Genomic DNA, 115343 nt, shown 5'->3' on the forward strand with positions numbered 1-115343 from the left:
ACTCCGGAATTGAGTACCTACAGTCAGCCTATGGCGGAATGGGCTCATTCAATGATCTCATTCTTGGTCAAAGCCATGACAATGGCGTTCTTTGCTGGAAGCCGGGCCATGTTGAGCTAAACGAAAGATTCGACGAATTACGCAATGAAGCCGCGAAGCTCTCCGATTTCATAAAGCGAAATATGTAGAGGGGCGCGGTTATCAAACTACGTTATTCAAAGGGGTCAGGCCGGCCACCGGCGCATCTCACTTTGATCAGCTCCGTAGACTCAGTATCGGGCAATCTGGTGTTTGCCTACACGGAAGTCGGGGAGCACAGAGTGCATTACACATCACATGCCGAGCTGTTGTGCATGCTCAACATCCTTTTGCGTCAGCGCGTGCCCATTGCTGTCGGAGGCATGCTGCCGGGACCTGCCGACGAAGTCGAGATGTTAATAGCGAACGAAGTACTTGAAGGCCCCTACATAGAACTGTCCTGGTCCGGCCCCCAGCAATGGACTCTGCGCGAAATCGACTCCACCACTGCTGAATGGCAGTCAGTACCTAGTGCTCAAAGTATGGCAAATGTGACATTCGATCCGAAGTCCCTGAAACGCTCTGGCGGAACTGGCTAAGAGATTAATGCAAGTTCGGGCGGTTCTTCGCTTCTGGCCGCAATCGCCTGCGGTCGCGACAGGCAGCTATGGGTCGAAAACAGTCACTCCCACCCGAAACGTCCACGGAGAGTTGGCCCATGAAAACCGCCCTAATATCCGACACTCACAATCTCCTCCGCGCCGAAGCCATCAGCGCGCTCCAAGGCTGTGACCTGATCATCCACGCCGGCGACATCGGCAACCCGGACATTCTCGCCCAATTGTCCGAAATTGCTCCCGTCCACGCCGTGCGCGGCAACAATGATCTCAGCAGCCCATGGGCCAAAGACCTCCCCGACTTCCTGACCTGCACTCTCAACGGCTGGCACACTCTCCTTATCCACGACATCGCCGACGTCCCCGCCGATCTAGATCCAGACATAAAGCTCATCATCACCGGCCATTCCCACAAACCGCGCATAGAATGGCGCGGCGATCGTCTATACGTGAACCCTGGTAGCGCCGGCCCTCGGCGTTTCAAGTTGCCGGTCACGCTGGCAATTCTCGAGATACAACCCGACAGCATCGAGCCGCGCCTGATTTCCCTGCTGGGTCCCCCCGCCTGAAATCGCTACGGTTACCGCGGTCCAGAACTAGGAAGCGCCACCTCCTACTAGGCCCGACCTATCTCGCGGCGAACCAATCCTCAACGCCGCCGAGCGTGCGATCAAGTGACAGGACAGCGGGTTTAGATTCGATCCGCGCCGCTCAGCATGGCGGACTGACACTTCGGACATGGAGGCGTCTAATCACCCGATTAATCTCCCCTACCACCCGCCCCGTCGCCTCCTCGATCGTTCCCTCATTCCGACACAAAAACCAACCCTGATCGGCAGCGGCCACCTCAAACGCCTCAGTACAAGCGACATGCTCCTCCAGACCGCGAAGTACAGTACTGCTCAAGCCCCGCCGTCGTGCCCCCGCCCTCTCCCACGAAATGTCCGCCGCTGTAACCACCCCGACATGCAGGTCTGGCACCTGTACGTTGCGGTCAATGTTCAATTGCAGGATTTCAGCAAACGGGACTATCCGGCGAAACGCCGCATCGGACGGGTACCAGCGATCGATCAGGATGATGCTGTCGGCGGGTTGTTTGGTCAGCACGTGCTGGGAAATCCAGCGGCGGCTATCAGCCAGGCGTTGGCAAACGTCCAGTTCCAGATCCCTGTCAGGATGGCGGACGAGCCGGTTCACCAAGTGCATTGTCTCGCCCCTGAAAGGGTCGCTTTTTTTCTCGCACAGTCGGATGACTTTCTGGTTGTCTGCCCTCAGGACTTCAGTGATGGCCTCCAACAGCGAGGTTTTGCCGACGCCTTTGGGGCCATCCAGAGCGACAAACAGCGGACGAGTCATTTTTCTCACAGGCTTTAACGGGGAGTAGCGCGCACTCTAACGGATTTTCAGGTTGAACCTCTGTTGCTTAGCAGGACTCCCAAATTCAAATCCAGGAGAAACCTATGACCCAGACAGCTCTAGTCGTGGGCGCCAGCGGCATCGTCGGCAGCGCCATCACCCAGTTACTCATCGACAACCAGTGGCAAGTCGCTGCGCTGTCGAGACATCCATCGCAAGCACACGGCGTGATCCCTGTGGCGGCAGACCTTCAGGATCCTGCTTCTCTGGAACAGGCGCTGAGGGCTGTGAAACCCACGCATGTGTTCATTACCACCTGGTCGCGGCAAGCCACGGAGGCCGAGAACATCCGCGTCAACGCAGCCATGGTACGCAACGTCCTCGCCGCCATTCGCCCAGCCAAAAACGTCAAACACGTAGCACTGGTTACCGGCCTGAAACACTACCTCGGCCCGTTCGAAGCCTATGGTAAAGGCAGCCTGCCGCAGACACCGTTTCGCGAAGAACAGGGTCGTCTTGATATCGAGAATTTCTATTACGCTCAGGAAGACGAACTCTTCGCCGCTGCGGAAAAGGACGGTTTCACCTGGAGCGTGCATCGCCCGCATACCGTCACCGGGGTGGCCGTGGGCAATGCAATGAACATGGCAACCACCCTCGCCGTGTATGCCTCGATTTGCAAACACACCAATCGCCCTTTTGTGTTTCCCGGATCCAAGGTGCAGTTGGACAGCCTCACCGACATGACCGATGCGCGGCAGTTGGCGAAACAGCAACTGTGGGCGGCCACCACGCCGGCTGCGGCAAATCAGGCATTCAATATCACCAATGGCGATGTATTCCGCTGGAAATGGATGTGGAGCCGAATTGCCGAATACTTCGACCTGCCTGCTGCTGACTATCCCGCATCACCCTCGCCTCTAGAGAAGCAGATGGCGGACGATCAAGCCGTATGGACGCAAATAGTCGCCGAGCATAGTTTGAAAGAATCTGACATTGGTCGCTTGATTTCCCCATGGCATACCGATGCCGACCTTGGCCGGCCCATCGAAGTGGTCACCGACATGTCGAAAAGCCGCCTGATGGGCTTCACTGCCTACCAAGCGAGCGATCAGGCATTTTTCGACGTGTTCGACAGGCTGCGGGAGATGCGCTTGATACCTTAGGCGTTTCCAGACAGATAAGGTGGGCACCTGGCGTGCCCCCCCTCATTCAACAGTACTTTCCACGCCCTCACCCCTCCCCTCATCTGCGACGTTCGTTTGCCCTGCGAAATCCTCCCGCCAGTCACCGGCAGAACGCAGCCGATCGTATATCCCAACTCCAAAATAGCGCCTTCGACAGGTATCGCTCTGTATCCAAGTGTGTACGGACGCAAACACGTTACACAACATTGATCTTCCCGCCCCCTCAGACACAAGCGAGATACACCAGCACGATGAACTGCGCCCACGGCCAGCGCAGTGCTCCTGTGCCTGACACCTGTCATTGGAAGCACCTGAACGGCTTCCACTTTCTTGACGACAAGTCGGAGGATTAAACCCATGCAAACAAACGCGTTATCGGTCTTGAATCGGCTGCAACTTAATCTCGATCGCGCAGGGGACTGGATCGCCCCTTTGAGCCTGCGCGTTTTTCTGGCCTGGGAGTTTTTTGAAGCGGGATGGGAAAAGTGGAACGGTGAGAACTGGTTCCCAAGCATTCAAGGGGCCTTTCCTTTTCCCTTCAATCAGCTGCCGGCTGCGTTCAATTGGCAGTTATCCATGTGGGCAGAACTGCTCTGTTCCATTGCTTTGCTTGTAGGCCTGGGAACACGCCTCTCGGCACTGATCCTCATAGTGGTCACCGTCGTGGCAACTGCCGCAGTTCACTGGCCAGCAGAGTGGTCGACGTTGAGTGAACTGGCTATGGGCTACTCCATCAGCAACAAAGGCTACGGCAATTTCAAGCTGCCGTTGATCTATCTCGTAGCACTTCTGCCACTGGTATTCACAGGCGCCGGCAAGCTGAGCCTGGATGCATTCATCGGTCGGTATCTCAAGCGCTTGAATGCACGCTGAGTGTTATCGCGTCACCAAGGTTATCGCTCTCAACCCCCGCTAATTAATCAGGAGTTTCACCATGACCCATATCGATAAAGTGCTGTACACCGGCAAAGTCCATACCTCCTCGGGTGGTCGCAATGGCACCGCCCTCAGTGACGACGGCCGACTGGATATAAAACTGTCGTCGCCTGGCACCTCTGGCGCCGGTACCAACCCAGAGCAGTTGTTCGCCGCAGGTTGGTCGGCTTGTTTTATCGGTGCAATGGGACTAGCGGCGAGCAAGCTGAAAGTCACCCTCCCGGGTGACCTTGCTGTCGACGCCGAAGTCGATCTAGGCACAACCGATGGCGCTTATTTCCTCCAGGCTCGCCTCAATGTCTACCTTCCCGGGCTGGATCGCAACGTTGCTCAAGAGCTGATCGACACCGCACACCAGACATGCCCGTACTCCAAAGCGACGCGGAACAACATCAACGTGGTGATCAACCTCGTTTGAGCAGAACCGTGGCGGGTTTCAATCACCCGATTCACACCCCCCGGCTGCCAGCGGTAACCGTGGAGGTGCTGTGGATCGGGGGTTCCAGACGTCGAATCGGAGTATTGAGCTCATGCAAACGAACATTTCATCACCAACGCATGTAGATCCACAGATCCCCCTTGAGGGGACCGTCGGGCTGGGATTGCGCCGTGCGCTGCTTAACACGCTCCGTGACGCTCCAGTCGGTGATTTCGATTTTCTAGAGGTTGCTCCAGAGAACTGGATCGGCATCGGTGGCGCTCATGGTGAGGCCTTGCAGTTGCTGGCTGAACGCTACCCGCTGTCATGCCATGGCCTGTCACTGTCGCTGGGTGGCAGTGCACCGCTGGACGAACCTTTTCTTGAGCAAGTCCGCGGGTTCCTCGATCGCTTCAACGTGCCGTTCTATAGCGAACACCTGAGTTACTGTAGTGACGATGGCCATTTATACGACCTGCTGCCGTTGCCATTCACTGAGGAGGCCGTTCATCACGTTGCTGCGCGCATCCGCCGTGCGCAGGACATTCTCGGTCGTCGTCTTGCTGTAGAAAACGTCTCCTACTACGCCGCTGCTCATCAGGACATGGACGAACTTGCTTTTACCAATGCAGTGCTCCGCGAGGCCGATTGCGACCTGTTGCTCGACGTTAACAATGTGTACGTCAACTCAGTGAACCACCGCTTTGATCCAGCGGTTTTCCTCGCCGGCCTGGAACCCGAACGCGTAGTCGCCATGCATGTGGCTGGGCATTACGACGAAGCTGAGGACCTGATCATCGACACCCATGGCGCCTCGGTCAAACCGGTAGTCTGGTCATTGCTGGGCCAGGCTTATGGCCTCTTTGGCGTGAAGCCAACCCTGCTGGAGCGCGATTTCAACTTTCCGTCCTACGACGAACTGGTGGCTGAGCTGAACACCATCAGGCGCTTGCAACGCGACGCCATTGCTTTGGTGCGGGTGACCGTCGATGGCTGACTCCCCTTCAAGTTTGCACAGTCAGCAGCTCGCGCTGACCCGGTACCTGCGTGACCCGGACGCTTATGCACCGCCTGCGCAGATGAATCCTGCAAGAGCGCAGGTCTATCTCAACCTGGTGGTGAACAATCTGTTGGGGTTGCTGGGTGGGACGTTTCCGGTGCTGGTTGCCGTGCTGGGTGATGACGGTTGGCGTGCACTGGTACGACGTTTTTTGCGTGATTACCGCGCGCAAACGCCACGCTTCGGAGAAATTGCTCGTGAGTTTGTAGACTTCGTAGCAAGCCTGGAAGACTCGCCCGGTCACGAACACCCCTGGTACCCGTTCTTGCCTGAATTGGCTCATTACGAGTGGGTGGAAATGGCGCTTCAACAGTTGGACGCTGCGCCGTTAAAGGCCAGTGATGCGGCGCATTTACTCGACCGTCCCCTCAGGCTCTCCCCGCTCGTCTGGCCGCTGGCTTACACCTGGGCCGTACATCGTCTCGGGCCAGGTCATCTGCCTTCCGAACCGCCAGAACAACCGACGTTGCTGCTGATCAGCCGGGTGCCGAGTGGCCAAGTGCAATTCTCCCAGGTCAGCCCTCTCGCGTTCCGTTTGTTGCAGCGGATCGAGCAGTTCCCTGACATGGATGGTCGAGCGCAGTTGCACGCTTTGGCTGCGGAGGCTGGTGCAACAGACGTGACCGGCTTCGTCGCTGACGCACTGGTGCTGCTGCGCCAGCTGCATGCGCAAGCTGCCGTCGGCGTAGCCGCGACACCCGCTTTAAAGCTGTTGTCCTGACTGACGAGCAAAGGCTGAGGTCGGTTTTTGTATCTCTATGTACCCAAACGCTAAGTCTTGGGATTGGCTTACAAATGCTCCGCTCGCCGATACATCGCCGATACATGACTCCCGCTAAATAGGCCTACCCGAACAAGGACGCTGTATCGAAGTGGAAGACGCTTGCGCCTTTCGCCTCGAACTTCCTTGAGGGTGTATCCGCCCTGTGGCATGAACCGCGGCCTCGCCGCGCAAAGCATCTGGAGAAGCACTATGTACCGTAAACCAATGTCGAACAAAACCAGTCTTGGCCTGGCCGCAATTGCTTTAGCCGGTGGCATGAGCCTGGCATCGTCTGCGGCTTTTGCTGTTGAGCCATTGCCCCAAGGCTACCAACTGGCATCGGCAGATAAAACCGGCGAAGGCAAGTGTGGCGAAGGCAAATGCGGGGCCAGCGAAGCCAGCGACAAGTCCGCTACTGCCGAAGGCAAGTGCGGTGAAGGCAAATGTGGCGACGACTCTTTCGCTCGCACAGACACCGACCATGATGGCCTCGTCTCTCTTAAAGAACTGCTGGCTGTAGCACCTCAGGGCGGTGAAGAATTCAAAGCGATGGACACCAACCATGATGGTTTTCTTTCGGAAGGTGAGGTCTACAAGTTCAGAACCAACCAGTACATTTCCAATGGCAAGAAAGTACCCACCGAGCTATTTACCCGCATGAGCAAAGCGCAGAACTGATCTCTCCCGCCGTAGCATTCGCCCTCCCCGCGTCTACAGCCAGGGAGGGCGATTTACCTTCTGCAAAGCCCCCAGTTGTATTGATTACACCGCGTTATAAGTGATGTTCTCCGCCCCTGATTTATCCCCTGAACGCAACACTCTAAAGTCCATCCCACTGCTCCCCTCATCATGTCGATGGGGCGCCTACTGGAGACTTATCCCATGCCTTTCATCAGCGTTCGTATCACTCGCGACGGCGTTACCAAAGAACAGAAATCTCAAGTCATCGCTGAGATCACCAAAACCATGCAAACCGTCCTCAACAAGGACCCGCACCTCACCCATATCGTTATTGAAGAGGTCGACACCGACAACTGGGGCTATGCCGGAATTACCACCACCGAGTACCGCCAACAACTGACGGAGTCGAAGAAATGACCTTCCCCGTCAGTATCGACTTTGTGTCGGATGTCGTGTGCCCCTGGTGCGCACTCGGCGCCATGGCGCTGGAACAAGCCATCGCGAACGTTGCCGGCGAGGTTGCCGTGGAGCTGACCTACAAGCCGTTCGAACTGAACCCGGACATGCCGGCCGAGGGCGAGCACGCCATCAAGCACATGATGCGCAAATACGGGCGCAGCGCCGAAGAAGTCGCCTCGCGCAATGAATTGATCGTCGCGCGCGGCAAAGCCATCGGTTTTCAGTTCGACCTGGAAAAGCGCAGCCATTTCTACAACACCTTCGATGCCCATCGCCTTCTGCTCTGGGCTGTGCAGGAAGGCCGCCAGGTCGCGCTGAAGAAAATCCTGATCAAGGCTTATTTCACTAATGGCGAGAACCCCAGCGACCACGAAACACTGGTACGCCTGGCCGGTGAAGCGGGACTTTCAACCACCCGCGCCCGCGAGATTTTGACTAGCGAGGCGTTCGCTCACGAGGTCCGTGAACTTGAAGGTTTCTACCTTGAACGCGGGATCAACTCGGTCCCGGCCATGGTGCTGAACGGTCGTCAGTTGGTGTCCGGATCGCTCTCAGTCACGGAATACGAACAAATCCTCAGGCAAGTGGCCCGCGAGTCCGCCACAGCCTGACAAAGCTATTGATCAGCACGCTGCACGGGCAAGCCCACGGCATCGGTCACTCAACTTGCGTGGAGTACATCGTCATGTCGAACGCCTCTTATCCGCTGAACCGCACCGCTTATCTGCTGGTCGATCCGTACAACGATTTTCTCTCGGAAAACGGCAAGGTCTTCCCCTTGATCAAGCCGATTGCCGAGCAGGTCGGGCTGCTCGACAACCTGCGAGCCCTCGATCGCGCCGTACGAGCGCAGAACATTCCGGTGGTCATCGTGCCGCACCACCGCTGGGAACATGGCGACTACGAAGGCTGGGATCATCCAACACCGACCCAGTGCAAAATCATGCACATGCACCACTTCGCACGTGGTGAATGGGGCGGCGAATGGCATCCCGATTTCGCACCGAAGGACGGCGACATTGTCGTGCAGGAACATTGGGGCGCCAGCGGCTTTGCCAATACCGACCTTGATTTTCGCCTGAAGCAGAAAGGCATCACCCACGTCATCATCGTCGGCCTGCTCGCCAACACCTGCATCGAAGCGACCGCCCGCTACGCCTCGGAATTGGGCTACCACGTCACGCTGGTGCGCGATGCGACCGCCGCATTCCGTGCGGAAATGATGCACGCCGCCCACGAGTTGAACGGGCCGACTTTCGCTCATTCAATCGTGACTACCCAAGAACTGATTGAGGCGCTGGCAGCGCAGGAGTAGCGGCGATGAACACCGATTTCGCCCGTTTGCCGAGGTGGTGCGTCAAGGCCGCTTTCTGCAATGGGCGATCGGCCCCCGTCAAAAATGCACCTTGAGCAAGAGACTCAACGCGTTCTGGTCGGTAGGGAATCCGCTCGTGTCTTCAATCCCGTATTTATTCGACCAGTAATCCCACTCAAGTCCCGCATAAAAACGTTTTTGCTTTTGCCCCAGCGCCTTGCCCACGTCGTATTTGACTTGTGGGTTGAAGTGAAAGCTTCTGGCCACATAGTTGGAGGTGCCTTTGTTGCCGACGTCGTTGACGTACCACTCCAGATAGCCGTCGAAAAGAATGTCGGAGCGACCCACCGGGAGGGTCATGGACCAGGTCGGGTTGATCTGCCATTGACCTGAGGCCTTACCGGTGATGCCGTCGGGTTTGCGGTAGTAGGTATTCAGGGAAAAGCGATCGAAGCCTGGAAGCACGAGGTCGACAGCGGGACCCAGCAGGTATTTGCGATTGCGGTTTTCACCGCGCTCGTAGGTGGCGGCGATGAGGACGTCCTTGACGATGCCATAGCTCAGGGAGCGGTCACTGATTTTGCCCAGCGACAGCCGTGGGGAGAATTCACCGTAGTAGGAATGGCCGTCGGCACCCGAGAGTCCGCTGGACCATTTGTTGTCGACGAACATGAAGATATCGCCCCACGTCCAGCCGCTGGCGTGTTCGAAGCTCAGCGTTTGCTGAGTATCGTCGCCAGTGCCGTCGACTTTGAAATGCTGGCCGTAGAGGTAGCTCAAGCTGTTGTCGTTCCACAACAGAGGGCCAGCTTCGGCGCCGGCGCTGGCCAGAGCTAACAGCGGCGCCAGGCTGCGACGCAGCTGTGAAGGTGCAAGTAATGGAATACGCGATGCTTTCATGGGCTGCCCTTGTCAGGTGATTAGCGGATATCACCGGCAAGGCACGCCCGAGCTGCGGATCAAGCAGCTGCTCTGGCCCTAAAGTTAACGAGGGGCGACCCTTGCCGGGTACGCGGCGTAATGCCGCCAGAGCAATGCCCTGCATCTCGGGTTCTGTTGAGAGCCCTCTGTGCTGACCGCTTCTACTCGATTCCGGACTAAGCAGGGGTTGTGCCAACTGAGCGAATACAATCTTCAACCCTCATTCAGCACAATCGATGCGTAAAACTGAATACTTTTCAGCTATCGGTTGCGCACCAGATTGAGGCGCGCTCACTTGGATTCGCACCGTTGCGATTCGCGTGCCCACCTCCTGCTGATTGCCTCGCCCGCCGGATCCCGTGAGGGCGGGCCTGCGACGGCTTGGCACACTTTTGGCTATGACTACTTTTGAGTAGAAGCGGTCAGTGCCAGCAATGGCACCGGGCATTGCTCTTGCGCCCTTCCCTGTGGGGCGTACGTCCGATTGGATGCTTGAACGCGGCGCCAGCGCCCCGGGCAAGAGAGATGTGTCAGCCGTGTAACTACGCATACGCGCCCTCTCTCCTCCCTTGTTCTCTCCAATCGGTCCCTCGCTGGCGTGCCGATTGGCGCGCGGCGGTTTTCGAATCGTTGTGGAGAACACATCATGAAAATTCGCTTTGCCTTGGGTCAACCGCTTCGCTCGCTACTGGCCATGGCGCTTGTGCCCGCCGCCCTGATCGCGTCTCCACTGGCGTTGGCCAATGACAAGGTGGTGCTGCTTACTTCCTGGTATGCCCAAGCCGAACAGGGTGGTTTCTACCAGGCCCTGGCGGATGGACTGTATGAAAAAGAAGGCCTGGACGTGACCATCCGCATGGGTGGGCCGCAGGTCAATGGCATGCAGTTGCTGCTCAACAAGCAGGCCGATTTCATCGTCAACTACGACTTGCAGATTCTCAAAAGTGTGGAGCAAGGCCTGCCGGTGGTGGCCGTGGCGGCGCCCTTTCAAGGTGATCCTCAGGGTCTGCTGACCCATGCCGATGTGAGCGGCCTGGATGCCTTGCAGAACAAGCAGGTGCTGGTGTCCACCTCCGGCCAGCAAACCTGGTGGCCGTGGCTCAAGGGCAAATATCAGCTCAAGGACAGCCAGGCCCGTCCCTACACCTTCAACCTGCAACCCTTCCTCGCGGACGCCAACACCACGCAGCAGGCCTATGCCAGCTCCGAGTTGTTCCAGGCGTTGAAGGCCGGGGAAAAAGCCAACTTCTTCCTGTTCGCCGACGCTGGTTACCCGCCCTACGGCTCGACGCTGGCCACTCGCCAGGACGTGATCGATCAGCATCCTGAGCGAGTCCAGCGCTTCGTTCGCGCCTCGATGGAGGGCTGGAAGCGCTACCTCGACAACCCGAGCGCCAACCACCTGATCAAGGCTGATAACCCGAACATGAGCGATGAATTGCTCGCCTGGGGCTTGTCGACGCTCAAGCAATATCGCCTGGTCACCGGCGGTGATGCCGCCACCCAAGGCATCGGCGTGATGAGCGATGCGCGCTGGCAGGCCACCCGCAATTTCATGGTCGACGCCGGCCTGCTCGGTGCCGATGCGCCTTGGCAGAAGGCCTACACCACGCGCTTCGTCGAGGACTTGAAGGTACTGCCTGGCGCCGAACAGTCCGCCAGCCGCTGAGCCTGATTGCAAGACTGCTGAACCCAGAGCCCGAGCCCAAGAGCCGGCTGAACGAATACCGTGAGGACACTTGTTATGTTGGTCACCAAACAACCCGTATTGCGCCGCTTCTGGTATGCCCTGCTGCCCATGACCGCGCTGGATGCCGGCCCGCAGCCCTTCACTTTACTGGGTGAGGCGCTGGTGCTGTGGAAGCGCCCCGACGGCACCCCGGTGGCCATGCGCGACCGTTGCTGCCACCGCACCGCCAAGCTCTCGAAAGGTTTTGTCAGCGAGGACGGCAACATCGCTTGCGGCTACCACGGCTGGGAATACGACTGCACCGGCACCTGCGTGAAGATCCCGCAAAACCCCGCTGGCATGATTCCGCCGGGCGCCTCGGTCCAGGCCTTTCACTGCCAGGAAAAATACGGCTACGCCTGGGTCGCCCTCGACGATCCTCTGCAACCAATCCCTGAGTTTCCCGAGGATGGCGCCCCGGGCTACCGGCGCATCTTCCAGTTTTATGAAGAGTGGAAAACCAGCCCGCTGCGGGTCATGGAAAACTCCTTTGACAACTCGCATTTTTCCTTCGTCCACAAAGCCAATTTCGGCCTTTTCGACCAGCCCGCGCCGGCCGGCTACGAGTTTCGCGAAACCGACTACGGCTTCGAGGCGGAGACGCGGGTGCCGATCCGCAATCCTGAGGAAAGCTATCGCATCACCGGCACTCGCGAGCCGATCACCCAGCGCCACCTGATCAACCGCTATTACCTGCCCTTCTCCCGGCGCTTTGGCTGCATGTACCCGGACAGCGGCATCCACCACATCATCTACAACTGCGCGACGCCCATGGAAGACGGGCGCCTGATGCTGGTCCAGTGGTTGTATCGCAATGACAGCGAAGAGCAATGCTCGACCCAGGAACTGATCGACTGGGACGCAGCGATCACCGCCGAAGACCGCGACATCCTCGAAGCCACCGATTACGACGCCTGTGTCGATACTCGCCGGCGAGTGGAACTGCACATGCCGTCGGACAAGCCTGGCCTGGTGATTCGCCGGCAATTGCTGGGCCTGCTCGAAGCTCACGGTGAAAGTGAAGTGTTCCTCAGCCATTGAAGTCAGCGCCCCGGTGTGCCGGGGCTTTACCGGACGCTCATGACCCAAGGGGAGAGCGCTATGTTGATGCAAACCATAACTGGGGCCAACGCCCTGCCACAGGCGTTGCCACGGGGCGACAGCGTCGGCGTGCAAACACCGCTGTTCGCCAATCAGGTGGAAAAAACCTACAGCAACGGTACCCAGGCCTTGAGCCGGGTGAAGCTGGCCATTCAGCGCGGCGAGTTCGTTTCATTGCTCGGCCCTTCGGGCTGCGGCAAGAGCACCCTGCTGAAAATGTTCGCTGGCCTCGAAAAGCCCTCCGCTGGCCACGTGCGCTGGTGGGGCAAAGACAGCCCGGCCAGCCCGACCCAAGGGCAAAGCCTGGCGATGGTGTTCCAGGAGGCGACCCTGATGCCTTGGGCGAAGGTCAGCGACAACGTGCGCCTGCCGCTGGATCTGGCCAATGTGCCCAAAGCCCAGAGCCAGCCAAAGGTCGACGCCGCCCTTGCCCTTGTCGGCTTGGACCGCTTCAGCCAGGTGTACCCGCGGGAACTGTCCGGCGGCATGCAAATGCGCGCGTCCATCGCCCGGGCCTTGGCCACCGAGCCCAATCTGCTGCTGATGGACGAGCCCTTCGGCGCCCTGGATGAGTTCACCCGCAACAAGCTCGACAGCGACCTGCGTCAGCTGTGGGCTAGCCGCGACCTGACCGTGGTGTTCGTCACTCACAGCATTTTCGAGGCCGTCTACCTGTCATCGCGGGTGGTGGTGATGGGTGCGCGCCCGGGCCGAGTAATCGCCGACATCGAAATCGACGGCCCGTTGGAACGAGACGAGGCCTACCGCACCTCCCCGGCCTTTATCGCGCAGTGCGCACGCCTGTCCCGGCTGCTGGCCGAGGCCAATGGCGATTCTTGCTGACTTTATTGAGAGCCCGCTCATGAACCCGTCCTTTACTCCCTGGTTACGTCACCCCACGGTATTGCGCATCGTCTCGCCGCTGCTGCTCGGCGCGGTATTGCTGGGTCTGTGGCAATTGGCATGTGTGGCCTGGAAGGTGCCGGTGTATCTGGTGCCCTCCCCGGTCGATATCGGCCGCACCCTGATCAGCGATGGCCCGATGCTGTTCGGTGCGTTGTGGATGACCTTGAAGATCACCTTTTTCTCGTTTGCCCTGGCGGTGCTTATCGGCACCCTGGCGGCGTTTGTGTTCGTGCAGAGCCGCGTGCTGGAAGCCAGCCTGTTTCCCTACGCCATCCTGTTGCAGGTGACGCCGGTGGTGGCCGTGGCGCCGCTGATCATCATCTGGTGCAGCAACACCACGCTGGCGTTGGTTATTTGCGCGACTCTTGTGGCGATTTTCCCGATCATCGCCAACACCGTACTCGGCTTGCGCAGCGTCAACCCCGGCCTGCTCAATCTGTTCCGCCTGAACCGCGCCAGCCGCTGGCAGGTGCTGTTGCGCCTGCGCATTCCCAGCGCCCTGCCGTGTTTTTTTGCCGGGCTGCGCATCGCCAGCGGGCTGGCGTTGATCGGCGCGGTGGTGGCGGAGTTCGTTGCCGGCACCGGGGGCACCGGTGCAGGGCTGGCGTATCAGATCCTCCAGGCCGGCTTTCAACTGAATATTCCAAGGCTGTTCGCTGCCCTGCTGCTGATCGCCTTGACCGGTGTCGCGTTATTCAGCCTGATGGCCGTGCTGGCCCGGTTGAGCCTGCGCAACTGGCACGAAAGCGAACTCGGCTGACCCTTTGAATCCGCCGCAGATGCGGCGTATGGAGCCTCACATGAAGTATCAAAACAGCTGGCTGGTACGTAACGCCAGCGCCATCCTCACCGGTTTGTCCGGCGCGGCGGCGCGCCACGCCGGGCCTGATATCCGTGTCGTCGACGGCCGCATCAGCGCCATCGGCGCCCTGCAACCCCAGCCCGGCGAGCGAGTGCTGGATGCCACCGATTGCGTGGTCTACCCGGCGTGGGTCAATACCCACCATCACCTGTTTCAGTCGCTGCTCAAAGGCATTCCCGCAGGTATCGACCAGAGCCTGGGAGCCTGGCTGGGTGCCGTGCCCTATCGCTATCGCGGCGTGTTTGACGAGCACAGCTTTCGCCTCGCCGCGCGCATTGGCCTGGTCGAATTGGCACGATCCGGCTGCGCCACCGTCGCAGACCATCATTACCTGTACTTGCCGGGCATGGACTTTGACAGTGCCGAGGTGCTGTTCGAGGAAGCCGAACGGCTGGGGCTGCGGTTTGTTCTCTGCCGTGGCGGCGCCACGCGAGCACGACAAGCCGAAGGCGAGTCCTTGGCCGGGCCGGAGACCCTGGAGCAATACCTGGACGACGTCGAGCGTCTGGTGCGGCGCTACCACGACCCGGCCGCCGATGCCTGGCGGCGGGTGGTGATGGCGCCCACCAGCCCGCCCTACTCCATGCCTGCCGAACACCTGCGCGAAACCGCCCGGGTCGCCCGGCGACTGGGCATTCGCCTGCACAGCCATCTGAGCGAAACCGTCGAATATCAGAATGAGGTGCAGCAACGCCACGGCATGTCGCCAGTGGCGTTCTGTGCCGAGCACGAGTGGCTCGGCCCGGACGTGTGGTTCGCGCATTTGGTGAAACTCGACGCCGAGGAAATCCGCATGCTCGGGGCCAGCGGTACGGGCATTGCGCATTGCCCGCAAAGCAATGGCCGCCTGGGCAGTGGCATTGCCGATGTGGTGGCCATGGAGGCTGCGGGAATGCCGGTGTCGATTGGCGTGGATGGTGCCGCCTCCAACGAGGCCTGCGACATGATCAGCGAAACCCACGCCGCCTGGCTGATGCAACGGGCCAGACTTGGCGAACGGGCCCGCCCGCGTTATGCCGGCGGCGACGAAGAAGGCGGTGCCAGCGCGGCCACGGTGGAAGACGTGGTGCGCTGGGGTACGTCTGGCGGGGCTCGGGTGCTGGGGCTGGACGCCGTGGGCAGCGTGCAAGTGGGCATGGCGGCCGACCTGGCGATCTACCGGCTGGACCAGCCGCGATACTTCGGCCTGCATGACCCGGCGATCGGGCCGGTGGTGGGCGGGGGACGCCCGACCTTGCGCGCCTTGCTGGTCGGTGGCCGGTTGACCGTACACGACGACCAGTTGCCTGACTTCGACCTGGCCGAACTCGGCGCCCAGGCCCGGGACGCGGTGCGGCGGTTGCAGCAGGCCGCAGGCGTACGCTCATGAGCTGATCTCCCCGGCACGTGCTGCCGTGCCAATATTCGGCCGCACCAAATGTCTGGTAGATGGAAAGATACGGCAGTAATCGACCTGGGACTGTCATCAGACAGTTTTAGGGTCCCGGAGAAGAAAGCAGCGGACGGCGTATCACAAGGCGCTTCTACAACAATTGCTCGCGTAGAAAATCGATGAACGCCATCGTCCGCGCTGAACGTCGTCGCTCGCGGCTGAGTACGGCGCTGACAGGCAGCGCGCTGGTCTGATAGTTGTCGAGGACGGTACTCACCCTGCCCTGCTCGACGTCAGCTGTGAACAGCCATTGCGGTGAGAGGGAAATACCCAAGCCGGAGAGCACCATTTCGCGGATGGCCTCGCTGCTGTTGCTGGTGACGTGTTTCAGCCTGGGCCAGCTGCGCCGCGGCATGCTGATGTGCTTGGCTCAGCTCGCTCTGGGCCAATTCCAGGCACCGTACTGCTCAAGCCGCGCCGGCGTGCCCCCGGCCTCGCCCACAAAATCTCCGCCGCTGCGACCACCCCCACATGCAGATCCTCATTCATTTCGCATTTTCATCATGCTGTGGGTATCGCATATAGAGACTCAGAGCCATAGAACGCTGATAACCTGAATCGCTGTTATTATTCCCGCACTACAGGTAAATGGCGGCTTTATTCGGTATATGAACACGAATCGTGAGCAGTTTCCGTTGCCGGAAGATTTAAAGGTCTTCCTGACTGTTATCCGAAAAAACGGCTTCGCGAATGCCGCTGAAGAGTTGGGTTATTCACCTGCCTACATAAGCAAACGCATTTCCGTACTTGAGTCGACTCTAGCCACAAAGCTGCTGCACCGCACAACAAGACGTATTGCGCTGACCGACGACGGCGAACGAGCCCGGCAATGGGCAGAAAAACTGCTGGGAGACCTCCACGAATTTCTTGGTGAAATATCCGAAGCGCGGCATCAACCTACAGGGTCGCTGCATATTTGCAGCAGCTTCGGTTTTGGACGTAACCACGTAGCACCAGCGATCTGCAAACTATCGCAGACCTACCCGAAACTCGATATCCGTCTGGACGTGTTTGACCGTGTAGTCGATATCGTCGGTGAGGGGTTTGACCTTGAGATACGTGTCGGGGATGACCTGCCTGTTCAGCACCTGGGCCGCAAACTTGTGAGCAATCGACGAGTGCTGTGTGCAACTACGGAGTATCTGGAGCGGCGAGGCATGCCTCACTCATTAGATGACCTGACCGCCCATGATTGCTTGGTACTGAAAGAGCGAAATAACGCATTCGGCGTTTGGAACCTGACAAAGGACGGACACGAAGAGTCGGTGCGCGTGAGCGGCCCTTTGTCCTCCAACAACGGCGAGATTGTTCTGGAGTGGGCATTGAGCGGTGGAGGGATCTTGTTGCGGTCGATGTGGGACGTTAAACCGATGCTGGAACAAGGACGCCTGGTGCAAGTACTTCCCGAATACACTCAAAGTGCGAACGTATGGGCTGTGTACCCCACCCGACTTAGCGAGTCGGCGAAATTGAGGGTTTGTGTCGAGTTTCTCGAAGAGTATTTTCGCCATCTATCGGTTGAGTGATGCCCTGGCGGTAGATCTCAGCATACGATCTACCGTCGACACTGTTTCCATCTGGTTCACAACCAGGGATTCTCCGACAGATACCGAGTTTCAAAGCTGCGAATCTGTTCGGTACGCTGAAGCGTGGTGCCGATGGCATCCAGCCCGAGTAACAGCGACTGCTTACGCAATTGATCAATCTCAAAGTGAATAACTGCACCGTCAGCTAATTCGATCGTTTGCTCTGGCAGATTCACGTTGATCTTCGCTGTTGCTGCGTTGCTGATAACGCCTGCAATTTGTTTCAGTTGCGCTTCGGGCACCTGGATGGCCAGCACCCCATTTCGCTGGCAGTTGTCATAAAAAATACCGGCGAAGCTCGTGCCAATGAGTGCTCTGATACCGACTTGCTTCAAGCCCCAGACGGCATGCTCGCGACTTGATCCACAACCAAAGTTTGGACCGACCACCAGAAAAGCGGCATCGTTCCAGGCGGGCTGATTGAGAATGAAATCTGGATTGGGTTCGCCGGACTCAAGGAATCGCAGATCGAAGAACAGGCCTTGGTCCAGCCCCTTGCGATCGATCCCCTTGAGGAACTGCTTGGGCATGATGACGTCGGTGTCGATGTTGGAAGCCAAAAACGGTGCTGCACTGCCGATTACCGTGGTGAAAGGTTGCATGTTCACGCCTCCAGAGCGAAAGATCGAACGTCAGTCAAATGCCCGGTAATCGCCGCCGCAGCGACCATCGCGGGGCTCATCAGATGGGTGCGCGCACCGGCGCCCTGACGGCCTTCAAAATTGCGATTAGTACTGGATGCACACCGGTCACCGGGTGCGAGCACGTCATCATTCATGGCCAGGCACATCGAGCAGCCTGATTGCCGCCACTCAAAACCCGCATCCAGGAAAATCTGCGCGAGCCCCTCCTCTTCCGCCTGGCTACGCACCAAGGTCGATCCCGGGACGATCATTGCTCGCACATGGGCAGCGACTCGTTTACCGCGCACCACTCGTGCAACATCACGCAAATCTTCAATCCTGGCATTGGTGCAGGAACCAATGAACGCATGGCTGATCATCACGTCGCTGAGCGGCATTCCGGGTACCAGGCCCATGTAGTCCAAGGCTCGTTGTATGCCCTGACGCAATATGAGGTCTGTGTGACTGGCGGGATCGGGTACACGACTTCCAACCGGCGCCGCCTGATCAGGGCTCGTCCCCCAGGTGACCATGGGTTCCAGCGCACCAACATCGAGAGTGACTTCACAATCAAACAGAGCACCTTCGTCGCTATGCAGTCCTCTCCATTTCCCGACTGCCTGCTCCCACATCTCGCCTTGAGGTGCGCGGGGCCTGGATTGCAGGTAGGCAAAGACTTTTTCGTCCGGTGCCATGAAGGCGCCTCTCGCACCAGCTTCTACAGCCATGTTGCAGATGGTCATCCTGGCTTCAACGCTGAGGTCATTGATCGTCGGCCCCGCGAACTCAATTGCGTAACCTGTGGCGCCCGAAGCTCCGATCTTTTCGATCAGAGCCATGATGATGTCCTTGGAGGTGACGCCGGCTGCGAGTAACCCGTTCACCGTTACACGCATGGTCTTCAAGCGCTTGTAGACCAGTGTCTGTGATGCCAGCAAGTGTTCTATTTCGGAGGTGCCGATGCCGAAACCAAACGCGCCCAATGCACCATAGGTCGTGGTATGACTGTCACCGGCTGCGACGATCATGCCTGGCAGTATGAAGCCTTGCTCGGGCGCTACGACGTGCTCAATACCCTGACGTTTATCGAGAATATCGAACAGTTCAATTCCGAAGTCTCGGCAGTTTTCTTCGAAGTACGAGACCTGCTGTGCGCCACCTGCATCTGGCATTGTGGAAATACGAACTGGAGCAGTCGGGTTAACGTGGTCTACCACCGCCAAAGTCGCGCTCGGGCGCCAAACCTGGCGGCCTGCTTCGCGTATACCGCTAAAGGCCTGTGGACTCGTGTATTCATTAGCGACTTGGCGGTCAATGTATAAAAGGACATGACCCTGATCATCGAGAGCACAAACAGTGTGGCTGTCGATGTGTTTCTGGTAGAGCGTTCTTGGCTTATTCATTGAATGGGCTCTTTTCCGGTCTAAGCATGAATATGGGTGCGGTATGTCAACAGCTTATTTTTGCCGCAGATTCTGTATCAACAGCGATAAGGTGAAGGCGTTGTGCACGATGCGTGAATAATCGTAAGTGCTTTTGCAGGACATCCATTTGTGGGGAGGTCATATCTTGAGCAGGAACAACGCCAAGGCACTGTGTTGCGATCCAATGCGGCGTAGTACTGGCGCCATGAGCCAACAGAATGGAATCTGTGCCGGGGGCGGCCTATTCGGGGGAAAGCTTGGCAGCCGCTGCGGCAGCAGCGAGCCGAGGCCGCACTTTCCCGGCCAATGATGTCCTGCGGCGCAAGACTGGTTCATATCAGTGAAAGGCGGGTGTCAACGCAGGAAAGCCATTGCCTCGGCGAGCAATACCTCTGGGACCTCTTCAGCAAGGTAATGGCCGGCGGACAACGCCTTGCCACGAACATCTGTGGCGACCTGTTGCCATTCCTTGAGCGGTTCGAAGCAACGACCGACCGTGCCTTCGGCGCCCCATAAAACCAGCAATGGAAGACTCAGGTGACGACCGGATTGGATGTCGGCACGGTCATGCTCAAGATCTATGCTGGCGCTGGCGCGATAGTCCTCGCAGATACCCCGGGCGGCGCCCGGAAGTTTCAGGCAGCGCAGGTATTCGCCGAAAGCTTCGTGAGTAAACGGTTTGAGCCCCGCACTACGACTGCCCATCACACTGCGCAGATAGGCTCCGGGGTCGGCTTCGATCAGGGTTTCCGGCAATGGTGCCGGGCGGATCAGGAAAAACCAGTGCCAGTACGCGCGGGCAAATGCTTCGTTGGTTTGGGCGTACATCGACAAGGTTGGCGCGATGTCGAGCAGCACCATTCGTTGCACTGCAGCGGGATGATCCAAGGCCAGGCGATGGGCAACGCGGGCGCCACGGTCGTGGGCCAGCAGAGAGAAGCGTTCGAAGCCCAAGGAATTCATCAGCTCGACACCGTCCTTGGCCATTTCGCGTTTGGAGTAGTTGGTGTGGTCGTCGTTGGCTAGAGGCTTACCGCTATCACCATAACCGCGCAGGTCGGCGGCAATCACGGTGAAATGCTCGGCCAGTTGTTCGGCGACCTTGTGCCAAATGACATGGGTCTGAGGGTGACCGTGCAGCAACAGCAGGCCCGGCCCGCTCCCGCCAATGCGATAGGCAATGTCCACACCGTTGACATGACGCTGGTCTTTGAGGAATCCGGCAAACATGAGGTGACTCCTTGTTGTAGTTGCCTACATCCTGAAATCGTTGGCGCTAAAGAAAAAGTCGCAAACCGTGGTGCGATTATTCATGAACCGTGTTTAACGGATGCTTGTTCGATCCATCACGAACAAACTGCCGTCTTCATGCAATATCGGACACCCCTTTTCCGTGCATGTCCCTCAGATCAGTCCAAGCATGCAAACTCATTTTCGAAGCCCAGCTATCGATCAGGAGGATCGGCGCATCAGCATCTGATGGTGGCACTTTTTCCCGAGAAACCCGGGGCGTCATTTCGCCCGAAACAGACACTACGCGCGACGCATTTGCCTGATGGCCCAACGCCTGAGTAGAATGCGATTCATTATCAATCATGTATGTCCCGGGATGCCGATGCGTAGCGACGAAACACTAGGTACTGCAGATCCAGGGCTGCTCTATCGCACCCACTACTCGTGGTTACAGGGCTGGCTGATCCGGCGCATCGGCTGTCGCGATAACGCCGCAGATCTGGCGCAGGACACTTTCGTCCGGGTGCTCAAACACCGTCACCAGTCCGGCGCCCTGCGCGAGCCACGCGCCTATTTGAGCAGCATTGCCCGCGGTCTGATGATTGATCAGTATCGTCGTCGCGAACTGGAACGTGCCTACCTGGAAAGCATCACCTTGCTGCCGCAACACGAGGTTCCCTCGGAAGAAAGCCGGCTGATGATTCTCGATGCGCTCGAGCGCATAGACCGTCTGCTTGACTCGCTTAAACCAAGAGTTCGCCAGGCGTTTTTATTTGCCCGACTCGACGGTCTGACCTGCGCCCAAATCGCCGAAAAGCTCGGAGTTTCCCGCGCGACGGTGGAGCGCGACCTGGCCACGGCCCTGCAACACTGCTATCGCTTGCGTTATGTCGAGGCCTGAGCCCGAGGCGCTGGATCCGGCCATTGTCGAGCAGGCGATCCAATGGCTGGTGCGCCTTCGCTTCAATCAAGCCGATGAACAGACACAGCGCACGTTCGAGCACTGGCTGCAGCAGCGCCCGGAGCATGGGTTGGCGTGGCAGCGTGTGGAAACGCTTGGCGATGAATTTGTAGGCGTGCCAGCTCAGCTGGCTCGACAAACCCTTAAGGGCGCCCAACATGGAATGCGCCGGCGGGAAAGCCTGAAGCTACTGGGCGTATTGGCGACCGTCGGCACGGCAGCCTGGCTCGGCCGCGACTACACCCCCCTGCCCTCCATGCTTGCACAGCAGCGCAGCAGCATCGGCGAGCAACGACGTTTCCAACTCGATGATGGCAGCCTTATCCAGCTCAATAGCGATAGCGCCGTCGACAGCGATTTCGACGCCCAGCGGCGCCTGATCATCCTGCGCCGTGGTGAAATCATCGTGAATGTCGGTGCGGATCAATACTCGCCGCAAGCGCGACCGTTGTGGGTGCAATCACGCGACGGGATCATGCGAGCCCACAGCTCGCGCTTTCTGGTCCGCGAGCGTGACGACGGTACTCTGGTCGCAGCTCAGGAGGGATCAGTCACGGTTTTGCCCGGTTCCGGTGAAGCGTCTGCGAGTCGCAACGTCCTGGCAGGAAACCAACTGCTGTTCACCTCAAGTGACGCCCGAACGTTCAGGGACAACGGCCTCGATCTATGGGCTTGGGGTGACGGTGTGATCAGTGCGAACCATATGCGCCTTGGTGACTTTATCGCGGAGTTGTCGCGTTATCGCCCCGGAGTCTTGCGCTGCGCCGAAGAGGTCGCTGATCGACGCGTTTCCGGCACCTTCCAGCTCGCCGACAATGATCGGGTCCTGGCATTGATCGCACAGTCACTGCGCCTGCACATTGATTACCGAACCCGTTACTGGGTCACCGTAACCGCTGCCACCTGACTCCACCCGAATATTTTTTCGCTACCTGAAAAATAATGAGGTGGTTTCTCATTCTCGTTCGACCTGTAAGGAAGGCCGGAATACAGGCCAGTCTGTCGATGTCCTTTCTTGGAGCGAGAAAATGAGTTCGTCCCCGGTTTCACAGCGCCATCCATTAAGTCGTGCCATGCACGGTGCGATCTTGGGTTTGATCGTGAGCAGCTACGCATTGCCATCGCTGGCGCAAACCTCGGGCGCTGATCACAGCAATCAAGTCAAACAGTGGAATATCGCCCCCGGGCCACTGGCGCCAGCGCTTGACCGCTTTGCGCGCGAGGCTGGCATCAGCCTTTCCTTCGACGCCTCGAGTGTGGCGAACCGCACCACGGCTGGCGTGAATGGCTCGCTCGATACATCGGCAGCGCTGTCATCCCTGCTCCAGGGCAGCGAATTGCAGATCGAACAGCAAGGCCCGAATGCTTACCTGCTGACCCCTCAAGCAAAAACCGGCGGCCCGCTGGAACTCGACGCAACGGCCGTCGAGGACTACCGCCTCGCCCCGCTCATCATCAATGCCAAGGTCCGGGTCAGTGCCGACGACGACGCCAACTCGGTGGTTGCCAAGGAGCTCTGGGTGGGCGGCAAGGTGGCCACCAGCATTCTCAATACACCGGCATCGGTGTCGGTGGTGACCAACAAGGAAATGCAGCAACGCAGCGTCAGCACCACGGAAGAAGCGCTGCAATATACGCCGGGCGTGGTCAGTGACTTTTATGGTACGGATGATCGCAACGACTATTTCCAGATCCGCGGCTTCCAGGCCACCACCTACCGTGACGGCTTGACCCTCAGCTCGATGCGCGGCGTACGCGAAGATCCGTTCGCCTATGAGCGCATCGAGATTCTGCGTGGCGCCAACTCCACCCTGTTTGGCCCTGCGGACCCGGGCGGTTCGGTAAATTTCGTGACCAAACAGCCGCGCTTCGAGAAGTTTGGCCAAGGCTATGTGACCTACGGTTCGTTTGACCATGTCGAGACCGGCATCGATGTCGGCGATGCGCTGAACGACGAGAAAACCCTGGCCGGCCGCTTTACTGCCAAAGGCCAGAACAGCGATCGCGAGTACGACCACTCGCAGGACGACAACCAGCTGTTTATGGGTGGCCTCACCTGGGCACCGACGGATTACACGTCGGCCACGATGATTCTGGACTACCTGAAAACCGAGAGTTCGCCCAACAGCGGCGGCTATCCACTGGATCGGGAATACGACCGCAGCAAGTTTTATGGCGAGCCCAGCTACAACTTCCACGATGTCGAGCGCACCAGCCTCAGCGGTAACGTCACCCATGATTTCGACAACGGTTTCGTGCTGCGCAGCAATCTGCGTTACAGCAAGTTGACCGATGATTTCGGCTACGTGTACCTCAGCGACAGTGCCGCACGTGTCGGTACTACCGTCGATCGATACCTGTTTGGCACGGACACTGACGCCGACCAGTTCAACGGCAATCTGATGCTGCAATACGATGCCCGCTTCGAGAAAATCGACAGCAGCAGCCTGGTGGGCGTGGAGTACCTCGATTCGACCACCAAGGAAAGCTCGGTCTACGCCCTGACGACCCCGATCGACATTGCCAACCCCGTGTTTACAGGCGTTCCACGCTCAATCGCGCCGTATGCCGTCAACAAGCGAGACGCGACTACCAAAGCCGTCTTCCTTCAGCAGAACCTGTCGTTCTACGAGCGCTTCATCGTCACCGGGGGCGTGCGCAACGACTCGATGGACCTGACCAGCAAAGGCTTGCAATCCACTGAGAAAGACACCTTCTCCGAGACCTCCTACCGAGGTGCGTTGACCTATATCGTCAACGATGAAGTATCAACCTACGTGAGCATGGTCGAATCCGTCTCGCCGCCGCAGGTTGGCGTAACACCGCAGACAGGCAGGCAATACGAAGTGGGCGTGAAGTATGCGCCGATGGGGATGGACGCATTGTTCTCCGCCGCGGTGTATGACCTGACCCAGGAAAACGTCACCATCGCCGTGGTGCTGCCAAGCGGCATCATCGAGCAGCAGACGGTGGGCGAATCGCGCGCGCGTGGCCTCGACCTGGAGGCCAAGGCGCAGGTAACGCAGAACCTGAGCCTGATCGGTGGCTATTCCTATATGGAGTCCGAGGTACTGCGCGGTTCGTTGTATGACGGCAGTTCCCTGAAGGGCAACGAGTTCGCCACGGCACCCAAGCATTCAGCTTCGCTCTGGAGTTACTACGACGTACCCGCCACTGATGTCAGCGTGGGCCTGGGTGCGCGCTACGTCGGCGCTTATTACTTCGATGCAGCCAACTCCGGCAAAAGCGATGGCACTACTCTGTTCGACGCTGCCTTCAACTACAAAATTGCCAAGGGCACCGACCTGGCGGTGAACGTCAGCAACCTGCTGGACGAGCAGCACGTGGTCGGCTCCGGCACCGCGAATTTCTACAACCCGGGCCGCGAGATTACCGCCAAGCTGAGCTACAACTGGTAAACCGGCGGGTCAGCGTTTTTCCCCACACAGAAAACGGTGCCCGCGTTACCGCGGGCACCGTTAACTACGGGCAATACCCAGCTTGATCTACGCTTGAATGAAATCACGCGGAGAAACAGATCATGTCCCTCGCTCCCGGAAGTCTATTGGCCCTGGCTTTGGGTGTCTGCTTTTGCACATCCGTACTTGGACAAGGGGCAGCAGACAGCGACTCTCCACCGGCGATACTGCCATTGGCATCCGAGAGTGCGCCGAGACTCATTGCCTACCCGCCGCTTGCCGAGCCGCTCGCCCGTGGAGTGGTCATCATCCAGTTTCGAACAGAGCACGCCAGGATCATGCCGGTATTTGGCAAGGTGGCTGCTGAGGTATCACCACGCTTAGGTCACCTTCACGTGACCGTCGATGACTGGAAAGGTACGTGGGCGCACACCAGTGAAGACCCGATTATCCTGGTCGGGCTAACCCCCGGTCCTCACAAGGTTCTGCTGGAAGTGGCCGACCCGACGCACAAGATCATCACCAGTACGACAGTGAGTTTTACAGTACCGGAGAATAAACCGACGGACGCTCCCCGTACTGACGATCATCACGCGATAAAACCATGACTGCTGTGCTACTCACCGAAGCAGGCAACGATCGGCGTCTCTGCCAACGGATGACTGGCTCAATATCTCCAGAAAACCGGGGTCACGAGCACCAACACCGTCAGGATTTCCAACCGGCCTAGCAGCATGCCAACGGTGAGTAGCCATTTGGCCGCATCCGGCAGTGACGAGAAATTACCTGCCGGCCCGATGATTGTGCCCAGGCCGGGGCCGACGTTACACACCGCCGTAGCGGCACCGCTCAGTGCGGTTATCCAATCAAGCCCGATCAGCGCCAGGCCCAAAGCGATGGCGGCAATCGTGATGGTGAAAAAAAACGAGAAGGTCAGCAGCGAACGGACGATTTCCTCGTCGATGGGATGGCCGTTGTATTTTTTCTGAATCACGGCTCGGGGATGGATCAACTGCTTCAAGCTGCTGACCAGAAGCGCGGCGGCCACCTGAAAACGGAAGATTTTCAGCCCGCCTGCCGTTGAGCCGGAACAGCCTCCGACGAAGGTCAGATAGAAAAACAGCAAAACCGCGAAGCTGCCCCACAAGGTGTAGTCGCCAACCGCAATTCCGGTGGTCGTGACGACCGAGGTCACATTGACCGCCACGATACGAAACGCGTCCCACCATCCGTAGTCGCTGTGAAAATACAGCCAGGTACCTACTGCCAACGATGTGACGAGCAGGAATCCAATAAACCCGCGTACCTGGTGATCCCTGATCAGCGCACGCCGATTGCCCCGACAGGTTGCGACGTACAAGGTGAATGGCAGGCTGCCCAAGATCATGATGACTACCGCCACCCAGTGAATTGCTGGCTGCTCCCAATGCCCGAGGGAGGAGTCCGACGTCGAGAACCCGCCGGTGGAGATCAACGACATTGCGTGGTTGATCGCTTCGAATGGGGTCATTCCTGCGAGCCAGAGCGCCAAAGTGCCGATACCCGTCAGGCCCAGATAGAGCAAAAGAATGTACTTGGCTGCGACATGAGAACGTGGTGTCACTTTCTCCGACCAGTCCGAGGACTCTGTCTGGAAAAGACGCATGCCGCCGACTCGCAAGAGCGGAAGAATCGCGACAGCCATGCCGATAAAACCGATGCCGCCTAGCCAGTGCAGCATGGAACGCCAGATCAACAAGCCGGGAGAGGCGCTATCCAGACCGGTGAGTACCGTCGAGCCAGTGGTTGTGATGCCCGACATCGTTTCAAAGAACGCATCGGTGTAGCTGATATCGCTGATGAAAACCATGGGTAACGCTGCGAAGGCGCACACAACAACCCAGCTCGCGGTAGTCAACAGGTACATGTCCCTGGGCCGAAGATTGCCAGTCTCCGGACGCCCTCGCATGATCAACAGCAGACCACAGATGAAGGTAATCAGACTCGACCAGAGAAAGGCCGACAGATCGTCGCTGTGCTCATAGACCACCAGCGTCATCATGGGTATAGCCATGCTTACCGCCAGGGTGATCAAAAAAATACCCAAGATGAAGCCGATAAGCCGAATTGCTGCGAGGGACATCACGATAGCGTTCCAAATTAGCGCCGCGCAGTATCGGATGCCCTCAATAAAGACTGCGTAAATTCTCCGTAAAATTTTTATCTGCAATCAGGCAGGCTGCGGGAGTCAAAGCGTGGCTATGAGTCAATTACAGGCCTTCGCAACAGGCCAGAATCGGCAGAAGCCGTCAGTGCCAGCCCTCTTTGCATCAAACGAGTGCCGGCCTGACGCTGCATGCTGCGCGTAAAATCTGGCTGCAGCATGCAGTGCCGTGCAAACGGGAGTTGATCTGCGTTGATCGCTCATCAGGAGGAAACGAGTTTCTCGTAATCAGAGAAGGGCTTGAGCGCGCAGTACTGCACGTGCAGCAGATTCCCTTTGACGTAAGGCAGCGCCTCGATGTAATCACGCGCCTCTTCGAAGGTGGCGGATTCCAGTTCAAATGCGGCACCGGGACCATCGGCCAGCCCATGAACTGCGCGCACGATACCGTCAGCGAAGCCTTGCCAAACGTGCAATACCTCCGGTTTCGCCAGCCGCTTGAAGTCTTCTGCCGCTCCATCAGCACGGCGAGTCAGAATCACGAAGGTTTTCATGTCACCTCCTCCGTTTTCAGCTGCTTGCGCTGGGTTGTTTCACCATAAGCGACGTGCGCCATTATGCCGCTCTGGCCCACGGCCACATGCGGTTCAAGCTCATTGCGGGAAGTGTAGTCCCCACCGTTTTGGGGCCGGAAAGGTATTGGCGCATCTGTGAACAAATCCTCGAGTCGGGTGCGCCAAGCCTCTTTGGCTGCGATGGCATCTGCGGCGGTCAAGTTGCCAGTGCCGTATATGGCGAACGTCGGCAGCACATCGAACCCAGGAAAGTAGAGCGAGCCGTGCGTGATCGGAAACAGCAATTGCTCGAGTGGTCCGTTGATGCCGCGCGGCGAGTAGTCTTCTGCGGGGCCGCCGACAGCGACTGACAACATGGCCCGCTTGCCTTTGAAAGCGCCGTCACCATAGCGGTAGGCGTTGCCAGCGTCCTTGTAGCCGTGGGCGAGTCCGGCTGCCCAGACGCGATCTATCCACCCCTTCATGATGGCCGGCATGCCGTACCACCAAAGCGGAAACTGGAAGATGACAACGTCTGCCGCTAGAACCTTGTCTTGCTCCGCCGCCACGTCAGGGCTTTGGCGGCGATGACGATAGGCGTGGGCGGACTCTGCTCCGAACGACAGCCGCTGAGGGTTGGCCCGCTGAGGAAAGTCGTGCTCGTCGAATATCGCTTTCCAGCCCATGGCGTATAGATCGGATTGCAGGACCTCGTGTCCTTGCGCAGTCAAGCATTCAACAGACACATCCACCAGTTGCCGCGTTAGCGACGAAGGCTCGGGATGGGCATAGATGATCAGTACTTTTTTCGACATGAAGGACGGCTCCGCTGTGATTTCGAAGGAGTGTCGCGGGGCTCGGGCCATCTGTGAAATCGCAAAATTTTGCTGCTAACATAAGATCGATGGATACCAGACGCCTTGATCTAAATCTGCTTGTGACGTTGGAGGCCCTTCTCATTGAGCAGAACGTGACCCGGGCTGCCGCCCGTCTGCATTTGAGCCAGCCAGCAGTCAGCGCTCAGTTGAGCCGTCTGCGCGACGTCTTCAACGACCCTCTTCTGATCCCCGCGCAGCGTGGAATGACGCCCACCGTCAAAGCCTTGGAGCTGCTCGTGCCGCTTCGCCAAGCACTTGACCAGGTAAGGGCGACCGTCACTACTCACCTGAATTTCGAGCCCGCGACGGCGAGCCTGACGGTATCAATCGCCTGCACGGATTACGTGCAGGCGGTTTTGATCAAACATCTCGTTGTCGCCATGCGACGCGAAGCGCCGGGTGTTCGCATCGCACTGCGCATCCTGGACGTACCACAGCTGGAGCTGCAGATGACCCGCGGCGAGGTGGATCTGGCCGTGATAAACATGAACGGGGTTCCGCCCGCACTGCACTCGCAGCACCTCTATGATGAGAGTTACGTGCTGATCGGGCGTCGTGGGCATCCCAGCATGCGCGCGGACCTGACCGTGGATGAGTTCGCGCAGCTGGAACATGTCGTGGTGTCACTGCGCGGCGGAGGCTTCTCTACCTCGGTGGATCACGCCTTGGTAGCGCGCGGGCTGCGGCGTAACGTCGTTCATTCAGCGTCGTCATTCCTTCCAGTACCGGAGTTGGTCGCGCAGTCGGATTGTGTGGCCCTGGTTCCAAGTCGTCTTGTAGACGGTCGCAGCGAGCAACTGCTGTGCGTAGCCCCTCCATTGCCGGTGGAAGGTTTTGCGATTGGCTTGTTCTGGCATGAGCGGTCGGATGGGCATGCCGGCTTCAAATGGGTACGTGAGTTCATCACTCGCGTGGCCGATTCTCGTGCATCCGATTATGGCAACCCAAGAACTCTGACAACCTCGAAACCCGTCCAGACAAGCTAGCGTGTCGAGTACTCGATAGGTCAAAGGCTCGCTGGTTGGCTCGCTCTTGCAAGCTCGTTGAGGCAATAAACTTCCATCCATCTCCTTACGGTCGATTATGGGTTTTTATCGGCATACCTGAATGACTGTTTTGGCCGAAAGCAGGCGGGTATTACCTTGTTTCAGCTTCGTCAGGAGGCCAGCTCTCATAGAAAGAGCCGCCTACAGGGATCGGGTTGCCATCCATATGGTATGCGGCCCATGCCAGTACGTGTGCCATGCGTTCGGCAGCAACTGGCGACAGTCCGCAAGATTCTCTGACTTCGTCTAGCCGTACTCGGCAAACATCGAGGTGGCGTCGAACCCCGGAAAATCCACCAAGATAGAGAAAGAACTCGTCGAGAAGGATACCCACGCCTGGAACACCATAGGTGCCGGCCACACCTGGTGCCTCCTCATATAAGGCCTTCACATCATGGCCTTCCAAGGCCGCGACAGCGGTGAGTACCTCGCAAAAAGTATCTTTCATGCTGTTGCTGACCCAGAGGTCATAGCTGTTGCCGATAATGATGGGCGCGCCCATGAGTCTTACTCTGATGTCGATAATGGAATGCTGAAGAAGAGGCGTATTCAGCCATGTAGCCAATTTTCAATAGGCCGTCTCCGCTCCGATTATTATCTTTTGGGGCTGAAAAAGGCCATGCGTGGACGGCTGCTTTTGGCCGGAAGCTGCCTCCCAGGCAGCCAACCGTGAATGGTCACTCGTCAAACAAGGTCCAGCCATGGCAAATGCCGGCAAAGTCTTTTGCCGTAAAAAATAATGTCAGTTCCTTTGGGTCAAATTCTTTGTAGAGCCAATGCCCAGGAATGGGGCCTCTCGTTATCGCGTATTCCAAGCGGTATTTTTGAACAGGTCCAATACCGAAGGAGCGTGAATTCAACTCAAACCTGTCACCTCTGTTGAGCGCCCATAGCTTTTCAACAAGGCAGTCATCAAGCACCACCTCTCCCGCTACCTCAACGAGATACTTTGAATGAAGTTTCTGTTGAAGCCTAACGCTTCTGGCCATGGATCAACCTACCTATGAACAGTCCGAGCCTCGGCACAATAATACTTGACCATGATGATGACCGCTTTGGGTTGAAAAAAGTGCGTTGGGCGTCCGCTTTTGGTCCAGGCTGTGTGAAAACGTCAGCGTCGATAGGGACGGGGCGTCTCTACGTGAAGTCCGTAGATATACGGAATCATCTTCACTGCTCTGGAGGTCAGTTCTTACGACGTTGGTTAAAGGATTTCTTGAGTTCATCGGTATCATTACTCTCGCCCCTCTCAAATCAGGTCATGCCATGAACCAAAACCCTATGGAATCCTGCCCCCGCTGTGGATCGGTCCAACACGTCAGACCAAAGGGAATTCTGATAGGAGCAGCAAGCCCAAAAAAACGCTTCAATGGGGAAGAAAAAGCAGGCTATCAACGCTTGGATCAGCTAGCAGTTGATGAATGCAAGCCTGCCCTTCTGAAAGCAGCGCCGCTGGAGCAGCTGGTTGATGGGTTTTATTGCGATCATTGCGGGGTGGGTTTTGTAACAAGCGAGATTGTACAAGGTGTCGACCGAACATCGCTCTAGAGACGATGACGGGGGTTGTTTAGATCGAAACGGCTTTTCATGACAGGCAGAAGTCGAGCACACCGGGTGAAAACGCCAGTGCTTGTCTAATCTTTTGATCGTCTAGATCGTATCGAGGACGATCATGAAGCGATTCATTGAAGGCGAGGCCCGGACGCAAGTGACTCTGCTGCCGGAGTGCCTGGACGATTACGTAACCGAAGAAAATCCAGTCCGAGTGGTCGACGTTTTCGTCGATGAACTCGACCTGGGCGCACTTGGGTTTGAGGGCGTCGATCCTGCTGCAACGGGTCGTCCGGCCTATCATCCAGCGGTCTTGCTAAAGATCTATATCTACGGCTATCTCAATCGGATTCAGTCCAGTCGCCGGCTTGAGCGTGAGGCCGAGCGCAACGTCGAGTTGATGTGGCTAACGGGGCGTTTGGCCCCGGACTTCAAAACCATTGCCGACTTTCGCAAAGACAACGGCAAAGCCATTCGCAGCGTATGCCGCCAGTTCGTAGTTCTTTGTCGCAACCTCAATCTCTTCTCCCAATCGATCATCGCCATCGACGGCAGCAAATTCAAAGCCGTCAATAATCGCGACCGCAACTTCACTCAGGGCAAGGTGAAGGCACGCATGCAGCAGATCGAGCAGAGCATTGATCGATATCTGGCGGCGATGGATTCGGCGGATCGGGCAACGCCCGAAGTGGCCGAGGCCAAAGCAGAGCGGCTTAAAGAAAAGATAGAAACACTGAAAAAGCAGATGCAGACACTCAAGGACATCGAGGCGCAGCTCCACGAAAGTCCAGACCAGCAGATCTCCCTCACAGGCCCAGATGCACGCTCAATGGCTACGAGCGGCCGAGGCACCGGAACGGTTGGCTGCAACGTACAAACAGCTGTCGACGACAAACACCATCTGATCGTTGCCCATGAGGTGCCAACGTTGGTAATGATCGTGGGCAACTGAGCAATATGGCGAAACAAGCGCGCGAAGAAATCGAGGCTGAATCGCTAACGGTGGTGGCCGACCGAGGCTATTACAAAGGTCTGGAAATCCTTGCTTGCGAGCAAGCCGGCATCACTACCTTCGTACCGAAACACCCCACATCTGGCAGCAAAGCCGAAGGCCGATTTGGTAAGCAGGACTTCATCTATCTTGCGGCGTCGGACGAGTATCGATGCCCTGCGGGACAGTTACTAACCAGGCGGCATTCGTCGATGGAAGACGGCATGTTATTGCATTGTTACTACTTTTCGGGCTGCCAGTCCTGCTCAATGCAAAAGCAATGTACGACGGGTAAGGAGCGCCGTGTGAAGCGCTGGGAACATGAGGCTGTAGTCGACGCGATGCAGGTTCGGCTAGAACATGCCCCGGGGAAGATGAAGGTTCGCCGCCAGACTGTTGAACATCTTTTCGGAACGCTCAAGTACTGCATGGGAAGTACCCACTTCCTGACCAAAACCCTGCCGAGGGTGAGCACTGAGATGAGCCTTCATGTGCTCGCCTACAACCTCAAACGAATGATGAGCATCTTCGGCATCGCAGGACTGCTTGAGGCGATCAGGGCGTGAACCAAGCCGCTTGGCCGTTCGTGAGCGCCTGTTTGGGTCGCTGACGCGGCCCAAACGGCAATACGAACGCCTATGCAACTGATCAAGGAAATTCGCGCTTCCGTCCGCTGATTCCACTGGCACCATCGCGACTTTCAGTTTGCGACGTATTTTGTGCGTTTTCACACAGCCTGGGTCGATAGCTACCATCCGCCACCGGCAGCTATCAGCTGAGACGCCCGTACATCTGGCCCAAGCAAGCCACTCACCAAACCTGGCCCCATGTTTTTCCTGCCTGCAATCCCAAACCCGCACAAAAAAACCACCGATGCGTTGTCAGTTGATCCTTTTCAGCCTATCTTCATAAAACCTATACAGACAACCTGTATGCGTACAACCTTTTCGCCAGACATTGGTCCCGACTCAGCACCGCCACGAGTAACCCGAATGAGCCCACTACTAGCCAGCCATTACCGTGAAATCCTCGTCGGCGTCGGTGAAAACCCGGAACGCGAGGGGTTGCTGGATACGCCCCAGCGCGCCGCCAAGGCGATGCAATACCTGTGCAACGGATACGCGATGAGCCTGGAAGACGTCACCAACGGTGCGCTGTTCGAGTCGCAGAGCGATGAGATGGTGATCGTCAGCGACATCGAGCTCTATTCGCTGTGTGAGCATCACATGCTGCCGTTTATCGGCAAGGCGCATGTGGCGTATATCCCCACTGGCCGGGTGTTGGGGCTTTCGAAGGTGGCGCGGGTGGTCGACATGTTCGCGCGGCGCCTGCAGATCCAGGAAAACCTTACTCGGCAGATTGCTCAGGCGATCCAGCAGATCACCGATGCTGCCGGTGTCGCGGTGGTTATTGAGGCCAGGCACATGTGCATGATGATGCGCGGCGTCGAGAAGCAGAATTCGATCATGACCTCCTCGGTCATGCTCGGTGCCTTTCGCGACAGCTCGACGACGCGGCAGGAATTTCTCCAGCTCATCGGCCGGCGCTAGGCCTATACACAGCCTGTTAATTGTACAAGCACAAGGAGTAGGAAGATGACCCGATTTCTGCTGCTGTTAGGACTGGCGCTCAGCATCGCAAGCTGCGGCAGTGTCGATGTTGCTCGTTACGCGGATCAGCAACCGGCATTGAGTCTGGAGCAGTTTTTCAGCCAGCCCGTCAAAGCCTGGGGCATGTTTCAGAAGCGCAACGGCGAAGTGGTCAAGCGGTTTGAGGTCGATATTGCCAGCCGTCGTGAGGGTGAAAACCTGATCCTCGACGAGCGCTTCCGTTACAGCGACGGCACCCGTGAGCGTCGGGTCTGGACCCTCACTCCCGGGGCCAATGGTCAGTGGAGCGGTCGCGCGCACGATGTGGTCGGGGTTGCGCAGGGCCAGATCGCAGGCAACACCTTCCACTGGCGTTATCGCCTGAACCTGCCAGTTGATGATTCAACCTACGAGATGAGCATGGACGACTGGATGTACCTGGTCGACGAAGACACGTTGATCAACCGCACCCGTATGTCCAAGTGGGGTTTCGAAGTCGGTCAGGTGACGGTGTTCTTCCGGCGCCAGAACGCTGGAGCGAACCCATGAGCAGCGGGTTGACCCTCGCCTCGTTCGGCGACGGTTATCGCGCCTTGGTGATCGGTGCCAGTGGCGCCCTCGGCACGGCGTTCTGCCAACGTTTGAACCAGGATCCACGCTGCGCCAGCGTCCGTGCGCTGGGACGCAAAACTGTGCCGAAGCTCGACCTCGAGCAGCCCGAAACGATCGCCAGCGCCGCCGCCGAACTGGCAGGCGAAGCGCCCTATCACCTGATCATTCACGCGGCCGGCCTGCTCCATCGTGACCGGATCAAGCCGGAAAAAAGCTACAGCGCAATCGAAGCCGAGTCGCTGCAGGCCGTGTTTCAAGTCAACACGCTGGGGCCGGCATTGCTGCTGCGCGACTTTCTGCCATTGCTTGCGCCTCAAGGCGCGATGGCGATGCTGTCGGCGAAAGTCGGCAGCATCGGCGACAACCGTTTGGGCGGCTGGTACGCCTATCGCGCCTCCAAGGCTGCGCTGAACATGCTGATCAAGACCGCCGCCATCGAGCTTTCGCGCACTCGACCGCAGAGCCGTTTGCTCAGTCTGCACCCGGGCACGGTGGTCTCGCCGTTGTCGCAACCTTTTCGCGGAGCCTCGAGCGCCCGCCCGGCAGACATTGCCGCTGCGCAATTACTGAGTCTGATTGACACGCTGACGCCGGCCGATAGCGGCCATTTCTTCGCCTACGATGGAGAACGCCTGCCCTGGTAGGCAAGGAGTGAAGCATGAATCTGCAAACCCTCACCGAACGTGCGGCCAACAGTGAAGTTCGCGAACTGGAGCTGCTGTCACTCGAAGGTGGATTTTATCTGGCGAGAATTCGCGTAGATCAGGGCCAGTTCACCTTGCTCGATGATGCGGCCAAGCCAATGCACCTGCGTTCGATCACCCACCTGCGCGACTTGCTGCAAACCGTGCCGGCGTTTCCCTGCGTGCTGGTGCAGCAATGCGTGCACGACGAAATGTGCGGCCGGGATTCAGGGCCGGTTGAAGAGCTGCGCATTCCATTTTCGCTGACCACGCCGTTATGACGCTGAAGCGAGGCGAGCGCTGAATGGCAGGCTGATAAAGCGCGCATCGCCCACCGGCGACGCATTTATCGAACCCCTGCCCCGTCCACGGGTCTGCTTCACATCGATTCCCTGGAAGTAAACCCCATGTCCACTCAACACACGCTTGTCCTGCTTGCCCGAGGCGGATACGCCGCGCGCGGCGTTCTGTATCTGATCATCGGCATCTTCGCGCTGTTGGCAGCGCACGACTCCACCAAACCGAAAGACAGCCACAAGAGCCTTGAAGCATTGCTCAGCCAGCCCTTCGGCTACGTGCTGATCGGTGTTGTGGTCGCCGGCCTGCTGGCTTTCGCCGCCTGGCGTGCGCTGCAAGCGATCCGCGATGTCGACCACCACGGCACCGAATTCAAAGGCCTGGTCATTCGCGCAGGTCTGCTCGCCGGCGGTCTGGTCAATGCGGCGCTGGCCTTCTTTGCCTTGGGTCTGTTGGTGAGTGGTCTCAGGAGTTCGGGCGGCTCCGGCGATGGCAAGACCAAGGATCTGCTCGCGCAGCTGCTGTCGTTCGAGCATTCGAACCTGTTGATCTACCTGATCGCGCTGATCCCGCTGGGTGTCGGTATCGCCCACATCATCAAAGGCTGGAAGGCCACGTTCGAGAAATACTTCGAAGCGGATGACGAAGTGATGCGTTACGTGCGCCCGGTGTCGCGCTTTGGCTTGATCGCCCGAGGCGTGGTGTTTATCGAGATTGCAGTGTTGATGGCGGTCAGTGGCTCGGTTTACCAGGCAACCAATCCACCCGGCATGAAGGAAGCACTGGATGCTTTGCAGAATCTGCCGGCAGGCGGCGTGCTGTTGATGCTGATGGCGTTGGGGCTGATCGCGTTTTCGGTGTACAGCTTTTCCGAAGCGGCCTGGCGCCGGATCGAAATGGATGTGCCGTTGTAAGCGGCGATTCGAGGGGGCGTTTGCCCCCTCGACTGCTTCCCGTCAAGTAAACAGATCAACGCCCAACTGGAACGCTACCCATAGCGCCAGACCTGTAGCAAACATCAGCGCGATGTTTTCAAACAGGTTGTTGCGGTACTGCTTTTCCAGCAGCGATTTCTGGTTGGACATGATCAGCAAGCCCAGGGAAATCACCGGCAAACCAATGATGTTCAATGCGCTGACACCAATGGTCAGGGTGACGAAATCCGGCATGCCCGGCATCGACCAGATCAGCGGCGTGACCAGAATGAACAGCATGAACCACTTGTGCATCGGGTCGTGATGGAACTCTTTACCGTACTTCTCGCGACGCTCAGGACGAACATGCTGGAAGGCATCGGTGATCAGCATCGGAAACGCCGTGGTCTTGCCTGAAATACTGGCGAACAGCGTCGCGAACACACCGATGAAGAACACGTACCAGCCGATCGGGCCGAAGAAGATTTCCAGCGCCTTGCCCAGATCGCCCAAGGTTTTCACCTCGATGCCGTTGGGACGGAGGATTTCCGCGCCAACAATCCAGATCGCCAGGTTGATGATGATCCCGACGAACACCGCAAACAGCAGATCGTTACGTTGAATGCGCTTGTGCTGCGGCCCGGTCCAGCCTTTCTGGCGCATGACATAGGGATGCACGAAGTTGGCGATCGAGCCGGCAACCGCACCGATCACTGAAACCGCCACCAGCAACGCACCATGCACGCCTTCGTCCGGCGGAATGCTGAAGCCGATGGTGCCTTTAATGATGCCGCTGACATCCGGGCCGGACATCACCGCCAGGGCGATGAACGCCAGGGTCATGATCGCCAGCAGCAGCTTCATCACGCCTTCGATCATCGTGTAGATGTTGCGCCCGACCAGCATCCAGACCGCCAGCACCACTGCCACCGAGCACAGCAATGGCTGATCGATCTTGAACAGCATCGCCAGCGACTCCCCTGCCCCCTTGATCATGTAGGCGTTCATCAAGTGCCCCATCAACAGGGCATAAACCAGCATGAACCAGGCAAACACCGGGTTGAGCTGGGCGTAGCCCTGAAGAATGGTCATGCCCTGGTTATTGCACAGCTGGAACCGGGCAATGATGTTGACGATCAGGTATCTAAGCAACAGCGAGACCGCCAGCACCCACATCATCGCGTAGCCGTAATTCGCACCGGCCACTGAAGACGTGATGAGATCGCCCGCACCGAGCCACGACAGCACGGCGATAATGCCGGGGCCGAGCAGTTTCAGCGTACGCAGGAACAGGTTTTGCGGTTTCGCAGCGGCCTGATGATCGAGTGGAGCCATGCTCGTCATAGGGGTATCTCCGTTATTGTTTTTGTGAGAGTTGTTGCACTGCGCACATTAGGTAGGATGTCGTACAACAACGCTAACGGGAGAGTATGTAAAAATGTGTCAAACCTCAATCACGACCACCCTCTCCGATCATTTCCGCTGATCAAAATCATCTAGAACAAGCATGTCAAATAAGCGTAGCGACGTTACAGGCCCCCGAAATAGCCATTGATGCCCCAGCCAATCACTCATAGGATGACTGATCACAACAACAATAAGGCTGGAAATGATGAAAGGAACGCTATTGATCGCTGCGCTCGCCTCCTCGTTGAGCGTGACGGCTAACGCCGCTACTTACGCTTACATCTCAAGCCCAGGCGACGGTCTGATCTCGCAATATCGCCTTGACCAGAGCAACGGCGCACTCACCCTCGTTGAGCAGATCCAGGCCGGCGACCAGGTCAATCCCATGGCCCTCACCCCGGACGGCAAAGTGCTGTTTGCAGCGTTGCGGGTCAAGCCTTTCCAGGTGCTGGGCTATCGGATCGACTCCAAAAGCGGTCATCTGACAAAGTTTACCCAAGCGCCCCTGGCAGAGAGCATGGCCTACCTGTCGACCGATCGAAAAGGTCGCTACCTGCTCGCGGCGTCCTACGGCGCCGATACCCTCAGCGTTCAAAAGATCGGCGAGGATCATCAACCTTCCGCCAACATCCTGCGTTATCCGACCGGCCTGCACGCGCATTCGATTCGCACCGAGCCGAGCAATCGCTTTGCCTACGCCGGCAACCTGGGCACCGACAAGGTGCTGCAATATCGCCTGGACGCCAAGACTGGCGAGCTCAGCCCGATCGGCAGCGGCTCGGTCAGTGTTCCGGATAAAACCGGCCCCCGGCACCTGGCGTTCTCGCCGAACGGCAAATTCCTTTACGTCGTCGGTGAAATGAGCGGCACCGTGACGGCGTTTTCGATCGACGAGGCCAGCGGCGCGTTGACCCGCATCGCTGAAGCCAATGGCATTCCCGAGCGATTGAAACTGGCCCACGGCGAAGTCCGTGATGCGCGCAACAACGACTTGAAAGACGATCCGACCCCGCGCATCTGGGCTGCCGACCTGCGCATGTCGCCGGATGGAAAACTGCTGCTGATGAGTGAGCGCACCAGCAGCAGCGTTTCGGCATTTGCCGTGGATCCGGCAACCGGAGGACTGAAGTTCCTCGATAACTACTCAGTGCAGGAACAACAACCACGCAATATCGCCTTCTCCCCCGATGGCCGCTGGCTGCTGGTGACGGGCGAGAAAAGCGCCAAGGTCGGTACGTACGCGGTGAGCAAGGATGGCGCGCTGAAGCGTGTCGGTGAAGCGGCGTCCGGCAAAGGCGCATTGTGGATCGAGATACTGCAAACGCCTGACGCATGAATATCTGCGGAGCAGCAACTGCTCCGCAGCCCTGCAACTAATCCCCCGCCGCTTCGGTCATTAGGTTTGCCGAGGTTGATTCACTTACGCAGACCTCCCGTTCAAGAGACTGCCCAACGTGATCAGCCATCTCGATCGCCGCAACAATCGCTCGCTGGACAGTCTGAATTTCTTTCTCGCCGATGTCCGCGACGGCCTCGGGCCGTACCTCGCCATCTACTTGCTCGCCGTGCACCACTGGGACCCGGCCAGCATCGGTGTGGTCATGACTCTCGCCGGTATCGCCGCGCTGGTCACGCAGACGCCCGCTGGTGCGCTGGTTGACAGCAGCCGGGCGAAACGTGCGCTGATCATCATCGCCGCGCTGTTGGTGACGGTGAGTTGTCTGCTCCTGCCGTTCATTTCGTCATTCAGTCTGGTGGCGTTGACCCAAGCCTTGAGCGCGGCGGCAGCATCTATTTTTGCCCCGGCCATTTCCGCGATCACCCTGGGCATCACCGGCCCGCGAGCATTCACCCGGCGTACAGGTCGCAACGAAACGTTCAACCATGCCGGCAACGCGTGCGCGGCGCTGTTGGCCGGTTTGTTTGCGTATCTGTTCGGTCCGGTGGCGGTGTTTTATCTGATGGCGGTCATGGCGCTGGCCAGTGTGATTGCCGTGCTGTTCGTTTCGGCAGAAGCGATAGATCACGACGTCGCGCGCGGTTTGCAGCCTGGCGATCAAAGCCATCAGCCGTCCGGATTCAAGGTACTGCTGAGCAATCGCCCGTTGCTGATGTTTGCCCTGTGCTGCGCGCTGTTTCACTTGGCCAACGCGGCGATGCTGCCGCTGGTGAGCCAGAAACTCGCCCAAGCCAACTTGCACATGGCCACGCCGCTGACGTCGGCGTGCATCGTCGCAGCCCAACTGGTGATGGTGCCGATGGCGCTGCTGGCCGGTGCGAAAGCCGATGTCTGGGGACGCAAACCGTTATTGCTGGCGGGTTTTCTGATCCTGCCGCTGCGTGGCTTGCTCTACACCTTCTCGGATGATCCGTACTGGCTGGTCGCCGTGCAGCTGCTCGACGGCGTCGGCGCTGGGCTGTTCGGCGCGCTGTTCCCGGTGATGGTCAAGGATCTGACCCTCGGCTCCGGGCATTTCAATGTCAGCCTCGGCGCGCTGACCACAGCGTTTGGTCTGGGCGCGGCGCTGAGCAATGGGCTGGCCGGATTTGTCGTCGAGGCCGCCGGTTACAGCGCAGCGTTCCTGACTCTTGCCGGAGTTGCGGCGGCGGCGTTTCTGCTGCTGTTGATCGGTGTTCCGGAAACGCTGCAGCGGACTGACAAGTTCGAGTCCGCTGCACTGCTGAGCCAAAACTGAGCGGTTTGTATCAGCATGTAGCTTTTGCCGACACTGATACACACGCATGCGAAGTTCAGTCTTGCGCACACAGAACTGACACATTTAGCGCGCTAAATACCCCTGTCGCTTCCATTCCTACCTTAACCAATCGACAGGACATCACCATGAACAAAGTCTTCGCTACCCTCGCCCTCACCGCTGCCATGTTCGGCGCCACCGCTGCGTTCGCCGCACCGGTTAAACCTACCGTGGTGCTGGTGCACGGTGCCTTTGCCGATTCGAGCAGCTGGAACGGCGTGGTCAAGATTCTCGAGAAGGATGGCTACCCGGTGATCGCCGCCGCCAACCCGCTGCGCTCGGTCAAGGGTGATGCGCAATCGGTGGCGGATGTGCTGGCCAGCGTGAAAACTCCGGTGGTGTTGGTCGGGCACTCGTACGGTGGCCCGGTGATCAGCGAAGCCGCTTACGGCAATTCCAATGTCAAAGCGCTGGTGTACGTCGCCGCGTTCGCCCCGGAAAAGGGCGAAACCGCAGCCGAATTGTCCGGCCGTTTCCCTGGCAGCACCCTTGGCCCGACCCTGTCGGCCCCGGTTGAGCTGGCCGATGGTGGCAAGGATTTGTACATCCAGCAGGACAAATTCCATGAGCAGTTCGCTGCCGATGTTTCCCTGGCAGATGCGAAGCTGATGGCCGCCACGCAACGCCCGGTGACCGTCGCCGCGCTCAACGAAGCCGCCACCGAGCCTGCATGGAAAACCGTGCCGTCGTACTTCGTCTACGGTGACCAGGACAAGAACATCCCGGCGCAAGCCCTGGCGTTCATGGCCGAGCGCGCGCATTCCAAGCAGACCGTCGTGGTCAAAGGCGCGTCGCACGTGGTGATGGTGTCCAATCCGAAAGCCGTTGCCAGCCTGATCGAAACCGCTGCGGCCGCAAAGTGATCCAGCGCTGAGTTGAACCTTGAAGCCTTAGCCGTGAACCCTGTTCACGGCTTTCAACGCTGGGTGGTGTTGCAGCCGCTCGCTGAGAAAATCCACAAACGTGCGCACCTTCGCCGGTACGCGCGGATGTTTCAGATAGACCAGTTGCACAGGTAACGCCGGCGGCTCAAAGGCCTCCAGCACCAATTCCAGTTCACCGGCCGCAACCTGGCTGGCGACTTGATAAGACAGCACCCGGGTAATGCCCCAACCGGAACTGGCGATGTTGATCGCCGCCTGATTCGCCGTGACCACCAGACGCGGCTCGAAGCGAAAACTCAACGGGCCATCGGCATGGGCGAATTGCCAATCGCTGAGCAAATGACTGGCGGACGACATGACGATATTGGCGCGGCTCAGCTCGTTCGGATGTTGCGGTCGGCCATAGCGGGCGAAGTAATCGGGGGTGCCGCAGATCACTTGGCGGACCTCGCCGACCTTGATTGCATGCTGATTGTTTTCGTGCAGATGGCCGATGCGTACGGCGACATCGATACCCTCTTCCGCCATGTTCACCACGCGATCGACCAGCAAGGCCTTCAGATGCACCGAAGGAAACGCGTCGACGTATTGCGCCAGCAACGGCGCGATGAACAACTCGCCAAACAACACCGACGCGGTCACGCTCAAATGCCCGCACGGCACCCGATAACTGCCGGCGGCCGCCTCCTCGGCTTCGTCGACGTCGCACAGAATTCTTCGGCAATCGTCCAGATAACGATGCCCGGCTTCGGTCAGGTGCAGGCTGCGCGTGGTGCGCGACAACAGGCGCGTGCCGATGCGTTGTTCCAGCGCGGCAATGGCACGGGTGACGCTGGGTGGCGAGGTGTTCAAACGCCGCGCCGCCGCCGCAAAGCCACCCTCCTCGGCCACGGCCAGGAACATGCGCATTTCCTGAAAACGATCCATAGGCGAGAACCTGTAAAAAACCTCGAAAACACAGTGAAATCATGTGGGAGCGAGCCTGCTCGCGAAAGCGGTGTGTCATTCAACTCTGATGTTGACTGACAGAAAGCCTTCGCGAGCAGGCTCGCTCCCACAGGGGTTGGTGTACACAGTTAAATTTGGGCAATGCTTCAACTCCCGCCAGTACGCCCGGACATTCGGATATTCCTTCAGCGAGACATTGTCTTCCAATACGTGGATGGCACAGTTGACGCAAAACCTGTGGGAGCGAGCCTGCTCGCGAAGGCTTCCGGTCAGTCAATCATTGCTGAATGACCCTCCGCTATCGCGGGCAAGCCCGCTCCCACAAGGTTTCGGCGTGTGCTGATATCAAGCGCTTTGCAGGCCCACCGCTGTGCGCTGCATGCCGACGAATTTCGGCAGCGCCTCGACCCGCCCGAGCCACGCCCGCACGTTCGGGTATTCATCCAGCGAAACATTGCCTTCCGGTGCGTGGGCGACGTAAGTGTAGGCGGCGACATCGGCGACAGTTGCCTTGTCGCCGGCAAGGAATGTGCTGTTGGCCAGCTCGTCTTCCATCACTTGCAATAAAGCGTGGGAACGCTTGATCGCATCAGCCGCGTCGTAACCGGCGCCGAACACAGTGATCAGGCGCGCCGTGGCAGGACCCGAGCTGATCTGCCCGGCGGCCACCGATAACCAGCGTTGCACCTTGGCTTGCTCGACCGGATCGCTCGACAGCCACTGGCCGTTGCCGTATTTGCTCGCCAGATAAACCAGAATGCCGTTGGAATCAGCGAGCACCGTGCCGTTGTCGTCAATCACCGGCACTTGGCCGAAACGGTTGAGAGCAAGAAATTCAGGGGTTTTGTGTGCGCCCTTCATCAGGTCGACGAACACCAGTTCGGTCGGCACATCCAGCAGGGACAACATCAACTCGACGCGATGCGAGTGGCCGGACAACGGATGGCGGTACAGTTTGACGGCTGACTGGGACATGACGTGCTCCTGGATTATTTGAGGTCGACCCGCTGATCGTGTCGATGGGGCTCATCCTGCTCCCCTGCCGCAAATCGCGGAATCCTCAGCAAATACAATCGAGCATTTCAGCCAGTGAAATAATCACCCGCCTCCTTAGGCGCGCGCAGGGATCATTTCACCGAGTGAAACAGTGGATTGCAGTTTCTGGCCATTCCCTCGCAACCAGCCGGGGGCGAACATGAGCCCAACTTGAGCTTCAGCCCCTGGCGGCTCACCGGCCCGTTTGCACCCGAGGAGAATCGAAATGGACACAGCGTCGAAACCGCAGCCCTCGCCCTGGCATGAAGGTGAGCTGACCCTGCAACGTGCCGTCGGCGCGGTGGAAATGATGGTCGGCGTCGGCCAGCGGCAACTGGCCCGCGACTGGATGCCGGACCAGCACCGCGAGTTCTATGCGCAACTGCCCTTCGTCGTGCTCGGCGCCGTCGACAGCCAGGGCGATCCGTGGGCGACGCTGCGCACCGGTCAACCGGGGTTCATGGATTCGCCGTCACCAGAGGTTCTGAGGATCAAACTCGACGCGCAGCCCAACGACCCGGCCAATCAAGGCCTGCAACCCGGCGATGCGATCGGCATGCTCGGCATCGAGCTGCACACCCGTCGGCGCAATCGCATGAACGGCAATATCAGCCGCCGCAAGGACGACAGCCTCGAGATCAGCGTGACCCAGGCTTACGGCAACTGCCCGCGCTACATCAACCTGCGCCATTACGCCTTCGTCGAAGAGACCACCGACAACGCGCTCGACTTGCCGGTCAGCGAACCCTTGGTGCGCGACATGATCACCGCCGCTGACTCGTTCTACGTGGCCACTTACGTGGTGCGCGACGGCGAGCGCCAAGTCGATGTGTCCCATCGCGGTGGCAAATCCGGCTTCGTGCATATGGACGAAGACGGCACCCTGACCATCCCGGATTTCTCCGGCAATCTGTTCTTCAACACCTTGGGCAACATCCTGCTCAACCCGCGCGCCGGGCTGACCTTTATCGATTTCGAAAGCGGCGATCTGTTGCAGATGACCGGCAGCGCAGAAGTGCTGCTCGACGATCCGCAAATCGCCGCGTTCCAGGGCGCCGAGCGGCTGTGGCGCTTCAAGCCGCAGCGCATCGTTTACCGTCAGGCCGCGCTGCCACTGCGCTGGGCCGAGCAGCCGGAAGGCGATTCACCCAATTCGCAAATGACCGGCAGCTGGGAACAGACCCGCGAGCGTTTGCAGGCCGAGGCGCTGCGCAATCAATGGCGCGCGCTGCACGTCACGCGGGTGGTCGATGAGAGTCCGCAGATCCGCTCCTTTTACCTGCAAGCCAACGACGGCTTCGGCCTGCCGCGCTTCGAACCGGGCCAGCACTTGCCGATCAAGGTTTTGCTCGACGGTCAGGACGCCGCGTCGATCCGCACCTACAGCGTGTCCAGCGCACCGTCGGACGAGTTTCTGCGCATCAGCGTCAAACGCGACGGCTCGGTGTCTTCGCATCTGCATGATCGGGTCCAGGCACTGGACTTGATCGAAGCCCGCGCGCCGCAAGGCGATTTCACCGTCGACGCCACCGAACGCCGGCCACTGGTGCTGTTGGCCGCAGGGGTTGGGGTGACGCCGTTGCTGTCGATGCTGCGCGAGGTGGTCTACCAGGGCAAACGCATCAGCCGCATGCGCCCGACCTGGGTGGTGCAAAGCAGTCGCACCGTCGAGGATCTGGCCTTTCGCGAAGAAATCGACGCCTTGGCTGCGCGCGCGGGTGACAAGGTCAAGGTGCTGCGCGTGGTCAGCCAGCCGCCGCTGGACGCAACAGCGCAGGGTTACGATCACGCCGGGCGCATCGACATCGCCTTGCTGAAAGGCCTGCTGCCGCTGGATGACTACGATTTCTACCTGTGCGGCCCGGGCAGCTTCACTCAGGCGCTGTACGACGGCTTGCGCAAAATGCGTATTCCCGATGATCGCATCCACGCCGAAACCTTCGGCCCGTCGACGCTGATCCGCGATGTCGAAATCAGCACCCCGGCGCCGCCGCAAGTGCCGGTCGCGGAAGAACCGGTCAAGGTGTTGTTCGCCACGTCCGGCAAGGAAGCACGCTGGGAACCGGGCAGCGGCACCTTGCTGGAACTGGCGGAGGCACGTGGTCTGAATCCGGAATTCAGCTGCCGCGGCGGTTCGTGCGGCACTTGCAAAACCCGCCTGAGCAGCGGCCAGGTGCATTACCTCACCCCGCCGGCCATGCGCCTGGCGGACGACGAAGTGCTGATCTGCTGCGCCGCCCCGGCGCAGGGCAGCGACACCTTGGTGCTGGACGTTTGAATTTTGAGGAGGTGTGCCATGAATTCGTTTGCCGAAACCACCGTTGTTTGGCCGCAGGAGAAAACCGGACTGTCAGCCAGCGAGTGCGAGCGCAGCTTCTTGCTGCCGCAATTGATGGGCTCGCTCGCTGGTGAAGCCTGCGCGATGACTGGCTCACTCAATCAACGCGAGGATCTGCCCACGAGCCCGAACGGCTGGTTTTTCCGTGGGCTCAAGGCGCTGTGTGCTTAGGCTTTGCTCGCAGCCGCCACTCTGCCCGCCGGCCGATGCTGGCGGCTGGTGGCCAATCCGATGAACGAGATCAACAGCGCCAGGCCAATCGTCGAGCTCACTTCCATGCGATGTTCAGGGGTGATCATCATCACTGCCAACGCCGCGCAGATGAAAGCGATGACCAGCCAGGTGAGCCACGGAAACAGCCACATGCGCAAGGTCATTTCGACCTTTTCCCGTTCCAGCCGACGGCGCATGCGCAACTGCGAAATGGCGATCACCAGATACACCAGCAAGGCGATTGCGCCGGAGCTGGCGAGCAGGAACTGGAACAACCCGGCCGGCATGAAGTAGCTGAGCAACGTTACGCCTGCGCCGATCACCGTGCTGGCAATGACCGCCGCACGTGGCACGCCGGCCGCCGAAGTCACCTTCAATGCCGGCGGCGCATCGCCGCGTCGGCCCAGCGAATAGAGCATGCGCGAGGAAATGTAGATCGACGAGTTCATGCAACTGGCCACCGCGATCAACACCACAACGTCGACGAGAAATTTGGCGTTGGGGATGTTCATCAGTTCCAGTGCGCGCTGGTAGGAACCGACCGAGGCAAGTTGCGGGTCGTTCCATGGCACCACGGAAATCACCACGAAGATCGACAGCAGATAGAAAATGCCGATGCGCCAGATCACCGAGCGCGTGGCCTTGGCGATGTTCTGCGCCGGATTGTTCGATTCCGCAGCGGCAATGGTCACCGCTTCGGTGCCGATGAAACTGAACATGATGGTGATGAACGCGCCGACCACTGCCGACATGCCGTTGGGCGCAAAGCCGCCGTGCTCGGCCATCAGCGTGCTCAAGCCACTGGCTTCACGCTCGGGAATCCAGCCTATCAGCACCGCAAAGCCCAAGCCGATGAAACCGATGATCGCGATGACCTTGGCCATGGCGAACCAGAATTCGAACTCGCCGTATTTCGACACGCTGAACAGGTTGGTAATCACCAGCAGCACGATCGACAGCAAGGCGAACAACCACGCATCGACCTGGGGAAACCACTGGTTGAGCACGTGCCCGGCGGCCAAGGCTTCAATGGGAATCACCAGCACCCAGAACCACCAGTAGAGCCAGCCGATAGTGAAGCCGGCCCAGCGGCCAATGGCTTGATCGGCGTAGGTGGAAAACGAGCCGGTGTCGGGATGCGCCACGGCCATTTCGCCGAGCATGCGCATGACCAGCACGACCAGCAGACCGGAGAACAGATAAGCGAGCAGCACCGCAGGTCCTGCGGCGGCGATGGCGTGGCCTGAGCCAACGAAAAGTCCTGCGCCGATGATGCCGGCAATGGAAAGCATGGTGACGTGACGCGGTTTGAAACCTTGCGCCAACTGACCGTTGGAGTCCTTGGGGTTCAGGCTAGTCATGGGTTCTTATTGTTCTCATGATCGACGTTTGGGCCACTGACTGAGCGTCAGGCGATCATCATTTCCGGTGTCGGCATCAGGCGAAAGCTGCGACGCAGACGCTTTTCCGACGAAATGATGCTTCACCTTACGTGGCCCGACCGCCGCGCAACTAGCCTGAGTGCGGCATGCCGATGTCTGATTTCGACATGCCACTCTCAGGCCAGCATGGGGCGGCGGCAACCGCTGCGGCAATTTACAGCGTGTAGGAAATCCCCACCTGCACGGTTCGCGGCGCGCCCGGGTAGGCGTAGACGTTGCCGAAGGCGCCTTCTTCGTAGTCACGATCGAAGATGTTTTTCACATCGAGATTGAGCCGCACCTTGTCGTTGATCTTGTAGAAGCTCAGCAGGTCGACCACGGTGTAACTGCCCATGGAAAACGCGGTGTTGGACGTCTGCCCGGCGCGCTCGTCGACGTATTTCAGGCCAGTGCCAAGGCCAAGACCTTTGAGCGTGCCGTCCTGGAACTCGTACATGTTGAGCAGGCTGAAGCTGTTCTTCGGGATGTTCAGCAGGCGCGTGCCGGAGCGCAGCGTGTTGTCCTTGGTCACCTCGGCGTCAACGTAAGCGTAACCGCCGACCACTCGCCACTCGGGGGTGAGATTGCCGGTGACATTGACGTCGAAACCACGGCTGCGTACTTCACCGGCGGCGACGCTGAAGGTCGAATCCACCGGGTCGGTGGTCAGCACGTTGCGTTTTTCGATCTGGTAGATCGCCGCGTCGACGCTCAGCTGCTGATCCAGCGCTTCCCACTTCACGCCCATCTCGTAGGACTTGCCTTTCTCCGGGGCGAAGCCGCCGCCTTCGCGACTGGCGCCGGTGTTAGGCTTGAACGAGCGCGCGGTGTTGGCGTAGACCGCCAGGGTATCGGTCAAATCGTAGGTGATGCCGATACGCGGGGTGACGGCGTTGTCGCTGGCCTGCCAGCTCCTGCCGCCGGGCACGTAGGTTTCGTAATCGTGCTCGAAGCGCTCGAAACGCGCGCCGGCCAGGACTTTGAGCTTGTCGGTCAGGGCGACCTGATCCTGCACGAACGCGGCGTAGGTCTTGAGGTTTTCCTTGTCGTGAGTCGGTGTGCGGGTCAGCGCCGGGCGTGGCTGGCCGTAGACCGGGTTGAAGATGTCGATCGGGTAGGCACTGACCGCGCCGCTGGAGCGCTGGATGATCGACTTGTAATCGTAATCTTCATACTCGATGCCGGTGAGCAAGGTGTGCTGCAGACCGCCAGTGTCGAAATGCCCGGTGAGGTTGAGCTGGGTGTCCTTGTCGGTCCATTCCAGCTTGCGGTAGTTGAAGTTGCGCCCCAGCGTGCGGCCGTCGGCGGCAATGCCGTTGGCCTCGATCGCATCGCCCTTGAGCGAGCCGTCGAGCCACTGGAATCCACCGCCCAGGGTCCAGTCGTCGTTGAGCATGTGTTCGAAACGCAGTTGCGCCATGTTGTTGTCGTTGTGCAGCTTGCCGACGTCCTTCTCGCCAAAGAAGGTATCGCGCGAGGCGGTGCCGATCTGCGCCGGGTAGCGCGTCACGCCACGATCAAGCGGCGCGTTGTTGCGCATGAAATCGCCTTCGAAAATCAGCTTGGTCGCGTCGGTGGCCTGCCAGGTCAGCACCGGCGTGATGCCGTAGCGCTCGGTCTCGACATGATCGCGGAAGGTGTCACCGCCCTCGCCCACCACATTCAAGCGATAGGCCAGACGCCCTTCTTCATCCAGCGGCCCGGATGCGTCGAGGGTGCCGCGCTGCATGCCTTGGTCATTCAGCTGGCTGCCCAAGGTGACGGTGCGCTCGGGCAACGGCTGTTTTGACACCACGTTGAAGGTACCGCCAGGATCGCCACGGCCATAGAGCATGGTCGCCGGACCGCGCAGCACTTCCAGACGCTCGATGGTATTGGCGTCGGGCATGTTCGGGTAGCCACGGTTGATCGGGAAACCGTTGCGGTAGAACTCACCCGTGGTGAAACCGCGCACGGTGAAGGTGGTCAGGCCCTGCCCACCGAAGTTGTTCGCCCGACCAACGCCGCCGGCGTAATCCAGCGCATCCTGCAAACGCGTCGCGCCGAGGTCTTCGACGGCGTCCTTGGTCACCACGCTGATTGACTGCGGGGTTTCATGAATCGAAGTGTCGGTGCGCGTGGCGCTGGCCGAACGCGTCGCGCGATAGCCCTGCACCGGGCCGTCTGCCCGTTCGTAATCCGCTGTGCCGACCACGTCGGTGGCTTCCAGCTCAAGCGTTGAAGAAGTCGGTTCGGCTGACTCAGCCCACGAGGAAGAAGACAACGCCTGCAGCACACAAATGGAAAGCAGAGTTCGACGCATGAGGTGAAAACCTTTACGAATAGGCCAGAACGAAGGGCAAAACCGCCAATGAAAACGCCGCGCATGGTATACGGTCGCATTAGTAATTGAAACGTATTCTTATTTGTCATGTTGATCAGGATTTGTGAGCGGGATTCATCACTCCATCCTGAAACCGCGCATTATCAGCAGCGCGTCGATGGCCTAGGCTCGTAGAGATCCGACGTCAATCGATGGCTGCGCCGCGCTACGTGGGCGCCGCCAGCCTGTCTGAAAGGAATTTGCAGATGAAATTCGACACCCCGGCCGGCTCCAATCCGATCGACCAGCTGAACGTCATCGGCCAACCTGCCGACCGCATCGACGGCAAGCTGAAAACCACCGGCACCGCCCCCTACGCCTACGAGCAAAACGCAGCGGTGCCGGACGCCGCCTATGGCTATATCGTCGGCGCCGGGATCGGCAAGGGGCGCATTGCCTCGATCGATTCGACGCAAGCGCGGGAGGCGTCCGGGGTAATCGCCATCGTCACTTACGAAAACGCCGGGCCATTGGCCAAAGGCGAGTTTTACGTAGCCAGGGCCTTGGCCGGGCCGCAGGTCGATCACTATCACCAGGCCGTAGCGATTGTCGTCGCGGACACCTTTGAACAGGCGCGCGCGGCCGCCGGCTTGCTCGACATCCGCTACGTGGCCGAAGCGGGTTCATTCGATCTGGCGGCTGCGAAAGACTCCGCAACCCCACCGCCACCGGCCGGCTTCGGCCCGCCGCCGCAGACCAGCGTCGGTGACTTCGAAGGCGCCTTCAACGCTGCGCCAGTGCAAATCGATCAGCACTACAGCACGCCTGACCAGGCCCACGCGATGATGGAACCGCACGCAACCATTGCCCGCTGGAGTGGCACGCAGTTGACCTTGTGGACATCGATCCAACAGATCAACTGGGGCGTGCGCGATCTGGCGAAAACCCTCGGCATCGCCAAGGAAGATGTGCGCCTGATCTCCCCGTATATCGGCGGTGGCTTCGGCGGTAAGGGCACGATTCTTTGCGACGCAGTGTTGGCATCCCTGGCCGCTCGACATGCCGGGCGGCCGGTGAAAGTCGCGCTGCCGCGGCCGCTGATGTTCAACAACCTGACCCATCGTCCGGCGACGCTTCAGCGCCTGCGCATCGGTGCCAACCGTGACGGCGTGATCACGGCGATCGGCCACGAGAGCTGGTCGGGCAATCTGCGCGGCGGACGCACCGAAGCGGCTACCGCGTCAACGCGATTGCTTTATGCCGGGGCCAATCGCATGACTCGTTTGAACCTGGCCGTGCTCGATCTCGCTGAGGGTTCGGCGATGCGCGCGCCGGGTGAGGCGCCGGGGATGATGGCGCTGGAAATCGCCATGGATGAACTTGCCGAAAAGCTGCAGATGGATCCGCTGCAACTGCGCATCCTCAACGACTCGCAGGTCGATCCGGAGCAGCCGTCGCGGCCGTTTTCCAAACGGCAACTCGTGGGGTGTCTGAACACGGGTGCCGAGCGCTTTGGCTGGCAGCAGCGCAACCTTCAACCCGGTCAGCGACGCGAGGGCGGCTGGCTGATCGGCATCGGTCTGGCCTCGGCGATTCGCGGCGCACCGACCACCGCTTCGGCAGCGCGGGTGCGGCTTGATCGCCGGGGCATCATCACGGTAGAAACCGACATGACCGACATCGGCACCGGCAGTTACACCGTCATTGCCCAGACGGCCGCCGAAATGATGGGCGTGCCGCTGGACCGTGTCGTGGTGCACTTGGGCGATTCGCGGTTTCCGGAATCGTCGGGCTCCGGCGGCCAGTGGGGCGCGGCCTCCTCCACTGCCGGCGTGTATGCCGCGTGCGTGAAACTGCGTGAGGCCGCCGCTCGCGCCGTCGGGATTGACCCGCAGCAAGCCGAGTTTGTCGACGGGCAAATTCGCGCAGGCTCGCAGCAGGTTGCCTTGGCCCAGGCCGCAGCCAATGGCGAGCTGACGGGCGAGGACCGCATGGAATACGGTGACCTTGCCCAGCGCTTCGCCCAGCAGACTTTCGGCGCGCATTTCGCCGAGGTCGCGGTCAATGCGGCGACCGGCGAAATTCGCCTGCGTCGGCAACTGGCCGTGTGCGCCGCCGGGCGCATCCTCAACCCGAAAACTGCGCGCAGCCAGATCATCGGCGGCATGACCATGGGCGCCGGCGCGGCATTGATGGAAGAGCTGGCGGTGGATCATCGAATCGGCTTTTTCGTCAATCACGATCTGGCCGGATACGAGGTGCCGGTGCACGCCGACATTGCCCATCAGGAAGTAGTATTTCTCGATGAAGTCGACCCGTATGCCACCCCGCTGAAGGCCAAAGGCGTCGGTGAGCTGGGTATCAGCGGCGCGGCGGCTGCCATCGCCAACGCGATCTATAACGCTTGCGGCGTGCGGGTGCGCGATTATCCGATTACGCTGGATAAACTCATCGGCGAGTTGTCCTACCCGGTCTGAGACTGGATCACGCAGGATATCGTCCATGTACCCCACCACCCCCGATGGCCGCTATTTTGTGGTCAGGCAACAGCTGTGGCGTTGCAGCAATCCAGCGCTGCCAGCCGCCGAGCGTGAGGCGTTTGTAGCCGAACTCATGTCAGCGCGGCGTGCGGTCAAAGAGGCGAAGCGTGCGGAGGATGCACAGGCGTTGAAGTCGGCGAGAGCTCGCGTCAACGACGCCAAAGTCGCGCTGGGTGAACGCGGGCCGGTGTGGTGGGATGACGGCAGCCCGGATTTCAACCGCTTCAAGGTGAGCAACACGCCGTACGCGCAGTGGTTTGCCCAACTGCCTGAAGAGGAAAAATCCCCTGACTGAATGTTGAGTGGCCTGCTGATCTCCAATCCCACCAATCAACACAGATCTCCTGTGGGAGCGAGCCTGCTCGCGAATGCATTGGGTCAGGCAATGAAGATGTTGAATGTGCCGCCGCCATCGCGAGCAGGCTCGCTCCCACACTGGATTTTGCGTGTCGCCGGGATTTGGCACACGCCGCGAAAACCTGTGGGAGCGAGCTTGCTCGCGAAGGCGTTGGGTCAGGCAATGAAGATGTTGAATGTGCCGCCCTCTTCGCGAGCAAGCTCGCTCCCACACTGGATTTTGCATGTCGCCGGGATTTGGCACACGCCGCGAAAACCTGTGGGAGCGAGCTTGCTCGCGAAGGCGTTGGGTCAGGCAATGAAGATGTTGAATGTGCCGCCGCCTTCGCGAGCAGGCTCGCTCCCACACTGGATTTGCATGTCGCCGGGATTTGGCACACGCCGTGAAAACCTGTGGGAGCGAGCTTGCTCGCGAAGGCGTTGGGTCAGGCAATGAAGATGTTGAATGTGCCGCCGTCTTCGCGAGCAGGCTCGCTCCCACATTGAGTTTTGTGTGCTGCCGGGATTTGGCACACGGCGCGAAAACCTGTGGGAGCGAGCCTGCTCGCGAATGCGTTGGGTCAGGCAATGAAGATGTTGAATGTGCCGCCGTCTTCGCGAGCAGGCTCGCTCCCACACTGGGTTTTGCGTGTTGCCGGGGTTTTTGCATTCGCCGTGAAAACCTGTGGGAGCGAGCCTGCTCGCGAATGCATTGGGTCAGGCAATGAAGATGTTGAATGTGCCGCCCTCTTCGCGAGCAAGCTCGCTCCCACACTGAGTTTTGTGTGTTGCCGGGTTTTTGCATTCGCCGCGAAAACCTGTGGGAGCGAGCTTGCTCGCGAATGCATTGGGTCAGGCAATGAAGATGTTGAATGTGCCGCCGCCATCGCGAGCAGGCTCGCTCCTACATCGGGTTTTGTGTGTTGCCGGTTTTTTGCATTCGCCGCGAAAACCTGTGGGAGCGAGCTTGCTCGCGAATGCATTGGGTCAGGCAATGAAGATGTTGAATGTCCCGCCGCCTTCGCGAGCAGGCTCGCTCCCACACTGGATTTTGCGTGTCGCCGGGATTTGGCACACGCCGCGAAAACCTGTGGGAGCGAGCTTGCTCGCGAAGGCGTTGGGTCAGGCAATGAAGATGTTGAATGTGCCGCCCTCTTCGCGAGCAAGCTCGCTCCCACACTGGATTTGCATGTCGCCGGGATTTGGCACACGCCGCGAAAACCTGTGGGAGCGAGCTTGCTCGCGAATGCGTTGGGTCAGGCAATGAAGATGTTGAATGTGCCGCCGTCTTCGCGAGCAGGCTCGCTCCCACATTGAGTTTTGTGTGCTGCCGGGATTTGGCACACGGCGCGAAAACCTGTGGGAGCGAGCCTGCTCGCGAAGGCGTTGGGTCAGGCAATGAAGATGTTGAATGTGCCGCGCTCTTCGCGAGCAGGCTCACTCCTACAAGGGACCTGCGGCGAGGCTCAGACTCGCAACAACTGCCGGGTCATCGCCATCGAGGTTTCCAGCGACTGTCCGGTGCGCTGCAATTTGTTCAGCAGGCTGGCGCCGAGCCAGAGCTGATACAGCGTCTCCGCCAACTTGCGCGCATCGCCCTCCGGCAGGCTTTTGTCGGTCTGGCCTTGTTCGATGCATTCGGTGATGCGTGCGACGATGCGTTCGGCGCCGTCGCGCAAGGTCAGGCGCATCGATTCGGACAGGTCGGCGACTTCGGCGCTGAGTTTCACCACCAGGCATTCATCGCCGTGGCCTTCGAGGGTGCAGCGGTTCTGCCAGCCCTGCCAGTAATCCATCAAACGCTCGAAGGCAGACAGCCCAGGCAATGTCAGGCGGCGCTCCATGTCCGCGAGGTAGTCGACGAAGTAATCCTCGAGCAGCGCCTGGCCGTACAACTCCTTGGATTTGAAGTAGTGATAGAACGAGCCCTTGGGCACGCCGGCGGTCTGCAGGATCTCGTTGAGGCCGACGCTGGTGAAGCCCTTCTCGGCCATCATCCGGTGGCCGGTGTCGAGCAAGTGTTGGCGGGTGTCGTCAAAGGTCGGCTTCATGGTGCGCAAAATTCCAGACAATAGACCAGTCGTATAGTTTTCAGGACCGGGAGTTTGCCATAACCGACGGGCAAAAACATTTTCTGAAAAAATTACTAGACGACTGGTCTAATTGGAAACTATGCTGCGCCCCGACACACAAATTCATGCGGCACCGACAACAAGCGAATCCCTCGCCTTCTGCCGATGCCAGACCAACCCAAGGGTGCTCTATGAAAATCTTGATGGTTCTGACTTCCCACGATCAACTCGGCAACACCGGCAAGAAAACCGGCTTCTGGCTGGAAGAGTTCGCCGCGCCCTACTTTGCCTTCAAGGACGCCGGCGCCGACGTCACCCTGGTATCGCCTGCCGGCGGCCAGCCTCCGCTCGATCCGAAAAGCGATGAGCCAAGCGCGCAGACTGCCGAAACCGATCGCTTCCGCGCTGATCCGGCCGCACAACAAGCACTGGCCACCACTGGCCGTTTGGCTGACGTGAAGGCCGAAGATTTCGACGCAGTGTTCTACCCAGGTGGCCACGGCCCGCTGTGGGATCTGGCCGAAGACAAGGCCTCGATCGCGCTGATCGAAGCCTTCGACCGCGCCAACAAACCTCACGGTTTTGTCTGCCACGCACCTGGCGTGTTGCGTCATGTGGTGCGCGCTGACGGCCAGCCAATCGTCAAGGGTCGTGATGTCACCGGCTTCACCAATGCCGAAGAAGCGGCGGTCGGCCTGACTGACGTGGTGCCGTTCCTCATCGAAGACGAGTTCCAGCGTCTTGGCGGGCGCTATTCGAAAGTTGCCGACTGGCAGGTGCATGTGGTGGCTGACGGTCAACTGGTCACCGGCCAGAACCCGGCCAGCTCTGCCGCCGTTGCCGAAAAGCTGTTGAAGATGCTCGGCTGAATCCCTCGCTCCAACCCGATCAACGCCGCGTGCGTACAGCCCGGCGTTGTTTTTTTGCCCAGTCAGTAGTCGACTGGTCTAATCAGATTCAAAGGCTGACTCCATGAATAACGCTTTCTTCACGCCTGCCGAATTGGGCGCCCACACCCTGAAAAACCGCATCGTTCTGCCGCCTCTCACCCGCCAGCGCAGCACACAACCGGGCAATGTCGCCAACGAGTTGATGGCCGAGTATTACCAACAGCGCGCCGGTGCCGGTTTGCTGGTCACCGAAGGCACGCAGATCGAACCGCGCGGCCAGGGTTATGCGTGGACGCCGGGCATTCACACGCCGGAGCAGATCGCCAGTTGGCGCAAAGTCACAGAGGCGGTGCACGCGGTGGATGGCGTGATCTTCGCCCAGCTCTGGCACGTCGGTCGGGTCTCGCACACGGCGTTGCAGCCTAATGGTGATGCGCCGGTGTCGGCCTCTGCGGTCGCCACGGACCGCGTCAGTGTGTTCATCGAAACCGCGCCCGGTGTCGGTGAACTGGTGCCGCCGTCCGCTCCGCGCGCGTTGAGCACCGATGAAGTGCAGGAACTGATTCAGCTGTACATCCAGGCCGCGCGCAACGCGATGGATGCGGGTTTCGACGGCATCGAACTGCATTGCGCCAACGGTTATCTGGTCAACCAGTTCATCTCCGCCCACAGCAACCTGCGCACCGACCAGTACGGCGGCTCGCTGGACAATCGCTTGCGCTTTTTGCGCGAAGTGGTGGCCGGCGTCGCCGAATGCATCGGCAAGGACAAGGTCGGTGTGCGGTTTGCGCCGCTGTTCACTACCACCGATGAAGCGCGGACGTACCTGGGCCTGGTCGAGGAAGATCCGCACACAACTTACATTGCCGCGATCAAGATTCTTGAAGACGTCGGCATCGCCTACCTGTCGATCGCCGAAGCCGACTGGGACAACGCGCCAGCGATGCCGCAGACCTTTCGCCAGGCCGTGCGCGACACGTTCAGCGGCGCGATCATTTATGCCGGCCGCTACACCGCCAAAACCGGCGCGCAATTGCTTGAGTCGGGGCTGGCCGATCTCGTTGCGTTTGGCCGACCGTTCATGGCCAACCCGGACCTGCCGGCGCGGATGGCCAATGACTGGCCGTTGAATCAGTTGAATCCGGCGACGGTGTATGGCGGCGGTGCCGAGGGTTATATCGATTATCCGACCTACCCCGCATAAGCACACAATACAAATCCCTGTGGGAGCGAGCCTGCTCGCGAAGGCGGCGTGTCAGTCAGCACTTGTATTGACTGACAGGACGCTTTCGCGAGCAGGCTCGCTCCCACTACAGGATGTCAGTGGCCGCTAAAACCTATACATAGCAAACAATCTGTATAACTATTGGAGTTCGAATCGCTCACCGGATTTCGCTCCATGCCCCCTGCCCACCGCTTGCTCCTGATCCTCGGCGACCAGCTGTCATTCGACCTGGCCTCCCTGCAGCCACTCGATCCCCAGCACGACCTGCTGCTGATGGTCGAGGTCATGGAGGAAGCGACCCACGTCGCTCATCATCCGCAAAAAATCGCTCTGATCTTCAGCGCCATGCGCCACTTTGCCGAGGCGTTGCGCGATAAAGGCTTCCGCGTCCAGTACGTCAGCCTCGACGACCCGGACAACCGCGGCTCAATTCCCGGCGAACTACAGCGCTGGCAAACCCTCACTGGTGCCGACGAGATCCACATCACCGAATGCGGCGACTGGCGCCTTGAGCAGTCAATCAAAGATTCGGGCTTGCCCGTGCACTGGCATTCAGACCGCCGTTTCCTCTGCTCCCGCGAAGAGTTTTCCAATTGGGCCAGCGGCAAGAAGCAGCTGCGCATGGAGTTCTTCTACCGCGAGATGCGGCGCAAGAGTCGGCTGCTGCTCAATGGCGACGGCACGCCGGTCGGCGGTGCGTGGAATTTCGATGCGGAGAATCGCAAGGCGCTGCCCAAACACGCCAAACCGCCCTACCCGGCGCGTTTCGCCAATGACGCAATCACCCAAGAGGTGCTGGTATTGGTCGGCGAGCGCTTCGCCAGCCATTACGGCACGCTGGATGACTTCAATTACCCGGTGACCCACGCCGATGCCCAGGCCCTGTGGCAATACTTTCTCGACTACGCGCTGGCCGGCTTCGGTGATTACCAGGACGCCATGGCCAGCGACGAACCGTTCCTGTTTCACGCGCGGATCAGCGCGGCGCTGAACATCGGCCTGCTCGATTTGCGCCAGCTGTGCAGCGATGTCGAGGCGGCGTACTGGTCGGGGAGCATCGGCCTCAACGCGGCCGAAGGCTTCATTCGGCAACTGATCGGCTGGCGTGAATACGTGCGCGGTGTGTACTGGCTGAAGATGCCGGATTACGCCGAGGGCAACGTGTTTGGCAACACGCGCCCGCTGCCGGAGTTCTACTGGACGGGTGAAACGCAGATGAACTGCATGCGCCAGGCCATCGGCCAAAGCCTGCAACATGCCTACGCGCACCACATCCAGCGGCTGATGGTCACCGGCAACTTTGCCTTGCTCGCCGGGATTGCGCCGAAGGAAATCTGTGAGTGGTATCTGGCGATCTACATGGACGCCTTCGACTGGGTCGAACTGCCCAACACCCTTGGCATGGTCATGCACGCCGACGGCGGTTATCTCGGCTCCAAGCCTTACTGCGCCAGCGGCCAGTACATCAATCGGATGTCGGATTACTGCGGCGACTGCGCCTACAAGGTCAAGGAAAGCAGCGCGGACGATGCCTGCCCGTTCAATGCGTTGTACTGGCATTTCCTCGTGCGCCACGGCGACATCCTGCGCGGCAATCAGCGCATGGGCATGATGTACAAGAACCTCGACCGCATGCCGTTGGCCAAGCAGGATGCACTGTGGCAACGTGGACAAATGCTGTTGGCGAAACTGGATACCGGCGAAGCTTTCTAGTGCGCCTCAGGCCTGCCCGGCCATCCCGTTGCGCCCCGCCGCTTTCGCGCGGTACAGCGCCTGATCGGCGGTCTGGATCAACGCCGGCAGCGAATCCAGCAGAGCGCCCGTCCCCACCGCCATACCGATACTCACCGTAATCCGAGCAAACGGACTGCCCGGGTGGGCGATGTTCGCCTGCTGCAAACGCTCAAGCATCAACTGCGCCACCACCGTCGCCCCGGCGCTGTCGGTGGCCGGCATGATCACCGCAATTTCCTCGCCACCGTAGCGTGCGACCAGATCCGAGGGGCGTCGCACGCAGCCTTCAAGAATCTTGCTGACCGCTTGCAGGCAGGCATCGCCAGCAACGTGGCCCAAGGCATCGTTGAACAATTTGAAGTGGTCGATATCGATCATCAGCAAGGCCAGCGTGGTGCCGTCACGCTGCGCCCGCCGCGCTTCCACCGCCAGGGTTTCATCGAAGCAGCGGCGGTTGGCCAGGCCGGTCAGCGCATCTTTCAGCGCCAGTAATTCCAGTTGCCGATTGGACGCAAGCAACTGCTGCTGGGCATCGCGCAACGCCTCTTCAGCCTCAGTCCGGCGGCGGATATCAAGGATCAGGAACCAGCCGATCAGCCCGGTCAGCCCGAGCAGTCCGGTCACTACCACCGCCGACAGCGCCGCTTCGATACGCCACGCCGCTAGCGCTTCATCCTTGCCCAGGGCCACGGTGGTGATCAGCGGCAGCGTTTCGCTTTTGCGGAACGCGTACAGACGTTCGACGCCGTCGAGGCTGGAGGTGTACGAAGCAGTGCCAACCGAACGGTCGACGAGGTATTTGGCGTAGATCGGCGAACTGGAAAAATTGCGGCCCATGTCCTGCTCGCGGAACGGGTAGCGCACCAACAGCGTGCCATCGGTGTAAGACAGACCGATCGCGCCGTCCTGGCCAACGTCGAGTTTGCCGAACACCCGCAGGAAGTTCTCCACCCCCAGCGTCACCGCTACCACGCCAGCGAACTGCCCGCCATCGTCGTTGAAGCGCCGACTGATGGTCACCACCCATTCGTGATTGGCACGGCTCTGGATCGGCGGGCCAATGAACGGCTCGCGGCTCGGGCTGTCACGGTGGTGGATGAAATAGGCGCGGTCGCTGCTGTTGGCGCCCTCGGGAATCGGCCGGTTGGAGGACATCAGCCAATGCCCGTGCCGGTCATAAATGGTGATGCCGCTGAGCTGTGGCATCAGCGGCTGCTGGCGGTCGATCAGGCTCTGGATGCGCTGAGTCTGCGCCGGGCCGTCGCCCTCCGTTTCCAGACGTTCGACCAGCCCGAGCAAGAGCAGCGAGCTTTGCCGGACGATGCCTTCGGTGTAGGTGTTGAGCGCCTGGGTCAGGTTCAGGCCATGCACATCGACCTCGGCCAGTGCACGCTCACGCGAAGACCAGACTTTCCAGATCGTCAGCGAAGTCAGGGAACAGCCGATCACCAGCAGCAGGAGCATTACAAGGCGAGTATCACGCTTCACGTCAGTACCTTAAGGAAGTCCGGTATCCATTCCAGCCATCATTCGAACGTCGGCACTCACGGCGGCCACGTGTTCCGGGGCGCAAGCATACAAGCAGTGTGCAGCGGCTGCAGCAACAGAGTGTGCAGCGCTATGCGGCGGGTTTGAGGATTTCCACGAGAAAATCGATGAACACGTTGATCCGGCTCGATCCACGGTGGTTGGGCAGGTACAGCGCGTTGATGCAACTGCTGGCGCTGCCGGGGTTGACTTCATAGTGCTCAAGCAAGCGCGTCAGGCGCCCGGCGGTGACGTCGTCGCGCACCAGCCAGTCGGCCAGCAGCGCCACACCGCCACCGCCAATCGCCGCTTCGCGAAGAATGTCGGCGTTGTTGCTTTGCAGGCGGCCCTGGACGTTGAGCTGAATCGGCTCTTCGTCGCCCTGAAAGGTCCAGTGATGATGGCTGCCGCCGTAGTCGAAGCGCAGGCATTGATGCTCAAGCAGATCCCGCGGATGCTCCAGCACGCCGCTGCGCGCCAGATAATCCGGGCTGGCGACAATCCAACGCTGAAAGTGGCCGACGCGTTTGCTGACGATGTCCTCGCTGACCACCGTCGAGCCGAGCCGCACTGAAACGTCGATCTGCTCGCTGAGCAAATCGCTGACCTGATCGCTCAGCGACAGACTGATCTCCAGCCCGGGATGGCGTTCAAGCAGGCGACTCAGGTGCGGCGCAATCAGTCGCCGGCCAAACTCCACCGGCACGCTGATACGCAAGCGACCCTGGGCATCACTGCCACGATCGGCGACCACCGCATCGGCTTCGTCGATGGCATCGAGAATCGCCACGGCCTTCTCGAAATAGGTCTGGCCGGCGACGGTGACGCTGGTATTGCGCGTGGTGCGATTGAGCAGGCTGGCGCCCAACTCGTTTTCCAGCCCGGCCACTTGCCGTGTCACCGAAGACGTCGAAATCCCAAGCTTGCGCGCCGCCGAGGAATAGCCTCCGCAGCGCACGGTTTCAACAAACATCTTCAGTGCCAGCAACTTGTCCATAAGCGGGGTCCGGTGGTGAGGGAACGCCGCTGATTGTGCATCAGCGCCCGCCACACGTCTTGTATCGTCGTGCTTCAGGGCGCTCTCTGCAAAATGCATATTCATCTGCTCCTGAAAAAATCGGGAAATCACACCGCCCCCTGTGGGAGCGAGCCTGCTCGCGAATGCATTCGGCCAGGCAGCCATTTATCGACTGACACTCCGCCATCGCGAGCAGGCTCACTCCTACATGATTCGGCTGTGCTCAGCCTTGCGCCCGAGGAACAACGCCAGCGCCAACGCCGGCAAAACCGCCACGGCAACGGCCGAGAGGTTCCAGCCGAAGTGTTCGTACAGCGGGCTGGCGACCAGTGAACCGAGCGCGCCGCCGACGAAGATGCTGGTCATGTACACCGCATTCAGGCGTGCGCGGCTGTGCGGGTCGAGGGCGTAGACCTCACGCTGGCCGAGGACCATGTTCAGCTGCACGGCAAAATCCAGCAGCACCGCACAGACCACCAGCCACACGTAACCACTGCCCGGCAGCGCGGCGATCAACAGTGACAGCGGCGCCAGCAGCAACGCCACCAAGGTACCGCGACGACCGTGCCCGGCATCGGCGAGACGCCCGGCAATCGGCGCGGCAATCGCACCCACCGCGCCGACCAGAGCGAAGATCGCCACCTGCGCCTGGCTGAAACCGTGGTGACGCATCAGCTCAATTGGCGCGAGGGTCCAGAACAGGCTGAAACTGGCGAACAGCAAACCCTGATACAGCGAACGCTGGCGCAACACAGGAAAGCGCCGGGCCAGGGCAAACACCGAACCGATCAAGGCGACATAAGTGGCTTTGTGCGTCGGCACCCGGCGCGGCAATGCCACAGCGGTAATCAGCGCGATCACCGCCATCAGTGCCGCCGCGCTGTAAAACACCCCGCGCCAGCCGAACACTTCAACCAACAGACTCGACAGCGGCCGCGACAGCAGAATCCCCAAGAGCAGGCCGCTCATGATATTGCCGACCACGCGCCCCCGGCTGGCTTCCGGCGCCAAATGCGCGGCCAGTGGCACGAGAATCTGCACCGCCACCGAGGTCAGGCCGATCAGCAAAGAGAGCAGCAGAAACAGCGACGGCGAATGAGTCAGGCCAGCACACAGCAGCGTCACGCTGGCAGCGAGGGTGAAGCCGACCACCAGACGGCGGTTCTCCATCAGGTCGGCCAGCGGCACCAGCAGCAACAAGCCCAGCGCGTAACCGAACTGGGTCAGCGACACGATCAGGCTGGCATTGGCGCTGGACAGGCCGATCTGCGGCGCGATCAGTTCGACGATGGGCTGCGCGTAATACAGGTTGGCGACGACCGCGCCGCAGCAGAAGGCCAGAAACGCGACCATCAGGCCGGAGAGTGAAGCAGGCTGTTCGGCCGGGGCCGCAACGGCAGGGTTGCCCGTAAGCATGGTGACACCTCGTTGAGTTCGGGAAAGTTGTGCCAAGGCTACGGTCAGCCGGCGGGGGCGAGAATGCGTGCCACTGGCAACGCACTGATGCGTGGCGCGCAACGTTGCTTGCGGCGCAACGCGCTGTTGCGCGGGCCGGTGATTCTCCGCTGCAAGGGTCTTCTCTACGCTTTGGCCCTGGCGCTGACGTCCGCATCGGCGCCCTTCCCCGGCTGCTACAAGGAGCGTTTCCATGACCCGCACTGCACTCGTCCTGCCACTGTCCGCCGCGTTTTTCTGCCGACCATGAACAGCCATTTGCTCAAATCCAGAACCCTGTGGATCAGCGTCGGCGTGCTCGCGGTGCTCGGCCTGATCGTCGCCGTCGCGCTGATGTGGCGCCCGGCGATCGCACCAATCAAACGGCCGACGCCATTCGATACTGCGCAGTTGCAACGCGGCGCAAGGGTGGTCGAGGCCGGTGACTGCGCGGTGTGCCATACCCGCCCCGGCGGCGAATACCTGGCCGGCGGGCTGCCGCTGGTGACGCCGTTCGGCACGCTGTACAGCACCAACATCACCCCGGATGCGCAGACCGGCATCGGCGAGTGGTCATTGCCGGCCTTCGAGCGGGCGATGCGCGAAGGCATTGCCCGCGACGGCCACTTTCTCTACCCGGCGTTTCCTTACGTGCACTACCGACGCATGAGTGCAGCAGACATCGCCGACGCTTACGCCTACTTGATGAGCGGCCCCGCCGTACACGCCCCGGCGCGGCAGAACCAGATGAACTTCCCGATGAACATCCGCCCGCTGGTGTCGTTCTGGAATCTGCTGTTTCTGCATGGCGAGCCACTGACGCCGCTGGCCGAACACAGCGCGGCATGGAATCGCGGACGCTATCTGGTCGACGGCCCGGGCCACTGCGCCGGCTGCCATTCGCCGCTGAACCTGATCGGCGCGGAGAAATCCTCGCAATACCTTCAGGGCGGCAGCGTCGATGGCTGGGAAGCGCCGACACTGGTCGGCCTCGGCCAACGCGCCAATCCATGGAATCGCGAGCAATTGGTCGGCTACCTGCGCGCTGACGTGGTCGATGGTCATGGCACACCCGCCGGCCCGATGCGCCCGGTCAGCCTGAGTCTGGCGCGCTTGCCGGCCAGCGAAGCCGAGGCAATTGCCGACTACCTGCTGAGCCTGCAAAACCCGCACGCGGTGAGCGAAACTACCGCGCAAAAGCCGCCGAGCAGTCCAGCGGATCACAGCAGCGGCGCCCTGCTCTTCAGCAGCGCCTGCGCCGGATGTCACGCACCCGCCGCGCCGATGCGCGAAATCGACGGCCGCCCAGGCCTGCAAGGCACTTCGGCGCTGCAAGCGGCCAGCTCGCGCAACTTTCTCAAGACCGTGCTCGAAGGCGTGCCCGCCCTTCCCGGCGCCCCTGGCCCGGTGATGCCGCCGTTCGCCGCCAGCCTCGACAACGCCCAGCTCGGCGCCCTCGCCGCGTATCTGCGCGAGCAAGCCCGCCCCGAGCAGCCATGGGCCGACCTCTCTTCCACTATTGAAGCGTTACGTCAGGAGACGAAATGAGCCAGATCACTCTCACCGTCAATGGAGCCGCCCAATCGCTGGAGCTGGAACCGGACATGCCGCTGCTGTACGCGCTGCGCAATCACTTGAACCTCAACGGTGCCAAGTACGGCTGCGGCCTGGGCCAGTGCGGCGCGTGCACGGTGATCGTCGACGACCAACCGGTGTTCGCCTGCCTCACGCCGTGCGCAGGCCTTGAAGGGAAAAAAATCCGCACCGTGGAAAGCCTCGGCAGCGCAGACAAACCCGGCCCGTTGCAAGCGGCATTCATCGACAAGCAGGCCGCGCAATGCGGTTACTGCATCGCCGGCATGCTGATGCGCGCGCAAACGTTACTCGAACGTGACCCGCACCCGGACGAACAAACCATCCGCGAACACATGGCCGGCAATCTGTGCCGTTGCGGCACGCACTTGCGCATCATCGAGGCGATCAAACAGGTGGCCGGGCATAACGGGAGCCGGACATGAGCGAAGCAAACGGCTTGAACCCCAGCCGCCGGGCCTTCCTGCGTGGCGGCGCGCTGCTCATGGCTTTCACGCTGATGCCGGTAGCGCGGCGTGCCTTGGCCGACACCGAAGTCGACACCCTCGGCACTGTGGTGCTGGCGCCCGACCTGCCCGGCAGTTTGCGCACCAACCCATACCTGGACGCGTGGATTCGCATCGGCGCCGACGGCATCACCGTGTACACCGGCAAAGTCGAACTGGGCACTGGAGTGAAAACCGCGTTGCTGCAAATTGCCGCTGAGCGTTTGCAGGTGCCGGCCAGCGCAATCAACGTGCTCACCGCCGACACCGCGCTGACGCCGAATGAAGGCTACACCGCCGGCAGCCACAGCATTTTCGACAGCGGCACCGCGCTGTACAACGCGGCCGCCCAGGTGCGAGAAATGCTCGTCGATGCCGCCGCGCGCAGTTGGCAAGTCGATGCTGCGCAACTGAGCACTCGCGACGGCATCATCGAAGGGCCGAATGGTCAGCGCATGGCATATGCCGACGCGGTCAAGCATGTCGATGTCCACCAGTACGCCAAGGCGCAATCACCGGCGATGGCGGCGGCCGATTTCAAACTGATCGGGCACAACCTGCCGCGCCTGGACATTACGGCCAAGGTCAGCGGCGGCGCGGCATTTGTCCAGGACATGCGCCTGCCGGGCATGCTGCACGCGCGCGTGATTCGCCCGCCGCGTCCCGGCTGCACGTTACAAGTGTTCGATGCAGCATCCATCGAGGCGTTGAACGGCGTGGTCAAAGTGATCCGCGACGGTAACTATCTGGCCGTGGTCGCCCGTGATGAGTGGCAAGCGATCAAGGCCATGCGCAGCGGCATTGAGAGTGCCAAGTGGAGTGGCGGCGAGGCGATTCCCGAAGCCGCCGGGATTCACGATTTGCTCAAGCAATTGCCCTCCAAGCGCTATCCGATCAGCAACAACGGCAATCCCGGGGGCGCGACCGAAACGCGCTTCAAGGCGCGGGTCACCAAGCAATACTTGATGCACGGTTCGATCGGCCCGTCCTGTGCGGTGGCCTGGTTCAACGATGGCGTGCTCACAGTGTGGACCCACACCCAGGGCGTCTATCCGCTGCGCGCCGGTATCGCCGAGATGCTGCGTCTGCCGCCGGAACGCGTGCGCTGCATTCATACCGAAGGCTCAGGCTGTTACGGCCACAACGGCGCCGATGATGCCGCCGCCGATGCCGCGCTGATCGCCATGCGCCTGCCGGGCACGCCGGTCAGGTTGCAATGGATGCGCGAGCAGGAAAATCTCTGGGAGCCGTACAGTTCGGCGATGGTCACCGAAGTCGATGCCGGCCTCAGTCAGGGCCGTTTGCAGGACTGGAACTACGAGCTGTGGACCACCCCGCACAACGAACGCATCGTCAACGCTGGTCGCCTGCTGCCGGCACGCCTGTTGGCAAAACCCTTCACCTCGGCGCCTTCGGTGCCGATCGCCCAGCCCGAAGGTGATGGCGATCGCAACGCGGTGCCGCTGTACGAGCTGGGCGCGACGCGGATCAACATGAATTTCGTCACCACCATGCCGTTCCGCACTTCGGCCATGCGCTCGCTGGGTGCGCACATCAACATCTTCGCCATCGAGGCGGGTATCGATGAGTTGGCGATCAAGGCCGGGCTCGATCCGCTGGCGTTGCGTCTGGCGCATCTGCGCGACCCACGTGCCCGTGCTGTGATCGAGCGCGTGCGTGACGAAATCGGCTGGCCCCACAAGAGCAGCGAACCCGGCGCGGGGACCGGTTTTGCCTTCGCCCGCTACAAAAACATCATGGGTTACTGCGCCCTTGCGGTGAAATTGCGGGTGCATCCGCAAACTGGCGAGATCCGTGTCGATCATGTGGTGACGGCGGTCGATGTCGGCCAGATTGTCAGCCCAGATGGCCTGCGCAATCAGGTCGAGGGCGGCATCGTCCAGTCGGCCAGCTGGACGCTCTACGAAAAAGTCGCCTACGACGCCGGCGGCATTCGCAGCTATGACTGGAGCGGTTATCCAATTCTGCGCTTTACGCAATTGCCGAAAAAAGTCGATGTGCACCTGCTTGATCAACCGGGCGAACCCTTCCTCGGTGCTGCCGAAATCGTCCAAGGGCCAATGGCTGCGGCTCTCGGCAACGCGGTCAGCAATGCCACCGGCCGGCGCTGGCTGAATCTGCCGCTGACTCGCTCGAGCCAACCCGCCTGAACCACGCCCGCGTTCATCAGCGATGAGCGCGGGTGCCGTTGCGTTGCGCGCAAAACTGCGTAGCGCCGGCCACGGATTATCAGCCCCGCCACCCCCGGTTAAGTTACCTGCACAGCGCGCGGCACCTGGCTGCCGCACTTGAACCCTACTCATCAAAATCCGGAGCTACCCATGACCCGCCGCCTGTTTCAACCCATTGCCCTTGGCCCTTATACCCTTGCCCACCGCGTGGCGATGGCGCCCCTGACCCGCTCGCGCGCTGGCCAGCCGGGCGACGTGCCGACCGCAATGAACGCCGAGTACTACCGCCAACGCGCCAGTGCCGCGCTGATCATCACCGAGGCCACGCAGATTTCTCAGCAAGGCCAGGGCTATGCGTGGACGCCGGGGATCTACAGCGATGCGCAAGTCCACGCTTGGCGCGAAGTCAGCACGGCGGTGCACGAGGCCGACGGTCTGATCTTCATGCAGCTGTGGCACGTCGGCCGGGTCTCGCACCCAAGCTTTCAGCCGGACGCCGGTTTGCCGGTGGCGCCGAGCGCCCTGGCTGTGCCGGGCAAGACCTTTATCGTCGATGAACAAGGCAATGGCGTGTGGGGTGATGTGCCAGTGCCGCGCGCCCTCGAAACGGCGGAGATCGCCGACATCGTCGAAGACTATCGCCGCGCCGCGCGCAACGCGTTGAACGCTGGCATGGACGGCGTGGAGATCCATGCCGGCAACGGTTATCTGCTCGACCAGTTCCTCAACAGCAACAGCAACCAGCGCGACGATGCTTATGGTGGCAGCGTCGAGAATCGTGCGCGGTTTTTGCTCGAAGTGGTCGCCGCCGTCGCTGATGAAGTCGGCGCCGAGCGCGTCGGCGTGCGTCTGACGCCAATGGGCCGCTTCATGGGCATGGGCGATGACACGCCTGAAGCGACCTTCGGTTATCTGGTCGAGGCGCTCAACCAGTGGAATCTGGCCTACCTGCACCTGGTCGAGCCGGCCATGGTCGGCACGGTCAAGGACGAAAACTTCGACCCGCGCTGGGACGCGATCATCGCCCAGTTGCGCCAGACCTGGAACGGCGTGCTGATCCTCGCCGGCGGTTACGACGCCGAGTCCGCCGAACAGGCGCTGAACGCCGATCGCGCCGACATCATTGCCTTTGGCCGGCCTTTTTTGGCCAACCCGGACCTGCCGCGTCGGCTGCACGATGGCCTTGAGCTGAACACGCCAGATCCGAGCAGTTTCTTCGGCGGCGATCAGCGTGGTTACGTCGATTATCCGTTTCACGCCTGAGGCTTGGGCTTCATAACTTTTAAGGTTTGTTTAAGGACTTTAAATAAAGCCTGCGGCCAGACTTTGCCCATCGATCAGGAGAGCCGCCATGAACCCGCAATCGGTGAAGTCAGACCCTTCCTGCCACCTGGCTCGCCCACTGGGCGCACTGTCCGGCTGGCAGGAACGCCGCGCCAAGGCCTACATGCTGCACGATCTGAGCCGCAGCCTGCGCGTCAGCGAGATTGCCGAACACTGCAATCTTTCACGCAGCCACTTTTCTCGGGCGTTCAAGATCGTCACCGGCTGCTCGCCGCAGGAATGGATGCTGAAGATGAAGATCGACAAGGCCAAAGGGCTGTTGCTGACCTCGATGGCGATTACCGAGATTGTGTATGAATGCGGATTTTCCGATCACTCGCACTTCACCCGCACTTTCGGGCGCATGGTGGGGATGCCACCGAAGGTCTGGCGCCAACTGATGTGCGGAGCGCGGGTGGCGCTGGTGGATGCGGATGTCTGGCGGCTCAGCGATGGGTTGCTGAATTCGACGATGGGCCAGCGCTTGACGGAACTGCGGCCCTGAGTGGGACTTCAAAGGGTTTTGTTCACTCCTCCCTTTTGGCCGCGATTTTTCGCGGCTTTTTTTTGCGGTAGAGCGCTGGTGGTCGGCGTTGGTACGGCGGTGAACGCCCCCCTCACCCCAGCCCTCTCCCGAGGAGAGGGAGCTGATTTGGTGTTTTTCCAGTCCTGAGTTCAACTCGGACTTTCACGTCGGCGTATCTCTCCAAACACCTCGGTCAGTCCCCTCTCCCTCCGGGAGAGGGTTAGGGTGAGGGGCTTTTGATCCTGGCGTCCGGCGCAAGCGGCAGCCTGAAGCAGATCCGCGCGCCCTCTTCGCTGTCTTCCACGCGCAACGTCCCGCCATGGGCGCCTATCACCGTTCGGCAAATCGCCAGGCCCATGCCCATGCCGCTGCCCTTGGTGGTGAAGAACGCATCGAAAATTTCTTCACGCTGATGCTCGGCGATCCCCGGCCCGTTGTCTTGAAAAGCCACGCAGACCTGCCCATCGGACAGCGTCGACTCAATCACCAGGCGCCCGTCAGTCACGCCCTGCCCAGCCATCGCTTCCAGCGCGTTGACGATCAGGTTGTAGATCACCTGCTGGATCTGCACCCGATCCCCCAGCACCGGGTCAGCAGCGTTGAGTTGCGTGCGCAAGCTCACCCCGCGATTGTGCACATCGCTCGCCGTCAGTTGCACGACCTCACCGATCAACGCGTCAATCGACACCGGCAATCGTTGCAACGGCGCCTGCCTGGCCAATGCGCGCAAGGCCTGGACGATCTCGGTGGCACGGGCGCTGTCGGAGCGGATGTCTTCCAGTCCCTGAATAGCCTCGTCGAGATCAGGCGTGTCGCGCTTGAGCCAGCGCAGACTGGCCGAGGCGTTCGATGAAATCCCCAGCAGCGGCTGGCTGATTTCATGGGCGATCGAGGCCGACAGTTCGCCCATCATTTTCAGGTGCGAGTTGCGCGCCAGTTCCGCCCGCGAGCTGCGCAAGTCGGCTTCCATCTGCGCGCGCAAGCGGTTGTCTTCGACCAGTTGAGCGTAGAGCCGCGCGGTCTGCAGCGACACTGCTGCCTGCGAGGCGAGGATTTCCAGCATGGTCAGGCGTTCGGCGCTGAACAGCTTCGGTACCAGGCTGTTTTCCAGATACACCAGACCGATCAGCGCGCCCTGCTTGAGCAACGGCAGGCACATCAGCGAGCGCGTCTGCCGTTGCTGCAGATCAGCACTGTAGGCTTGCGGGCAGTCGGCGCGGGCATCGTCAAGCACCAGCGGCGTGCGCGTGCGCATGGTCGAATTGAGTACTGAAACCGGCGCGATCTGCTCCAGCGAGCGATCGTTGTCCTGACTGACCCGCACGTTGCCCGCCTCGACATGCGCGGCAGCGGCCAAGTGCAACTCACCCTCGGCGACCAACAGCAGCGCGCCGCGATCGGCACCGGCCTGAATCATCAAGTGATTCATCAAGGTCTCCACCAGCCGATCGAGCAACACCTCTTGCGAGACCGCGCGTGCCGCTTCAATGCCGACTTCCAGGTCAAGGCGCACCCGCGTCACCGGCGTTCCCGCTTCCAGGGAATGCTCGTGGGCGAGAAACGGATGCTGCGCTTCGAGCTGGCGCGCCTTGGCTTCAGCGCCCCACAGCACATAGCAGTCGCGCGCCACACGCAGGTGATGATGCGTGCCGGAGACCAGGCCGTTGGTCAGGCAGACCTCGGCCAGTTGTTCATGGGCCAGTGCTTGCTCATGGATAAACCCGGCAGCGGCCGCCGCGATTTGCGCTTGGTCGAAGCAGCGAATGGCGGCCAGCCCTTCGCCGCGCACGCGGGCCATCGCGCCTTCGATCAGCAGCAGTTTGTTGCTGAAGGTCGAAGGATTGAGCTCGACCCATGGCAGAAAACGCTGCCGTTGCTGCTCCAGCTTCTGCAGTTTTTCGGCAACAGAGCCCGGCGCCTCGGGACTGGCCAGTGCCAAGCCGTAGAACAGGTAGTAATGCGCCAGATCAATGTGCGCCGGCAGCGACCAGGTCAACGCCTCGGCGTCTTCGAAACGGCGCAACGCGTAACGCACTTCACCGAAATAGAACGCCGACATGCCCGAGTACAACCACATCCACAACAGCGTCGGCTGTGAAACGCGGTCGCGATGCAGCGGGCCGAAGCGGTCATGTTCCAAAGCATCCAGCATTGCGATCGAACGAGGCTCAGGCCCATTGCGCAAATCGCTGGCAAACGCCTGTTGCGCCAGCAGAATGCGCTCGATGTCGATGTAGTGAAACTGCCGCACCCAACTCAGGCCGACGTCCAGCTCGTTCAACACGTTTGGCAGCGCCTCGCCCATGAACAGCAGATCGGAGCCGATGTGGTTGCAGGCGTAACACGACATGCCCAGATCGCCGCCGGCCTGACCGCACTCAAACGCGGCGAAAGCCTTCTGCCGCGCGTAGGCCATCGGCCGGGTCCACGCGCTGACCTGATCCAGCGCCACCAGCGTGCCGGTGCGCCCTGCCTCATAGCCGTGCAGATCAGTCAGTTCCAGCGCCAGTTCGGCGAAAGCAACACCGTCCAGATATTCGCCATAACGGTCGGCGATCATCACGCCGTACCAGGCAAAACCGTAGCCGCTGCTGGGCGTGGTGCCATGGAGCAAAGTCAGTTCGACCATCTTCGCCAGGTGCAGAAAAGCAATGTCGTCCTGCACGAAGAACGAGGCGATCAGCGTGCTCAGCAGCTCCATGGCCACTTCGATTCGCGGCTCGTTGGCTTTGGGCAACGCCGTCAACTCAGCGATCCGTCGCGCACCGACCAATTGCCGAACCCGTTCGAACGCTTCGCCCAGTTGCGCCTTCGATGGGTGTCGCTGCAGGTCGATATCGAGCAAGGCAAGACCGGCCAGCGCTTCGCCGATCGCGCCGTGGTAATCGGAATGCAAGGTGCGCAGGCTGGCGCGCAGGCGGTAGGTTTTCGCGCGGTCCAGCACGGTGGCAGCGTGTTCCAGGCAATCGTCGAGACGCTGTTGCGCGCCGGGCAGATCCGCCAGCAACATCGCGCAGTCGGCTGCCAGCCAGCGCGCCGCGAAGGCTTGCGGGTAGAGCTGCGTCCAGCCGTTGTCGCCGAGTAACACCTCGGCGCTGCGCAGATAATCCACGGCCTGCTCGACAGCGGCGCTATCGCGGGCGCGCTCGGCAGCTTCGAGCAATAACTGGATGAATTCAGCGCGTCGAGGCGCTTGCAGCGCATTGCCGGCGCTGCGCTGAATCTGACTGGCGATGTCGAAGACCCGCGCCTGCCGCTGCTCGCCGCATTGATCGAGCATGGCGGCAGCGATGCGCGCATGCTCAGCCGAACGCCCGGCCGGTGCGGTCAGCGCAGCAGCGGCTTCCAACACCCGATCGTGGGGAAACACCAGTTGGCCAGGCTCGCGCAGGAGAAATCCGGCGCTGACCAGATAATCCACGTCACGCAGCAATTGCGCCGGATCGTCCCCCAGCAAATCGCCCAACAGCGTTTCGTCACAGCGGCCACCAACGTAACCCGCGGTGCGCAACACTTCACGGGCACTGACCGGCAGACGCTGCAAGCGTTGCACCATCAATTCGGCCACGTTGTCGGCGTAGCGATAGCCGTTCACTTCGGCCTGATTCCACACCCAGCGCCGCGTCGTCGCGTCGAAACGCAGCAGACGCTCGTCCACCAGCGCGCGCGCCACCTGGCTGACGAACAACGGATTGCCGGCGGTTTTGAAATGCACGACGCGGGCCAGCGCCTCGAGGTTGTCGACGTCAGCATCGAGTTCGACCGCCATCAGTTGCGCAACGGCCTGCAACGACAGCGGCCCTAGTCGAAGGCCACTGACTGGCAGCGCGGGTGCTCTGCGCATCTCATCGAGCCAGCCGCCCGGATGCTCCGTCAACTCGCCCTCGCGATACGCCAGAACCAGCAGCAGATGCCGCGTCGGTCGGGCGATAAAGGCTTTGAGAAACGCCTGCGTCGAGTCGTCAGCCCACTGCAAGTCGTCGATAAACAGCAGCAGCGGATGCCCCGGTTGCGCAAAGACTTCGAGCACATCGAGCAGCGCCCGATTGACCCGATCCAGGGCGTGGCGCGCCGGCATGTTCGGCAGTTCGGCGGTGGCGCCGATCAGCAGTTCGGCTTCCGGCGCCAGGTCCAGCAGCAAACGGCCACGGCCCTTGAGGGTTTCGCGCAGTTGCTCGGCCAAGGCCTGCAAGGCCAGCGTGGGCTTGGTCAACACTTGGCTGATCAGAGACTGAAAAATCTGCGCCAGCGGCGCGAAAGGCCGGTCATTGTTCAGCAGTTCGATCTTGCCGCTGGCCCAATAACCGGGTGCCTGGCTACGCAGGACTTGCTGGATCAGCGTCGACTTCCCCGCTCCCGGTGCGCCGGCAACCAGCAGCACGCGAGCGATGCCGTCGCTGCGCACGCGCCGGATCTGTTCAAGCAGCTGCTGACGTTCGTCATCACGACCAAACAGCACATCGCCGCGCGTGGCCGTTGCGCGAGCATCGAAAGCACCGAGGCGGAACGCTTCGATCTGGCCTTTTTTCTGCCATTGACGCAGGCACCAGGTCAGATCGGCGGCCAGCGATTCGATGCTTTGATAGCGCGCGTCCGGCTCCTTGGTCAGGCCCTTGAGCAGCACATGACAAATGCCTTGCGGCAGGTCGGGTTGGTATTGCGCTGGCGACAAAGGCTGGACGGCGGCGTGCACATGCAACCATTGCGAGGCGTCGCGAGCGATCAGCGGCGGGCGCCCGGTCAGCGCCTCGTAGATGATTGCCGACAGCGCATAGACGTCGCTGCGCTCATCGGAATCGACGCCGTCGCCCTGCAGCTGTTCCGGCGCCAGATAAGGCCAGTGTTCCAGGCTCGGCAGTTCAGTCGCCGGCGTTTCCTGCGCGTGGGTGTGAAAGCCCATCAGCCTGACGCTGTCGTCAGCATCGACCAGCAGATGCCAAGGCAATAAAGAACACTGTGGGAGCGAGCCTGCTCGCGAAAGCGGTGGGTCAGTCAAGGGTGATGTCGGCTGGACTGACGCTTTCGCGAGCAGGCTCGCTCTCACAGGGTTTTGCGGTGTTTCCGGATGGCGAGAGTGGACCAGCGCATTGGCAGCGGCGACGGCGATATTCAGCACCCGTCCGAGTGGTAAGCCGGCGGCGTCGATCAGTCCAGCCAGTGGCGCGCCCCATTGCGGGTAGACCAACACCGGCCCGTCCGCCGAACGTATCAGCGCGAGCGGGTTGAGCGCCCACTGCGAAGGCAACTGCAAATGGAAATCGCGCTCCAGCCGCTGGCACAGCGCCGGGCGCTGGATCGGCGCACGCACAGCGAACCAGCTCTGGCCCGAGTGGCTGTCTTCGAGGCTGAACCAGGTCAGTTCATGGTCACGGCGCAGCAGACTGAACCGACAGTTCTCCAGCCATGCTTCATCGAGCATCGGCGCATCGGCCGCACGGGAAATTGCAGATGAAGATGGCTGGCCGGGCATACGCATTCACCGCTGGAAATGGGATTCGGGCTGGTGGCGAAGTATACCCAGCGTTTTTTTGCCAGAGGGCCAGCCGCTGCGCTGATGTCCGTCCGCAGCCTCAAGATGGCCGTCCAGAGCCTTGCGCTGCTGTTTCTTGCGCTATAGGAGCGCACGTCTTATCCCTCGGGATAATTGCTTTATGCCAGGCCGTCCCCTAGCGTACGAACCTGATAACCCGGCGCCCGCGCCCTGTCCTTCTCACCGCAACGCAGAGGCCCGCATGATCCGACTCGGCCAAGCCACGATTTCTTTGGAACGGCGCGAAGCCTTTCTCGATGGCCGGCCCTTGCGCATGGGCGGGCGGGCGTTCGAAATACTTTCGGTACTGATGCAGGCCGATGGGCGCATCGTCAGCAAGGACGAGCTGATCAATCAGGTGTGGCCGGACATCGTCGTCGAAGAGAACAATCTGCAAGTGCAGATTTCCTCGCTGCGCAAACTGCTCGGGGAAAAAGAAATCATCCAGACGGTTGCCCGTCGAGGTTACCGATTATTGAAAGACCGCGAACCCAAACTGCCCATGTTCAACGCCCTGGCCTCGGCGCCGATGGTGGCGCAGCCGCCGTCGGTCGATACGCAATCGGTGCCGGTGTTCATCGTTGACGATGAGGCCTGCGTGCGTACCGCGCTGAGCCGTTTGTTGCGCGCCGAAGGCATCGAGCACCGGATTTTCCAGTCCGCCAAAGAACTGCTCGAGGCCGACATCGCCAGTGGCCCGGCGTGCCTGTTGCTCGACGTCAGCCTGCCCGAAACCACAGGCCTGCAATTGCAGGCAGCGCTGAACGAGCGCGGCTTGCCGTGGCCGGTGATCTTCATGACCGGCCACGGCACGATTCCGATGTCGGTGCAGGCGATGAAGGCCGGCGCGGTGGAGTTCCTGACCAAACCATTCAATGACGATGAACTGCTCGGCATTCTGCGCAGCACCCGTCAACACGCCGCGACGGCGTTCAATCAATGGCAACGGGTTCAGCACGTGCGGCAATTGGCGGCGCAGCTGACACCGCGTGAGCGCGAGGTGCTGCCGCTGATCGTCGGCGGTCTGTCGAACAAACAGATCGCCAACCAGTTGGGCACCAGTGAAGTGACCGCCAAGGTTCATCGCAAACACATCATGGCGAAGATGCAGACCCGCTCGCTGGTCAACCTCGTCGAACTCTACGGACTGATCAGCGCTGCGCCTTCGCCTGGCCCATCGAGCCTGTCGTGAGCGCCCCGGCGGGTCGCCCGACGGCGATCGAGAACACCCCACCGACGATTGTCTGCATCGTCGATGACGACGCGTCGGTGCGCAAAAGCCTGTCGAATCTGCTGCGTTCGGTCGGTTATCGCGCGCAGGTTTATGCCAGTGGCGAAGCGTTTCTCGCCGAAGCCGACTTCGCCGAAATCGCCTGCCTGCTGCTGGATCTGCGCATGCCCGGCCTGTCCGGCATCGACGTGATGCGCCAACTGCCGCGACAGTTTCCGGTGATCTGCATGTCCGCCCATTGGGACGAGGCGGCGCTGGCTGAGTCCGGGCATTACCAGGCGTTTGAATGCCTGTGCAAACCCTTCGAAGAAGAGGTTTTGCTGGCGGCACTCGACAAGGCCCTGCACCGCCAGCACTGATCGCTTCAGCTGTCCTGCGTGGGTTCTTCCGCAGTTTCGATCACGGGCAGCGACGCAGTCATCGAAGCGTGACACACCGCCAGAATCTCATCGGCCAGCGCCGAATCATCCGGGCAGGCCCGCGACAGCATGATCGCCCCGACGGCGCGGGCCAGCAGGTCGATCATCCGGGTTCGGCCCTCACCTTGCGGTGCATCCGCTGCCGTCGGGTATTTCTCGCCGAGCGTCTGCAACGTGCGCTCGATGCCTTCAGCGAACGCCGCTTTGACATCCCCCGACTGCCGCGCTGCATCGCCGCACAGCGCTGCCATGGTGCAACCGGTGGAGCGGCCGTCGCGGTGGTCGCGGGAAACGTACACATCGATGAAATCCTGCACGCTCATGCTTTCGGCGGCGGCCGCGGAATGCGCCAGGCTGTTGGCCGAGGCTTCGGCCATCAGGTCGGCCTTGGAGCCGAAGTGTTTGTAGAAACCGCCGTGAGTAAAACCGGCGGCCGCCATCAGGTCAGCCACGCCGACCCCGTCATAACCGCGTTCGCGGAACATCACTGAAGCCGTCTCGACAATGTGTTCGCGATTGGCCTGAGCCTGAGCTTTGGATACGCGCATGTTGAATACCTCCAGCGCTGAAAATTCATCGGCCGATGATACATAGATGTTGGCCATAATCAAAACCATTGACAGTTTAGAGTTTGATCATCATCTTAAAGACCCGCAAACAAACTTTTCCTGAAAAAGAGCCAACACCATGACTACTCGCCCTACTGTTCTGATCACTGGCGCCTCCACCGGCATCGGCGCGGTCTACGCCGCACGTTTCGCCCAACGCGGGCACGATCTGGTGCTGGTCGCCCGTGACCAGGCGCGCCTTGACACCCTTGCTGCCGGTTTGCGCGCTGAACACAACGTCAATGTCGAAGTGCTGCAAGCCGATCTGACGCAACTGAGCGACCTGCAAACCGTCGAGGCGCGTCTGCGTGACGACGCGCGCATCGGTATCCTCGTCAACAATGCCGGCGCGGCGCAGTCCGGCACCTTCATCGAGCAGAGCACCGACAGCGTGGCGCAACTGGTCGCGCTCAACACCACGGCGCTGGTGCGTTTGGCCAGTGCCATCGCCCCGCGTCTGGCCAAGGCCGGCGACGGCGCGATCATCAACATCGGCTCGGTGGTGGGCCTGGCGCCGGAGTTCGGCATGTCGGTGTATGGCGCGACCAAGGCGTTCGTACTGTTCCTCTCCCAGGGTCTGAGCCTGGAACTGTCGCCACAAGGCGTGTACGTGCAAGCCGTGCTGCCTGCCGCCACCCGCACGGAAATCTGGGACCGCGCCGGTATCGACATCAACACCCTCACCGACATCATGGAAGTCGGCGATATGGTCGACGCCGCGCTGGTCGGTTTCGACCGTCGCGAAGTCGTGACCATCCCGCCGCTGCACGAAGGCGAGCGCTGGGATGCCTTGCAAGCGGCGCGTCAGGGGCTGTTGGGGCAGATCCGCCAGTCGGCTGTTGCGCAACGTTATCTGGCTCAGGCCTGACCCATCCAAACCCGGCGCAAATGCGTCGGGTTCCAACCGACAAGAGCATCCGCAATGAAGGCATTTTTCATCGAGCGCTACGGCAAGCAGAACGGCCGGGTTGGCGACCTGCCCGAACCGCTGGTTGGCGCCCACGACGTGCTGATCGAAGTGCGCGCCAGCAGCGTCAATCCGCTGGACCTGAAGATTCGCAGCGGCGAATTCAAGATGATCCTGCCCTATCAAATGCCTTTGATATTGGGCAACGATGTCGCCGGCGTGGTGCTCAGCACCGGTGCGGCGGTCAAGCGTTTCAAGCCGGGCGATGAGGTTTATGCGCGTGCGCCTGATAACAGGATTGGCACGTTTGCCGAACGCATCGCTGTCGATGAAACAGCGATCGCGTTAAAACCCGCCAATCTCGCCATGACCGAGGCGGCTTGCATGCCGCTGGTGGCGTTGACGGCGTGGCAGGCCCTGGTCGACGTCGCCAACGTGCAAAAAGGCCAGAAAGTGCTGATTCACGCCGGCTCCGGTGGCGTTGGCACGGTCGCCATTCAACTGGCCAAACACCTCGGCGCTTTTGTTGCGACCACTACCAGCACGGCGAATGTCGCGTGGGTCAAGGCGCTGGGCGCTGATGTGGTGATCGATTACAAGCAGCAGGATTTCGCCATTGAGCTGCGCGACTACGACGTGGTGCTCAACAGCCTCGGCGGCGATGTGCTGGAGAAATCGTTGAAGGTGTTGAAACCGGGCGGGAAACTGATTTCCCTGTCAGGGCCGCCTACTGCGCAGTTCGCTCAGGAACAGTGTTTGTCCTGGCTGCTGGGGCTGGTCATGCGTCTGCTCAGCAGTGGCATTCGGCGCAAGGCGCGCAAGCGTGGGGTGGGTTATTCGTTTCTGTTCATGCGCGCCGATGGCGTTCAGTTGCAAAAAATCACTGCGTTGATTGAGGCAGGAGTGATCAAACCGGTGGTTGATCGTACTTTTCCGTTCGATCAGATACGCGATGCCTTGCACTACGTTGAACAAGGTCGGGCCAAGGGCAAGGTTGCCATCGCGGCCAACCTCAAAAGCCCCTCACCCTAGCCCTCTCCCGGAGGGAGAGGGAACTGACCGAGTTGTTTGCTCGAGTGATTCCAACCTGCAATACCGAGGTGAACACAAGTTCTGAAAAGCCACCAATCGGCTCCCTCTCCTCGGGGAGAGGGCTGGGCGGGCGGCGTTCCGATGAGGGGTGAATTCAGCGCGGTGTCCAAGCATGTGCATTGCTTACCAAGCTCAATCCGCCCCTCCTGCTGAAACTTCGAGAAACCCCTCTCGACTTGCGTTTTCCTCAACCTGCCCCACGCTTGATTCACAGAAGTGCACGTTTTCATGGCAAAACTGCGGTTAACTGAATGGTTAGTTACCGCTATAATCCCGCGCTTCATTCAAACGGGACTTTCAATGTGAACCACAGTCAACGCGTCTCAGGCGTTTCAACGTTCATTCTGGTCGGCCTTGGCGTGATCATCGCCCTGCTCGGTCTGGCGCTCGCGGTCGGCGGTGTGAAGCTGGTCAGCCTGGGCGGTTCCTGGTACTTCCTGGTCGGCGGTCTGGCGATGACCGTTTCCGGGGTGCTGATCGCACTGAAGAAAACTGCAGGCGCCTGGCTGTTCGCCGCATTTCTCGTGGCCACCGCGATCTGGGCCGTGGCTGACGCGGGGCTGGTGTTCTGGCCGGTGTTCTCGCGGCTGTTCATGTTCAGCGCCATCGGTATGGTCGTCGCTCTGGTCTACCCGCTGCTGGCGCGAGCCAATGGCCGCGTGGCCGGTCGTGGCGCGTATGCCGTGGCCGCTGTGCTCGCGGTCGGTGTGGCCGTTGCGGCGGGCAACATGTTCGTCGCCCACCCAACCGTTGCCGCGACTGGCACTGGCCCGGGCCTGACTCCGGTCGAGCCGGCCAAGGCGCAGAAAGACTGGGCGCACTACGGCAACACCGAAGGTGGCAGCCGCTTCGCCGCGCTCGATCAGATCAACCGCAACAACGTCGACAAATTGAAAGTCGCGTGGACCTACCACACCGGGGACGTCGCCGAGAGCGATGGCAACGGCGCCGAAGACCAGCTCACCCCGCTGCAGGTCGGCAACAAGGTGTTCATCTGCACCCCGCACAACAACCTGATCGCGCTGGATGCCGACACCGGCAAGGAAATCTGGAAAAACCAGATCAACGCCCAGTCGAAAGTCTGGCAGCGCTGCCGTGGCATGGCCTATTTCGATGCCACCGTCACCATCGCTCAGCCGAGCAACTCTTCGATCATCGAAGCCAAACCCGAGCCGGCTGCCAACTGCCAGCGTCGTCTGCTGACCAACACCATCGATGCCCGCCTGATCGCGGTCGATGCCGACACCGGCGAGTTCTGCCAGGGTTTCGGCAACAACGGCCAGGTCGATCTGAAGGCCGGTCTGGGTGATGTTCCGGACAGCTACTATCAGTTGTCGTCCGCGCCATTGATGGCCGGCACCACCGTGGTGGTTGGCGGTCGTGTTGCCGACAACGTGCAAAGCGACATGCCGGGCGGTGTGATTCGCGGTTTTGACGTGATCACCGGCGCCATGCGCTGGGCGTTCGACCCGGGCAACCCGCAGGATCGCAACGCGCCGGCCGACGGCAAAACCTACGTGCGCAGCACGCCGAACAGCTGGGCGCCGATGTCCTACGACGCGGCGACCAACACGGTGTTCCTGCCGATGGGCAGCTCGTCCACCGACATCTATGGTGTCGAGCGTAGCGAACTGGACCACAAGTACGGCGCTTCGATCCTCGCGCTGGACGCCAGCACCGGTGAAGAACGCTGGGTGTTCCAGACCGTGCACAACGATCTGTGGGACTTCGACCTGCCGATGCAGCCGAGCCTGATCGACTTCGACAAGGACGGTCAAAGCGTTCCGGCGCTGGTCATCGGTACCAAGGCCGGGCAGATCTATGTGCTCGACCGCGCCACTGGCAAGCCGCTGACCGAAGTCAAGGAAGTACCGGTGAAAGCCGCGAACATCCCTAACGAGCCGTACTCGCCAACTCAGCCGAAATCCGTGGGCATGCCGCAGATCGGCGCGCAGCACCTGACGGAATCGGACATGTGGGGCGCCACGCCGTACGACCAGCTGCTCTGCCGCATCGACTTCAAGAGCATGCGCTACGACGGTCTGTACACCGCTCCGGGTACTGACAAATCGCTGAGTTTCCCGGGTTCGCTGGGCGGCATGAACTGGGGCAGCATCTCCACTGACCCGGTGCACGGTTTCATCTTCGTCAACGACATGCGCCTGGGTCTGTGGATCCAGATGATCCCGTCGCAGAACAAAGGCCAGGCCGCTGGCGGTGGCGAAGCGCTGAACACCGGCATGGGCGCTGTGCCGCTCAAAGGCACGCCGTACGCGGTGAACAAGAACCGCTTCCTGTCGGTGGCCGGCATTCCGTGCCAGGCGCCGCCGTTCGGCACCTTGACCGCGATCGACATGAAGACCCAGAAAGTCGCGTGGCAGGTTCCGGTCGGCACCGTTGAAGACACCGGTCCCCTGGGCATCCGCATGCACCTGCCGATCAAGATCGGTCTGCCAACCCTCGGCGGCACCCTGTCGACCCAGGGCGGCCTGATCTTCATTGCCGGCACCCAGGACTTCTACCTGCGCGCCTTCAACAGCGGCAACGGCGAAGAAGTCTGGAAAGCCCGTCTGCCGGTCGGCAGCCAGGGCGGCCCGATGACCTACGTTTCGCCGAAGACCGGCAAGCAGTACATCGTCGTCACCGCTGGCGGCGCACGCCAGTCGACCGATCGTGGCGATTACGTGATGGCTTACGCCCTGCCGTAACTCGCTGCCGCACCACCAACCTCCTCCAAGCGCGCGGTGCCCCAAAGCACCGCGTCGCTGTTTTATTGCGTTAAAGATTTCAGCAGGAAGGATTCACATGTCATCGGCTGTTCGCTTTTCTCGTACCAAGCTTTCCACTGGCCTGTTGCTGGGCCTGAGCTGCACCACCGCCCTCCCCGCGCTGGCCGCCAGCGATTCCGATCTGCTGACCCGCAGCACCCTCACCGGTGACTGGGGCGGCTTGCGTCATCAACTGGATGAAGATGGCGTCAAGTTCACGGGCGATTACAGCGGCGAAACTGCTTACAACGCCGACGGCGGCCTGCATCGTTCGGCGCGCTACTCGCAGAACATCAAGCTCGGCGTGCAGTTTGATCTGAGCAAACTCTACGGCGTCGACAACGCCGGCAAAGTGCAACTGACCATCAATGACCGTCGCGGCAACAGCGCTTCGGAAGATCTGGTCGGCAACCGCCTGCCGATTCAGGAAAACTACGGCGGTTTGTACACGCGCCTGACTGAACTGAGTTATGAGCGCAGCCTGTTCACCCCGGCGCTGAACGTGAAGCTCGGCTACATGGCCATGGGCAACGACCTCGGCGGCCTCGACAGCGGCATTCTGTGCAACTTCATGAACGCCGGTTTCTGCGGTCACCCGCTGAACATGTCCGGCGGCAGCGGCTGGACCAACTACCCCAACGCGCGTCTGGGCGTGCGGGTCAAATACGACCTGTCGCCGTCCTGGCAGCTGCGTGTGGCGGCGTTCAACGTCGATCCAGAAAGTAACGGCAATTCCAGCCGCGCCTGGCATCTGGGGCCGAAGCACACCACTGGCACCGTCGTGCCGATCGAGTTGGTGTACAAGCACGCCGGCGAGCTGCCGGGTGAGTACAAGCTCGGCTATTACTACGACAGCTCCGACGTCAAACGCATTGGCAGCGACGACGAGGTGTCCGGGCGTGGCGGGCACTATTTGCTGATCGATCAGGCAGTCTGGCGTTCGCCGACCGCCGAGGGCCGCAGCCTGCATGCATTCGGTCAGTATTCGGCGGCCAGTGAAGCCGCCTCGCCGTTCAGCAAGTGGTACGGCACCGGCGTGGTTTTGTACAAACCATTCGAAGGCCGTCCGCGTGACACCCTCGCTCTGGGCTATGGCCGCGCCGTGCCGAACCCGCGCAGCCGCGATGTGCAGCAGGATGCCGCGCTGGCCAATGGTGCTGCGTTTCCGAATCTCGACAGTGCCGAACAGTTGATTGAGTTGGGCTATGGCTATCAGGCCACCCCATGGCTGACCCTGCGCCCGAACCTGCAATACATCATCGAACCGGGGGCGTTTTCCGGGCAGGACATCGACAATGCGCTGGTGGTGGGGTTGCAGGTGAAGGCTGCGCTTTAAGCCTTGTGGTGAAAGGGCTGCCGTCATCGCGAGCAGGCTCACTCCTACAGGATTGGCGGCGTGCGCAAAATCCCTGCAAAACACAAAACCACTGTGGGAGCGAGCCTGCTCGCGAAAGCGCCGGGTCAGGCGACTGCGATGTTGAATGTAGCGCCGCCTTCGCGAGCAGGCTCGCTCCCACAGGGGGTTTGGGTCAGGTCGGAGAGTTGGATTCGCCGCTGCCGTAGCGGGATGCAGAGGATTTGCGGCGGGCAGGAAATTAATTCCAGCCCATCGGTGAATTATTTCGTGTCCGCATGTATCTGAGCCAGAAGAGCCGGCGCCATCATGGAGATGGCATCGCAGCGGTAATCTGGATCAGCGAGCGGGAACAGCGCAATGAAATCACGCAAGAACACCGTCAAACCGATCGGTTTGAAAGACATCACCATTGTCGACGACGCCAAGATGCGCAAGGCGATCACCGCCGCCGCACTGGGCAACGCCATGGAATGGTTCGACTTTGGCGTCTACGGCTTTGTCGCCTATGTGCTCGGCAAGGTCTTCTTCCCCGGCGCCGATCCCGGTGTGCAAATGATCGCCGCGCTGGCGACCTTCTCCGTGCCCTTCCTCATCCGTCCGCTTGGCGGTTTGTTCTTCGGTGCGCTCGGCGACAAATACGGACGACAGAAAGTCCTCGCCGCGACCATCGTCATCATGTCCCTGAGCACCTTTGCCATCGGCCTGATTCCGTCCTATGCCTCGATCGGCATCTGGGCGCCGATCCTGCTGTTGCTGGCGAAAATGGCTCAGGGTTTCTCGGTCGGTGGCGAGTACACCGGTGCCTCGATCTTCGTCGCTGAATATGCCCCGGACCGCAAACGCGGCTTCCTCGGTAGTTGGCTGGATTTCGGCTCGATCGCCGGTTTCGTATTCGGCGCCGGCGTCGTGGTGCTGATTTCAACCATTCTCGGTGAACAACGCTTCGAAGAATGGGGCTGGCGGATTCCGTTCTTCCTCGCCCTGCCGCTGGGCATGATCGGCCTGTATCTGCGCCACGCCCTCGAAGAAACCCCGGCGTTCCAGCAGCACGTGGAAAAACTCGAACAAGGCGATCGCGAAGGTCTCGCCGGTGGCCCGAAGGTGTCGTTCAAGGAAGTCGCGACCAAACACTGGCGCAGCCTGATGACCTGCATCGGCGTAGTGGCGGCGACCAACGTCACCTATTACATGCTGCTCACCTACATGCCGAGCTACCTGACGCACAACCTGCACTACAGCGAAAACCACGGCGTGCTGATCATCATCGCGATCATGGTCGGCATGCTCTTTGTACAGCCGCTGATCGGTTTCATCAGCGACAAGATCGGCCGCAAGCCCTTCATCGTCGTCGGCAGCATTGGCCTGTTCATCTTCGCCATTCCGGCGTTCATGCTGATCAACAGCGGCAGCATCGGCCTGATCTTCTCCGGCCTGCTGATCCTCGCGGTGCTGCTCAACTTCTTCATCGGCGTGATGGCCTCGACCCTGCCGGCGATGTTCCCCACGCACATCCGCTACAGCGCACTGGCCAGTGCCTTCAACGTCTCGGTGCTGATCGCCGGTCTGACCCCGACTGCCGTGGCCTGGCTGGTGGAAAGCACCAACGATCTGTACATGCCTGCGTATTACCTGATGGTCATCGCCGTGGTCGGTCTGGTCACTGGCGTGACCATGAAGGAAACCGCCAACAAGCCCTTGCGCGGCGCGGCCCCGGCGGCTTCCGACCTCGAAGAGGCCAAGGAGTTGTTGCAAGAACACCACGACAACATCGAGCAGAAGATCGAAGACATCGACGCCGAAATCGCCGAGCTGGAGGCCAAGCGCAAAGTGCTGGTTCAGCAGCATCCGCGCATCAACGAATGATCCGGTAGATAAGAAAAAATCGGCGGGGCCATCACCCCGCCGATTACTCGAAGCGCGGCTTGGTGTTAAATAGGCGCCAGTCTGAACCTTGTCGCTTCAAGCCGTGCCACGAGAACCGCTATGAAAACCCCTGCCCCAAACATCCACGCTCAACAGGTGACCCGATGATCGAAGTCACCGAAGTCTCCATCGCCCAACTGCGCGCCGCCCTCGAATCCGGCCAGACCACTGCCGTGGAGCTGGTGCAGGCCTATCTGGCACGGATCGATGCCTACGACGGCGCCGACACCCCGACGGCACTCAACGCCGTCGTCGTGCGCAACCCCGAAGCGCTGAACGAAGCCCGCGCCTCCGACGCCCGCCGCGCCACAGGTGAAACCCTCGGCCCGCTCGATGGCATCCCATACACCGCCAAGGACAGTTATCTGGTCAAGGGCCTGACCGCCGCATCCGGCAGTCCGGCGTTCGCCGATCTGATCGCCCATCGCGACGCCTTCACCATCGAGCGCCTGCGCGCTGCCGGGGCGATTTGCCTGGGCAAGACCAACATGCCGCCGATGGCCAATGGCGGCATGCAACGCGGCGTTTATGGCCGCGCTGAAAGCCCGTACAACGCCGCATACCTCACCGCACCGTTCGCCTCCGGCTCGTCCAACGGCGCCGGCACCGCGACCGCTGCGAGTTTCGCTGCGTTCGGTCTGGCCGAGGAAACCTGGTCGAGCGGTCGTGGCCCCGCGTCGAACAACGGCCTGTGCGCCTACACCCCGTCGCGCGGCGTAATCTCCGTGCGCGGCAACTGGCCGTTGACCCCGACCATGGACGTCGTCGTGCCGTTCGCGCGGACCATGGCCGACCTGCTCGAAGTGCTCGACGTGGTCGTCGCCGAAGATACCGATACCCGTGGCGACCTCTGGCGCTTGCAACCGTGGGTGCCGATCCCGCGCGTCAGCGAAGTGCGCCCGGCTGCATACAGCGAACTGGCCGCCGACGCCAAAGCGCTGGCGGGCAAACGCTTCGCCATTCCGCGCATGTATATCAATGCCGACCCGGACGCCGGCACCAGCGAAGCCCCCGGCATCGGCGGCCCGACCGGCCAGCGCATCAACACCCGCGCTTCGGTAATCGACCTGTGGCAGCAAGCGCGTCAGGCCCTCGAAGCCGCTGGCGCCGAAGTCGTCGAAACCGATTTCCCGCTGGTCTCCAACTGCGAAGGCGACCGCCCTGGCGCGCCAACCGTGTTCACCCGTGGGCTGGTGTCGAAAGAGTTTCTGCATCATGAACTGTGGGATCTGACTGCCTGGGCGTTCGACGACTTCCTGCAGGCCAACGGTGACCCGAAGCTTAATCGTCTGGTCGATGTCGACGGGCCGAAGATCTTCCCGCACGACCCGGGCACCCTGCCCAACCGCGAAGGTGATCTGGCCGCCGGCATGGACGAGTACGTGCGCATGGCCGAGCGCGGCATCACGCCGTGGAATGAAATCCCAACCGTGCCTGATGGCCTGCGCGGTCTGGAGCAGACCCGACGCATTGACCTCGAAGACTGGATGGACAGCCTCGGCCTCGACGCCGTGCTGTTCCCGACCGTCGCTGACGTCGGCCCGGCGGATGCGGATGTCAATCCTGCTTCGGCCGACATCGCCTGGAGCAACGGCGTCTGGGTGGCCAACGGCAACCTCGCGATCCGCCACCTCGGCGTACCGACCGTCACCGTGCCCATGGGCGTGATGGCCGACATCGGCATGCCCGTCGGCCTGACCTTCGCCGGCCGCGCCTACGACGACTCGAACCTGCTGCGCTTCGCCGCCGCTTTCGAATCCACCGGCAGCAAACGCCAGATCCCACCGCGTACACCGCCGCTGGCTTAATGCACTGTGTCAGCTCCCACAAACCCTGTGGGAGCTGGCTTGCCAGCGATGGCGGCCGGACAGCCGCCACAGTTCTAATTGACTACCCCGACTCAAACTGTGGGAGCGAGCCTGCTCGCGAATGCGGAGTGTCAGTTAACGAAAATGCTGACTGACACACCGCTTTCGCGAGCAGGCTCGCTCCCACAATATGCGCGGGTGATCGCCTCTGATGTGTACACCCGCAATCCCTGTGGGAGCTGGCTTGCCAGCGATGGCGGCCGGACAGCCGCCACAGTTCTAATTGACTACCCCGATTCAAACTGTGGGAGCGAGCCTGCTCGCGAATGCGGAGTGTCAGTTAACGCAAATGCTGACTGACACACCGCTTTCGCGAGCAGGCTCGCTCCCACAGGGTTTGGTGTGAAGGCCGCCAACTCAGCACACCGGCCCAATCCTTTCCAGGCCAATCCGCCGATCATCAGCGCCATCCTGTTACCACCGGCCCTGACCATGATCAACCGCGCCCCCTCCCGCCTCACTTTGCTCGCCATGCTCTGCGGTCTGACCGGCGCCGCCCACGCCAATGGCTTCTTCGACGACGCCCAAAGCGAAGTCCTGCTGCGCAACTTCTACCTGAGCAACGACTATCGCTCGCCCACGCCCTCCGGGAAAAACTACAAACAGGAATGGGCACAGGGTTTTATCGGTAACTTCTCATCCGGTTTCACCGAAGGCACTGTCGGTTTCGGCATCGACGCCCACGCCTTCGCCGGCCTGAAACTCGACGGCGGCAAGGGCCACTCAGGCACCGGTCTGCTACCCGTCGACAGCGATGGTCGCAGCGAAAACGACTATTCCAGCGCCGGCGGTGCGTTCAAGCTCAGAATCTCACGCACCACTCTGGCCTTCGGTGAAATGACCGTAGAAACCCCGGTCTTCGACACCTCCGACAAACGCCTGCAACCGGAATACGCCACAGGCTTTTTGCTCAACAGCGCCGAGTTCAATAACGTCAATCTGGTCGCCGGACACTTCACCGCATTCAAGAACCAGGACAGCTCTTCCGGCCAAGGCGATTTCTACGGCTACGGCGCCAACACCGAAGCGGGCGGCATCAGCTTCGTCGGTGCCGATCTGTTCAGCTCAAGCCCGATCGGCGGCGCACTCTACGCCTCCGAACTTAGCGACACCTGGCACCAGTATTACGGCAACCTGCACTTCAAACAGTCCGGCGTGCTGCTCGACGCCAACCTCTACCACACCCGCGACACCGGCCGCGCAGTGGCCGGCGAGATCGATAACACCGCCCTTAGCCTCTCCGGCAAATACAGCTTCGGCGCGCACGCGGTGATGCTCGGCTGGCAGCGGATCAATGGCGACACGCCGTTCGATTTCGTCGGCGGCGACTCGATCTACCTCGCCAATTCGATCAAATACGCCGACTTCAACGGCGCCAACGAACGCTCCTGGCAAGCCCGCTACGACCTCGACCTCGGCGCCTTCGGCATCCCCGGCCTGAACTTCATGACCCGCTACGTCAGCGGCAGCCACATCGACGGCACGCACGCGCCGAAGGGCGGCGCCTACAACCCGTTCGACGCCGACAGTGGCGTCTACCAACCGCAACAGGGTGATGGCGGCAAACACTGGGAACGCGACATCGACCTGAAATATGTCGTGCAATCCGGCACCGCAAAGGATCTGTCGGTGCAGCTATCGCACGTCACCCACCGCGCCAACGAAGCGCAGGCTGGGGATGACATTGACCGGATTTACGTGGTCGTTCAGTACCCGTTGGGTTTTTGAGGTAAAACGATCAACCCGCCCACAGGTTCCTGCGTCGGCCACAAACCATGAGTTTGCTCCTTGAGATCAAAATCAAATGATTTCAGCGTACCGCAGCGCCTACAGCGGCTAGCCAAGTGCCATCACCTCGTTTATTCTGCGCCCCCGCATAAAAAGCCAAGCCAGGAAGGCATTGATTGACCTTCCTGTTTGTAGTCAATCAACGCAAGCAGATTCAGGGATGTACATGTTTCAGCTATTCAAACTCGGAGCGGCCGTCGTGCTCGCCGCGACGCTCAGCGGCTGCATTACCGAAAGCGCTTCCTGGGTCAGCGAACCCTTGCAACCCAAGGCAAGCGAGCCAGTCAGTTATCTCGTTGGCTCAATCGGGCCGCAATCACTCAAGCAATCAGCCGCTGACAACCAGCGAATCTTTTTCCGCAAACGCGGTTCCGAATACGGTGCGGCCGGCGTCTGGAAAATGGCCGGCGCTTACTCCACGCCGCAGGATGTTCAGGACGGTGTCGGCGCAGCGAGCGTATTCGTGCTTCCCCTGAAGCCGGGCGATTACGAGTTCTATGATTTCCAGTTCTTTTCCGCACGTTATCAACCTGGGCTAGGCACTGTTTTCACCTCGAGAGAGGCGCGGGAGAAATTCAACCTGCCGATGCGCCTGGAACCCGGCAAGGCCTATTACATCGGCGAGTTCCGCTCGTTCTGCCTGACAGCCGGTTTCTGCGCGTTCCGCTGGAGTGATCAGAACGCCCGCGATGCGCTGATTGCGCAACGTCTGGCGCCAGGATTGCCAACGCTGCAACCGCTGAAACTCGACCTGAACAGTGCTCAGCCCTACATCTTCACCGGCCCCATCCCGGGTATTGCCGTGGACGCCAAACCATGAAAAAAATCATCGCCCTCACCGCCGCCGCTCTGTTGACCGGTTGCGCGGCGACCAACACCTTGCCCGAGCGTACGCTTACGGACGCTCAGGATTATCTGCAGCCGATTCACGTTATGGTCGATGACCCGGAAAACGGCTCCAGCCTGCGCAACCACCTGCGTCAGACCGGTGTGTTCCGCACCATCGAAACCGGCAGCGGTAAAGCTGACGAGTACAACGTGCAGGTCAAACTCAATGTGGAACGTCACCTGCCGCCGTTTCCGGTGATTCTGCTGAGCACCGCGACGTTGTTCTTGCTGCCGCTGTCGAACGAATTCGATACGCAAACCGAATTCACCGTGTACCAGGGTGACAAGCGACTGAAGCAATACACCTATCGCAACATCACTCAAAAATACGTCTGGCTATTGGATCAGGGCGGCGAGATGCGCGAACAGAACCTCGGCCGCATCGCCCGCGCCTTCGCGCAGGATGTGCAGCAGGACCGGCTGATCCCGGCAGTCGCGCAATGAGCCGCGCGATGATAAAAGTCGCCGGCCTGCTCTGTGCCTCGCTGATGCTGGGCGGCTGCGCCAACACCTTGCAGCCGCTCGATTACCATGCCGATCAGGCCTACGTGCCGGTCACGCTAGGCATGGGGCCGGCGTATACGCGCATCGACGAGCAGCATCAGCGCGAAACCGTCAGCGTCCTGAAAAAGACCGGCGCGTTCTCGATGCTCGACGGCGGTTACACCCGCAACGGCTACAGCCTGTTGATCACCGAACCCAGCGACGGCAAGGTCAACTGGCTGGCGCTGGTCAACGTTTTCACCCTGTTCACCTTCCCGATGCCCTACCACTACCAGGACAACCTGCGCGGCTCGGTCTTCAAGGATGGCCAACTGCTCAAAACCTACAACTACTCCCGCGAAGGCTGGAGCGTGATGACGTGGTATGTGCCGATTCCCGGGGTCGAGAACAAACGGCAGATGCTCGACCAGTTGTTGGTGGAAATGGACCGGGACAAGGTGATTCCGTATCAGCCGTGAGGCTGGGTGATGGGGGCTGGTGCGGTGGACTGCGGCGCAATGAATTGCAATGAGGGAGCGAGCCTGCTCGCGAAGAGGCCATCAGGTTCGGCGCAATTCTTTGATTTAAACGAAGCTGTTTAAAAGACACCTGCGGATACGGTCTCAAGGCTACAAATCCTTGCGCCGTTGCCTACAGCTACGCCAGAATCCGCCGGCTTGTGCGCCTTGAGGGCGGGTTCTATTGTGGTGCGGTCGCTGACGAATCAGCGATCGGGTTTAGCGACCCGGATCTTAATTAGGTGCATCAGCGGTCCATGCTTCGTCGCAGGTTCAATTCTGCGACTGCGCTATGGTGGCTGTATGCGGGAGACCTTCGGGTCTGCCGGGTGCCTATAACCGGTTCGCTAACCTGCGTACAGCCGCCACCTACTGTTTAGCGACAGTGCCTGACGGCTCCACTTAATAGGAGCTTTATCATGATCAAACCAACACCCAACCCACCCGAAACCGATCCCACCTCCCCCTACGAATCCCTCGACTCCAAAAAACTCCACCAAGCCGCCGACCGCGCCCTCGACCACTACCTCTGCCCACCCGGCTCAACCCCACCGCCGTTCAGCCCCCGCGCCATGTACGCCGTCACCGCCGACACCAAAAACGAAGACCTGCTGGCCAACGCCTGCGAAACCCTCGCCTCGGCCAAAACCATCGCCCAGGAATTCGCCGGGCTGGTCAAGCCATCCCAGCGCCGGACGCTGATGGGGATTGCGCAACTGATCATGCTTGGGGAACTGGCGGTGAATCGGGTGCTGGATAATCTGGAGTTGCCGGGCTAATGCGGGCCGGCTGAGTTATGCGATGCCCGTGCCGGCCTCTTCGCGAGCAGGCTCGCTCCCACATTGATCCTGGTCGGACGCAAACTTTGCGACCACTGAAGGAACTTGGGGTAGCGAGCCTGCTCGCGATCACAAAGGGACGGATTTATTTAACCCGATGGATGTGCTCGGGCAGCAGATGCGGTTGCGGGTCTGAAAATGCAGCCTGCGGCAGTTCGAGCGATATACGCATGAGCTTCCGAAGGCTGTGATTCGTTCTTGTAACGGCTAGGCTTATACTCGTTAGCGCACCATTAGTATGATAATTTGCGCAAAGTTCCCCATCCGCAAAGGGCCCGATCATGGCTACCGTACGCAAAACCATAACCGTGACTGACCAGCAAGACCATTGGATCAAAGCTCAAATAGAAGCGGGACATTACACCAACGATAGCGAATATATCCGCGATTTGATCCGTCGAGAGCAAGAGCGAAACGCTGAACTGGAAACCGTCCGCGCAGCCCTTCGAGAAGGAGAATCCAGTGGTGCCCCCCGGCCTTTCGATGCTGATGCTTTCAAAAAGAAAATGTTGAGGGCGCATGGCTGAATACCGACTTACCCCCGCCGCCGAAGCGGATCTTGAGGCTATCTGGACCTATACAGCTCAACAATGGGGTTTGGATCAGGCCAATCGCTACATCGACATCCTGACTGAGTCTTTCGAGCAGTTGGCTGATCGTCCCAAAACAGCACCCGCATGCGACGCTATCCGCCCCGGTTACCGACGCTGCAGCGTGGAGAGTCACATGATTTATTTTCGAATCACCGCCTATGGGATCGCGATAATCAGAATCTTGCATGACCGGATGGAAGCGCAGCGCAATCTCTGACCTTCTCGTATCACCGAAAATCAAAAGATCGCAGCCTTCGTCAGCTCCTACAAATCGATGTAGGAGCTGCCAAAGGCTGCGATCTTTTGCTCTGGGGAAACTGGCGGAAGACAGCCGGAGTCGAACCTGCCCGGGAACGGATGCCGTCCCCAACCGGGTTTGAAGCCCGGCCGCGCCACCGGGCGCGATTGTCTTCCTGAACTCAGGGTGCGCAGGCGTTGGCCAGCGCGTTGTCTGGGCGGATCTGGCGGGATTCGCCGAGGCGGCGGGTCAGGCCGAGTCGGTCGAAATATTCCAGATACTGAATACAGCGTTTGCGTCCCAAGCCTAGCGCATCGCGGAAGGTTGTCACTTCAATTGCCGGATTTTCTTCGGCGAGTTTCAGCAGCAGCGCTGCCATTTGCCTCAGGACGATGTCGCTGATGAACAGGTCGCGCACCACCTGGTGCATCAGGCCAAGGCGTGCGAGTTTGCGCAGCAGCAGGCGGACGCTGGCATCGTCTTCGCCGAGCATTTTCGCCGCGTTGCGGACCCACGGCGGGTCGAAACCGGCCTGTTCGAACAACGGTTGTAATTGCTGCCAGAGGATTTCGTCGTCGGCATTCAGGCGCACCTGATGGTCGGGCAGGTGCAGCCAGGGGCCGCTGGCGAGGATGGAGCCGGCGTTGAGCAGTTGGTCGAGCAGGCTGATGAAGGTCGAGCGTTCCAGCGCCAGCGCGCTGAAGCGGCGCAGACGATCGCGGTCCGGCCCCATCTGGTCGGGTTCCTGTTCGTGGAATCGCGCCAGTTGTTCGAGCAAGGTGAATTTCAACTGGCCCCAGCGCTGCACGTTGAACAGCAGCGGACCTTGGCGGGTGTCGATCAGGCGGATGTTTTCCGCCAGCGACCACTGCGGGCGCGGGCGGTTGAACTGGCGTTCGAGGCGTTGCGGGTCGAGGCCGCCGGGGCTGTGGTTGAGCAGCGCCGGCAGGGCTTGTTCGAGGCTGACGCTCAGAGCGAGGGTCTGCAGTTGCGCAAGGCGTTCCGGGCTGCGGCGCTGGCGGGACGGGGCGAACGGGTCGAGGACGACGCCGCCGCCGAGGGTGCGCTGGGCGCTGGCGTCGCGCAGGATCAGTCGATCGCCTTTCACTGCGTGCACCGGCGCGTTGATCAGCAATTGCGCGAACATGCGCTCGCCGGGGCTCAGGCGCGGCCCTTGCAGTAATGCAACTCGTGCGATGACATCGTGGGTGCCGAGGTGCAGATGCACCGGGTGAAAGTGTTCGAAGGTGCGCTCGCCGGGCAACAGCTGAAACTCGATGTCGATGCGCTGGGTTGGCGCATGCAGCCAGTCCGCCAGCAGCCAATGGCCACGGTGAATCTGCGCCAGTTCCAGACGTTCACCGCTCAGGTTCAGCGCCACGCGTTGGCCAGCGAAAGCTCGTTCGGCGGCCTGGTTTTGCGCGTGCAGGCCACGGATGCGCACCGATTTGCCCGCAGGCCCCAAGACAAGTTTGTCGCCAACCGCAACCGTGCCCGACAACGCTGTGCCCGTGACTACAATCCCCGCGCCAGCCACGCTGAACGCCCGATCGATCGCCAGGCGAAAGCCGCCGTCGCAACTGCGCGCCTGCACCTCGTTTTGCGCCAGCAACAACGCCGCGCGCAACTCATCGACGCCCTGCCCGTTCACACTCGACACGGCAAAAATCGGCGCATCAGCAAACGGCCCCGACGCAAGCAGATCCAGCACCTGACGCTGCACCTCTTCCACCCTGCCCGCTCCCGCCCGATCGCGTTTGGTGATCGCCACCAGCGCGCGAGGAATGCCGAGCAGTTCAACGATCGCCAGATGTTCGCGGGTCTGCGGCATCACGCCGTCGTCGGCCGCGACCACCAGCAACACCAGATCGATGCCCTGCGCACCGGCGAGCATGTTGTGGGTGAATTTTTCGTGGCCGGGCACGTCGATGAAGCCGGTCAGCCCGACGCCCGCTGCGAGTTCGGCGTAGAGATAACCGAGGTCGATGGTCATGCCGCGTTCGCGCTCCTGCGGGCGGCGGTCGCCGGTTTGCCCGGTCAGCGCCTGCAACAGCGAGGTCTTGCCATGGTCGATGTGCCCCGCTGTGCCGACGATCACCGGTCGACCTGCAATTGCGGCAACTGCGCCAGCCACGCTGGCTCATCGTCGAGCTGACGCAGATCGAGCCACAGCGCATCGTCGCCGATTCGCCCGAGGACCGGGATCGGCAAGCCGCGTAACGCTGCGTCGAGATTCAATAAATAGCGCCCGCGCCAACGCTTCGATACCTGCGGGCGACAACACAGCGCCGCGCTCGGCAGACGCGCCACCGGTTGGCTGCCGCTGCCGATCATGCCCAAGGCTTCGACGGCGCTGACTTGCCAGGCTGGTCCCAGGATTTCGGCCAGCAAGGGCTGCAAGCGTAAAGCCTGAGCGAAGATCTCGGCTTGCGGGCGGGTCAGCAGGCGCAGACTCGGCAGTCGTTCGGCGAGGCGATCAGGATCGCGGTACAGACCGAGCACCGCCTCCAGCGCGGCCAGGGTCAACTTGTCGACCCTCAGTGCGCGTTTCAATGGATTTTTCTTGATCTTCGCGATCAGCTCCTTGCGCCCGACTATCAATCCGGCCTGCGGCCCGCCAAGCAATTTGTCGCCGCTGAAGGTAACGATGTCGGCACCATCGAGCAGCGCCTGCCGCACCGTCGGTTCCGCCGGCAAACCCCAGCGGGTCAGGTCGAGCAGACTGCCGCTGCCCAGATCTTCCAGCAACGGCAAGCCATGGGCGTGAGCCAACTCGGCCAGTTCAGCGGTCGGCACCCGCGCGGTGAAGCCTTCGATGCTGTAGTTGCTGGCATGCACGCGCATGATCAAACCGCTGCGCGGACTGATTGCCGCTTGGTAATCGCGGGCATGGGTGCGGTTGGTGGTGCCGACTTCATGCAGGCGCACGCCGGCGCGGGCCATGATGTCGGGAATGCGGAAAGCGCCGCCGATCTCGATCAGTTCACCGCGCGAGATGATGCCTTCCTTGCGCGCGCCGAGGCTGTTAAGGGTCAGCAGCACGGCGGCGGCATTGTTGTTGACCACGGTGACGGCTTCGGCGCCGGTCAGTTCGCGGATCAGGCCTTCGATCAGATCGTCACGATCACCGCGCTTGCCGCTGGCCAAGTCGAACTCGAGATTCAGCGGATAGCGCGCGGCCATCTGCACTGCTTCGATGGCTTCTTCGGGCAGCAAGGCGCGACCGAGATTGGTGTGCAGCACCGTGCCGGTCAGATTGAATACCCGGCGCACCTGGCTGCGCTGCTGTTGCGCCAAGCGCTCGCCGACGCGGCCGGCGAGCACTTCGGGGCCGATCTCCACAGCCGCCAATTGCCCGCTCAACACGCCGGGCCGCAGCTCATCGAGCAACTGACGCAGGCCCGTCAGCAAAGAATCCCGGCCGTAGCGCTCGGCCAACGGCACGCACGCCGGGTGACGCAACAAGCCATCAATGGACGGCAACCGCAGGGCAACGCTGGAAGACATCAGCCACTCCTGATTTCACTGAAACAATCCCTTTTGGTAGCAAGCTTGCTCCCGAAAGGGTTTCAGAAGTGTAGACGCACTGCCGGAGCTAGCCTGCTCACGAAAGCGGTGTGTCAGTTGGTGTGGTTGTCGCTGACCTGACGACTTCGCGAGCAGGCTCGCTCCCACAGGGGTTTTGTGGTCCGGCACAACATCTGTGGGAGCTGGCTTGCCAGCGATTGCGGTGGGTCAGTCAAAGAAGGCGGTGGATTTGCTGACCAATCGCTGGCAAGCCAGCTCCCACAGGGATTCGGGGAGGAATGAACATTGTTGGTCACCGCCAATCCCTGTGGGAGCGAGCCTGCTCGCGAAAGCGGTGTGTCAGTCAGTGTGGATGTGGCTGACCTGACGCCTTCGCGAGCAGGCTCGCTCCCACAGGGAAATCGGGGGCTGACCGGGCTTTGTGATTCGGCACATAGACCTGTGGGAGCACACCCCTCTCCCACAATTTTGCTCTGGTCAGTCGTCTCCCGGCGCCAGCAGCAGATTGGGCGCCAGACGCTGATAGCCGTCCTGGGCCAGACGCATGTCCAGCAGCAAACTGCCGAGATCTGCCGACAACGCCTCGGCTTCGGCATCGTTCTCCAAATAGAGCAATTTCAGGTAGCTGTTGCAGCTGGGGCAGACTTCGGCGCGCAGCGGGGCCTGTTCGGCGCTGTGCCGATCGTCTTCCTGGCTCAGGTACTCGAGGCCTTTGCTCTGCTCGCAATACACGCACTTGACCCGCACCACATGCCATTCGCAGGCGCACAGCGAACACACCAGATAGCGCAAACCGTTGTGCTTGCCGCGATGGCGAATGACCCCGGCCATGGCCGGCGAACCACAGGCCGGGCATTGGCTGAGGCTGTCGCCGGGTTTGAGTTGCAGCTGCGGCACGCTGAGCAGCCAGTGGCTCCACGCGGTTTGCAGCGCGGCGCCGAGAAACGGCACCAGCGCCACCGGCACCAGCGAATACTGACCGCTGACCAACGCCACCGCCCACGCGCGCAACTGGCCGGGACTGGCGGCGCGCAGCGTGTCCAGCGCGTCGATGACCGCCGGCTGATCGCCGGGCGCATAGCGCTGCAGCAAGGCATCCAGCCACGGCTGCCAGGCATCCTCGCGCACCAGGGTGTCTGCGGCGAACGGCGGCAGACCGTGCTGCTGACAGGCTTCGAAACGTTGCGCATCAAACGGCGCGGTCAGCGGCGGATCGTCGAAGACCTGCTGCTGCGCCCGGCACAAACCGGCCATCAGCCGCAGATAATCCGCCAACCCATTGCCCTCGGCCAGACGCTCAAGGCGCTCGGCACGCAGGGCAAACAGGTTACGTGGTGGCAGGTACAGAAACGGCGGCGAACTGGCCGCCGCCTCGATTTCCCCAGGTTCAAGAATGCTTGGCAAAAGTCAGCCCTTTTTCGTCAGCGGTCGCTCGGGCAGGTCCCGAGGCTGTTCGTCGCGGGTCACCTCGCGGTACCACAGTGCATGGTGTTTCTTTGCCCACGGCCGACTGACCCAGCCATGCAACATGGCGTCGACCGAACCCTTGATCCACAAACCGGCGTAGATGTGCACGATGATGCTCAGCACCAGCACGAACCCGGCCAGCGCATGCAACAGCATGGCCCAGCGGAGGGTGGTGATGCCGAAATACGCGCTGAACCATGCGCGCCAGATCACCAGCCCGGTGAACAGCAACGCGAGCATGCACAGCAGTAAAGTCCAGAACAGCAACTTCTGCCCGGCGTTGTATTTACCCACCGGCGGCACGCTTTCCTCGTCGTTGACCATCACCCGGTTGATCCGCCGCAGCCACTGGCGGTCATTGGCGATGAAGAAATTGGTGCGCCAGAAGCTGAACACCAGACCGAGGAACAGCACGAACATGGCGATGCCCATGTACGGGTGCAGAATCCGCGTCCAGGTGCCGCCGCCGAACAGGTTGCTCAGCCAGAACAGCGACGGATGAAACAACGCCAGCCCGGACAACCCGGCCATGAAAAACAGGATCGCCACCAGCCAGTGATTGGTGCGCTGGTTGGCGCTGTAACGCAGGATCGTCTTGTTGCTCATGGCCGCTCCTCACCGCGTGGATCGAAGGTGTGCACCGCCGGATCGACCACGTGCACTGAGGTGTCGGGTGGCGTCGGATGTTCATCCTCCTCGACACGATTCGGCCCGATGCGCACGTAGTGGAAGAACCCGGCCAGCACCGCCGCGCCCATCGCCAGCAGGCCGAGGGGTTTGCTGATGCCTTTCCACAAACCCACCAGCGGACTGATCGCCGGATGGTCCGGCAAACCGGCGTAGATTTTCGGCGTGTCGGCGTGGTGCAGCACGTACATCACGTGGGTGCCGCCGACGCCTGCCGGGTCGTACAAACCAGCGTTTTCAAAGCCACGGCTCTTCAGGTCGACGATGCGTTCAGCGGCGTGCTCTTTCATGTCCTCCTTGGTGCCGAAGACGATGGCGCCGGTCGGACAGGTTTTCACGCAGGCCGGCTCCAGCCCCACCGCCACGCGGTCAGAACATAGGGTGCATTTGTAGGCCTTGTGATCCTTCTGCGAAATGCGCGGGATGTTGAACGGGCAACCGGTGATGCAATAGCCGCAGCCGATGCAGTGGTCCTGATCGAAATCGACGATGCCGTTGGCGTGCTGAATGATCGCCCCGGGGCTCGGGCACGCGGCCAGACAACCGGGCTCGGCGCAGTGCATGCAGCCGTCCTTGCGGATCAGCCACTCAAGGTTGCCGGCGTCGGTTTCGTGCTCGGTGAAGCGCATCAGCGTCCACGAATCCGCCGTCAGATCCTGCGGATTGTCGTAGGTGCCGTGGTTGTGGCCGACCTCGTCGCGCAACTCGTTCCATTCCGAGCAGGCGACCTGGCAGGCCTTGCAACCGATGCATTTGGTGGTGTCGATCAGCTTGGCAACGCCCTGCTGAGTCCTCACCGACGGCGGCACAGTGGTGGTGGCCGAGCGGGCAATGATGTCTTGGCTGGCCATTTACAGTTTCTCCACGTTGACCAGGAATGACTTGGATTCCGGGGTCTGAGTGTTGCCATCACCGAGGAACGGCACCAGGGTGTTGGTCAGGTAACCGTGGCGCGTCTGGCCGGTGAAACCCCAGTGCAGCGGGATGCCGATCTGATGCACGACCTGGCCGTTGACCTGCAGCGGCCGGATCCTTTTCGTCACTACCGCCACCGCCTCGATAAACCCGCGCTTGCAGCTGACCCGCACGCGATCACCGGCAGCGATGCCCTTCTCGTTCGCCAGCACCTCGCCGATTTCGACGAATTGCTCGGGCTGAGCGATCGCGTTCAACTTGCAGTGCTTGCTCCAGAAGTGGAAATGCTCGGTGAGCCGGTAACTGGTGCCGGCGTACGGGAAGTCCTTGGCTTCGCCGAGGGTTTCCCAGACCGAATCGAAGATCCGCGCCGCCGGGTTGCTGGTGGCCTTCTTGTTCTGCGGGTGCAGCGGGTTGATGCCGATCGGCGTTTCGAACGGCTCGTAGTGCTCAGGGAATGGGCCTTCGTTCATCTTGTCGACGGCGAAGAACCGCGCAACGCCCTCGGGGTTCATGATGAACGGATTCATCCCAGCTTCCGGCGGCACGTCGGCCTTGTAGTCCGGCACATCGGTGCCGGTCCAGGTCTTGCCATTCCACCACACCAGCCGCTTTTTCGGATCCCACGGTTTGCCCGCCGGGTCCGAAGAGGCGCGGTTGTAGAGGATTCGCCGATTGGCCGGCCATGCCCACGCCCAGCCTTGATGCTGGTGCATGCCGTATGGGTCAGCGTTATCACGCCGGGCCATCTGGTTGCCGGCCTCGGTCCAGCTGCCGGCGAAGATCCAGCAACCGGACGCGGTGCTGCCGTCATCCTTGAGCAAACCGAAGCCGGCCAGTTGCGTACCGGCCTTGACCGTAACGCCGCTGGCATCGGTGAAATCGCTGACAGCGCTGCCGTTGATTTCCCGCGCCAGTTCTTCCGGCGAAGGCTCGTCAGGGATCTTGTACGGCCACGACAGTTTCAGCAGCGGATCGGGAAACTTGCCGCCCTCGCTCTGATAACGCTGGCGCAGGCGCAGGAACAGTTCGCTCATGATGCGAATGTCGGTCTGCGCTTCGCCGGGGCCGTCGGCGCCCTTCCAGTGCCATTGCAGCCAGCGGCTGCTGTTGACCAGCGAGCCGTCTTCCTCGGCAAAACAGGTGGTCGGCAGGCGAATGACTTCGGTCTGGATTTCAGCGGTTTTCACATCGTTGTACGGCCCGACGTTCTGCCAGAACTCCGAGGTTTCGGTGGCCAGCGGGTCCATCACCACCAACCACTTGAGCTTGGCCAATGCGCCCATCACGCGGTTCTTGTCCGGTAACGCCGCGATCGGATTGAAGCCTTGGCAGAAGTAACCGTTGACCTTGCCCTGGCTCATCAGGTCGAACATTTTCAGCACGTCGTAGTTGGGGATGTCGAGCTTCGGCAAATGGTCGAACAGCCAGTTGTTCTCGGCGGTGGCGTTGGCGCCGTACCAGGATTTCATCAGGCTGACGTGGAATTTGCTGTAGTTCTGCCAATACGAAAGCTGCCCCGGTCTTAGCGGAACCTGCGTGCGCTTGAAGATGAACTGGCCGTAGTCCTGCTCGCTGTCGCTGGCCAGCGTGAGGTAGCCGGGCAAGGCGTTGGACAGCAGGCCGAGGTCGGTCAGGCCCTGGATGTTCGAGTGCCCGCGCAAAGCGTTGACGCCGCCGCCGGGCATGCCGACGTTGCCCAACAGCAGTTGCACCATCGCCGCGCTGCGGATGATCTGCGCGCCGATCGAGTGCTGCGTCCAGCCGAGGGCGTAGAGAATCGTCATGGTCTTGCCCGGTGTCGAGCAGGTGGCGATCTCTTCCCAGATTTTCTGCATCGCGTCGACCGGCATGCCGCAGATCTGGCTGGCCAGGTCGATGTTGTAGCGGCTGTAATGCTGCTTCATCAGTTGATAGACGCAGCGCGGGTCTTGCAGGGTCGGGTCGACGCGGACGAAACCGTCCTCGGCGAACTCGTAGCCCCAGCCGGACTTGTCGGTATAGCTGCGCTTTTCTGCGTCATAGCCGCTGAACAGGCCGTCTTCGAAGCCATAACCGGCTTTGACGATGAACGACACGTCGGTGTAATTGCGCACGTATTCGTGCTGGATCTTGTCCTCGGTCAGCAGGTAATTGATCAGCCCGCCCATGAAGGCGATGTCGGTGCCGGTGCGGATCGGCGCGTAATAGTCGGCCACCGAAGCGGTCCGGGTAAAACGCGGATCGACCACGATCAGCCGCGCGGCGTTGTGCGCCTTGGCCTCGGTCACCCATTTGAAGCCGCACGGATGCGCTTCTGCTGCGTTGCCGCCCATCACCAGGATCAGGTTCGCGTTGGCGATATCGGTCCAGGTGTTGGTCATGGCACCACGGCCGTACGTCGGGGCAAGACTTGCCACCGTCGGGCCGTGTCAGACACGCGCCTGGTTATCGAACCCCAGCAGACCGAGGCTGCGAATCACCTTCTGAGTAATGTAGCCAGCTTCGTTGGATGCCGCCGATGCCGCGAGGAAACCGGTGGTCAGCCAGCGATTCACCGTTTGCCCATTGGCATTTTTCTCGATGAAGTTGGCGTCGCGGTCGGTCTTCATCAGGTCGGCGATGCGATCGAGGGCTTCGTCCCAGCCGATGCGCGTCCATTCATTACTGCCGGGCTTGCGCACCTGCGGATACTGCAAGCGGCCGGGGCTGTGAATGAAGTCGAGCAGGCCCGCGCCTTTCGGGCACAGGGTGCCGCGATTGACCGGGTGGTCGGAATCGCCTTCGATATGAATGATGTTTTGCGCCACGTTCTTGCCGGCATCGCCCTGGCTGTACATGATCAAGCCGCAACCGACCGAGCAATACGGGCAGGTGTTGCGGGTTTCACGGGTGTGGGCGAGCTTGAAGTGACGCACCTGCTCGGCGAAGGCCGCCGTCGGGGCCATGCCCAACGCGCCCAGGCTTGAGCCTGCAAGGCCGATACCGGCGACCTTGAAGAACTGACGACGGCTGAGATCCATCGTGCACTCCTGATCAGGTGGAACCCGGTACTTGTGCCGGGCTTTATCTGGACAATCACGGTTGCGACGCCTTGGCGCCGACTTTTTCACTGTAGACAAAGACCTTGCCGATTGTGTGAAAACCGACCGTCGGGTGTCTGGCCCGGATTTCCAGCCAGTGCACACCCCCCTGTGGGAGCGAGCCTGCTCGCGAAAGCGCTGGGTCATTCAACTCGATGCGGCCTGACCCGACGTATTCGCGAGCAGGCTCGCTCCCACACAGATGGCGTTGCGCATAGAATGTCCGGCAGAACCAACTCCGCCTTGACGAGACCGCGCATGACTTTCGATTTTGATCAGCTCTTCGACCGCCACCACACTGGCAGCACCAAGTGGAGCCGCTACCCGGCCGATGTGTTGCCGATGTGGGTCGCTGACATGGATTTCGCCGCGCCGCCGGTCATCGTCGAAGCCTTGCAACAGCGCCTGCTGCACCCGCTGCTCGGTTACAGCGTGGCCCAGGACAACCTGCGCGAAGCCATCGTCGCCGACCTGTGGAACAAGTATTCATGGCAGGTCAAACCGCAGGAGCTGATCTTCCTGCCGGGCGTGGAATCCGGCTTCAACATGGCGCTGAAGGCTTTGGTCCAGGCGCAGCAGAATGTCGTCGTGCAAGTGCCGAACTACCCGCCACTGCGTCATGCGCCGGGGCATTGGGGCCTGAACAAGGTCGAGCTGGAATTCAACGCCCAGGCCGATGGCACTTACGCCACGCCGCTGGACGCACTGCGCGAGTCGCTGAAAGGCGGCGGCGCCCTGCTGTTGAGCAACCCGCACAACCCGATCGGCAAGGTCTTCGACCGTGAGGAGTTGCAGGCCATCGCAGACATTTGCGCAGCGCAGGACGCGTGGATCATCTCCGACGAAATCCACGCCGAGCTGTGCTTCGACGGCCGCGTGCACATACCTACCGCATCGCTGAGCCCCGAGATTTCCAAACGCACGATCACCCTGATGTCGGCGAGCAAGGCCTACAACATCGCCGGTCTGAAGACCTCGTTCATGATCATTCAGGACGCCGCTCTGCGCGAACGCGTCAACCACGCTCGCTGCGGCATGGTCGACAGCGTCAACCCGCTGGGCATGGAAGCCACCCGCGTCGCCTACAGCGAAGCCGGGCCGTGGCTCGCCGAGCTGAAAACCTATTTGCAGGCCAACCGCGACTGGCTGGTTGACGCAGTGCGCACGCGCCTGCCGGGCGTGACCATCAACGTGCCGCAGGGCACGTATCTGGCGTGGCTCGATTGCACGGCGCTGGACCTGCCTGATCCGCAGCGGTTCTTCCTCGAACAGGGCAAGGTCGGGCTTAGCGCCGGGCTCGATTTTGGTGACCAGCATCAGCAGTTCGTGCGCTTGAACTTCGGTTGCCCGAGGGCGTTGCTGGAAGAAGGGATTGCGCGGATGGAGCGGGCGCTGGCTAACCGCAATCTCTGATCCTGCCCCTAGATTCCCCTGTGTAAATGATCCCCTGTGGGAGCGAGCCTGCTCGCGAAAGCGTACTGTCAGTCGACATATTTATCGTCTGACAGATCGCTTTCGCGAGCAGGCTCGCTCCCACATTGGTTTTGCATAGCCAACTAAATCCATCGCAAATCCAATCGAACTCAAGGCAAACCCACCGGGTCAACCCGGAACACTGGCCTTGAAATCAGGAGACCCTGCGATGACTGACTATCCAAAACCACCCTTCCCGAAACAAGCCCAACCGGTGCCCGGCTCGCAACGCAAAATGGAGCCGTATCCAGACTGCGGCGAGCAAAGCTACGTCGGTTCCGGCCGTCTCGCCGGCAAGATTGCGCTGATCACTGGCGCTGACAGCGGCATTGGTCGCGCGGTGGCGATTGCCTTCGCCCGTGAAGGCGCCGACGTCGCCGTGGCGTACTTGAATGAACACGAAGACGCCAAGGAAACCGCACGCTGGGTCGAACAGGCCGGGCGTCAGTGCCTGCTGCTGCCGGGCGATATCGCCGAAAAAGCCCAGTGCCAGGCGCTGGTCGACAAGACCGTCGAGCGCTTCGGCCGCATCGACGTGCTGGTCAACAACGCCGCGTTCCAGATGACCCACGAGAACTTCGAAGAGATCCCCGATGACGAATGGGTGATGACCTTCGATGTGAACATCACGGCCATGTTCAGGATCTGCCAGGCGGCGATCAAACACATGCGCCCCGGTTCCTCGATCATCAACACCAGCTCGGTCAATTCGGACATGCCCAAGCCGACCCTGCTGGCCTACGCCACCACCAAAGGTGCAATCGCCAACTTCACCGGCGGTCTGGCGCAGATGCTCGGGCCGAAGGAAATTCGCGTCAACAGCGTCGCCCCAGGCCCGATCTGGACACCGCTGATCGTCTCGACCATGCCCGACGAGGAAGTGCAGAATTTCGGCGGCAGCACCCCGCTCGGCCGTCCGGGCCAACCGGTGGAAGTCGCGCCGATTTACGTGCTGCTGGCCTCCGATGAAGCCAGCTACATCACCGGTCAGCGCTACGGCGTGACCGGCGGCAAGCCGATGCTGTAACCGTGCAGCAGAAAAACTGAACCCGAGCGGCATGGCATCCCTCCATACCTGTAAGCGCCTACGGGCCATCAGGAACAGGAGGTTGTCATGTCCGCCCCCCTCGTCAGACTCTTCACCCAACCCAACTTCGCCTGGACCGATATCCGCCGCGAAGAAGAAACCCATCCCCGCCACTATCTCGCCCATCTGCTGCTGCTCGCGCTGATTCCGGCCGTGTGCCTGTTCATTGGCACCACCCAAGTCGGTTGGAGCCTCGCCGTCGGTGAAAACGTGCGGTTGAGCACGGCCAGCGCCTTGCAACTGAGCGTGTTGCTGTACGTGACGATCGTGGCCGGTGTAGCGATCATTGGCGGCTTCATTCGCTGGATGTCGCGTTCCTTCGATGCGCGGCCAACGTTGAATCAATGCATCGGTTTTGCCGCTTACACGGTGACGCCGTTTTTCCTCGCCGGGATTGCCGGGCTATACCCGAGTCGTTGGCTGGCGATTCTGGTGCTCGGCGCCGCGTCGATCTATTCGACGTTCCTGCTGTTTGTCGGCCTGCCGACCTTCATGCATGAACGCAAGGAACAAGGCCTGTTGTATTCGGCGTGCGTGTGGGGCGTTGGCCTGCTGGTGCTGGTGACCATGCTCGTGTCGATGATTCTGCTGTGGTTCAACGTGCTCATCCCCGAGTACCTGCGCACGACCGTGAGCTGAGCCGGTGCGCCTGTCCTTGGTAATTCACTGCAGTGAGCGGTCATGAGTTTCGGCGTATGGGTCGCGGTGCTCGGCGCCGTGCTGCTGACGCTGGCCCTGACATCGTCATGGTTGCGCTGGATGCCGGTCACCACCTCGGCGGTGTGCCTGCTGCTAGGCATCGCCATCGGCCCCAGCGGCCTCGACTTGCTGAAACTGTCGCTGGAAGAATCATCCTTGTGGATGGAGCACCTGACGGAAGTCGCGGTGCTGTTTTCCTTGTTCGTCTGCGGTCTGAAGCTGCGTTTGCCACTGAGCAACAAGACTTGGCGCATTGCTTTCGGGCTGGCGGGGCCGGTGATGATTCTGAGCATCATCGGCGTGTGTCTGTTGCTGCATTGGGGCCTGCAATTGGCGTGGGCGCCTTCGCTGCTGATCGGCGCGATGCTGGCGCCGACCGACCCGGTCCTCGCCGCGCTGGTGCAGGTCAATGATGCGCAGGACGTCGACCGCGTGCGCTTCGGCCTCTCCGGTGAAGCCGGGCTCAACGATGGCGTGGCCTTCCCTTTCGTCATTCTCGGCCTGCTGTTGCTGCACGGTGACGGTAGCGCCGGCGAGTGGCAGCACTGGGTAATTCGCAGCCTTTTGTGGGCGGTGCCGGCGGGTTTGCTCACCGGTTACTGGATGGGTCGCGGCATCGGCCGGATCGCCCTGCTGCTGCGCATTCACAACGAGGACAGCACCCTCGGCCCGAACGATTACCTGACGCTGGCGCTGATCGCGCTGTCCTACGTGGTGGCCGACGCCATTGGCGGCTACGGCTTCCTCGCGGTCTTCGCTGCCGGCCTCGGCCTGCGTCAGGAAGAAGTGAAATCCACCGGCATCACTCAGGCCCCTGCCGAGCATCTGGTGCAGCCGGTGGTCGGCCATCAGAACATCGAACCTGAAAACGCCGTGCATGGCGACACCGAACAACTGGAAGACAGCCAGGTCGCGGCCGGGATCATGATGGGCGACATGCTCGCATTCGGCAGTCTGGTCGAGCGGGCGATGGAAGTGTTTCTGGTGACCCTGCTTGGCGTCGTGCTGATTGCCCACTGGGATTGGCGCGCGCTGTGGATCGGCGCGGTGCTGTTCTGCCTGATTCGCCCGCTGAGCGTGGCGCTGATGCCGTGGGGCAACCTGCTCAGCGGGCCGCAGCGTTTGTTGATCGGCTGGTTTGGCATTCGTGGCATCGGCAGCCTGTTCTATCTGTTCTTCGCCCTGAACCATGGCCTGGATTCCGACGTGGCCAAGGTCTGCACCGACGTCACTTTGTCGGTGGTGGCCCTGAGCATTCTGCTGCATGGCATCAGCACACAACCGATGCTGGCGCGCTATGAACGCCTGAAGCAACGAAAAAGCTGATTCTTCAGCCGCTGCGCTTGGCTGAAATTTATCGAAGATTTTTCTGCAAAAAAATGGATCGCCAGGCGCGACCCAACGGTCACAACTTTAACCGCGCCAATCATCAGCGCGGCCCGGCAGGTTCGGTTCCCCTGCGGTGAACAGCCTATTAAACGGAACCCCGACACAAACAAGGTCACGGTCATGAACGAATGCTCGACTCCTGCGCAAATCAAGGCTTGCAGAGCACTGGCTCTGGAACGCAATCGTCAACTGTTCGAAGAAGCCCACGAACTGAACCGAGCGGCCAACGCGCTGCTGGAACAGACGCCGACCGACTTCGAACGCTTTGAGCAATACCGGGCACTGCGCAAGAAAGCCGATGCGAAATTTGAAGATGCGATTGATCATCTGTGTGTACTGAATGAGGATTTCCCGCCGATTCCGGCGGCGGTGCAGAATGCTGTTACGCCGCGGCGTGAGCTGGAAACTGCGTAATAAAAGTCAAAAGCCCCTCACCCTAGCCCTCTCCCCGAGGGAGAGGGGACTGACCGGTGTGTTTTTTCGTTATTCATCGACCTGAAAATCGAGTCGAATACAAATTTTGAAAAGCGTGAAAATCTGCTCCCTTTCCCCCTCGCCCCCTTGGGGGCGGTCCGACGTTTCGGGAGGGCTGGGGTGAGGGGGTAAAATCTCATTAACACCACAACATCCAGCACCTGTCCCGACCAATCCACCTCAAGGATTGGTCACCTGAATAAACACCGCATACACCCCCAACATCACCCAGAACGTCGCAAAAATCCAAGGCGTACGCACCGAGAACAGCAGCGACTTGCGATAGCCCTTGTGGCTCGATTCCATCTCGCTGAACAGCGGGGACTCGTCATACGCCGCGCCCATCACCGGCTCGCTGTGCAGCAACTGGCTCTGCTTGAAGTGCCAGTGGTCGATGATGTCGTACGCCGCACGAATCCCCGGCCAGGCATTCAATGAACTGAGCACGCCGAGCAATGCCAGAAACGGCGGCACGACGAGGGTGAACATCTTGCCCCACTCCGGATTGAGGTTGGCCATGCACGAGGCGAAAGCGATCACCAGGAACGACTGCGCCGCCAGGTAGGCGTCGGTGCGGTTGGCGAGGATGCTGGTTTCGTACTGGATTTCCCGGCGATAGAAATCCAGGCGTTCCTTGGGTGAGCCAAACATCTTGGCGTCGTGTTCGGCCAAGGCTTCTTCAACAGCGCTTGGCTGGGTCAATATGCGAGACAAGAGACGTGCCCTCCAAAAGTGAACAAGACCTTTGGAAAGGCACGCGTCAGCACTAGTTCAGCCGGATCGACCAGCGAGTCACTTCATCGATTGGGCGATGATCTGCACCAGACTCGCTTGGGTGAACGGTTTCGGCAGGCGCGGCAGTTGAGCGGCAAAACCCTCGAGGCGTTCGGCATATCCAGTGGAGAGAATGATCGGCAGATCCGGCTTGAGCATGCGCAACGCATGGGCCAGTTGCGCGCCGCTCATTTTTGGCATGGCCATGTCGGTGATTACCAGATCGATCACTTCGCCCTGATCGAACAGCGCCAGCGCCTGGGCGCCGGACGTTGCGCCGATGACTCGATGGCCGAGATCTTCCAGTAGCAGACTGGTGCTGGTCAGCACCAGCGAATCGTCATCGACCACGAGCACACTGAGCCTCGGCACCGCAATGGGCGCGGCGTTGCTGTACGCCGGGCGACTGGCCGTACGCTCAAGCGCCACCGGAATCCACAGCTCGGCCGCCGTACCCTGGCCCTTCTCGCTTTTCAGAATAAAGCGCCCGCCCAACTGCTCGATGAAGCCGTGCACCATCGACAAGCCCAGCCCGGTGCCTTTGCCCAGGCCTTTGGTGGTGAAGAACGGATCACGGGCACAGGCCAGCGTGGCTTCGTCCATGCCTTCGCCGCTGTCGATCAGGCTCAGGCACACGTAACGCCCCGCCGCCAATGTCGAATGAGTTTGTTCCAGCACCACTTCGGCTTGCGCCTGAATGATCACCGTGCCGCCGTCGGGCATGGCATCGCGGGCATTGGTGGCGAGATTGAGGATCGCCAGTTCCAGCTGATTGCTATCGGCCAGCACTGGCTGCAGGTCGTCGGGAAAGCGCGTTTCGATGCGAATCCCCGGCCCGAGCGAACTGCGCAGCAGCCCGGTGATACCTTGCACCAGTTGCGGGATATCCACCGACTCGGTCTTGAGCTCCTGACGACGGGCGAAGGCCAGCATGCGCTGGGTCAACGAGACGCCACGCAAGGCACCTTGGGTGGCGTTTTCCAGCAGACGAGCGATTTTCGGCGCGTCGCCGATGCGTTTCTGCACGATCTCGAGGTTGCCGAGAATCACCGTCAGCAGGTTGTTGAAGTCATGGGCGATGCCGCCGCTGAGTTGGCCGATCGCCTGCATCTTCTGCGCTTGGAACAACGCCTCGCGGGTCTTTTCCAGGGCCTGCTGCGCTTCGTGGGCCTCGGTGACATCGCGGGTGATCTTGGCGAAGCCGAGCAACGCGCCGGTGTCGCCGCGAATCGCATCGACGACCACGTGGGCAAGAAAGCGCGTGCCGTCCTTGCGCATCCGCCAGCTGCGGTTCTCGAAGCGGCCTTCGCGAGTGGCAATCTCCAGCGAGCGCTGCGGCTCGCCGAGTTCGCGGTCTTCGGGGGTGTAGAAAATCGAAAAATGCTGGCCGATGATCTCTTCCGGCAAATAGCCTTTGATGCGCTGCGCGCCCTGGTTCCAGTTGCTGACGCAGCCTTCGGGGCTGAGCATGTAGATCGCGTAGTCGGTGACGCCCTGCACCAACAGGCGGAACTGCTGTTCGCTTTGCTTGAGGGTTTCCTCGGCCATTTTGCGGTCGGTGAGGTCACGGGTGATCTTGGCGAACCCGAGCAGCTTGCCGTTGGGGTCGATAATCGGGTCGATCACCACGTGGGACCAGAAGTGCGTGCCGTCCTTGCGCACGCGCCAGCCCTCGCCTTCGAAGCGACCTTCGCGAATTGCCGTGTCGAGCGCCCGCTGCGGCATGCCGTTGGCGCGGTCTTCAGGGGTATAGAAGCGCGAGAAGTGCTCGCCGATGATCTCGGCTTCTTCATAACCTTTGAAACGTTTGGCGCCGGAGTTCCAACTGGTGATGGTACCGTCGGGGTCGATCATGTAGATCGCGTAGTCGACAACCGCGTCGATCAGCAGCCGGAATCGGCTGTCTTCGATCGCTGCGGTTCTGTTGTTCTCACTCATCACACTCACCAGCCACTGTCATGGGCTGAAGTATGCGTGAATCCGCCGATTTGAAAAGCGCCGGTTCGCTTTTGATCGCCCACCAGCGCGGCAGCAGTTGTTTGATGCGGCTTTCGGCAAAGCGGTCGTCGATGAGCATGACCGTGCCGCGATCCTCACGGGTGCGAATCACCCGCCCGGCGGCTTGTACGACTTTTTGCATGCCCGGGTAAAGATAGGTGTAGTCGTAACCGGCGCCGAAAATGGCGGCCATGCGCCGCTTCATCTGCTCGTTGACCGGATTGAGCTGCGCCAGACCCAGCGTGGCAATGAACGCGCCGATCAGCCGCGCACCGGGCAAATCGATGCCCTCGCCAAATGCGCCGCCCAACACCGCAAACCCCACACCCTGGCTGTCGGCGCTGAACTGGTCGAGAAACGCCTGCCGCGCGCCCTCGGCCATGCCCCGCGATTGCAACCACTGGATGATGTGCGGATGGCGCTCGGCCAATAAGGTCGCGACCTGTTGCAGGTAATCGAAACTGCTGAAGAACGCCAGATAGTTGCCCGGGCGCTCGCTGAACTGGCGGGCGATCAGCTCGACGATCGGCTCCAGCGAGGCTTGGCGATGGTTAAAACGCGTGGAGATCTGGCTGACGATGTGCACCTGCAATTGCTCGGCGCTGAACGGCGATTCAACGTCGATGCACACCGTATCGGCGGGCGTGCCGAGCAGGTCGGCGTAATAGTTGCGCGGGCTCAGCGTGGCCGAGAACAGCACGCTGCTGCGCGCCGCGCTCAGGCGCGGGCCGATGAACGCGGCCGGCACCACGTTGCGCAGGCAAAGTTGCGACAGTGGACGCTTGCGGTCGAGGTCGCGTTTGCTGATATCGAACAGGTAATGCTCGTCGTACAGCTCGGCGACCCGGGCGAATTGCAGCAAGTCGAAATAGAAATTCTGCAGGCCGCTGTCGAGGCCTTGCGGATGTTCGTTGAGGTAATCGCCGATGGCCGCACAACACAGGGAGATGGCTTGCAGGAGTTTGTCCGGCGCCTTGTCGTAGGCCTGATACGCCGCCAGTTGCGGCGCGTGCAGCGCGTTCCATTCGCGATTGACCCGTTGCAGCGAATTCTTCAGCGCGGCCGGCGCGGTTTTGCGCACGCTGGCGAGGGTGAACTGGTCGAGGCTGGCGCTGTACATCTGCCGGCCGCGCTCGACCAGGTTGTGCGCCTCGTCGGCGAGCACCGCGACTTTCCACTGATTGAGCTGGGCCAGACCGAACAGCAGCGCGCTGAAGTCGAAGTAATAGTTGTAGTCGGCAACCACCACATCCGCCCAGCGGGCCATTTCCTGACTCAGGTAGTACGGGCACACGCTGTGCTGCGCGGCGACTTCACGCATCGCCGCCTGATCGAGCAGGTTGATGCGGCTGGCGGCTCCGCGGGCGGCCGGCAAGCGATCATAAAAACCCTGGGCCAGCGGGCAGGATTCGCCATGACAGGCCTTGTCCGGATGTTCGCAGGCCTTGTCGCGGGCAACCATTTCCATCACCCGCAGCGGCAAGTCCGGCGTTTGCCTGAACAACACCTGGCTGGCATCCAGCGCCAGCTTGCGTCCGGGAGTCTTGGCGGTGAGAAAGAACACCTTGTCCAGTTGTTGCGGCGCCAAGGCCTTGAGCATCGGAAACAGCGTGCCAAGGGTTTTGCCGATGCCGGTCGGCGCCTGGGCCATGAGGCAGCGGCCGGTGCTGACGGCTTTGAACACTGATTCGGCCAGATGCCGTTGGCCGGGACGAAAATCCGCGTGCGGGAACGCCAGTTGCTGCGCGGCCAGATTGCGCGCCTCGCGGTGGGCCATTTCCTGCTCGGCCCATTGCAGGAACAAAGCGCACTGCTGCGCGAAAAACCCCTGGAGCGATTCGGCGCTGTGGGATTCGACCAGACAGGTTTCCTTTTCGCTGACGACGTCGAAATACACCAGCGCCAAATTGATCTGCTGCAGTTGCAGCTTCTGGCACATCAACCAGCCGTAGATTTTCGCCTGCGCCCAGTGCAACTGGCGGTGATTGGCCGGTTGCTTGCTCAGGTCGCCGCGATAGGTTTTGACTTCTTCCAGGCAGTTTTGCGCCGGATCGTAGCCATCCGCCCTGCCCTTGACCTTCAGCTCGCCGAATTCGCCTTGCAGTGCCACTTCGCTCTGGTACTGCTCGCTGCGCCGCGAGGCCACGGTACGATGGCCGACGATGCCTTCCAGCGCGGTTGGTGACGGGGTGAAGCGCAGGTCGAGGTCGCCGGTCTTGGCGGTGAACTCGCACAGTGCACGCACGGCAACGCTGTAACTCAAGCGCTCTGCTCCGCCCATTGCACGTAACACACGGCCACCGGCATCTGGTGCTCGTGGCAGAACTCCAGCCAGCGCAGTTGATTGTCCTGCAAGCGGTCGCCGGGGCCTTTGACTTCGATCATCCGGTAGGTCTTGTGCTGCGGCCAGAACTGGATCAGGTCCGGCATGCCGGCACGGTTGGACTTGATGTCGAGCAGCAGGCGGTTGAACCAGTGTTTCAGGTGCTTGGCGGGTAGACAGGCCAGCGCCTGCTCCAGCAAGTCTTCATTGAGCGCGCCCCAGAACACGAACGGCGACTGGATGCCCCACTTGTCGACGAAGCGCTGGCGAATCGTCTCGGCGTAGCGGTCGTCATCGAGTTCGCCCAGGCAGGCCTGAAACAGCTCGGCACGGCGCTCGAGGAAGTCTTCGCTGAGCAGATCCACCGGGCCGCGCTGGAACGGGTGAAAGAACGCACCCGGCAACGGCGCGAAGATCGCCGGCCAGCACAACAGGCCGAACAGTGAATTGATCAGGCTGTTCTCGACGTAATGCACCGGGCCGTCATCGGCGTGCAAGTGCGCTTGCACATGAAACTCCACCGACCGCGCCGGATCGATGCGCGGCAAGTGCAAATCGAGGCGCTCGACCTCTCTGGCCTTGGCACGCTTGAGCGGCGGGCCGCCGAGTTTACGCCGCAGGCGCGGGACGATGCGCTGCAAGCCTTGCTGCTCGGCCGCGCTTTGCGGTGCCTGTTCGGCCAGCGTGCCGAGTTCCAGCGCCAATGCATATTCGCCGCAACGTTCAAGCACGCGGATCATCCGCAGTCGTGCGCCCGGGTAGGCGCAGTCGCGGTAAACACTCAGGGCCAGGGCAAAGTCGCCGATGCGCTCGGCGTACTGGCCGATCTGGAACAACGCCTTGGCTTGCCGGCGGCGCAGCCACGGGTTGTCGAATTGCACGGCGTTGATCTGTTCGACGATCTCGTCCAGCGCTTCACCGGCTTCGAAGCGCAACTGGCATTGATGCAGGAACAGGCAGGCGTCGACGTCTTCGCGACTGCGCAGGCCTCGGGAATCGGCGCAGAACTCGACTTTTTCATAGGTAAAGATGCCCAGGTCGGCCAGCACGAACTCCGACCAGTCCTGATACAGATTGCCGAAGAACATCAGGCGCAGGCGATCGCACAGGTCCATCAGGGTCAGGCTGAACAGCCGCTCAGCCAGTTGCGGCGCCCAGGCGCGCAGGGTTTGCGCGTCGGTGAACTGTTCGGCCAGCACCGGCAGCCATTCATCCTTGCGCCCTTTCGGCTGTTCGATAGAGGCGCCGAATGCCTGCAAAAGCTCGGCCTTGAGCAAGACATCGAACAGTTCTGCCAGTGTCAAATCCGCCTGTTCATCGAGCCAGCCGCGATCGAGCAACGGCCGCGCCGCCTCGGCAATGTCGCCGATTTCCAGATAATTGAGTTTGCTCGCGCGAAAGTGAATGCCCTTGCGCATGACCATGCGTACCAGCAATCCCTGAGAGGCTTGCGGCAGCGTGTTGAAGTCGCGAATGAAGCCGTGCTCGCTTGTGCTCATCACATCGGCATAGCGAAGTCCAAGCCAATCAAGCACTTGCCGGAAGTTGTTGAGGTAATAGAACGGATCGTCGAGAGGGTTGGAGGTCACGGGAATTCAAAGCCACGGCAAGCGAACACTGGTTATGCGTACAGATACCAGCTCAGCCCTGCCCGGCGCAAACGGAAAAAGATCAATGGCATTTTTTTGCGCCGCCATCGAACTTTTCCGCCGATGCTGGCACCAACCGCGTTACAGGGCCGACAATGCCCGCAATCACATTCAAGCAAGGAGTCAGAGGTGGGTATGAAAATCAAGATGCTGGGTATTCCTGTAGCGGTCGCAGCCCTGTTGGCGCTGGGCGGCTGTTCGACCCAGACCGTGGTGACGTTGCAGAACGGCACCCAGTACCTGACCGAGGACATGCCGAAGACCGAGACCGAAGACGGTTTCTATGAGTTCGAGGATATTTCCGGCGCCAAGGTCAAGGTTCGCGCCGATGAAGTCGCGACCGTGCGCAAGGAAGACTGACTTGGCTTGAATGATCGTTTTTCGCGAGCAGGCTCGCTCCCACACTGGATCTGCGTCGTCCACAAATCCCCTGTGGGAGCGAGCCTGCTCGCGAAGGGGCCGCCAAAGGCCCCGCATCAACCTCAGGCGATAACAACCCCGTCGGCACTCAAACTCCCAAGCGCCACCCCCACCAACGTCACCGAATCCCCACCGAACGTCAGCACGGTATCCTGCCCGACCGCCGACGCATGGGCGCGCAAATCATCCCCCGGCAATACGCCCTGCACGCCAAGAAACACCAGTTTGTCATCGGCCGTATAGCCAACCACACGATCCTGGCCAAACGCGCCATTGAACAGAAACGTATCCGCCCCGCCGCCCGATTCCAGCAGGTCATTGCCCGCACCACCGACAAACACATCATTGCCCGCGCCGCCGAGCAAATGATCGTTGCCCTCAAGGCCAAACAGCCAGTCGCCGCCGGTATGCGCCTTCAGTGTGTCAGCGCCGGCCGTTCCTCTAACGCTCGATTCATAAGCGCTGAGGTTACTGCCGACTTTCAAACCGCTGGCCGTGACGCTGTGTAGCACGTCGTCCTTGAACACGCCCCAGAGAAACCCCGGCTCTTTGCTGACGATGCTGCCAATGTCACGGGTGATGCTGATCCCGCCGTTGGCATCGCGGATGTACAGGTTGCCAGCGCCGTCGTTGGCAAAATCAAAGCTCTTTACCGTCTGCTGCAAGTCGAGGGTGTTGCTGCCCTGCCCACCCAAAATGATGTTGTACCCGCCGCTGTCGCGGAAGCTGTCATTTCCGGCGCGCCCCTCCAGATAGTCATTTCCGCTGCCGCCCTGGATCAGGTCGTTGCCGTCACTGCCGATGATGAACGTGCTGCCCTTGTGGGTTTCGGCGTTGCGGTTGAGGTCTTGCACCCAAGTGCTGGCCCGCGCCGGGTCGGACAGGTTGGCGACGATGATCGTCGAGTCGCGGCTAGTCAGGTCGTAGAACTTCGATTCCAGCACGCGGGTCATGCCGTCGCCGTAACCGGTGGGCAGGTGCGAAATCCACGTCGGGATATTCAGGATCGAATACGGCAGCACGTTCCAGGCGTTCGAGGCGTAGTGATCGTTGAAGCTGACGATGTTGTCGGTGGTCGATGCGTGAGGCGCGTCGTGCACGCCCACCGAGGCACTGCTGAAGGTCGAACCGTCGAGGGCGCGAAACACCGGGTCGTTTTCGTATCCGATATTCAGCACCTTGTCGCCGCTGCTTTGCGTCGGCGAGGCGTAGGCGATGTAGTTGGAATCGGCGAAGAACCCGCCCCACTTGCCAGCGCTCAAGTCAGCCATGCTGTTCACCGCCAGGCCGCCGAGGCTGTGACCGCTGACCAGCACGTCCTTGCCGCTGAGGCCGTTGGCCCGGGCGAATGCGACCACATCGTTAAGCAGATTGCCAAAGGCTTCACCGACGTAGTTTTTTGCGTAATCGGCCGGGCCGAACGCCGCGAGCAGATCGTTGATCACGTCGCCAATCGAATCACCGATGAGGATTTCGCGCGGGCCGCTGGTGCCGCGAAAGGCGATACCCAGTTCAGTCAGGTGACCCTGAGCGTCGTACTTGCCGAGGATTTCCACTTGTGCGCTGGTGTAGCCGGACTTCTCGCCGAAGAACGTCCCGCGTGCGTCGGTCTTGCCTTCATAGCCCAATTGCTCGGCGCTGATCGGCGTCCAGCCGGCCTTTTGCACGGCCTCGAGGGCGAGTTTTTCCGAATCGGGATTCCACGGGATACCGGGGATCACCCCTTGCGAATCGGTGCCGCCAATCAGCGCGGTAACCAGCGTCGCCGGCAGACCCAGGCCGAAGCCGTTGTGCTGGTAGCCTGCGGCGAAACCGTTATCGAGGTTGTGATAGGAATACAGCGTGATCGCCATGGCATCGCTGAACAGCGCCGCGGAATCGGCT

At 60.7% G+C, this 115343-nt stretch carries 98 protein-coding genes, 1 tRNA gene and 3 pseudogenes (1 of these 102 running past the window's edge); 66 read left to right on the plus strand and 36 right to left on the minus strand.

Translation table 11 applies throughout. The features are described from left to right. The 3 genes from ND528_RS19715 to ND528_RS19725 form a co-directional block, all read left to right on the plus strand. Positions 1 to 188: DUF6966 domain-containing protein (locus ND528_RS19715; protein WP_408005045.1), on the plus strand; the 188-nt coding region annotated here is incomplete at its 5' end. Between the two features lie 132 nt (positions 189 to 320). Beyond that, a complete protein-coding gene (locus ND528_RS19720; protein ID WP_241662859.1) occupies positions 321 to 617 on the plus strand; it encodes a hypothetical protein in 297 nt (98 codons plus the stop codon). Positions 618 to 736: 119 nt separating this feature from the next. Continuing rightward, complete coding sequence (locus ND528_RS19725; protein WP_130910201.1) at positions 737 to 1204, plus strand: metallophosphoesterase family protein; 468 nt, start codon at positions 737 to 739, stop codon at positions 1202 to 1204. Between the two features lie 142 nt (positions 1205 to 1346). On the opposite strand, the gene ND528_RS19730 is transcribed toward ND528_RS19725, so the two are convergent. Next, complete coding sequence (locus ND528_RS19730) at positions 1347 to 1991, minus strand: dTMP kinase (protein ID WP_263470983.1); 645 nt, start codon at positions 1989 to 1991, stop codon at positions 1347 to 1349. Positions 1992 to 2095: 104 nt separating this feature from the next. Between ND528_RS19730 and ND528_RS19735 the strand changes: the two genes are divergently transcribed. From ND528_RS19735 to ND528_RS19775, 9 genes are all read left to right on the plus strand, one after another. Beyond that, positions 2096 to 3157, plus strand: a complete 1062-nt coding sequence (locus ND528_RS19735; protein WP_263470984.1) for an SDR family oxidoreductase — start codon at positions 2096 to 2098, stop codon at positions 3155 to 3157. Between the two features lie 378 nt (positions 3158 to 3535). Beyond that, entirely contained in the window at positions 3536 to 4051 is a 516-nt protein-coding gene (locus ND528_RS19740) for an HvfX family Cu-binding RiPP maturation protein (protein ID WP_263470985.1), read from the plus strand. A 61-nt stretch (positions 4052 to 4112) separates the two neighbouring features. After that, a complete protein-coding gene (locus tag ND528_RS19745; protein ID WP_263470986.1) occupies positions 4113 to 4532 on the plus strand; it encodes an organic hydroperoxide resistance protein in 420 nt (139 codons plus the stop codon). A gap of 112 nt (positions 4533 to 4644) precedes the next feature. Next, complete coding sequence (locus ND528_RS19750; protein WP_263470987.1) at positions 4645 to 5529, plus strand: HvfB family MNIO-type RiPP peptide maturase; 885 nt, start codon at positions 4645 to 4647, stop codon at positions 5527 to 5529. Continuing rightward, on the plus strand, positions 5522 to 6313 hold the full coding sequence (locus tag ND528_RS19755; RefSeq protein ID WP_263470988.1) for an HvfC family RiPP maturation protein: 792 nt from the start codon (positions 5522 to 5524) through the stop codon (positions 6311 to 6313). Before ND528_RS19750 ends, ND528_RS19755 begins: the two co-directional genes overlap by 8 nt. 252 nt (positions 6314 to 6565) lie before the next feature. Then, positions 6566 to 7033 (plus strand): HvfA family oxazolone/thioamide-modified RiPP metallophore, encoded by a 468-nt coding sequence (locus ND528_RS19760; RefSeq protein ID WP_041480354.1) that lies wholly within the window; start codon positions 6566 to 6568, stop codon positions 7031 to 7033. Between the two features lie 204 nt (positions 7034 to 7237). After that, a complete protein-coding gene (locus tag ND528_RS19765) occupies positions 7238 to 7453 on the plus strand; it encodes a tautomerase family protein (RefSeq protein WP_016774741.1) in 216 nt (71 codons plus the stop codon). Then, positions 7450 to 8106 (plus strand): DsbA family oxidoreductase, encoded by a 657-nt coding sequence (locus tag ND528_RS19770; RefSeq protein WP_263470989.1) that lies wholly within the window; start codon positions 7450 to 7452, stop codon positions 8104 to 8106. Before ND528_RS19765 ends, ND528_RS19770 begins: the two co-directional genes overlap by 4 nt. 74 nt (positions 8107 to 8180) lie before the next feature. After that, positions 8181 to 8810, plus strand: coding sequence for an isochorismatase family cysteine hydrolase (locus ND528_RS19775; protein WP_122603339.1), 630 nt, complete (start codon positions 8181 to 8183; stop codon positions 8808 to 8810). Between the two features lie 78 nt (positions 8811 to 8888). On the opposite strand, the gene ND528_RS19780 is transcribed toward ND528_RS19775, so the two are convergent. Continuing rightward, on the minus strand, positions 8889 to 9671 hold the full coding sequence (locus ND528_RS19780) for an outer membrane protein OmpK (protein ID WP_408005050.1): 783 nt from the start codon (positions 9669 to 9671) through the stop codon (positions 8889 to 8891). A 706-nt stretch (positions 9672 to 10377) separates the two neighbouring features. Between ND528_RS19780 and ND528_RS19785 the strand changes: the two genes are divergently transcribed. The 5 genes from ND528_RS19785 (at position 10378) to ND528_RS19805 (ending at position 15698) form a co-directional block, all read left to right on the plus strand. Next, positions 10378 to 11400 carry an ABC transporter substrate-binding protein gene (locus ND528_RS19785; RefSeq protein WP_263470991.1) on the plus strand — a complete coding sequence of 341 codons (1023 nt, stop codon included), beginning with the start codon at positions 10378 to 10380 and terminating at the stop codon, positions 11398 to 11400. A gap of 75 nt (positions 11401 to 11475) precedes the next feature. Next, positions 11476 to 12501: an aromatic ring-hydroxylating dioxygenase subunit alpha gene (locus ND528_RS19790; RefSeq protein WP_016774747.1), complete on the plus strand. Its 1026-nt coding sequence runs from the start codon at positions 11476 to 11478 to the stop codon at positions 12499 to 12501. Between the two features lie 60 nt (positions 12502 to 12561). Further along, positions 12562 to 13404, plus strand: coding sequence for an ABC transporter ATP-binding protein (locus ND528_RS19795; protein ID WP_024012979.1), 843 nt, complete (start codon positions 12562 to 12564; stop codon positions 13402 to 13404). A 19-nt stretch (positions 13405 to 13423) separates the two neighbouring features. Next, on the plus strand, positions 13424 to 14227 hold the full coding sequence (locus ND528_RS19800) for an ABC transporter permease (RefSeq protein ID WP_137213607.1): 804 nt from the start codon (positions 13424 to 13426) through the stop codon (positions 14225 to 14227). A gap of 40 nt (positions 14228 to 14267) precedes the next feature. Next, positions 14268 to 15698, plus strand: a complete 1431-nt coding sequence (locus ND528_RS19805) for an amidohydrolase family protein (RefSeq protein ID WP_263470992.1) — start codon at positions 14268 to 14270, stop codon at positions 15696 to 15698. A 154-nt stretch (positions 15699 to 15852) separates the two neighbouring features. Here the strand turns inward: ND528_RS19805 and ND528_RS19810 are convergent. Beyond that, positions 15853 to 16086: pseudogene (locus ND528_RS19810) on the minus strand (LysR substrate-binding domain-containing protein); the annotation flags it as partial. Between the two features lie 71 nt (positions 16087 to 16157). Further along, a pseudogene (locus tag ND528_RS19815) lies at positions 16158 to 16241 on the minus strand (thymidylate kinase); the annotation flags it as partial. A gap of 128 nt (positions 16242 to 16369) precedes the next feature. Between ND528_RS19815 and ND528_RS19820 the strand changes: the two are divergent. Continuing rightward, positions 16370 to 17287: a LysR substrate-binding domain-containing protein gene (locus tag ND528_RS19820; protein WP_263470993.1), complete on the plus strand. Its 918-nt coding sequence runs from the start codon at positions 16370 to 16372 to the stop codon at positions 17285 to 17287. Positions 17288 to 17343: 56 nt separating this feature from the next. Here the strand turns inward: ND528_RS19820 and leuD are convergent, their stop codons facing one another. From leuD to ND528_RS19840, 4 genes are all read right to left on the minus strand, one after another. Next, positions 17344 to 17949 carry a 3-isopropylmalate dehydratase small subunit gene (leuD, locus tag ND528_RS19825; RefSeq protein WP_263470994.1) on the minus strand — a complete coding sequence of 202 codons (606 nt, stop codon included), beginning with the start codon at positions 17947 to 17949 and terminating at the stop codon, positions 17344 to 17346. A gap of 2 nt (positions 17950 to 17951) precedes the next feature. After that, positions 17952 to 19373: a 3-isopropylmalate dehydratase large subunit gene (gene leuC / locus ND528_RS19830; RefSeq protein WP_263470996.1), complete on the minus strand. Its 1422-nt coding sequence runs from the start codon at positions 19371 to 19373 to the stop codon at positions 17952 to 17954. 375 nt (positions 19374 to 19748) lie between these two features. Next, complete coding sequence (locus ND528_RS19835; RefSeq protein ID WP_263470997.1) at positions 19749 to 20624, minus strand: alpha/beta fold hydrolase; 876 nt, start codon at positions 20622 to 20624, stop codon at positions 19749 to 19751. Between the two features lie 136 nt (positions 20625 to 20760). Beyond that, entirely contained in the window at positions 20761 to 20991 is a 231-nt protein-coding gene (locus ND528_RS19840) for a hypothetical protein (protein WP_263470998.1), read from the minus strand. 18 nt (positions 20992 to 21009) lie between these two features. Here ND528_RS19840 and ND528_RS19845 point away from each other — a divergent pair, with 18 nt between their 5' ends. The 4 genes from ND528_RS19845 (at position 21010) to ND528_RS19860 (ending at position 25615) form a co-directional block, all read left to right on the plus strand. Further along, complete coding sequence (locus ND528_RS19845) at positions 21010 to 21528, plus strand: sigma-70 family RNA polymerase sigma factor (protein ID WP_263470999.1); 519 nt, start codon at positions 21010 to 21012, stop codon at positions 21526 to 21528. Continuing rightward, on the plus strand, positions 21515 to 22495 hold the full coding sequence (locus tag ND528_RS19850; protein ID WP_263471000.1) for a DUF4880 domain-containing protein: 981 nt from the start codon (positions 21515 to 21517) through the stop codon (positions 22493 to 22495). Before ND528_RS19845 ends, ND528_RS19850 begins: the two co-directional genes overlap by 14 nt. 121 nt (positions 22496 to 22616) lie before the next feature. Then, positions 22617 to 25007: a TonB-dependent siderophore receptor gene (locus ND528_RS19855; RefSeq protein ID WP_263471001.1), complete on the plus strand. Its 2391-nt coding sequence runs from the start codon at positions 22617 to 22619 to the stop codon at positions 25005 to 25007. Between the two features lie 122 nt (positions 25008 to 25129). After that, positions 25130 to 25615, plus strand: a complete 486-nt coding sequence (locus tag ND528_RS19860; protein ID WP_263471002.1) for a DUF6130 family protein — start codon at positions 25130 to 25132, stop codon at positions 25613 to 25615. 59 nt (positions 25616 to 25674) lie between these two features. Here the strand turns inward: ND528_RS19860 and ND528_RS19865 are convergent, their stop codons facing one another. The 3 genes from ND528_RS19865 to ND528_RS19875 all read right to left on the minus strand — a co-directional run bounded on the left by ND528_RS19865 (position 25675) and on the right by ND528_RS19875 (position 28519). After that, positions 25675 to 27129, minus strand: coding sequence for a TrkH family potassium uptake protein (locus tag ND528_RS19865; RefSeq protein ID WP_122698256.1), 1455 nt, complete (start codon positions 27127 to 27129; stop codon positions 25675 to 25677). Between the two features lie 284 nt (positions 27130 to 27413). After that, positions 27414 to 27704, minus strand: coding sequence for a hypothetical protein (locus tag ND528_RS19870; protein ID WP_263471003.1), 291 nt, complete (start codon positions 27702 to 27704; stop codon positions 27414 to 27416). Then, positions 27701 to 28519: an NAD(P)H-dependent oxidoreductase gene (locus tag ND528_RS19875; RefSeq protein WP_137213620.1), complete on the minus strand. Its 819-nt coding sequence runs from the start codon at positions 28517 to 28519 to the stop codon at positions 27701 to 27703. The genes ND528_RS19870 and ND528_RS19875 overlap by 4 nt, the downstream gene beginning before the upstream one ends. 89 nt (positions 28520 to 28608) lie before the next feature. Between ND528_RS19875 and ND528_RS19880 the strand changes: the two genes are divergently transcribed. Beyond that, positions 28609 to 29568 (plus strand): LysR family transcriptional regulator, encoded by a 960-nt coding sequence (locus ND528_RS19880; RefSeq protein ID WP_130910226.1) that lies wholly within the window; start codon positions 28609 to 28611, stop codon positions 29566 to 29568. A 151-nt stretch (positions 29569 to 29719) separates the two neighbouring features. Here ND528_RS19880 and ND528_RS19885 read toward each other — a convergent pair whose 3' ends face one another. Both ND528_RS19885 and ND528_RS19890 read right to left on the minus strand, forming a co-directional pair. After that, positions 29720 to 30130, minus strand: coding sequence for a hypothetical protein (locus tag ND528_RS19885; RefSeq protein ID WP_125916284.1), 411 nt, complete (start codon positions 30128 to 30130; stop codon positions 29720 to 29722). Positions 30131 to 30305: 175 nt separating this feature from the next. Further along, entirely contained in the window at positions 30306 to 30617 is a 312-nt protein-coding gene (locus tag ND528_RS19890; RefSeq protein WP_130910133.1) for a hypothetical protein, read from the minus strand. A 277-nt stretch (positions 30618 to 30894) separates the two neighbouring features. Between ND528_RS19890 and ND528_RS19895 the strand changes: the two genes are divergently transcribed. From ND528_RS19895 to ND528_RS19925, 7 genes and pseudogenes are all read left to right on the plus strand, one after another. Further along, complete coding sequence (locus ND528_RS19895) at positions 30895 to 31176, plus strand: hypothetical protein (protein WP_130910228.1); 282 nt, start codon at positions 30895 to 30897, stop codon at positions 31174 to 31176. 124 nt (positions 31177 to 31300) lie between these two features. Further along, a pseudogene (locus ND528_RS19900) lies at positions 31301 to 32736 on the plus strand (IS1182 family transposase). Positions 32737 to 33162: 426 nt separating this feature from the next. Next, positions 33163 to 33720: a GTP cyclohydrolase I FolE gene (folE, locus tag ND528_RS19905; protein WP_016774771.1), complete on the plus strand. Its 558-nt coding sequence runs from the start codon at positions 33163 to 33165 to the stop codon at positions 33718 to 33720. A 45-nt stretch (positions 33721 to 33765) separates the two neighbouring features. Next, complete coding sequence (locus ND528_RS19910; RefSeq protein ID WP_263471004.1) at positions 33766 to 34308, plus strand: DUF3833 domain-containing protein; 543 nt, start codon at positions 33766 to 33768, stop codon at positions 34306 to 34308. Beyond that, positions 34305 to 35015, plus strand: coding sequence for an SDR family oxidoreductase (locus ND528_RS19915; RefSeq protein ID WP_263471005.1), 711 nt, complete (start codon positions 34305 to 34307; stop codon positions 35013 to 35015). Before ND528_RS19910 ends, ND528_RS19915 begins: the two co-directional genes overlap by 4 nt. A 14-nt stretch (positions 35016 to 35029) precedes the next feature. Next, positions 35030 to 35335 (plus strand): DUF6482 family protein, encoded by a 306-nt coding sequence (locus ND528_RS19920; protein ID WP_016774774.1) that lies wholly within the window; start codon positions 35030 to 35032, stop codon positions 35333 to 35335. A 126-nt stretch (positions 35336 to 35461) separates the two neighbouring features. Beyond that, positions 35462 to 36265: a DUF1206 domain-containing protein gene (locus ND528_RS19925; RefSeq protein ID WP_110600551.1), complete on the plus strand. Its 804-nt coding sequence runs from the start codon at positions 35462 to 35464 to the stop codon at positions 36263 to 36265. A gap of 42 nt (positions 36266 to 36307) precedes the next feature. On the opposite strand, the gene ND528_RS19930 is transcribed toward ND528_RS19925, so the two are convergent. Further along, positions 36308 to 37600 (minus strand): Nramp family divalent metal transporter, encoded by a 1293-nt coding sequence (locus ND528_RS19930; RefSeq protein WP_408005051.1) that lies wholly within the window; start codon positions 37598 to 37600, stop codon positions 36308 to 36310. A gap of 274 nt (positions 37601 to 37874) precedes the next feature. Here ND528_RS19930 and ND528_RS19935 point away from each other — a divergent pair, with 274 nt between their 5' ends. From ND528_RS19935 to ND528_RS19945, 3 genes are all read left to right on the plus strand, one after another. Further along, the gene (locus tag ND528_RS19935) at positions 37875 to 39008 is read left to right on the plus strand and encodes a lactonase family protein (RefSeq protein WP_263471007.1); all 1134 of its coding nucleotides are present in this window, start codon (positions 37875 to 37877) and stop codon (positions 39006 to 39008) included. A 118-nt stretch (positions 39009 to 39126) separates the two neighbouring features. After that, positions 39127 to 40368 carry an MFS transporter gene (locus ND528_RS19940; protein ID WP_263471008.1) on the plus strand — a complete coding sequence of 414 codons (1242 nt, stop codon included), beginning with the start codon at positions 39127 to 39129 and terminating at the stop codon, positions 40366 to 40368. A gap of 146 nt (positions 40369 to 40514) precedes the next feature. Beyond that, positions 40515 to 41291: an alpha/beta fold hydrolase gene (locus tag ND528_RS19945; protein ID WP_130910948.1), complete on the plus strand. Its 777-nt coding sequence runs from the start codon at positions 40515 to 40517 to the stop codon at positions 41289 to 41291. 27 nt (positions 41292 to 41318) lie between these two features. On the opposite strand, the gene ND528_RS19950 is transcribed toward ND528_RS19945, so the two are convergent. Next, on the minus strand, positions 41319 to 42239 hold the full coding sequence (locus tag ND528_RS19950) for a LysR family transcriptional regulator (RefSeq protein ID WP_041480329.1): 921 nt from the start codon (positions 42237 to 42239) through the stop codon (positions 41319 to 41321). Positions 42240 to 42605: 366 nt separating this feature from the next. After that, positions 42606 to 43235 carry a glutathione S-transferase family protein gene (locus tag ND528_RS19960; RefSeq protein ID WP_263471009.1) on the minus strand — a complete coding sequence of 210 codons (630 nt, stop codon included), beginning with the start codon at positions 43233 to 43235 and terminating at the stop codon, positions 42606 to 42608. Between the two features lie 286 nt (positions 43236 to 43521). Between ND528_RS19960 and ND528_RS19965 the strand changes: the two genes are divergently transcribed. After that, on the plus strand, positions 43522 to 45573 hold the full coding sequence (locus ND528_RS19965) for a pyridoxamine 5'-phosphate oxidase family protein (protein ID WP_263471010.1): 2052 nt from the start codon (positions 43522 to 43524) through the stop codon (positions 45571 to 45573). A gap of 18 nt (positions 45574 to 45591) precedes the next feature. Continuing rightward, entirely contained in the window at positions 45592 to 45804 is a 213-nt protein-coding gene (locus tag ND528_RS19970; protein WP_130910951.1) for a hypothetical protein, read from the plus strand. On the opposite strand, the gene gabP is transcribed toward ND528_RS19970, so the two are convergent. Both gabP and ND528_RS19980 read right to left on the minus strand, forming a co-directional pair. Beyond that, the gene (gene gabP, locus ND528_RS19975; RefSeq protein ID WP_263471011.1) at positions 45801 to 47207 is read right to left on the minus strand and encodes a GABA permease; all 1407 of its coding nucleotides are present in this window, start codon (positions 47205 to 47207) and stop codon (positions 45801 to 45803) included. The genes ND528_RS19970 and gabP overlap by 4 nt on opposite strands. Before the next feature lie 235 nt (positions 47208 to 47442). Beyond that, positions 47443 to 49569, minus strand: coding sequence for a TonB-dependent siderophore receptor (locus tag ND528_RS19980; protein ID WP_263471012.1), 2127 nt, complete (start codon positions 49567 to 49569; stop codon positions 47443 to 47445). 266 nt (positions 49570 to 49835) lie between these two features. Between ND528_RS19980 and paoC the strand changes: the two genes are divergently transcribed. Beyond that, positions 49836 to 52046 (plus strand): aldehyde oxidoreductase molybdenum-binding subunit PaoC, encoded by a 2211-nt coding sequence (paoC, locus tag ND528_RS19985; RefSeq protein WP_263471013.1) that lies wholly within the window; start codon positions 49836 to 49838, stop codon positions 52044 to 52046. Between the two features lie 25 nt (positions 52047 to 52071). Further along, positions 52072 to 52404 (plus strand): hypothetical protein, encoded by a 333-nt coding sequence (locus ND528_RS19990; RefSeq protein WP_212616368.1) that lies wholly within the window; start codon positions 52072 to 52074, stop codon positions 52402 to 52404. Positions 52405 to 53911: 1507 nt separating this feature from the next. Here the strand turns inward: ND528_RS19990 and ND528_RS19995 are convergent. Next, entirely contained in the window at positions 53912 to 54496 is a 585-nt protein-coding gene (locus ND528_RS19995) for a TetR/AcrR family transcriptional regulator (protein ID WP_212616369.1), read from the minus strand. A gap of 212 nt (positions 54497 to 54708) precedes the next feature. Here ND528_RS19995 and ND528_RS20000 point away from each other — a divergent pair, with 212 nt between their 5' ends. The 3 genes from ND528_RS20000 to ND528_RS20010 all read left to right on the plus strand — a co-directional run bounded on the left by ND528_RS20000 (position 54709) and on the right by ND528_RS20010 (position 58345). After that, positions 54709 to 55386, plus strand: coding sequence for a type 1 glutamine amidotransferase domain-containing protein (locus ND528_RS20000; protein ID WP_073476243.1), 678 nt, complete (start codon positions 54709 to 54711; stop codon positions 55384 to 55386). Between the two features lie 103 nt (positions 55387 to 55489). Further along, positions 55490 to 56611 carry an alkene reductase gene (locus tag ND528_RS20005; RefSeq protein ID WP_263471014.1) on the plus strand — a complete coding sequence of 374 codons (1122 nt, stop codon included), beginning with the start codon at positions 55490 to 55492 and terminating at the stop codon, positions 56609 to 56611. Positions 56612 to 56806: 195 nt separating this feature from the next. Further along, a complete protein-coding gene (locus ND528_RS20010) occupies positions 56807 to 58345 on the plus strand; it encodes a cryptochrome/photolyase family protein (protein ID WP_263471015.1) in 1539 nt (512 codons plus the stop codon). 6 nt (positions 58346 to 58351) lie between these two features. On the opposite strand, the gene ND528_RS20015 is transcribed toward ND528_RS20010, so the two are convergent. The 3 genes from ND528_RS20015 to ND528_RS20025 all read right to left on the minus strand — a co-directional run bounded on the left by ND528_RS20015 (position 58352) and on the right by ND528_RS20025 (position 62327). After that, positions 58352 to 59854, minus strand: a complete 1503-nt coding sequence (locus ND528_RS20015) for a sensor domain-containing diguanylate cyclase (RefSeq protein ID WP_263471016.1) — start codon at positions 59852 to 59854, stop codon at positions 58352 to 58354. Between the two features lie 130 nt (positions 59855 to 59984). Beyond that, positions 59985 to 60890, minus strand: a complete 906-nt coding sequence (locus ND528_RS20020; RefSeq protein ID WP_122692536.1) for a LysR family transcriptional regulator — start codon at positions 60888 to 60890, stop codon at positions 59985 to 59987. A gap of 225 nt (positions 60891 to 61115) precedes the next feature. Continuing rightward, positions 61116 to 62327 (minus strand): MFS transporter, encoded by a 1212-nt coding sequence (locus ND528_RS20025; RefSeq protein ID WP_263471017.1) that lies wholly within the window; start codon positions 62325 to 62327, stop codon positions 61116 to 61118. A gap of 63 nt (positions 62328 to 62390) precedes the next feature. Here ND528_RS20025 and ND528_RS20030 point away from each other — a divergent pair, with 63 nt between their 5' ends. The 5 genes from ND528_RS20030 (at position 62391) to ND528_RS20050 (ending at position 68443) form a co-directional block, all read left to right on the plus strand. Beyond that, positions 62391 to 63893 (plus strand): c-type cytochrome, encoded by a 1503-nt coding sequence (locus ND528_RS20030; RefSeq protein WP_408005046.1) that lies wholly within the window; start codon positions 62391 to 62393, stop codon positions 63891 to 63893. Next, positions 63890 to 64363, plus strand: coding sequence for a (2Fe-2S)-binding protein (locus tag ND528_RS20035; RefSeq protein ID WP_263471018.1), 474 nt, complete (start codon positions 63890 to 63892; stop codon positions 64361 to 64363). The genes ND528_RS20030 and ND528_RS20035 overlap by 4 nt, the downstream gene beginning before the upstream one ends. Further along, positions 64360 to 66594 (plus strand): xanthine dehydrogenase family protein molybdopterin-binding subunit, encoded by a 2235-nt coding sequence (locus ND528_RS20040; RefSeq protein ID WP_263471019.1) that lies wholly within the window; start codon positions 64360 to 64362, stop codon positions 66592 to 66594. Before ND528_RS20035 ends, ND528_RS20040 begins: the two co-directional genes overlap by 4 nt. Before the next feature lie 171 nt (positions 66595 to 66765). Further along, positions 66766 to 67878 (plus strand): alkene reductase, encoded by a 1113-nt coding sequence (locus tag ND528_RS20045; protein ID WP_263471020.1) that lies wholly within the window; start codon positions 66766 to 66768, stop codon positions 67876 to 67878. 88 nt (positions 67879 to 67966) lie between these two features. Next, entirely contained in the window at positions 67967 to 68443 is a 477-nt protein-coding gene (locus ND528_RS20050) for a helix-turn-helix domain-containing protein (protein WP_016774798.1), read from the plus strand. A gap of 241 nt (positions 68444 to 68684) precedes the next feature. Here ND528_RS20050 and ND528_RS20055 read toward each other — a convergent pair whose 3' ends face one another. Continuing rightward, a complete protein-coding gene (locus tag ND528_RS20055; RefSeq protein WP_456239201.1) occupies positions 68685 to 73883 on the minus strand; it encodes a trifunctional serine/threonine-protein kinase/ATP-binding protein/sensor histidine kinase in 5199 nt (1732 codons plus the stop codon). 313 nt (positions 73884 to 74196) lie between these two features. Here ND528_RS20055 and ND528_RS20060 point away from each other — a divergent pair, with 313 nt between their 5' ends. Further along, entirely contained in the window at positions 74197 to 75186 is a 990-nt protein-coding gene (locus ND528_RS20060; protein ID WP_263471022.1) for a response regulator, read from the plus strand. After that, positions 75183 to 75584 carry a response regulator transcription factor gene (locus ND528_RS20065; RefSeq protein WP_225927621.1) on the plus strand — a complete coding sequence of 134 codons (402 nt, stop codon included), beginning with the start codon at positions 75183 to 75185 and terminating at the stop codon, positions 75582 to 75584. The genes ND528_RS20060 and ND528_RS20065 overlap by 4 nt, the downstream gene beginning before the upstream one ends. Before the next feature lie 5 nt (positions 75585 to 75589). On the opposite strand, the gene ND528_RS20070 is transcribed toward ND528_RS20065, so the two are convergent. After that, positions 75590 to 76192, minus strand: coding sequence for a TetR/AcrR family transcriptional regulator (locus ND528_RS20070; protein ID WP_263471023.1), 603 nt, complete (start codon positions 76190 to 76192; stop codon positions 75590 to 75592). Positions 76193 to 76331: 139 nt separating this feature from the next. On the opposite strand from ND528_RS20070, the gene ND528_RS20075 reads away from it, so the two are divergent. The 13 genes from ND528_RS20075 (at position 76332) to ND528_RS20135 (ending at position 91493) form a co-directional block, all read left to right on the plus strand. Next, the gene (locus ND528_RS20075) at positions 76332 to 77120 is read left to right on the plus strand and encodes an SDR family NAD(P)-dependent oxidoreductase (protein WP_263471024.1); all 789 of its coding nucleotides are present in this window, start codon (positions 76332 to 76334) and stop codon (positions 77118 to 77120) included. 54 nt (positions 77121 to 77174) lie between these two features. Further along, positions 77175 to 78191: an NADP-dependent oxidoreductase gene (locus ND528_RS20080; RefSeq protein ID WP_263471025.1), complete on the plus strand. Its 1017-nt coding sequence runs from the start codon at positions 77175 to 77177 to the stop codon at positions 78189 to 78191. 362 nt (positions 78192 to 78553) lie between these two features. Next, positions 78554 to 80959, plus strand: a complete 2406-nt coding sequence (locus ND528_RS20085; protein WP_122880578.1) for a glucose/quinate/shikimate family membrane-bound PQQ-dependent dehydrogenase — start codon at positions 78554 to 78556, stop codon at positions 80957 to 80959. A gap of 97 nt (positions 80960 to 81056) precedes the next feature. Further along, the gene (locus ND528_RS20090; RefSeq protein WP_263471026.1) at positions 81057 to 82355 is read left to right on the plus strand and encodes a carbohydrate porin; all 1299 of its coding nucleotides are present in this window, start codon (positions 81057 to 81059) and stop codon (positions 82353 to 82355) included. A gap of 378 nt (positions 82356 to 82733) precedes the next feature. Next, a complete protein-coding gene (proP, locus tag ND528_RS20095) occupies positions 82734 to 84239 on the plus strand; it encodes a glycine betaine/L-proline transporter ProP (protein ID WP_263471027.1) in 1506 nt (501 codons plus the stop codon). A 164-nt stretch (positions 84240 to 84403) separates the two neighbouring features. After that, the gene (locus tag ND528_RS20100; RefSeq protein WP_263471028.1) at positions 84404 to 86107 is read left to right on the plus strand and encodes an amidase; all 1704 of its coding nucleotides are present in this window, start codon (positions 84404 to 84406) and stop codon (positions 86105 to 86107) included. 492 nt (positions 86108 to 86599) lie between these two features. Further along, entirely contained in the window at positions 86600 to 87895 is a 1296-nt protein-coding gene (locus ND528_RS20105; RefSeq protein ID WP_263471178.1) for an OprD family porin, read from the plus strand. A 226-nt stretch (positions 87896 to 88121) separates the two neighbouring features. Next, complete coding sequence (locus tag ND528_RS20110; RefSeq protein ID WP_056786867.1) at positions 88122 to 88775, plus strand: hypothetical protein; 654 nt, start codon at positions 88122 to 88124, stop codon at positions 88773 to 88775. After that, entirely contained in the window at positions 88772 to 89287 is a 516-nt protein-coding gene (locus ND528_RS20115) for a hypothetical protein (protein WP_024013038.1), read from the plus strand. The genes ND528_RS20110 and ND528_RS20115 overlap by 4 nt, the downstream gene beginning before the upstream one ends. An 8-nt stretch (positions 89288 to 89295) precedes the next feature. Further along, complete coding sequence (locus tag ND528_RS20120) at positions 89296 to 89805, plus strand: hypothetical protein (protein ID WP_016774812.1); 510 nt, start codon at positions 89296 to 89298, stop codon at positions 89803 to 89805. A gap of 458 nt (positions 89806 to 90263) precedes the next feature. Then, on the plus strand, positions 90264 to 90623 hold the full coding sequence (locus tag ND528_RS20125) for a DUF6124 family protein (RefSeq protein WP_042607541.1): 360 nt from the start codon (positions 90264 to 90266) through the stop codon (positions 90621 to 90623). Between the two features lie 341 nt (positions 90624 to 90964). Next, positions 90965 to 91210 carry a type II toxin-antitoxin system ParD family antitoxin gene (locus tag ND528_RS20130; RefSeq protein ID WP_122505613.1) on the plus strand — a complete coding sequence of 82 codons (246 nt, stop codon included), beginning with the start codon at positions 90965 to 90967 and terminating at the stop codon, positions 91208 to 91210. Continuing rightward, positions 91203 to 91493, plus strand: a complete 291-nt coding sequence (locus ND528_RS20135) for a type II toxin-antitoxin system RelE/ParE family toxin (protein ID WP_041480302.1) — start codon at positions 91203 to 91205, stop codon at positions 91491 to 91493. The genes ND528_RS20130 and ND528_RS20135 overlap by 8 nt, the downstream gene beginning before the upstream one ends. Positions 91494 to 91594: 101 nt before the next feature. On the opposite strand, the gene ND528_RS20140 is transcribed toward ND528_RS20135, so the two are convergent. The 7 genes from ND528_RS20140 to fdnG all read right to left on the minus strand — a co-directional run bounded on the left by ND528_RS20140 (position 91595) and on the right by fdnG (position 101113). Then, positions 91595 to 91690: transfer RNA gene (locus ND528_RS20140), tRNA-Sec, on the minus strand. Between the two features lie 5 nt (positions 91691 to 91695). After that, positions 91696 to 93612, minus strand: a complete 1917-nt coding sequence (gene selB, locus ND528_RS20145; protein ID WP_263471179.1) for a selenocysteine-specific translation elongation factor — start codon at positions 93610 to 93612, stop codon at positions 91696 to 91698. Next, positions 93609 to 95021 carry an L-seryl-tRNA(Sec) selenium transferase gene (selA, locus tag ND528_RS20150; protein ID WP_212616390.1) on the minus strand — a complete coding sequence of 471 codons (1413 nt, stop codon included), beginning with the start codon at positions 95019 to 95021 and terminating at the stop codon, positions 93609 to 93611. Before selA ends, selB begins: the two co-directional genes overlap by 4 nt. A gap of 498 nt (positions 95022 to 95519) precedes the next feature. Continuing rightward, a complete protein-coding gene (gene fdhE, locus ND528_RS20155) occupies positions 95520 to 96446 on the minus strand; it encodes a formate dehydrogenase accessory protein FdhE (RefSeq protein WP_263471029.1) in 927 nt (308 codons plus the stop codon). A 3-nt stretch (positions 96447 to 96449) separates the two neighbouring features. Next, a complete protein-coding gene (locus ND528_RS20160; protein ID WP_122505620.1) occupies positions 96450 to 97115 on the minus strand; it encodes a formate dehydrogenase subunit gamma in 666 nt (221 codons plus the stop codon). Beyond that, entirely contained in the window at positions 97112 to 98047 is a 936-nt protein-coding gene (gene fdxH, locus ND528_RS20165) for a formate dehydrogenase subunit beta (RefSeq protein WP_016774818.1), read from the minus strand. The genes ND528_RS20160 and fdxH overlap by 4 nt, the downstream gene beginning before the upstream one ends. Continuing rightward, positions 98048 to 101113: a formate dehydrogenase-N subunit alpha gene (gene fdnG / locus ND528_RS20170; protein WP_263471030.1), complete on the minus strand. Its 3066-nt coding sequence runs from the start codon at positions 101111 to 101113 to the stop codon at positions 98048 to 98050. It abuts the gene before it with no gap. A gap of 318 nt (positions 101114 to 101431) precedes the next feature. Here fdnG and ND528_RS20175 point away from each other — a divergent pair, with 318 nt between their 5' ends. The 5 genes from ND528_RS20175 to ND528_RS20195 all read left to right on the plus strand — a co-directional run bounded on the left by ND528_RS20175 (position 101432) and on the right by ND528_RS20195 (position 106235). After that, the gene (locus ND528_RS20175) at positions 101432 to 102586 is read left to right on the plus strand and encodes a MalY/PatB family protein (RefSeq protein WP_263471031.1); all 1155 of its coding nucleotides are present in this window, start codon (positions 101432 to 101434) and stop codon (positions 102584 to 102586) included. A 229-nt stretch (positions 102587 to 102815) separates the two neighbouring features. After that, positions 102816 to 103673 (plus strand): glucose 1-dehydrogenase, encoded by an 858-nt coding sequence (locus tag ND528_RS20180; protein WP_263471032.1) that lies wholly within the window; start codon positions 102816 to 102818, stop codon positions 103671 to 103673. 87 nt (positions 103674 to 103760) lie between these two features. Next, positions 103761 to 104372, plus strand: coding sequence for a Yip1 family protein (locus ND528_RS20185; RefSeq protein ID WP_016774823.1), 612 nt, complete (start codon positions 103761 to 103763; stop codon positions 104370 to 104372). Positions 104373 to 104414: 42 nt separating this feature from the next. Further along, positions 104415 to 105758: a cation:proton antiporter gene (locus ND528_RS20190; protein WP_263471033.1), complete on the plus strand. Its 1344-nt coding sequence runs from the start codon at positions 104415 to 104417 to the stop codon at positions 105756 to 105758. 183 nt (positions 105759 to 105941) lie between these two features. Next, the gene (locus ND528_RS20195) at positions 105942 to 106235 is read left to right on the plus strand and encodes a hypothetical protein (RefSeq protein ID WP_039761510.1); all 294 of its coding nucleotides are present in this window, start codon (positions 105942 to 105944) and stop codon (positions 106233 to 106235) included. Between the two features lie 240 nt (positions 106236 to 106475). Here the strand turns inward: ND528_RS20195 and ND528_RS20200 are convergent, their stop codons facing one another. The 4 genes from ND528_RS20200 to ND528_RS20215 all read right to left on the minus strand — a co-directional run bounded on the left by ND528_RS20200 (position 106476) and on the right by ND528_RS20215 (position 112979). Then, complete coding sequence (locus ND528_RS20200) at positions 106476 to 107009, minus strand: hypothetical protein (protein WP_016774826.1); 534 nt, start codon at positions 107007 to 107009, stop codon at positions 106476 to 106478. 78 nt (positions 107010 to 107087) lie between these two features. After that, positions 107088 to 109007, minus strand: a complete 1920-nt coding sequence (locus ND528_RS20205; protein WP_263471034.1) for a hybrid sensor histidine kinase/response regulator — start codon at positions 109005 to 109007, stop codon at positions 107088 to 107090. Next, positions 109000 to 111330: an ATP-dependent DNA helicase gene (locus ND528_RS20210; RefSeq protein ID WP_263471035.1), complete on the minus strand. Its 2331-nt coding sequence runs from the start codon at positions 111328 to 111330 to the stop codon at positions 109000 to 109002. The genes ND528_RS20205 and ND528_RS20210 overlap by 8 nt, the downstream gene beginning before the upstream one ends. Next, positions 111327 to 112979 (minus strand): VRR-NUC domain-containing protein, encoded by a 1653-nt coding sequence (locus ND528_RS20215; RefSeq protein WP_263471036.1) that lies wholly within the window; start codon positions 112977 to 112979, stop codon positions 111327 to 111329. Before ND528_RS20215 ends, ND528_RS20210 begins: the two co-directional genes overlap by 4 nt. Before the next feature lie 195 nt (positions 112980 to 113174). Here ND528_RS20215 and ND528_RS20220 point away from each other — a divergent pair, with 195 nt between their 5' ends. Next, the gene (locus tag ND528_RS20220; protein WP_016774830.1) at positions 113175 to 113399 is read left to right on the plus strand and encodes a YgdI/YgdR family lipoprotein; all 225 of its coding nucleotides are present in this window, start codon (positions 113175 to 113177) and stop codon (positions 113397 to 113399) included. A 122-nt stretch (positions 113400 to 113521) separates the two neighbouring features. Here the strand turns inward: ND528_RS20220 and ND528_RS20225 are convergent, their stop codons facing one another. After that, on the minus strand, positions 113522 to 115343 hold the 3' portion of the coding sequence (locus ND528_RS20225) for a polyurethane esterase (RefSeq protein ID WP_263471180.1). Its footprint extends 32 nt past the window's final position; only the last 1822 of its 1854 coding nucleotides appear in the window; its start codon lies off the right edge, out of view — the gene reads right to left on this strand; its stop codon occupies positions 113522 to 113524.

It is taken from the genome of Pseudomonas mercuritolerans (assembly GCF_025706525.1).
Classification (GTDB): Bacteria; Pseudomonadota; Gammaproteobacteria; order Pseudomonadales; family Pseudomonadaceae; genus Aquipseudomonas; species Aquipseudomonas mercuritolerans.

Excerpts from the sequence above, each read along its gene's own strand:
- ND528_RS20190 (WP_263471033.1), top strand. The coding sequence starts at position 104,415 with ATGAGTTTCGGCGTATGGGTCGCGGTGCTCGGCGCCGTGCTGCTGACG.
- folE (WP_016774771.1), top strand. The coding sequence starts at position 33,163 with ATGAGCCCACTACTAGCCAGCCATTACCGTGAAATCCTCGTCGGCGTC.
- paoC (WP_263471013.1), top strand. The coding sequence starts at position 49,836 with ATGAAATTCGACACCCCGGCCGGCTCCAATCCGATCGACCAGCTGAAC.
- ND528_RS19930 (WP_408005051.1), bottom strand. The coding sequence starts at position 37,600 with ATGGCTCCACTCGATCATCAGGCCGCTGCGAAACCGCAAAACCTGTTC.
- ND528_RS20060 (WP_263471022.1), top strand. The coding sequence starts at position 74,197 with ATGATCCGACTCGGCCAAGCCACGATTTCTTTGGAACGGCGCGAAGCC.
- ND528_RS20220 (WP_016774830.1), top strand. The coding sequence starts at position 113,175 with ATGAAAATCAAGATGCTGGGTATTCCTGTAGCGGTCGCAGCCCTGTTG.
- ND528_RS20115 (WP_024013038.1), top strand. The coding sequence starts at position 88,772 with ATGAAAAAAATCATCGCCCTCACCGCCGCCGCTCTGTTGACCGGTTGC.
- ND528_RS20110 (WP_056786867.1), top strand. The coding sequence starts at position 88,122 with ATGTTTCAGCTATTCAAACTCGGAGCGGCCGTCGTGCTCGCCGCGACG.
- ND528_RS20180 (WP_263471032.1), top strand. The coding sequence starts at position 102,816 with ATGACTGACTATCCAAAACCACCCTTCCCGAAACAAGCCCAACCGGTG.
- ND528_RS20135 (WP_041480302.1), top strand. The coding sequence starts at position 91,203 with ATGGCTGAATACCGACTTACCCCCGCCGCCGAAGCGGATCTTGAGGCT.
- ND528_RS19890 (WP_130910133.1), bottom strand. The coding sequence starts at position 30,617 with ATGGCCAGAAGCGTTAGGCTTCAACAGAAACTTCATTCAAAGTATCTC.
- ND528_RS19885 (WP_125916284.1), bottom strand. The coding sequence starts at position 30,130 with ATGGGCGCGCCCATCATTATCGGCAACAGCTATGACCTCTGGGTCAGC.
- ND528_RS20070 (WP_263471023.1), bottom strand. The coding sequence starts at position 76,192 with ATGCGCGTATCCAAAGCTCAGGCTCAGGCCAATCGCGAACACATTGTC.
- gabP (WP_263471011.1), bottom strand. The coding sequence starts at position 47,207 with ATGACTAGCCTGAACCCCAAGGACTCCAACGGTCAGTTGGCGCAAGGT.
- ND528_RS19980 (WP_263471012.1), bottom strand. The coding sequence starts at position 49,569 with ATGCGTCGAACTCTGCTTTCCATTTGTGTGCTGCAGGCGTTGTCTTCT.
- ND528_RS19755 (WP_263470988.1), top strand. The coding sequence starts at position 5,522 with ATGGCTGACTCCCCTTCAAGTTTGCACAGTCAGCAGCTCGCGCTGACC.
- ND528_RS20035 (WP_263471018.1), top strand. The coding sequence starts at position 63,890 with ATGAGCCAGATCACTCTCACCGTCAATGGAGCCGCCCAATCGCTGGAG.
- ND528_RS19835 (WP_263470997.1), bottom strand. The coding sequence starts at position 20,624 with ATGTTTGCCGGATTCCTCAAAGACCAGCGTCATGTCAACGGTGTGGAC.
- ND528_RS19770 (WP_263470989.1), top strand. The coding sequence starts at position 7,450 with ATGACCTTCCCCGTCAGTATCGACTTTGTGTCGGATGTCGTGTGCCCC.
- ND528_RS20195 (WP_039761510.1), top strand. The coding sequence starts at position 105,942 with ATGAACGAATGCTCGACTCCTGCGCAAATCAAGGCTTGCAGAGCACTG.
- ND528_RS20185 (WP_016774823.1), top strand. The coding sequence starts at position 103,761 with ATGTCCGCCCCCCTCGTCAGACTCTTCACCCAACCCAACTTCGCCTGG.
- ND528_RS20080 (WP_263471025.1), top strand. The coding sequence starts at position 77,175 with ATGAAGGCATTTTTCATCGAGCGCTACGGCAAGCAGAACGGCCGGGTT.
- ND528_RS19915 (WP_263471005.1), top strand. The coding sequence starts at position 34,305 with ATGAGCAGCGGGTTGACCCTCGCCTCGTTCGGCGACGGTTATCGCGCC.
- ND528_RS20045 (WP_263471020.1), top strand. The coding sequence starts at position 66,766 with ATGACCCGCCGCCTGTTTCAACCCATTGCCCTTGGCCCTTATACCCTT.
- ND528_RS19840 (WP_263470998.1), bottom strand. The coding sequence starts at position 20,991 with ATGATTGATAATGAATCGCATTCTACTCAGGCGTTGGGCCATCAGGCA.
- ND528_RS19970 (WP_130910951.1), top strand. The coding sequence starts at position 45,592 with ATGAATTCGTTTGCCGAAACCACCGTTGTTTGGCCGCAGGAGAAAACC.
- ND528_RS19775 (WP_122603339.1), top strand. The coding sequence starts at position 8,181 with ATGTCGAACGCCTCTTATCCGCTGAACCGCACCGCTTATCTGCTGGTC.
- ND528_RS20000 (WP_073476243.1), top strand. The coding sequence starts at position 54,709 with ATGAAAATCTTGATGGTTCTGACTTCCCACGATCAACTCGGCAACACC.
- ND528_RS20120 (WP_016774812.1), top strand. The coding sequence starts at position 89,296 with ATGATAAAAGTCGCCGGCCTGCTCTGTGCCTCGCTGATGCTGGGCGGC.
- ND528_RS19730 (WP_263470983.1), bottom strand. The coding sequence starts at position 1,991 with ATGACTCGTCCGCTGTTTGTCGCTCTGGATGGCCCCAAAGGCGTCGGC.
- ND528_RS19960 (WP_263471009.1), bottom strand. The coding sequence starts at position 43,235 with ATGTCCCAGTCAGCCGTCAAACTGTACCGCCATCCGTTGTCCGGCCAC.
- ND528_RS19865 (WP_122698256.1), bottom strand. The coding sequence starts at position 27,129 with ATGTCCCTCGCAGCAATTCGGCTTATCGGCTTCATCTTGGGTATTTTT.
- ND528_RS20205 (WP_263471034.1), bottom strand. The coding sequence starts at position 109,007 with ATGAGTGAGAACAACAGAACCGCAGCGATCGAAGACAGCCGATTCCGG.
- ND528_RS20030 (WP_408005046.1), top strand. The coding sequence starts at position 62,391 with ATGCGTGCCACTGGCAACGCACTGATGCGTGGCGCGCAACGTTGCTTG.
- ND528_RS19785 (WP_263470991.1), top strand. The coding sequence starts at position 10,378 with ATGAAAATTCGCTTTGCCTTGGGTCAACCGCTTCGCTCGCTACTGGCC.
- ND528_RS19945 (WP_130910948.1), top strand. The coding sequence starts at position 40,515 with ATGAACAAAGTCTTCGCTACCCTCGCCCTCACCGCTGCCATGTTCGGC.
- ND528_RS20050 (WP_016774798.1), top strand. The coding sequence starts at position 67,967 with ATGAACCCGCAATCGGTGAAGTCAGACCCTTCCTGCCACCTGGCTCGC.
- ND528_RS19875 (WP_137213620.1), bottom strand. The coding sequence starts at position 28,519 with ATGTCGAAAAAAGTACTGATCATCTATGCCCATCCCGAGCCTTCGTCG.
- ND528_RS19850 (WP_263471000.1), top strand. The coding sequence starts at position 21,515 with ATGTCGAGGCCTGAGCCCGAGGCGCTGGATCCGGCCATTGTCGAGCAG.
- ND528_RS20160 (WP_122505620.1), bottom strand. The coding sequence starts at position 97,115 with ATGAGCAACAAGACGATCCTGCGTTACAGCGCCAACCAGCGCACCAAT.
- ND528_RS19870 (WP_263471003.1), bottom strand. The coding sequence starts at position 27,704 with ATGAAAACCTTCGTGATTCTGACTCGCCGTGCTGATGGAGCGGCAGAA.
- ND528_RS20100 (WP_263471028.1), top strand. The coding sequence starts at position 84,404 with ATGATCGAAGTCACCGAAGTCTCCATCGCCCAACTGCGCGCCGCCCTC.
- ND528_RS19925 (WP_110600551.1), top strand. The coding sequence starts at position 35,462 with ATGTCCACTCAACACACGCTTGTCCTGCTTGCCCGAGGCGGATACGCC.
- ND528_RS19735 (WP_263470984.1), top strand. The coding sequence starts at position 2,096 with ATGACCCAGACAGCTCTAGTCGTGGGCGCCAGCGGCATCGTCGGCAGC.
- ND528_RS19760 (WP_041480354.1), top strand. The coding sequence starts at position 6,566 with ATGTACCGTAAACCAATGTCGAACAAAACCAGTCTTGGCCTGGCCGCA.
- ND528_RS20040 (WP_263471019.1), top strand. The coding sequence starts at position 64,360 with ATGAGCGAAGCAAACGGCTTGAACCCCAGCCGCCGGGCCTTCCTGCGT.
- ND528_RS19790 (WP_016774747.1), top strand. The coding sequence starts at position 11,476 with ATGTTGGTCACCAAACAACCCGTATTGCGCCGCTTCTGGTATGCCCTG.
- ND528_RS19725 (WP_130910201.1), top strand. The coding sequence starts at position 737 with ATGAAAACCGCCCTAATATCCGACACTCACAATCTCCTCCGCGCCGAA.
- leuD (WP_263470994.1), bottom strand. The coding sequence starts at position 17,949 with ATGCAACCTTTCACCACGGTAATCGGCAGTGCAGCACCGTTTTTGGCT.
- ND528_RS20025 (WP_263471017.1), bottom strand. The coding sequence starts at position 62,327 with ATGCTTACGGGCAACCCTGCCGTTGCGGCCCCGGCCGAACAGCCTGCT.
- ND528_RS20005 (WP_263471014.1), top strand. The coding sequence starts at position 55,490 with ATGAATAACGCTTTCTTCACGCCTGCCGAATTGGGCGCCCACACCCTG.
- ND528_RS20055 (WP_456239201.1), bottom strand. The coding sequence starts at position 73,883 with ATGCTCGATGAAGCATGGCTGGAGAACTGTCGGTTCAGTCTGCTGCGC.
- ND528_RS20130 (WP_122505613.1), top strand. The coding sequence starts at position 90,965 with ATGGCTACCGTACGCAAAACCATAACCGTGACTGACCAGCAAGACCAT.
- proP (WP_263471027.1), top strand. The coding sequence starts at position 82,734 with ATGAAATCACGCAAGAACACCGTCAAACCGATCGGTTTGAAAGACATC.
- ND528_RS19805 (WP_263470992.1), top strand. The coding sequence starts at position 14,268 with ATGAAGTATCAAAACAGCTGGCTGGTACGTAACGCCAGCGCCATCCTC.
- ND528_RS19920 (WP_016774774.1), top strand. The coding sequence starts at position 35,030 with ATGAATCTGCAAACCCTCACCGAACGTGCGGCCAACAGTGAAGTTCGC.
- ND528_RS20020 (WP_122692536.1), bottom strand. The coding sequence starts at position 60,890 with ATGGACAAGTTGCTGGCACTGAAGATGTTTGTTGAAACCGTGCGCTGC.
- ND528_RS19740 (WP_263470985.1), top strand. The coding sequence starts at position 3,536 with ATGCAAACAAACGCGTTATCGGTCTTGAATCGGCTGCAACTTAATCTC.
- ND528_RS19855 (WP_263471001.1), top strand. The coding sequence starts at position 22,617 with ATGAGTTCGTCCCCGGTTTCACAGCGCCATCCATTAAGTCGTGCCATG.
- ND528_RS19860 (WP_263471002.1), top strand. The coding sequence starts at position 25,130 with ATGTCCCTCGCTCCCGGAAGTCTATTGGCCCTGGCTTTGGGTGTCTGC.
- ND528_RS20175 (WP_263471031.1), top strand. The coding sequence starts at position 101,432 with ATGACTTTCGATTTTGATCAGCTCTTCGACCGCCACCACACTGGCAGC.
- ND528_RS19995 (WP_212616369.1), bottom strand. The coding sequence starts at position 54,496 with ATGAAGCCGACCTTTGACGACACCCGCCAACACTTGCTCGACACCGGC.
- ND528_RS20090 (WP_263471026.1), top strand. The coding sequence starts at position 81,057 with ATGTCATCGGCTGTTCGCTTTTCTCGTACCAAGCTTTCCACTGGCCTG.
- ND528_RS19845 (WP_263470999.1), top strand. The coding sequence starts at position 21,010 with ATGCGTAGCGACGAAACACTAGGTACTGCAGATCCAGGGCTGCTCTAT.
- leuC (WP_263470996.1), bottom strand. The coding sequence starts at position 19,373 with ATGAATAAGCCAAGAACGCTCTACCAGAAACACATCGACAGCCACACT.
- ND528_RS19750 (WP_263470987.1), top strand. The coding sequence starts at position 4,645 with ATGCAAACGAACATTTCATCACCAACGCATGTAGATCCACAGATCCCC.
- ND528_RS19795 (WP_024012979.1), top strand. The coding sequence starts at position 12,562 with ATGTTGATGCAAACCATAACTGGGGCCAACGCCCTGCCACAGGCGTTG.
- ND528_RS19880 (WP_130910226.1), top strand. The coding sequence starts at position 28,609 with ATGGATACCAGACGCCTTGATCTAAATCTGCTTGTGACGTTGGAGGCC.
- ND528_RS20075 (WP_263471024.1), top strand. The coding sequence starts at position 76,332 with ATGACTACTCGCCCTACTGTTCTGATCACTGGCGCCTCCACCGGCATC.
- fdxH (WP_016774818.1), bottom strand. The coding sequence starts at position 98,047 with ATGGCCAGCCAAGACATCATTGCCCGCTCGGCCACCACCACTGTGCCG.
- ND528_RS19910 (WP_263471004.1), top strand. The coding sequence starts at position 33,766 with ATGACCCGATTTCTGCTGCTGTTAGGACTGGCGCTCAGCATCGCAAGC.
- ND528_RS19765 (WP_016774741.1), top strand. The coding sequence starts at position 7,238 with ATGCCTTTCATCAGCGTTCGTATCACTCGCGACGGCGTTACCAAAGAA.
- ND528_RS20125 (WP_042607541.1), top strand. The coding sequence starts at position 90,264 with ATGATCAAACCAACACCCAACCCACCCGAAACCGATCCCACCTCCCCC.
- selA (WP_212616390.1), bottom strand. The coding sequence starts at position 95,021 with ATGTCTTCCAGCGTTGCCCTGCGGTTGCCGTCCATTGATGGCTTGTTG.
- ND528_RS19820 (WP_263470993.1), top strand. The coding sequence starts at position 16,370 with ATGAACACGAATCGTGAGCAGTTTCCGTTGCCGGAAGATTTAAAGGTC.
- ND528_RS19990 (WP_212616368.1), top strand. The coding sequence starts at position 52,072 with ATGTACCCCACCACCCCCGATGGCCGCTATTTTGTGGTCAGGCAACAG.
- ND528_RS19745 (WP_263470986.1), top strand. The coding sequence starts at position 4,113 with ATGACCCATATCGATAAAGTGCTGTACACCGGCAAAGTCCATACCTCC.
- ND528_RS19935 (WP_263471007.1), top strand. The coding sequence starts at position 37,875 with ATGATGAAAGGAACGCTATTGATCGCTGCGCTCGCCTCCTCGTTGAGC.
- ND528_RS20010 (WP_263471015.1), top strand. The coding sequence starts at position 56,807 with ATGCCCCCTGCCCACCGCTTGCTCCTGATCCTCGGCGACCAGCTGTCA.
- ND528_RS19965 (WP_263471010.1), top strand. The coding sequence starts at position 43,522 with ATGGACACAGCGTCGAAACCGCAGCCCTCGCCCTGGCATGAAGGTGAG.
- ND528_RS19800 (WP_137213607.1), top strand. The coding sequence starts at position 13,424 with ATGAACCCGTCCTTTACTCCCTGGTTACGTCACCCCACGGTATTGCGC.
- ND528_RS19950 (WP_041480329.1), bottom strand. The coding sequence starts at position 42,239 with ATGGATCGTTTTCAGGAAATGCGCATGTTCCTGGCCGTGGCCGAGGAG.
- ND528_RS19895 (WP_130910228.1), top strand. The coding sequence starts at position 30,895 with ATGAACCAAAACCCTATGGAATCCTGCCCCCGCTGTGGATCGGTCCAA.
- ND528_RS20105 (WP_263471178.1), top strand. The coding sequence starts at position 86,600 with ATGATCAACCGCGCCCCCTCCCGCCTCACTTTGCTCGCCATGCTCTGC.